The organism is Dictyobacter halimunensis (assembly GCF_036245075.1).
Genome location: NZ_BSRI01000001.1, coordinates 980,007 through 1,095,349 on the forward strand (window position 1 = coordinate 980,007; position 115,343 = coordinate 1,095,349).

Genomic DNA, 115,343 nt, shown 5'->3' on the forward strand with positions numbered 1-115,343 from the left:
TCGATCCGGCTACCGCAGGCCTCTACTCGGGCCTGATGGTTGTCGTAGCGGGCGTCGCGGGGACGATCCTGGGAGGGATATTGGCCGATAGCTGGCAGAAGCGTTTTGCGGGCGCCCATATTTTTATCTGTGGAGCAGGCTTTCTCATTGGCGCGATCTGTTTCGCGCTCGCCATGCTCAATAACAACTTTGTCGTCTTTAGCATCTTCCTCTTTCTCACGCTGTTATGCGTCAATCTGTACAATGGTCCTGCGGCTGCCGCGACGCAGCAGATAGTAGTGCCAGCCATGGGATCCTCGGCCCTCGCCCTGTCGCTGGTGATCGCGCACTTTTTCGGTGATGCCTTTGCGCCATCCATTGTCGGAGCCATCACCACATCTCTTGATCCCACCCATGGTCAACACTTTCTCCTCAACAGCGCCGGCCAGGATCTGCGCCTGAGCCTACTCGCCTTCTGTCCCACAGCTCTTTTCATCGCGGGTATCCTCGGCATATGGGGGGCTCGCTTTGCCGCCCGGGATCGTCAGAAAACCCTGGCCCCCAACAACTAAGAGAGGGTGTCAGATATCCTTTGTCATGTAGTAGACGTTGGTCCATGGGAGCGCATTCGAGCTCCCATGGACCAACGTCTACTACATGACTTTTTCTTAGGTGATACTTTTGAAACTTTTAAAACTTTTAAAACCATGAATATTTTTGGCACAAATTGCAACGAAAAACCCTTGACAGACTTTAATATGGTTCAGTATAATTCATTACGGATACAGCGGATGCAGTTAAAACTTATAGTTCTCCCAGCGCTATGGAAATAGCATATATCACTTCTTACATCTTGTGGTTATCGTAACAGGCGTATCAACAACGGTGATCCCCAGTGTTCTTTTATTTCTTCAGATTAAGGAAGGCCTGAAGTATGAAAAAGAGACTCTCTATTGGCATTCTCTTTGGTGGTCGTTCTTCAGAACACGAAGCTTCTCTAGCGTCCGCGGCCTCTGTCCTCAAACATCTCAAGCAGGATAGATTTGATTTAGTGCCGATAGGTATCACGCAAACAGGACAATGGGTGACCCAGACAACTCCGTATGAATTACAGCACAGGGATTGTGAAAGTCAAGCATTGAACCAGCCAGAGCAGTTACAGCACACAACGATCGTTGATATGGCACCTCACTACGCGTCAGTTATGCCGCATCCCCTCTCTTCTGTTACCCCAAAAATTGATGTGATCTTTCCCTTACTTCATGGCACATATGGGGAAGATGGAAAGCTGCAAGGCTTATTAGAGATGCTCGGGATCCCCTATGTTGGTTGTGGTGTACTTGGAGGAGCAATCAGCATGGATAAAGAAAAGACAAAACAGATCCTACAGGCAACAGGACTGCCAGTCGTTGACTATAAGTCGTATCGCCGCGCAGAATTGGAGCGCAATCCCGAGCGAATATTGGATGCGATAGAAGACCACTTCGACTATCCATGCTTTGTCAAGCCCGCAAATGGAGGCTCTAGCATCGGGGTCAGCAAGGTACGTTCGCGCGAGGAGCTACGCCAGGCGGCATTTCTGGCCGCCTCATACGATCAAAAGATCCTGGTAGAGAAGGCGATTAATTGCCGTGAAGTAGAGTGTGCAGTTCTAGGGAACGAAGACTTACTGGCATCGGTAGTAGGGGAAGTACTTATTCGCGATGAATGCGATTTCTACGATTACCATGCCAAATACATTGAGCCCTCCACCAAAGTGATTCCCGCTGAAATCCCTGATGACCTGGCACTTGAGGTACAACAACAGTCCATTAAAGCCTTCCGTGCCCTGGAGTTAAGCAGCCTGGCGCGCTTTGATTTCTTTCTGGAAAAAGAGACCAAAAATATCTACCTCAATGAAGTAAACACGCTTCCCAGCTTTACTGAGGATTGTATGTATCCTAAATTGTGTGAAGCCAGTGGCCTTGCTTATCCGGATCTGCTGGAACGCCTGATTGAACTTGCCGTTGAGTCTTACGAGGATCGTCAGAGAAACGCAACCAGTTTCTAGGAATCGCACAATCCTTCACCCTTTTTTCTCGGAAAAAAAACATATTTCTATACGAAGAACAGAAAAGTCCGCCCGTTCTGCGTTTGTAAATCAAGTGCAAGCATAGGCGGCTTTTTCGTTTTTGGAAAAGCGCGGTAGGGGCGAAAGCGCATGCAGGCTGCAAGCAATGACCATGAACATCGGCTACTTTCTAATGTAGATGCAAAAAATATACAGTCATGTACGCATGCAAAATAATGACACTTTATATATGATTAAAGCATATTAATAACAAGCCGGGAGAAACAACGAAAACCAGGGGAATCTTTCGATAACGGGTAACAGGCTGGTGGCCCGTTAGGTATAGATCCCCTGGCAAGGAGGAGCGCAATGCGAATACTACACTGGGATAAAAAACGCTCTTTTCCCAAAGAGATCATCCTCCACGATTGGAGGAGATGGGCCGCGCACAATGGCTATGTCTTAGACTCTACAGTCCCTTTGACACTGGACAGGATAAGCATGCTCTTTGAGGTTTACAAACATCCAGATCCTCATCATACCGATGCATATTTACTGTATCATCCTCCCATAGGAGACACGACCAACACGGAAGTGTTATGTATTTTGCCCGACCGGACGGTGCTGAATCAAATTTTAGAGGCGGAAAAACAAATGGCTCTCTCCGTGATGAGGCTACTACAGCAAAAGGATGATCCTTCGTAGCAGCTTTCTCAGGGACACTATGTCTATCCGATTCCTTTGAGAAACCACTCGCAAGGGTACGAGAAGATGAAGAGAGCCGGAACGGGATAAGGTATAATTTGAAGATAGAAGCGAGGAGAATGAAGCGAAAAAGGAGAGGCGAGATGCAAGATATTCCGGTGCAGGCGGTTTCTTTTGGCAGGTCAAGTATAGACGAGCAACAAGAGGAGATGGAGATTGGCATTCGCTGTTTCGGCAGTACGTATATTACCCCCCTGGCTGAACGGATTCGCTTTCAAGAAAAAAATGGCTACTCATTTCATTCTTTAAAAGTCCACCAGCATGTGGTGGGATATTTCTCTTTATTTCGCTTTACCCCTGCTTTTCAAGAGAACTTGCTCTGTGGTACACGCATTGAACGCGACATTACCATCCAGGACGTGCTCGCGTTCTCACAGCAAGAACCATTTGATATTTATATCGATGTCATCGTTGTTGACCCTGCGCTCCCCCGTCATCAGCGGAACCTCTACGCCGGTTTACTGATTCTCTACTATACTGACCTCATACTCCATCTATCCCATCAGGGCTTTCACATTGAGCATATTTATACCGTCACGACTACAGCGGCGGGAGCCAGCCTCTCACGGAGAATGGGCATGCAGCCAATGCCGGATAAATCACAGATACCAGGCCGGATCGCCTGGGCATGTCATTTTAAGCAGGAGGGCTATCCTATTTATTGCCAGCTCCACCAAGACTTCCTACGCTATCAGAACAAACTGAGCAGCATGACCATGATGCGGGACTAACCGTTCTGAAGGCAGGATTTGTACGCCCGACAGGGTAGAAGAAATAAACCATTGAGCGCATGACCTGGCCAGCAATTCATAGTACACTTCGTCATGAAGAGGATGGAAGTGCACTGGTGTGGGTAATCAGGTGCTGAAGAGGAGCGGTCACTGCGCTCACACGATGTTTCGTGAGCCAATCAGAAGTATATACTTGACGACACGGCTCTATCTTTATCGCCTCCCTTACAATCGATATCTCTTAGACACAATGTTGCTGGAGAGCGCAGCTATGCGAAAGCCAGCAAGCAGAAGGAGTTCACTCGCAATGAGCCGTGAGCAGAATGAAGATAACACCGTTTATCGTGTGGTCGTCAATCATGAGGAACAATATTCTATCTGGCCTGAGTATCTCCCTATTCCTCTTGGCTGGAACGACACTGGTAAAAGTGGCTTGAAAGATGAATGCCTGGCCTATGTAAAAGAGGTCTGGACCGATATGCGTCCACTGAGCCTGCGCAAGAAGATGGAGGCGTCAACGCTTTAGCCAGAACGTGCATATGCCACCATCACATCATTTTTTCTATCTAGCACACGTTGATCGGCTCTTTTCAAGCGCGCACCCTGCCTGCATATGAGGGAGGCTGCGAGCGTCATGAAAGGGCCGATCACATTATGGAGAGGCAAAAGATATGCAGCACGCTTCCCCCTCCTCACACATAGCCCGGCCTGACATGATTGTGCAGCTGCAACAGCTGCTCATTGATCTGCTGTGTATCGAACTGAACACTCAGCAGATCAATGAGAAGCACAACTTTTTCGACCTGGGCTGTAAATCGCTGAACCTGCGCATCCTACAAATGCATCTACAGCGGCGGCTCAGCCATCCCATCCCGACCGAGATCTTCTACAGCTATCCAACGATAGAGATGCTGGCACGGCACCTCTCCACCCTGCAGACAACGGCACAAAAAGGGTAGAGAGGTACATGCCTCGTAGTTTTGCTTACACCATTATTTCATCCTGTACGGACTTCCCATCTTTTTCCTCGCCCTCCTCAGAGCCTGACCATAGATTACGCATCTCCGCGCACGTCTGTAGGAGTGTACCCAGCGTTCCCCGTGCTTCAATCCTGCCCTTCTTCAAGACAATGATCTGGTCAGCACGTCTGAACGCTTCTTTGCGGTGTGAGACCACCAGACAGGTGTAGCGCTTTTGGGCACCGAGACGTTCCCAGAGCTGCTGTTCCGTTTCTCCATCCAGCGCGCTCGACAGATCATCAAACACAAGCAGATCGCTCTGCCGGGCGAACATACGGGCAGCGGCGGCGCGCTGCTGCTGCCCGCCAGAGAGTTTGACACCACGCAGGCCAATCTGAGTCTCCAGACCCTGCTCCAGCGTCAGAACGTCATCCTCAAGGATCGCTTGAAAGAGAATATGCTGCAACTTCTGGCTATCCTCCGGCTGCCCGAGCAGAATATTCTCTTTCAATGATTCGCTAAAGAGACGTGGCACCTGGGCTGTATACGCGCAGCGCGGCGGCACGAGCCAGGTTGATGGATGCTCGACCGCGCTATCATTCCAGAAAATGTCCCCCGTCTCCTTCGGGAGCAATCCCAACAATGCGCGCAGGAGCGTCGTTTTGCCAGCGCCAATGCGGCCCGTAATCACGGTAAAGGAGCCGGGTTGAAGCTGGAGGTCGATGTCCTCGATCCCATGGGTCGTACCAGGATAGTGATAGGAGAGATTATTCACGTGTAATGAACGGAATTGATCATCTGGCTGTTTCTCTATCTCCGTCACCGGTGGGATGGGGCCACGAAGATACAGCGGGGCATCAGCGACCAGGGCGTCGGGCGGTTGCTGGATCAGCGCAAGCATGCGTTCAAAAGAGACGCCCGCCTGCTTATAAAAGGCGAGACACAGGCCAATCGCCTGGGGAATCTGGGTAGCAAAGACCAGGTACGACATAAACAGCGCAAAATCGCCGACAGTGAACGTGCCAGCTAGCAATGGCTGAGCAATAAACATCAAGATCAGACCCATGCTGAGGTAGATCAGGTTGCCAGCAATCGATTCCAGGATCGCGGTGAAGAGGCGCTCGCTTACAGAGGCCTGCTGCCGCCTGGCGTTGAGCTCACGAAAATGGGACATCACAGAGGACTGCGCGTTCGCCACGTGGATGGCCTGCACCGCGTGACAGAGCTCGCCAATAATACGTGTGACATTTCCCGTTGCATTACGGCTCAGGATACGATACTGCCGCACCTTATTGGAGACCAGCACCATCATGCCCGTCACAATCAGGGGCGGCAGGAAGATCAGCAGCGTAATGCCAACGTTAATAGAAAACATAATAGAGAGGGCCAGGAGCGTTGAAATGAGCATAGCCACCGTCTGCAGGCCCAGAGCCATAAAACGCACAACCTCATCCACATCGTCGCGGAAACGATTGACCACGCCACTTGCCGCATCGGTCAGCTGCTGCGCGCCGGGCAGTTGCAGGATATGAACGAACAGATTACGCCGCAAGAGAATAGTGATGGCAAAGCGCAACGTGGTCTGGGTCAGAATGCCCAGAATCATAAACACGACACAGCTCAACCGTATCACCAGCAATAAAGCGATGATACTCCAGACATTCAATCCAAACAGCAGATGGCCGGTCAGGCTATCTACAAAGCTCTGAATGAGCAGCCCTTCTCCCAGGGTCGTCAGAAGAAAGAGAAATTGTAACAGGCCGGTCCAGAAATAGAGCCAGGGCTGTAGTTTCATCAAGCGAAAGGCGTATTGCCAGGTTTTCATGCCACAACCTCCTTGTGCTGCTCGGCAAACAGTTGAGCAATGCGTGAGTGACCTCTTTGACGCAATGCCGCCAGGGCGCCCTGTTCTTCAATCTGTCCATCTTTCAGCAACAGCACCTGGTCAGCTCGTTCAAGCGTAGCAAGCCGGTGCGCGATAATAATGCCCGTGCGATTGGCCAGCAATCGATCAACGGCGCGCTCAATCTTCTGCTCCGTCACCGGATCGAGGCGCGAAGAGGCTTCATCTAAAATGACGATCTGAGGATCCTTTAAAAAGGCGCGACTAAAGGCCAGTAGCTGCGCTTCACCGGCGGAAAGCCCCTGTGAGCTCTGTACGATCGTATCGAGCCCATCCGGTAGGCTATGATACCAGTCAAGCAGGCCAACCTGGTCAAGGACATCTAGAATGGTTTCATCACCAATACTGCGATTAAAGAATGTCAGATTGTCGCGCACAGAAGCGTGAAAGAACTGGATATCCTGTGTCACCAGGCTCACACTATTGCGCAGCGTCTGCAGTGGTACCGCATCAATGGGGGTAGAGCCAAAGAGGATCTTCCCTTCATCGGGATCGTATAGACGCAATAATAGCCTGGCCAGCGTGCTTTTCCCACATCCAGTACGTCCCATCACCGCCAGTACGTTGCCAGCAGGCACCCGCAATGAAATCCCATTCAGCGCTTTCCGTTCGGGCGTATAGCGGAAAGAGACGTTCTCAAGGGTGATCGGGAGAGGTCCAGCTGGCAGGGAGCCAGAGGAACATTCACGCAGCACGCTACTTGTCTCCAGAAGCTCACGGACACGAGCCAGTCCAGCGCTTGCCGTCTGCAGTTCATCCAGCTGCGTGGTAATCTGCTGAACGGGCCGTTCCAGAAGCAGCATATATTGGTACAGCAGGTAGACGCCACCAAGGGTAAGCGCGCCCTGCTGATAGAGATAGGTGCCCAATGAAAAGGCCATCACATAGCCCAGGGTAAAACACACAATAGTTGTGGCACCAAGAGCCGAGCCGAGCAGGCCCGCTTTTCGCTCAAGCTTATAACTCTTCTGTAGTGTATGGTAAAAACAATGCATAACATAATCGATAGCAGATGAAGAGAGAATATCTTCACGACCATTGAGCCGTTCTTCTAAGAAGCCGAAGAATAAAGCGCTGGCCTGGCGTGCCAGCTTCCAATGTGGGATCGCGATATTGCGCACTTTTCCCATCGCGAACAGCGTAACGCACGCAAAGACACTAAACACAATCCCCAACCGCCAATCGATGGCCGCCAGAAAGATTAACGTACAGAAAAGCAAAATGGCATTATTGAGAACTTGTAGCATCAACTGTGAAAAGAAGTTCGCCAGCGTCGTGACATCGCCATCGATGCGTTCAATGAGCTCACCGGGCGTATGGGCATTGTGGAATGACATATCCAGGTCCAGACAATGCTGCATGAGATCCGCGCGTAACAGGTTCGTCGCGTTCCAGCTCAAGCGTTCACTCAAATAGGTGCTCCATACATTGATGCCCATCGCGATAATGACGCTCACCAGGTACAGGCTCGCGATCACGAGCAAAGTGGTGAGCACACTTTTCTGCTGAGCCGCATCAATATAGAAACGCAGGACCTGAGCCGGTGCGAGCACAACCAGGCTACCAAGCAACAGTAGCACGGCCAGGAGCAGTAATTGAGCACGTTGAGGACGCAGGTACCGTCGATAGACGTTGCGATAAAAGCTTCTTGAGTCCTGGTGCATAGCCAACCTTCCAGTCTCCTCTCTCATTTATAGAGCGTTACCGTAACATGTTTCATGGGCTGAGCCAGTAAGGCTGCTCTGATCGTACGCGTTATGGCGTTAGATATGCTGTTAACCCAAGCGTTAACTCCATCACCCTCTCTTCTTGCCGCCAACTTAACGCATAAAATAACGCTCGCACTAACGGGTAGCCCTTATTCTTAGCAGCAGAAAAGACGTGAACGGTACATACCGGCTTGCGCACCAGAAATAGGGAGTGATGCATTTTATGAGTACACAGCCTGGTCACAACAAAGCGGCTCCAGCATGCTCATTGACCGCGATCGGCAAAACCAGTTTGTCTGATCCGCAGGTGCCAGGCAATGCAGGCTTTATACGCTGGCGCAGTGAGGGCTCAAGGAATCATCAGCAGACCCGAATGTGGGTGGAACAAACGCTGATCAGGATCTGGCAACAACTGCTCGGGAGGGCCGTTGTGGGGCGCAATGAAAACTTCCTTGACATTGGTGGTCATTCTCTGCTGGCAACGCAATTGATCACGCGCATTCGTCAGCAGTTGGGGGTAGACATACCGCTCTATGCAATCTTCAAGGCACCGACACTGGCAGCGCTGGCAGCACTGGTCGAAACGTACGGGCAGATGGAGCGGGGATATCGCGTGCCAGATATCCAACCGATGACCCATGGTATCCTGTTGCCACTCTCTCATACCCAACAACGCATCTGGCACGCAGATCAACAGAATCCGAGGGGAGCAACTCACCATCCAGCAAGCATGCTGCATATGCGGGGCAAGATCGATATCGATAGACTTGAGCAGAGTCTCAAAAAGATCGTGCAGCGCCACGAGACCCTACGCACCGTCTTTCTCTCGATCGAGGGCAGTCCGGTTCAGATGGTTCTGGCTACGATGGCCTCGCCGCTCGACCTGGTCGATCTCACCCATATCGCTCCTGAGTTGCAAGAACAGGCCGTTGAGCAGTTCGTTCAGGAGCACAGACGGCATCCATTCAATCTCGCGCAGGGGCCCTTACTGCGTGCGCACCTGCTGCAGATCGATCCCCATCATGCGGTCTTGTGCCTGACCATCCATCCAATCGTCGCTGATGGGTGGTCGCACGGCATATTCATGCGTGAGCTGGCGGCGCACTACAACGCGTCTATCAGCGGGCAACCAGCAATAGTGCCTCACCTGGCCATTCAATATGGCGACTTTATAGCCTGGCAGTGCGATTGGATGGATACAACGGTGCTGCAGTCGCAGATACAGTTCTGGAAGAAGCGGCTGGTCGGCGTACCGGCGCCGCTTGGTTATCCGCGCCCGGCAGCACAAACTGTCATTGCTTCACAGCAGATGTTCACCGTACCCATGCAGGTACTCCAGAAACTACAGCGGCTCAGCCGGCATGAAGGCGTCACACTCTATATGACCCTGCTGGCGGCCTGGCAGGTCCTGCTCCATAGCTATAGTCAGCAAGAACAGATCGCGGTTGGCACACAGATCGCCAATCGTGAGCGAGCCGAGATAGAGGATCTGATCGGTCCCTTTGACAACACTCTCATCATGGTCTCTGAGCTGGTAGATGATCAGGCATTCAAAGATGTCCTGCAGCAGGTCAGACAGGTCTGTCTGGACGCATACACACATCAACACGTCTCATTGGAACAGATCGCCCAGGAAATCCAACCGAGACACACACCAGGGATTACAGCACTCTTGCAGGCAATGTTTATACTGCAAAGCGCACCGCTCACCAGTACCGCATTTGAGGGTCTTGAGGTTGAAGTGATGCCACTATATACAGACAGCAAGGGGTCTGATCTCACCCTCTCACTGATGGAGACACAACAGGGCCTGCTTGGCACGCTGGGATACAACAGTGCGCTCTTCGAGCCGTCAACGATTGCCAGCATCATCACGGACTATCAACGCCTCCTGGAGCATATTGTGCTGGACATTACCCAATCGATTGGTGCGCTCACCCACGGACAAGCCGCTCAACCACTGCGCAATACCCGGATCGACGTTAACGTCGCGCCCGACCTGGAGATGACAGGTTGCAGCGCGATCTCTCCACAGTTCAGCACCGAACTGCCCGTTGACTATGCAGGCGGGGCCAATACCATTGAGTCGACAGAGAGAGCGACGGTCGCCCTGACACCAGGGGAGACACACGCCCTGCTCGAGACAATACAAGATGTCTATCGCACACAGGTCCATGACATCCTGCTGACCGCGCTGGCATTGACCCTGATGCTCTGGCGCAACCAGGAAGCGGTCACCATCAGCCTTGCACATGGGACATACCCGGTACACCTGGATTTGACAGGCTGCCACTCGCTCGCGCAGGCGATTAAGCTCGTCAAAGAGCAGCTGCACCAGCAGGCGGATCAAAAACCGGCCCGCAGCCAACGATGCTGTTCGGCGACAGGGATGGCTAACACAGACATGATTGGTCCGGCTCGACCGACTCTTCATTTTAGCTATCTCGAGAGATCCGCATGGAGCCAGGGAGAAGCATCAGAACCCATACCTTCTTCTACCGCATATTACCGTTCAACCCATCACCAACAGGGGCAGCGCGCATATTTACTGGAGATCATCAGTCTCGTCACAGATGATCGGATACACTTTACCTGGAGCTACAGTCGAAACTGCTATGATGCGGCAACCATCCAGGAGCTGGCAGCTGAGTTTATCCATACCCTGCGCGAAATCCTGAACCACTGTCAGCAGCCACAGGCCGGGGGCGTTACGCCCTCAGATTTTCCCCTGGCCCGATTGACGCAGGAGCAGCTTGATCAAAGGATCGACATGCCGCGTCAGGTTGAAGATATTTGTCCACTGACAGTGCGACAGCAGAAGAAGCTCTTCCATGCTCCATCGACATCCATAACAGACAGCATTATGCAGGTCAGCATGCTCTTTGAGCGGGGCTTCGATGTCTGCGCCTTTCAGCAGGCCTGGGATCAGGTGATACAGAGCCAGCCCATCTTGCGCAGCAGCTTTCTCTGGGAGGGATTGCCCGAATCACAGCAAATCGTCTATCGGGACATCTTCTTGCCGACGATTCAGCAAGACTGGCGCCACCTCACAGCGGCACAGCAGCAAAAACAATTTATGCACTACCAGCAGACAGATCGCGAACAGGATTTCTCATATGAGCAGGCACCGCTGATGCGCATCTTTATCGCTCAATTGGACACGGAGAGATACGCGGTGCTCTGGAGCTATCACCAGCTGCTCCTCAATGATCGGCACCGTTCACTCATACTCAAACAGCTCTTCACAGGCTACATGGAATACCTGCAACAGTGCAAGCCTGAACAGATAATCCACAACGACCGGCTCCATATAGAGAATGCGTTCGCTGGCAACAGTGTCGCAGCCTGGCAGCTAGTCTGAGGAGGGATAGCGGCATATGCAGTCCACGATAGGAGAATACATAGCATGAACAAGAAACTTGTTGAAACCATGTATATGCTCTCCCCTGCGCAGCAGGGAATGTTCTATGAGACGGTCCAGAATACTGGTTCTGGCGTCCATATTGAACAGTTTGCATGTACATTGGAGGGAGAGCTTGATCAGGAACTTTTTATCCAGGCCTGGCAACAGGTAACCCGGTACCACGCCATCCTACGAACCGCGTTCGTCTGGAGTGCACAGAACGAGCCGGTACAGGTCGTGATGAAACAGGTAGACGTTCCGTTCCAGTACGAAGACTGGCGTATGTTTTCAGCACAGGAACAGGCCAGCAAGTTAGAGGACTTTCTCCAGCGCGATCGCGCGACGGGTTTTAAATTAACACGTCCCCCGTTGATGCGGCTGGCCCTCTTGCAAACCAGCGATACAACATACGAATTCGTCTGGACCCATCATCACATCCTCATGGACGGCTGGTGTTGCTCGCTAGTCCAGAAAGATTTTCTACTCAGCTATGAGGCGTTGAGTAAGGGGCAGAGGTATCAACCCGCAGCGCATCGCCCCTATCGTGACTACATCAACTGGCTCAAGCAACAGGATGAGAGCAAAGCAGAAACATTCTGGCGCGCGAACCTGCGGGGTATCCACCAGCCAACACCGCTGGGAAAGAGCGTGCCCAATCCGGACATCGAGCCTGGCCCAGGGGGCTTCGGCACCATTGATACGCTGCTAGACGCACGCACCGGCGAGCAACTGCAACACCTGGTTCGCCAGCAACGCCTCACGCTCAACACGCTTTTCCAGGGGGTATGGGCCCTCTTACTCGGACGATACAGTCAGCAAGCCGATGTGCTCTTTGGGATCACCGTCTCGGGGCGTCCTCCAGAACTGCCCGGTATCGAGAGCATGGTCGGCCTCTGCATCAATACCCTTCCAGTGCGCGTATCACTGCCTGCAGAGCAGCCGCTCTGGTCCTGGCTTCAGCAGCTCCAGCTTCACAATCTTGAGCTGAGGCAGTTTGAATATATCTCAGGTGGCAAGGTGCACCAATGGAGTCAGATACAGGGAGGTTCCTCACTATATGAAAGTTTGCTGGTGGTAGAAAACTATCCGGTGGACAACTCGATCCTGCAAAAGAACGACCAGTTGCTGGTGGTCAACAATATTCGCTCAATCGGCGCCCAGACCAGCTATCCTCTGACCGTACTCGTCATTCCTGGTCAGCAGATCAGCCTGCGCTGCGTATACGACAAACAGCGCCTCACCGAGCAGACGGTGCAGACGATACAGAGGCACTTCTTACAGATGCTGGCCACGATCGCCTGGGAGGGAGAGAACGCGCTTGAGGCGCTCCAGCAACACATTCCTGAGCAGGAGCGCCCCGTGATACGTCCTCTAGCAGAGGTGAACCGGGAAAACAATCAGGATGCGCAGGCCATAGAAACATGGACACCGCTCGAAGAGCAGTTGCGTGCGATCTGGCAGGAGGTACTGGGAAAACAGAACCTGAGCCCGCAGGATAACTTTTTCAAACTGGGTGGTCACTCGTTGCTGGCGACACAGGTGATCGCGCGCATCAGGCAGGAAGTACAGTTGGAAGTGCCGCTACGCGCCCTCTTTGAGGCTCCAACGATCGCCGCATTGGCCAGCTACATCTCCAGGCTCCAGGACAATACCACCCATGATCTGACGATGAACAGGCCAGTCTTGCGGACCAGTGTGCATACCGAGCCACTCCCACTCTCCTTTGCCCAACAACGACTCTGGTTCGCGCAACAGCTGGCTCCCGAAAGCTCATCCTACAACAGCCCGGTCTTTGTTCGCATCCACGGAGAGGTCCAGAGGGACGCCCTGCAGCGCGCGCTCAATGAAATCGTGCGCCGACATGAAGTGCTCCGGACAATCTATCGTGAAATAGATGGGCAACCCTGTCAGATCGTCATGCCCGCCGAACCGCTGGCACTGCCCTATATTGATCTGCGTACGTTTCCTGATAATCGGCGCGAACAGAAGGCCCTGGAGTTCGCAACGCAAGAAGGGCAGCACCTTTTTAACCTGGAGCAGAGCCCCTTGATACGAACCATCTTACTGCAGCTCCAACAAAACGAGTATGTTCTGCTCACCAACGTGCATCATATCGCCTTTGATGCCTGGTCCGCGGGCATCTTCTTACGGGAAATGCTCACACTGTACGCGGCATATACCCAGGACAAACCCTCCCCGCTGGTGGAACTACCAGCCCAGTACGCGGATTTCGCGCACTGGCAACGCTCATGGCTACAGGGAGGCGAACAGGAGCGCCTGATCGCGTACTGGCAGCAACAGCTGCGTGGTGCCAAAGCCTTAGAGATGACCACCGATCGGCCACGACCAGCGGTCACCACCTTCGAGGGTGCCGCGCAACCATTCGCATTTTCGGCGACCCTGAGCCAACAACTCCAGGCACTGAGCCAGCAAGAAGGCGTCACACTGTTTATGACCCTGCTCGCGGCATTCAATATCCTCCTCTATCGCATTACCAACCAGGAAGATATCGTGCTGGGGACAGACATCGCTAATCGCACCCTGCAGGAAACCGAGCTCATGATCGGCTTCTTCGTCAATCTGCTGGTTTTACGCACCAATCTCGGGGGGAAACCTGGATTTCAAGAGGTCCTCAAACGCGTACGGCACATGGTACTGGACGCCTATGCCCATCAAGATCTGCCATTTGAAAAACTCGTTGATGCCCTGCATTTAGAGCGTACCCAGAACTACACACCACTGGTACGTGGACTCTTCGTCATGCAAAACATCCCCCTGGCCTACGACCAGGCGGCGGGTATCGCGCTCAGCCCATTTAACGGAGAACTGGTGACCGCAAAATTTGACTTCGTCATCTTTCTGTTTGAAACCGAGCAGGGCCTGCGGGGTTCGGTCAACTATAGCACGGAGCTCTTCAATCCTGAAACAATTACCACTCTCATGCAACGGTTCGAGGTGCTCTTACAGAACATCGTCGCCAACCCGCAGGCGCAGATTGAGGCGCTCGATTTCTATACAGAGCAAGAAAAAAAGACCAGGCAAGCAGAAGCGCACGCACAAAACACCACGCGCAGAAACAAGTTAAAACTGGCGCGGCGTGAAGAAATCTCTATCCCAGGCAGGTAGCCACTCAACGGATAAGCATACACACTGCCACGCTTTCTGCCTATTGTTATCGTTATCACTGCACCATCAATGAAAGGATCGATCGCTATGTCAACAACCATGGGACCAAAGGCAAGCTTACGAAAAAACATTCAACGCAAACGCGAAGAGGTTGATCTATCAGCTATTCGCCTCACAACGGAGAGCTATTTTAGCCCGGATAGCACATTACCGCTAATCATCCAGCCGGCCATGGACGGGGTGAATCTGGCAAGCTGGGCCAGCAGCAACCTGGGCTATATCCGCGAACAGCTGGCAACTCACGGGGGGATACTCTTCCGCAATTTCAATATCGATAGCCCTGCCAAATTTGAACAGTTCGCCAGGTCGATTGGCAAAGAGCTGTTCGACGAATATGGGGATCTGCCGCGTGAAAATCCAGGTAGCAAGGTGTATGGATCGACCCCATATCCAGCCGACAAGTCCATCCTTTTCCACAACGAGAGCTCACATATGCATCGCTGGCCCATGAAAATCTTTTTCCACTGCGTCAAGCCGGCGGAGAAAGGAGGCGCGACCCCCATCATCGACTGTCGCAAGATCTATCAGCAACTTGATCCAGCCATCATTAAAAAGATGACCGAGAAGAAGCTGCTGTATGTGCGCAACTTTGTCAACGGGCTCGATGTAAGCTGGCAGCAATTCTTCCAGAACTCCAACAAGGCTGCGGTTGAAGCCTACTGCCGTCGGGCCGGCATCGAATACGAGTGGAAAGACAATGATCAACTGTCGACGCGTCAGCTTTGCAACGCCGTCGCACGTCATCCGCATACCGGAGAGATGCTCTTCTTCAACCAGGTCCAGCTGCATCACATCTCCTGTCTGGATGCCTCAACGCGCGACTCGATGCTCGCCATGTTCGACGAAAAGGATCTCCCCCGCAACGTGTATTACGGCGATGGCAGTCCCATTGAAGATTCTGTCATGGATGAAATTAACGCCCTGTATGAGCGCTTAGCGGTACGCTTCCAGTGGCAAGCCACAGACACCATTATGTTAGACAACATGATGGTCTCGCACTCACGCGATCCCTTTGAGGGGGCGCGCAAAATCATGGTTGCGATGGCTGAGATTATCTCGCAGGACGAATTACTCTCGCTCCAGTAGAGCGAGCCTGGCCAGTGGGGACGCCGACGGCGACGCCACTGGCCAGAGAAAAGACTAGGGGAGACCCCTGACCCTCCCACACGGGCTGGCCACCCCTGTGAACCCCGCTCAACCAGTTTTTCGGATTTTTCAAACATCCAGGATGATTCCTACCGGAAGGTAGGAAAAGTACGCAATAGACAGCATGACTGAGGCAGTAAATGCCGTTACACTGATCTATGACAGGAGAGAGATATTCTTGCATCGTATATCGATCAACGTGTAGCGGCATGCTATCGCACTGTAGAGAGGGAGAGCTTTAGCTCACTCTCCATGAGCAAGAGGAGAAACAACGCGATGAACTCAAGCAAAACAGTAGATATCATGCAACTGGTCAATGATTTTGATAAGACCTTTGCGGACATAGAAAAGGTGTACCGACCCCGCTTCCAAAATGTTGTGTATTGCTTGATTGGGAACGTTCCAGCAACCACAGAGATCCTCAACGAGATCTTCAGTCGGGCGTACAACATGCTGGGTCAATGCTCGGAAATACAACTAAAGCGACTCAACGTTGACCAATGGCTCTGCACGCTGGCCTTAAACGTGACGAATACCTGGCTGTCCACACACGCAAACCTGGTATACGATGCAGCCTCTTTGTCATCTTTAGCATCTTAGTCAGAAGGAGCCACCATTGTTTACTCGTCTATCGTATGAGCTGCGGGTAATGGGAAAACGGGTTATCTGGCTTCCCATTGCTCTCGCAGCGGGCTTTATCGCCTTCGCGTTCTTGCTGCGCTTCCTGGGGGTCCATCTAGAACGTTTCATATCATCAGGATTTGAACTGTTTCTCCCGATTGTGACCGGTATCGTGGTCGCCACATCGGCAACGCAGGATCCCGCACTGGAAATACAATTGACCATGCCACGCAAATATCATAATACCTCTATCTTGCGCCTGGCGCTCATCGTAGCCTGGTCTATCGCCTTTGGCCTGCTCATCTCAATCATCCCAACCCTGCTACATCTGACATTTCTACCAGATCAGCTCAAACGCACGAACTCGTTCGGGCAATTCTTTGGTCTCCAGTTCTCATGGATCGCCACGACATTCTGGTTTGTCGCGGTCGCCCTGGTGTCATCGCTCTTGACGAGAAGTCGATCAGCCAGCAGCGCGATTCTGGGAGCGGTATGGATCGTACAGATTCTTTTCATGACCCACCTGGTCGAGACGACGAGCTGGCTACAACCACTTTTCCTCTTCCCAACGATCGTGGCGCCACAAATCAGCTACTGGATGACGAATCGCCTGGAGGTCCTGTCCACCGGGATCGTTCTTCTCCCGGTCGGCTGGTGGCTCCTACACAATACAGAGGGCTTATTGAAAGGTGCGAGTGAAGAGTAATGAATGAAACACTCAGCGTACTGCGAGGCGCATGTGCATATGAGTTTAAAATGCAGTTTAAGCGTCCAACCGTATGGGTAGCCATGGTGCTGGTAGAGCTATTCATGTTAGGCATCATGTCGCGCGTGCAAGGCTTTACCGATGTGGTCGCACATCTGAAGCAGTTCCCTATTTTGCGCGTCGTGGTGTACTGGACCGATCTGCTCAATTACATCTTGCCAGTCGCGTTCGGTGTTCTGCTGGCTGATCGCCTGCAGAGAGACAAACGCACACATATTGATGAGATACTCACAGTTACCCCCGGATCCCAGACGGCGCGCCTCTATGGCAAATTTCTTGGTGCCACCATCGCGACCGCGATCCCCATCGTGCTGCTATTCTTCGTTGGTATAGGCGTCATTATCGCGCAGACGGGAAGCTTTGTCGCATTACCAATGGCCCTGGCGACATTCGCGACGGTCGTTATTCCTGGCCTCCTCTTTGTAGGAGCGTTCTCGGTAAGCGTACCAGCATTCATCTGGGTACCACTCTACCAGATTGGCTTTGTCGGATACTGGTTCTGGGGCAATCTTTACCAGCCCAAAGGCATTCCCACCTTGAGCACCACCATTCTCACGCCCGCTGGAGGCTACATGAGTCTTGGCTTCTTTGGGACCAGTATCTTCCCGGTTGCCAAAGCCAACGCCATTCAAGGGAGCGCCAGCCTGGTGCTGCTGATCGCGCTGGCACTGCTGGTCGTGCTGCTGATAAGCAAGCTCCAACAGTGGCAGAGAGCCAGAATGTAGAGCGAGCACGTACGCAACCATCACATTGACGGCCATGGACCCTGGCGAGAACCTACAACACCATAAAGGAGAAAATAGCGTGGAGATCCACATCAAAGATTTAGAAAAAATATATCGCGGCAACGTGCACGCGCTCAATGGCTTAACCTTAGACATTCCCAATGGCATGTTTGGTCTGCTCGGACCAAACGGAGCAGGTAAGACGACCTTGATGCGTATCCTGGCCGGCATCCTGCAGGGAACAAGTGGCGAGCTCTCTGTTGGTGAGTACAATGGCATGACGGCGCAGGGACGCACAGAGATTAAGCGCATTCTCGGCTATCTCCCACAGGAGCTCGGCACATATCCAGATCTGAGCGCCCGTGAGTTCCTCGATTATATTGGCATCCTCAAGGGACTCAGCGATAAAAAGGCTCGTCATAAACGGGTGGAAGAGCTGCTTGAGCTGGTGGCCCTGAGCCAGGTCGCCAACCGGAAACTCAAAACGTACTCGGGTGGTATGAAACGCCGTGCTGGCATTGCCCAGGCGCTGCTCAACGATCCCAAGTTCTTGATTGTCGACGAACCCACCGCTGGCCTCGATCCAGAGGAGCGCATCCGGTTCCGTAATCTGCTTTCCAGCCTGGGTGGCAATCGCGTTGTTCTGCTCTCAACCCATATTGTAGAAGATATCGCACAGACCTGCCAGAACATCGCCATGATGAGGAGTGGTCAGATTATTTTTAAGGGCACGATTGCAGATCTGATCAATGAAACGCAAAACAGGGTCTGGAATGTCACCACTGCAGGTCCCTTGCAGCAGGATGATCAGCATTTTGTCATTGTCTCAAGCATGAATATGGGGGCCAACATGCAGTATCGCATTGTCGGTACACCACCTGCGAATATGCATGCCACCGCGGTCGCGCCCAATCTTGAGGACGGGTATGTCTGGTTAATGCATTCCCCCTCCCGCCAACCCACCATCGCCCTGCACCGGTAAGCCTGGGGCAGGATCGCCTTGCACGCTTCTTACCAGCTGGCATGAACGCCCTGCACAGGCGTCTACACTGGTTGTATGAGTTGGTGCGCCGGTATGCGAATGCGCACCTGGCGCACCAACTCATTGTTGATGGTGGAGCGCCGCAGGTGAGAGCGCTCGGGTATGCCGTCTGTCAGCGACACACGCCGGGCGCCCATCGACCTGTCGCGTACACATAACGCAGCAATTAACACTCCAGCAAACAGCGCGCCAAGTATGCTTGCAGTGAAATACGGCAGCTATTTTCTCACCGATAAAGCTTTGCAGTGGGAAAGAAACAGAAAGGAGCCTGGCAGCCATGAAATGTGAGCGTTGTCAGATCAACCTAGCACGGGTTCGCATTGATCATGTACAAAATGGGCAAACGGAATCCAATTTCCTCTGCGCGTTTTGTCTGGGAGAGCTCATTGGCGCTGGAAATACAAGCAATGCCTTTCCAGAAAAGGATCCAAATAACGCCTCCAATATACCGGCAAAACATGAGCATGCAGAGAAGGCGGACGCACAAAAAGCACCCAGCGCCACGCCGACGTTAGATCATTATGGACGCGATCTCACGCTGGAAGCGGCACAGGGAAAGCTGGATCCCATCGTCCAGCGTGACCATATTCTGCATCGTCTCATCACTGTTCTGGGGCGCAGGCAGAAGAATAATCCGGTGCTGGTTGGAGAACCTGGAGTGGGCAAAACCGCCATTGTTGAAGGGCTCGCCTCCCGCATTCAGCGGGGTGATGTGCCAGCAACGCTCCAAAACAAGCGCATTATTTCGCTTTCGATGGGAAGCCTGCTGGCAGGATCGTCTTTGCGTGGTCAGTTTGAGCAACGCTTAAAACTGCTTATTGAAGAAGTGCAGCGCTCACCTGAAATCATTCTCTTTATTGATGAGCTGCATAGCGTCGTCAATACAGGAGCCGCCGAAGGGGCTCTGGGAGCAGCTGATATCATGAAACCCGCCCTGGCGCGTGGTGAGTTGCGCTGCATTGGCGCCACCACGCTGAAAGAATATCGCCAGGACGTCGAGAAAGATCCCGCCCTGGAGCGCCGCTTTCAGCCTATCCTGGTCGATGAGCCCACCATCGAAGAAACAATCGCCATGCTGCAGACGCTCCGTCCGCATTATGAAACCTTCCATAACGTCACGATTACAGACGAGGCCATCAAAGGAGCAGTCAAGTTTTCAAGCCGCTATATCCATGATCGCTTTCTCCCCGATAAAGCCATCGATGCGATCGATGAGGCCTGCTCAATGTTACACCTGGAGCTCCTTGAGCAGCACAAAAGCAGCCAACTAGACAGGCTCACAGACCTACAACGACAGATCGTCAAGATACAAGTCCAAAAAGAGCTGGCACTCAACGCCAATGACGCCGCATTGGCAGCTCAAATGCAACAGCAAGAGGAGATGCTGCTCTACAGACTGGAACAGGAAAAAGCTCTCGTGAGCCAGAGGACGCCAGCAGGAACGCAGCAGACGGCGGTCACACTCGAACATGTTGCCCGCATCGTCGCCTTATGGGCAAACATCCCGGTCAATCAGATCCTCAAAAATGAGTATCAGCACCTCAGCACGTTAGAGGCCGATCTGCACAAATATGTGATTGGACAAGATGAAGCCATCAAGGCGGTCAGCAATGCCATTCGTCGTTCCCACACAGGCCTCAAAGATTACAATCGGCCCATCGGCTCGTTCCTCTTCTTAGGCCAGACCGGTGTCGGCAAGACCGAGATGGCAAAAGCCCTGGCGATAGAGCTCTTTGGTTCAGAAGACCGTCTGATCAGGCTGGACATGTCTGAATATATGGAACAACATTCGGTGGCGCGCCTCTTTGGCAGCCCTCCTGGCTATATTGGCTATGAGCAGGCCGGACAACTCACGGAACAGATTCGACGTCATCCCTACAGCGTCGTGCTCTTTGATGAGATTGAGAAAGCGCATCCCAACGTCTTTAACGCGCTCCTGCAGGTCTTTGATGATGGGCGCCTGACCGATGGGCAGGGACGCACCATTGATTTTAAGAATACGCTGCTCATCATGACCAGCAACATTGGGAGCAGTATGCTCAAACGCGGCACGTCGCTCGGCTTCCAGACCAGGGGAAAAGATGTCGTCGCACCCGAGGAGAATTATCCTCCACAGATTGCCGAGGCACTCAAGCAACACTTCCATCCAGAGTTCTTGAACCGCATCGACCAGATCATCCTGTTCCATCCGCTACAGACCGCCGAGCTCTACCGCATTGTGCATCTGCTTTTGCAACAGGTCAGGGTACGTCTGCAGGAACTAGAGATAGAGCTCGTCATCGGTGAAGGCGTCGCGGACTTTCTGCTGGAAAAGGGATTTCACCCCGAATATGGCGCCCGTCCCCTGCGCCGGACCATCCAGGTCTATATCGACAACGCGCTGGCCAATGCCATGATCACGGGTGACATTTCACGTGGGCAGACAGCGGTATTGCTGGTAGAGAACCAGCAGATTGTTGTGAGCTCATTTGTCGCCACCCAACTGCAAGTTAGCTAAAGGACACTATATGCACCAGAATCTGTTACTAGAGGCTCAGCACTTACAAAAATATTACGGCACAGTCCATTCCGTAGAAGACGTCTCGCTCCAGGTACAGCAAGGAGAGATCTTTGGCTTTCTTGGTCCCAATGGTGCGGGTAAATCCACCACGATCGGCATGCTGCTCGGGCTGATCTATCCCACGGCGGGAAAAATCTTTCTCATGGGACAGGAGATCACACCGCTGCACACTCGGCCCCTGCGCCAGGTAGGGGCCCTGGTGGAGTTCCCGGCATTTATGCCAGATCTCTCGGCACGCGCGAATTTAAAGCAGCTCTCGATCCTCTATCCCCATCTGCCCACTGCCCATGTTGACCGGACGTTAGAGATGGTAGGCTTGAATCCAGCCGATAAGAAAAAGGCCAGGCACTTTTCTACGGGCATGAAACAACGGCTTGGAGTCGCCATTGCGCTCTTTAATCAGCCCAGACTCCTGATTCTCGATGAACCGACAAACGGCCTGGATCCCGCCGGTATCTATGAGTTACGTGCCCTCCTCCATTCCTTGAAAGAGCAAGGGATTACCATTATTCTGAGTAGCCATCTGCTCCACGAAGTTGAGCTTATCTGCGATCGCATAGCCGTCATGCAGCATGGGCGTGTACTCACCCAACGATCGATCAAAGATTTAACCAGCCAGGCAACCGAGACGATACGCCTGACATTTGCGCAGCCAGAACGGGCCCTACCCGTTCTGCGCCAGCACGGGCGGCTCCGTATCGTCCAGGTAGCCGATCAATCCATTGAGGTAGAAGGGATCACCAGCGAAGAAGCGATCATCTACCTGGTACAGCATCAGCTTGTTCCACACGAGGTCCACATTGTGCGTCCGGACCTGGAAAGCATCTTTCTGCAATTAACAGAGCAGGCACGCTCGTGATCTCAATGTCTCTGCAAGTATTATGAAAGGTTTGAGCATGTTTCTCAATGTATTACACCTGGAATTAAACAAAGCCTATCATCGTCTCCTCCCCTGGGTCAGCCTGAGCGTCGTAGCGTTCATTGTATTAGGCGTCAGCACGGCTCTATTTCTATACAACATGCTGGTTCCAGGCACCCACAATGTATCATCCCTTACATGGCCGGGCTGCTTTGTATTTGGTCTCAATTATGCTATTGGCAGTTCAGCCTGGAACTCCTATGGGACCTATGCCCTGATTATCATTACCGGCGTCATTTTTGCGCAGGAATATTCTTGGGGAACCATACGACTCTGGCTCAGTAAGGGGATCGCACGTTCAGAGCTCTTTTGTGCCAAAGGGGTGCTCGCTCTCTGTACCGCGCTGCTCATCGTTGGCGTCTGCATTGTCAGTGTAGGTCTATTGAGTCTCTTCTTCTCGTTCCAGCTCCAACATTCACTCCAACTGGATCGGCTGGACGTCATTCAATTGCTACTCGCGTATATACGAACCGCATATGCACTCCTACCATATGCAGCATTAACCTTGCTCCTGGTGGTCCTGAGCCGTTCAAGTATGATTGCGGTGGGAGGAGCTATCGCGTTCAGTACGATTATCGAACCTCTGCTCAGATCGATGGCCCCTCGACTGGGACAGATCTTTGCGCACGGCGTATTTTTTCTCCCTTCGGGCCTGGCAAGCACACTGGCAAGCCAGAACTATACGCTGGCACATATGCAGGTTGAAGCGAATGCACTGCAGCCGACACAATATCAAGCCATACTTGGGGTTGCATGCTACACCCTGCTCTTCTTTCTGCTGGCCTTATGGAAATTTCGCCACCAGGATATGGCGAAATAAGGAGCAATCAGCGGGGAGTGGGGCGTCCCCACTCATTCCTTTTCCCCCTCGCCGCCGCCGAAGGCGGCAAAAAAGACTTTTTAATGGCTTTGAATAGGAGGGATAGTGTTGAAATCGGTACGCTTTTAGTATAATATATGCTCTTAATATAGTAAAGGAGGAAAATTTATGCTGGGTCAGCATTTTGCACTGGTTATCACAACTGCATTACTTCTACCAATGCTTGGGAGTGTTATCATTTTCTCCATTTTAACTATCGCCCTTTTATATGCACGGGCCAGAATCTTCGCGTACCCGGTTCACAAACCAATGCTGCTCAATCTTTTTCTGTCCTGGATACCAATTATATGCGTCAGTATAGCTCTTTTCTTCTTTTTAACGTCACTTACCACACAACTCTGGCTAGTCATCCTGCTCTTATGTATCTGGTTTGTCTTCTTCCCTAATTCCACCTACCTGGTCACCGAGTTCCATCATCTCAAGGAAGAGGTGAATACCGTCCCTTTCTGGTTCGATACGATCGTCATTCTCTCGCTGGCTCTCTGTGGCGTGTTGCTGGGAGGCTTCTCGCTGCTGTTGATCCATCGAATCCTGGATCTCTATCTCGCGCCCGTTTTTTCCTGGCTCGTGATCGTGGTATATCTCTTCCTCTCCAACATTGGGATCTACATCGGTCGCTTTCTACGTTTCAATAGCTGGGACGTCCTGACCAATCCGCTTGGGCTGACCAAAGGTATTCTAGCCATATTCAAAGAGCGGCAAAAAAGCCGTAGCCTGCTGCTGTTCTCGACGCTCTTCACGCTTTTCCTACTCGCCTTTTATCTCTTTCTCTATAGTGCTGTCACACCCATTACCTGGATACTGGAAATGCTGATTCAGCGCTACCCCAAGCTCCCCTTCTAAACACCACGCGTACGGTAAGCACACAATGCCGCGCGATCATGGGCTACTCGCGGCTCACCAACCGATTCTCCCGTTCGCCTCCTGCCGATGGCTGCGGGACGGTAGTGGGAGAATTGCGCATGAAAATGAAGGCAACGGCGTACAGTATCTACTACAGCCTGACCGCGCAGGATGATCCATTGAACAGCGATGTGGTCCCTCTGGCCAACCTGATCACCGAGGCATTGGGTGGAAAATCTGTGCTGCTGGAAGAGTTCGGCTATGCAAGCTCGGAGAAAGGCGATGAGTCAAAACATATCACCATTGAGCGAGCAGGCAAGCTTCACTGGCAATACGTCGCGTCGGATGCCGATGGTGGTCGCTACTATCGCGAGGTGCTCACCAAACTGGCCCGCTGTGGCTCGCTGGGCGCCTTTGGCTGGATGTTCTCGGACTACGATCCCTCGTTATGGGAAAAGCTCCCGTTCAAACTCAACGTCCACGAGCGATTCTTTGGCTTGACCCGCTACAATGGCACGGTCAAGCCGTCGGGTGAGGCCATGCGCGAGTTCGCGCACCTTGTAGAGGCCGGTGAACTGCCCCAACGGAGTATTTCGCCGCTCCAATTGGGCTCTGACAAATGGTACCGCGATCCCGAGGGTAACTTTGATCAACTGTTTCAGCAGTGGCGTGGCCGTATCTAGCCAGGAAATATACATCCTCTAAAGGAAAGGCCTTTCCAGGGAGACCGGCTGATCAGCCGATCTCCTCAGATGACACATCACGCTGGCCCTTTGAAAACTGATAGAGAGATTACCGTTCTTCATCTTTCACGTCATCGATAGATGCATCTTTAAGGACCTCGCTCTTCGTATGAGCACGCATTGAGCGCGCGGCGCCAGAGATTCAAAGAGAGCCACCGAACCATATTCAATTGATCATGTGTTGTTACCTGTGCTTACTGTTCTACACATCATCATCTGGATGAATATAATTTCGTATGGGCGGTACACTGATAGCAAGTAGGCAAAGTGAGCCGGGCTTCAATGTTTATGGTGTTTTTTCGATCCAATTCATTTTTGATATGCCATACGTAAGAAGAATGGGCAGTTTCCTACTAATGCTGACGCCTACAGCAAGAATGAAGAGTATCATACGGTCGTTTTGAATAGTTCCATAGTTAGAGAGCAAAAAAACCATACACTGGATGAGGCAGTACTTCTCTTTTTTCAACGAATATAAGAAAGTGATCTGACCCGGATAGGTATCTTTGAGTTTGAAAGGGGGCCTGGAATGGTCACTCCACAGATGAAATTTGCGCATCTGGATAAGACGCGAGAAGAAAACCTACATGCATTAGAGACAGAATTAGGATGTCTACTCGTTGCATTGGAACCAGCAGTACAACTGGCACAACTCTCAATAGAGCAGAAGAAGCGTATACAAGAGATCGAGGGAGAACTGGGCTTAGTCTTAGTGGCCTATGAGCATATTCGCACAGAATCCCCAGGTGTTACAGCAAAATCGTCAGAGAGACTGGCGCAACTTTCAGAACAGCAAATAAAACGGCTGCAAAAAGCCGAAGAGGAAATGAAGCTCACCTTACTGGCGTACCCGCTACGAGGTTGAGAGGCTATAGTTCATTCCAGCGCCCATTTATGAAGGGAACCCAGCCTTTCCATCAACTATAAAGGCCTTGGAAATCCTTCCCGTGTCTAACTGATAGTCCTCGCACGGGCCCAGGGCCTCCAGATGACGCCCCAGACACCCCCATTCGCATGAGGGAAAGAGCCATAGTGCATTGTTGACATTGTCGTCTATAATGAAACTTTGAAGAGGAAAAGGAGCGCATCCCAGAGATGCGGGAGCGGTCTCGCGGTTCTTTCTCAAAACCTCCACGGCGTCTCGCACAGAGCAGGCAAGCCACAAGTTCTCAATGTGGACAAAAAACGCTGCCTACCCTAGCACACATTCAAGGAGCAGGAAAGGAAGCCAACATGGAACAGTCTGTAAAAGGACAGGTCGCGATTGTCACCGGCGCTGGACAGGGCATCGGTCGTGCCATAGCATTACGCTTGAGTCAGGATGGAATGAACGTTGTCCTGGTAGATCTGCAAGGTGATGCCGTTGCACGCGTTGCCGATGAAATTCGTGCGAACGGAGGCGAGGCGATTGCTCTTTCATTAAACATCCTGCATGCGGAAGACCGCCAGCGCATGATCGAGTCAGCCCTTTCGACCTTTCACCGTCTGGATGCACTGGTCAACAACGCGGGCGTTCAGCGCATCGCCTTACCCCTTGATGTGAACGAAGAACATTGGGATCACATCATGGATGTCAACGCCAAGGCCACCTATTTCTGTTGCCAGATGGCTCTCAGGCACATGATAGAGCAGAAGAATAACGGGCGCATCGTCAATATAGCCTCTATTGCCGGGAAGATGGCCAGCACGACCTATCATCCTATTTATAATGTCAGCAAGGCGGCGGTACTGGCCATGACGAAAACACTGGCCCTATATGCTGCCAGGTACGGAGTGCGTGTCAACGCGGTCTGTCCAGGCATGATTGAAACATCCATGCAGGATATGGTTGACCATGAAATCGGCCGGATAACAGGACAGGCGCCAGCCGAGATACACGTCGAACGCAACGCCCGTATCCCACTGGGCTACATGGGCGATGGAGCCGACGTCGCCGCGATCGTCTCATTTCTAGTTGGCCCAGACTCGCATTATATGACCGGGCAGGCCTTGAATGCTGATGGTGGCGTTCTCACCTATTAGACGTATCGAGAGCCAGCTTCAATGTCGATCCTAAAGCCCTTTTCAATAGCGGTTTCGCACCAGTTCAAAATAGGCTCATGGCTGGTTTGGGCTGGCCGTTTGGGGCAGTGATGTTGGTGCCGAGTACCCCTGGACGCCAGCTGCCCGCAACCCTGGATCTAGTTTAAGGTGTAGAGAATCTATGGCAAAAACGTATACCTGGTGGCAAACGGGCATCATTTATCAAATTTACCCACATAGTTTTCAGGATAGTAATAATGATGGTGTTGGAGATCTCCCCGGTATCATCAGCAAGTTGGATTATTTGAGTTGGCTTGGCGTGGATGCCATCTGGCTTTCTCCCATTTATCCGTCGCCGATGGCGGATTTTGGCTACGACATTTCTAATTACACGGATATTCATCCGCTCTTTGGAACACTTGAGGATCTGGACACCTTCGTCCAGGAGGCGCACAAGCGTGACCTCAAGATTATCATGGACTATGTGCCCAACCACACCTCCGATGAGCATCCCTGGTTCCAACAATCGCGCTCCAGCCTGACGAACGAGAAGCGCGATTGGTACATCTGGCGTGATCCTGCCCCGGATGGCGGTCCCCCAAATAACTGGATCAGCCCATTTGGCGGCCCTGCCTGGCAATTTGATGAGCAGACCGGGCAATACTACTTGCACATGTTCGATGTGAAACAGCCCGACCTGAATTGGCGTAATCCAGCTGTGCGCGAAGCGATGTATGACGTCCTGCACTTCTGGCTTGATCGTGGCATCGACGGTTTCCGGATCGATGTCCTTTCAAGGCTCGTCAAGGATGAGCACTTTCGCGATAACCCGCCCAACCCCGAATGGAAGCCGGGTGATCATCCCATCGACTATCAGCTATCCCTATATAACAAAGACCTGCCAGGCATGCATGCTATTGTACGTGAGATGCGCGCCATTATCGATAGCTATGAGCAACGCATGCTGATCGGCGAGCTCTATATGCCCCTCCCGCGCCTGGTCCAGTACTATGGAGAGCAGCTTGACGAAATCCACCTGCCCTTCAACTTTCAATTAGTCACGATGCGACATTGGGAAGCCAGTGCCATCCGCGAGATCATCGAGGCGTACGAGGCGATTCTCCCCGGGGAGGCCTGGCCCAACTGGGTTCTCAGCAACCATGACCGCCCTCGCATCGCCAAACGCGTAGGGCGCGCACAGGCGCCTCTGGCACAGTTACTCCTGCTCACGCTACGCGGAACCCCCACCTGCTATTACGGTGACGAACTAGGCATGCAAGACTTTCCCATCCCACGCGAGTTTATCCATGACCCACAGGGGAAGGACAATCCAGAGCTGAGTCGTGATATGCAGCGTACACCAATGCAGTGGAATAGCGGTCCTAACGCTGGTTTTACAGCGCCAGAAGTCACGTCCTGGCTTCCGATCGCTGATGATTACCAGACCTACAACGTCGAGGTTGAACGGCAAAATCCCCATGCTCTGTTGATGCTCACGCGTACCTTGATGCATCTGCGACGCTCACTGCCGGCCCTGAATAGGGGCTCTTATCAGGCTGTTGAGCAGAAGAACGCTGACTGTCTCGCCTACCTGCGCCAGCACGACGACCAGCGCTACCTGGTTCTGCTCAACTTTTCGGCACAAGAGCAGGTGGTTCATCTGCCCATAGGGGAACATGGCTCCATCACGCTGTCTACGCGGGTCGATCGTGAAGGCTCTATCGATCTCTCCACGGTCCATCTGCGCAGCAACGAAGGGCTCTTGATCGATGTGAGCTAATGCGATTGCGTTTGCTGCCAGAGGGAGAGTCAGGGTGCGTTGGAAGTGATCCTCGGCCTCTGCATACTCTCCTGTCTGGCATGCAGGTCGGTGAGGAAGAGTATGCAGCAGAACCTGAAGTATGGATCAGTTGGCTCGTTGTACAGCCGCGCTCAATCTGATTTCTGAGGAGGGCAACCCATCGGCGTGCGCGCTGAATATGATGTCACCAGTTTGCCCGTTACTACGCACTATGGCCAGTAAGCGCCCATGCCAGGCTTTGCGCTGCTTGCCCACATATGGTTCCTCGGACAACGGGTTTGCCGTTCCAAGCGCAATGAGTTCTCCGGCCCCTGACACCTCGAACGAGACTTCATGCTCAGCGGTTGGCACGACATCTCCGTCCTGATCCACGATGTTCACCGTGATATAGGCCAAATCGCCGTATGTACTGTTAATGGTACTGCGATCAGGCGTCAGACGCAGAGCAGCCGGGGCACCAGCGGTTTTCAAGGAGGTATGGCCCCTCTTTTCCCCTCCACAGTAACTGACTGCCTCGACGATACCAGGCTGGTAGATAGCATCAAAGGTAGCCTTGTTCTGGCTGACGGGCTTGCGCCCGAACGAAACTCCATTGATGAACAGCTCCACTTCCTCATCCACAGCATAGATATCAACCCGGGTAGATCTGTCTTCTGCACCGGGAAAGGTCCAGCTCTCAATGACGGGTTCCCATCCCCAGGGCAGGAATTTGAGCGGTTTGTCGGCAAGTTGTGGATCGAGGACTCCAATGAACGGCTCGGTCCGCACTCCCCAGAGCAGATCACGATAAAAAGATTGTGGGCGTTTGAAGCCACAGGTATCAAAATCGCCCGTATTCGCCAGGTGATAGGGATACGGAGCAGCAAAGGCGAGTTTACCATCAGAGGTCACCTGCCCGATCCCGGCTTCACCCAGATAATCCCACGCGGTCCAGACAAAATCGCCGATCACATGGGGTAGCCGTTCCGTCTCTTCCCAATAGTCATAGGCCATGTGGGGCCAGGTCTCGGTTCCGGCAATGATTCGGCATGGATAGCGTGCTCCATCTCCTGCGTAGCGCTGGTGCATGTAGTTATAGCCAACCACATCCAGGGGTTGAGCGAACTCAGTGGTCATCTTTGCCCAGATGTCTTTTTCTGGATCATCTGGAACCGGGGAAGGTTCAAGCTGGTTAAGAACACCGCTTTCCTCAAAGTCAACGTACATGAGGATCGCGGAGGTTACAAAGCGCGTGCTATCCAGACTGCGTACGAAATCCGCCTGGCGACGAGACCAACTGGCCCCATCGGGAATACCTAGAGCCTCCAGGATCTCATTGCCAATTGACCACATAATCACTGAAGGGTGGTTGCGATCTCGCTTGACCAGCGCTGCTGTATCGCGCTGCCACCATTCCTCAAAATAGACGTGATAATCGTTGGGATTCTTGCCCTGACGCCAGCAATCGAAGGTTTCATCGATCACCAGCAGACCCAGACGATCGCAGGCATCCAGCAGCGCTGGTGCGGGCGGGTTGTGGGCGGAGCGCAAGGCGTTAAACCCGGCGGATTTCAACACTTCGACTTTGCGCTCTTCAGCACGGTCGTAGCTGGCAGCGCCTAATGGACCATGATCGTGATGGATACAGCCTCCCTTCAATTTCAGCGGGACGCCGTTTAGTCGGAAGCCGTTCTGAGCATCTACACGAATCGAGCGAATACCAAAGGTGGTTGTCTCTGTGTCAATCACCGAATCTCCCAGGAGCACTTCGCTCAACAACGTATAGAGATAGGGTTTATCCACTGACCACAGCCTGGCTTCCTTCACCAGCAAGGTTTGCTGAACGAAGAACCCTTTTAGCGGCGTTTCGGTCTGAGCAATCTCCATGCTCTCTCCATTGAAGATGGTGGTACGCAAGATAGCTCCATCGTGGCTTTCGGATATGCTTGCGAGCTCAGTAGAGACGTGGATAACCGAGGCGGCTGGATCGACAATGGGGGTCGTGACAAATATTCCCCAGGGCTTGATGTGGATATCTCCTCCCCTGCGCAACCATACATGTCTATAAATGCCTGTCCCGGAATACCAGCGCGAATTCGGTTGAGCTGTAGTGTTCGCGGAGACCATTACCTCGTTTTCCTGCCCATAAGCCAGGGCTGGGGTGATATCTACCACAAAACTGGTGTATCCGTACGGCTGCAAGCGTAACAACTGGCGGTTAACACTGACTTCGGCGTTCATGTAGACGCCTTCAAACTCCAGTTGCACGCTTTGTCCCTTCCAGTCTTCTGGCGCAAAAAACTTTTTGCGGTAATTAGCGACATTGCCTGGGAAATACCCACCGTGACTGCCGGATGGGTTGTTGGCAGCGCGTGGTTTGCCAATCATGGCATCGTGCGGCAAGTTGATGGGCTGCCATTGGGCAAAGAACTGCGCCATCATGCCAGACGCCTCAGAGTATTCCCAATCGAGATCGAAGGGTTGTTTGATCATGGTGCTTCCTCCTGAGATGAAGGGGAGATTGGATGCCGCGCAGAAAAGCGCGACAGATCTCCCGATATATCTCCATTACTGGCTGACCATACTCTTCACAGATGAGGTCGCCCAGCAGCGCAAAGCGGCTATTCATGCCATTAAGCAGATTCCAGATGGCAGAAGAGAGCAGGTTGGGGTCCAGATCCGGGCGAAGCGATCCATCCGTAATGCCCTGCTGGATCATCTGAGCGAGTGGGTCGCGGCCTCCAGGCCAGGCTTGCTCAACGATGTGCCTTACACGAGCGGGGTTGCCCTCGCGTGCATAGAGCGAATTGAACTCAACGATGAAACGCAGATGTTCCGGGTGTTGCTCCAACAAATCGAGTAATAGCAGTACCGTGTGCTCGATGCGCTGGAAACCGTTTCCATCCGATTGTAGCAGTTGACCAGGGGGATCAGTCTGCATATCTTCTACAAGTTTCTGGAAAATGGCCCAGGCAACTTCTTGCTTGTTGGGATAATATTCGTAGAGCGTCATGCGAGAAATGTGTGCAGCAGCAGCAATATCACCAATGTTTACATGATCGATGCCGTCGCGGATAAATAACGTTTTAGCCGCTTCCAGAATCCGCTCTCGCTGGCTCTCGCGATGATGCTGATACGTTTTTCGTTTCTGGTTGTTAGAATCCATACAGAGTGATCAAATTTTTACAGAAGATAAGAAATTTTACAGCATGTCTAAATTTAATATAACAAGTTGGCGAAGAAATGTCAATGGTATTATTCTTTGACCTGGACGCCCTCCTGTCATCTGCACCCAACGTATCTTCGCCGAGATAGTGATTTCCTGATATGCTCTTCGTCACCCCATTTCCGCAAGATAGACCCATGAAAAGAAAAACTTGACAGCAGATGTCAGGAATTTCGTGGTATGCTTGGTTCTCTAACTTTGACTAGCGTATTTCCTTGCATTCAAATAAGCCAAAGGCTTCCTTTCAAGAAGCTGCGCCAGCAGCGTTTTTGAATATTTATGGGTTTGAGGTACAAAGGAGACACGTTTATGTCCCACTGGGATGACACGAGGAAGGCAGCAGTTCGCCAGCGTTATGAAGAGGCGCTGGAATCGTTTGTCGCCAGAGTCAAGCAGGATCGCTATATTGTGGCCGCAATCCTGTTTGGCAGTCTGGCTTATGATAATGTCTGGGAGAAATCCGATATTGATATGGTCCTTATTCTTAGAGACGACAAGACAGATGACCGCTCCTATACCCTCGTTGAAAATGGCATCAGTATTCATGCCAATCTGGTGACGCGCAGCAAGTTTAAAGCTACCTTCGAGCGCTCCCTTCAGGGAACCTGGGCGCAATCGGTTCTGGCGCGCAGCACGCTGCTCTTTTCGACCGATGAAACGCTGCAGTCCTACTATGAGAACGTTCGCCACGTTGGCAGTCGAGACCGCGAGATGCAGATGCTCACAGCGCTCAATCCCGTCCTTTCACTCTTAACAAAGGCGGAAAAGTGGCTCGTCGTCAAAAACGATCCAATCTATAGTTTTCTGTATATGTTGAACCTGATAACCTTTCTTGCCAACGTTGAAGTGCTCTGGCATGCCGATGTCCCTGGTCGGGAGGTCATCCAACAGGCCATCACCTACAATCCCGCATTCTTCATCCCTCTCTATACTGACCTGGCGCAGCAGCCCAAAGATGCAGAGGTTATGCGCCAGGCAATCCAAAAGGTTTACGGCTATATTGAAGAGAAACAGGAAGTCCTTTTCAGACCAATTCTGAACTATCTATCTGAGGCGGGCAGCGCGCGTTCCAGCACCGAGATAGACGAATACTTCCAGAAAAGATTGGGCCGCGATATACCGCTGATCTGCGAATGGCTGGCCGACAGAGACATTATCCAGAAGGTCGCAACGCCCCTGCGCCTGACCGAAAAGAGTCGGGTGACGATGGATGAAGCGGCCTATTACTATGATGGAGGAGACAGCGATGACGAAAACTGAGGCGCAATTCCCAACCGTAGATACCATGCCTGAAGATATCCGTTCAACGCGAGGAGTGCGGCGAACCATCGCGATAAAGGGAGCGAGTGAGCACAACCTGCAAAAAGTATCGGTAGAGATTCCACGAGACTGCCTGGTAGTATTTACCGGAATGAGCGGCTCTGGCAAGTCCTCCCTGGCCTTCGACACGATCTACGCAGAGGGACAGCGCCTGCTGCTGGAATCCCTGTCATCCTTCACGAAACGCTTCGTCGATCAGCTAAAGAAACCCTCCGTCGAGCTCATCCTGGGACTCTCACCGGTCGTCTCGATTGAGCAGAAAACCACCAATAAAAATCCGCGCTCGACCGTCGGAACGCTGACCGACATCTATGATTACATCCGTGTGCTCTTCTCAATCACCGGGCAGGCACATTGCCCCTATTGTGGGCGGTCCATCCCGGTCAAAACAGCGGTGCAGATCGTCGAGCATCTACTGGCGCTCCCAGAAGGCTCGACCGTCGAGATCGCGGCCCCGGTGTACAAAATCTATGGTGAGGATTATGGCTACCTGTTTGGCGATATTCGCAGCAAGGGCTATCGTCACGTGCGCATCAATGGCGAGTTGTACGATCTAAGCGAAGAGATTGAGTTGGACGAGGGGCGCGAGTATGAGGTCCTGGCAATCATCGACCGGCCCGTCATCAAAAAGACCATCGAGAAACAACTCAGGGCCACGGTGACCAACGGTTTACGCGTCGGCGAGGGCTTCTTGCGTTTCCGCATCCTGAAACCTGCAAAGGAACTTCCTGAAGAACAGGCCGTCAGGGGGCTGGATGCATCTTTCTGCTGTCCCGAACATCAGACAACGATGGGTGAACTGCTGCCTTACTACTTTTCGTTCAACGAGGCCGATAGTGCCTGTGTGACGTGTCTGGGACTGGGCACGTATCTGAAAGTGCATCCTGATCTGCTCGTACCGGACAAAAAGCGCAGTATCGCGCAGAAAGCATTCATTCCAGAGGCTTTTACCTATGACAAGAACACATGGATGGGCCGCATTGTCTATAGTCTGGGGCAACACTATGGCTTCAGCATGGATACCCCGTTCGAGGAGTTGCCACCTGAAGCCGTCGATATTCTCTTCTATGGCACAAAAGGCGAGAAGTTCCCGATTGTCCTGCCCGAAGGAGCAACGAAAGGCGATCAGCACGTGGGCAAGCCCTTCCGTTTCGATGGCATTATCAACAGTATCGAGCGGCGCTATAAGCACTACCGCCAGAAGCAGGTCGCGCACTCTGGGATGGAAACTTATCTGAGGCGAGTGATGGTCGAGCACAATTGTCCGGATTGCCAGGGGAAACGGCTCAAACGGCAGCGTTTGCTCGTGACGCTCAACGGCACCAACATCTACGAGTTGGGCGAGATGAACCTGTCCGAGCTCTCTCGGTTCATGGCGAATCTCCCCCCGATCACCAGACAACGTGAGGCAGGAGAACAGGTACTCGCGGAGATCAAGCTCCGCTTGCGTCTACTGGTAGGGATTGGTCTCGATTACCTGAACCTGAATCGCAGGTCGGCGACGCTTTCGGGTGGCGAGTATCAGCGGCTCCGTCTCTCCACACAGATCAGTTCCGGGTTGATGGGTATGCTCTATGTGCTGGACGAGCCAAGCATTGGCCTGCATCCCCGCGACAACTTCAAGATGATCGCGACCCTCAAGCAACTGCGTGACATTGGCAATAGCGTCATTGTCGTAGAGCACGATGAGGATACAATTCGCGCTGCCGACCACATCATCGAGATGGGACCGGGAGCCGGCATTCACGGCGGTCATGTCGTGGCACAGGGGACACCACCGGAAGTGCTCCAGAACCCGGATTCGCTCACGGGCCAGTTCTTGAGCGGTCGGCGCGAGATCAAGATTCCAGAGCAGCGTCGGCAGCCCAACGGCGTCGAATTGGTCATCCGGGGAGCGCGTCAGAACAACCTCAAGAACATTGATGTCCATATTCCACTAGGCGTGCTCGTCTGTATTACCGGTGTATCAGGTTCGGGCAAGAGCACGTTGGTCAATGAAATTCTCTTCAAAAAGCTGGCTTCGGTCTTTCACGATAGCCGCATCATCCCTGGCAAGCACGAGACGATTGAGGGCATTGAGCATCTGCGCGACATGGTCAATATCGATCAATCACCGATTGGTCGCCTGCCCACCTCCACGCCTGCGACCTACATCGGGGTCTACGATCACATCCGGCATATTTTTGCCGGGATGCCTGAAGCGCAGGCACGCGGATACACGACCTCACAGTTCAGCTTCAACGTCAAGGGTGGACGCTGCGAGGAGTGCAGCGGGCAGGGATTGGTGACGACACAACTGCATTTCATGCCAGATGTGGAGGCGCCCTGCCGCGTCTGCAACGGAGCGCGCTATAATCAGGAGACGCTGGAAGTTAAGTACCACGGGAAAAGCATCGCGGACGTGCTTGACCTGAGTGTCGAGGAGAGCGTGGTATTTTTTGAGGACCATCCGCTGATCACGCACAAACTGGGTATGCTGAACCAGTTGGGGCTGGGCTATCTCAAGTTGGGCCAGTCGTCAACGACCCTTTCCGGAGGTGAGGCCCAGCGTGTCAAGCTGGCCTACGAATTGAGTAAGGTGAAGCGGGGAGGAAAGAATCTGTATATTCTGGATGAACCAACCACGGGCCTGCACCTGGCGGATATTCAACATTTGCTGGAAAGCCTGAACCGCCTCGTGGACGGAGGACATACGGTGCTGGTAATCGAACACCACCTGGATGTGATTAAAACCGCTGACACTGTAATCGATCTGGGGCCCGAGGGTGGCGAGCGCGGTGGAGAGATACTGTGCCAGGGAACTCCCGAAGAGATCGCGGCCTGTCCACAATCCTATACAGGTCAGTTTTTGAAAGAAAAGCTCAGATCGCATTAAATGTGAAGGCTCCTGCCGTGCGGCAGGAGCCTTCACATTTAATAACGGATCATGCAGGGGGCTACCGCCTGGCCTCTACGACCATGGTTTCAAATTGATTGATCTCCTCGTCGCCGATAAATTGTCCGTGCATCTCTAGCTGGCACAGTGGTTGATGGTTGCTCTCTCCAGGGTGTAGGAAACAGATGTCCAGAAAACCAACGTTCGTCAGGGTCTGTTGCAGCGTTGCGCGATCGTAGAGGAACTGGTGCCCCCAGTTCCGGAAGGCATTATTGATCACGAAAACTGGTTGAGGATCAGAAATCCCCGGCAAAAAATGGTCTGTGATAAAACGCATATAGCGCTGCTGACGGGCATCTGGGTGTGGCGTATACAGGTCGAGCAGTGCTCCCAGGTCCGGCGTCGCCAGGCGGATTCTTCCCCCAGGCTTGAGGATACGATAACATTCGCCCAGGGCAAAGAGACCTTCTTCGTACGTGATATGCTCAAGGTGATGCTCCGAGAACACATAGTCAAATGTGGCATCCGCGAACGGGAAGCTCCTGGTGGTATCAAGATACACGACCGCGTCTGACGCTGGCATAAGATCGGTATTCAGCCAGCCATCTAACACATTAGTCCCGCTCCCGAGTTGTAATTTCCGCACGGTATGGGAGGTAAGATAGGCTTCGGCCGCCTGCTCGGCCAGGTGCGCCCACGCGCGCTTACGGCGCAAATTCGCCTGGGAAGAGGTTATCATCGCATTTTCACCCTTTCAAAGAAAAGAGAACAATACCAACAAGCAATTCCTTATAATATGGGTTTGGCCAGCCGCAGGCCTTCCGCGCGCAGCTTGCGCGCTGTTTCAACCATGGTCGGCCACCACTCCAGAACTTGCCCGCAGCGGACCAGCACGCGTTGCAGTTGTTCCGCCCCACCTTTGAGCGTATACCACTGCTCGGAAGGCTGGAGCGCCTGTTGCCGGGCCTGCAGAATCAACTCCTGCGCGTCCTGGCGCCAGAACGATGGGCGCTGCTCCACACCGTCATGCAGGCGCTCCTCCAGTTGTGAGATGAATCCACTGGCGCTTTTCCAGATAAAGAGCCGCATCAGCTCTTCAAAATCCTTCTCCGGTAAACGACCGATATCCTGTACCTGCTGGCCTATTCTGCGCAGGCGCTCAGTTGGATCATGCACAAACCCGGGGTCGGACTGACCGATACAAAAAGGCAAACAAGAAGAAATATCCAGGCGAAAGAGAGGGCGTTGCTGGAATGTTCGCACCTGGCCGGGAAGGTGCTGGATCACCTGATTGAGATAGACCGCGTATGCCGAGTCAACGCACTTCGTCAGCGCCAGGACAAAACCAATCTCCTCACCGCGACCCAGCGGTGTAAAAGGCGGGAGAAAACCGCGGTTATCCAATCCCATACACAGAGCGAACAGAGCGTTCAAGTGCTGAACCAGCGTCGTTCGCCGCACGGCCTGAATCATTTCTCGGCTCCCTCGGGCACACCGATACGCCTGTTCAGAACGCGTCAGGCGTCGATAAGTGTCACCGGACTGGAAAAGATAGAAATCAGGGTTATCCCAGCAGCAGTCGCCAACCATGCCATTGAGCGTTACAGCGATCTGCTTCGGCTGCGCGAGCACACGCGGCAACAGTTCCGCATCGACCTGTTCGATGGCAGGCACGGAATCAACACCATACGTGGCCACAGCTTCCCGCAGCGGCTGGCCGAGCCAGTGCTCATGCGCGACCAATGGATCACACTCCTCAAACTGCAATGCCCGCAGCGCTTCAGCGCGATCGGCAAAGAACCAGGCCTCCAATGGATTGGCGTCCGCTACCCACGCCAGCTGCTCCATCGCCTCAGGCGAAGAGGCAACGCGGCACACGGTATCATCGTCCGCGCTCAATATGAGATCCCCTACCGTATGCAACAGCAGTACATTGCGATTTGCTCCGATAGTAGGCAAGCCATACACGGGATCGCCCAGGCAGGCAAAGTGCACAATATCTTTCGGAATGCCTCCCCTGGTAGCAAGCGCGCTAACGTAGGCCTCTTTTTCTTCACGTCCAGCATAGGACAGCATGACTCCATAGCGGGCTTTGAGCGTCGCGAGCATCTGGCGATAATCGGCACGCGTGGCCGACGCCGCAGAGTCATCGGCGATCACAAAATCATTGCGCCGCTCAAAGTGACGAGTATTTTCGATATAGCTGATCAGGCCCCGGTGCAAGAGCTCGACACGTTCACAGGTGGGAAAAACGATGGATGCGATCTGACTGGTCCGGGTCGGCGTGGCACAGGCGCGTAGCTCCGCCAGCAGATCTGTTTGCCTGATCAGGTACCCGCGCTGCGCAAGCCGCTGCACCTCTCGGCGCAATGTTCGTAAGACGTTTGCCGGCAGGGGTCGTAGCTGACTATATGCCTGTACATGCGCATCGAGTGTTTGCCATAGATGGCAGTGTGTCAGCAGATCAACAACGTCTCGGCGCAGAAAGCTCACTTCCCGACTCCGCCGCACAGCAACCAGCAGATAGTGCTCGCCTGCCGGCAAGATTTCCAGGTCCGCGACACGGTACAGATCAGAGCCAGAGGATGTAGAAGTGGAGCCGACCGTGTTCTCATCCATACATATTTCTCCCTATGTACTGCGTAACTATGCTCTGGCATGCTCGCTACAGGCGTGCACGCCGGCTCAGGATCCGTTGGGGCGTCGTGCCTTCCCACTCTTGCTGCAATCGGGGCCACACGCCCGCGTCCAGTGGATCTCGGGCCTGGACGATCCCCTGTTCATCGATCAGGCAAAAGTAGGGAATAAAACCACGCGGATTGTAGCGCATCAGAAACTCCGAGGTCCGTGGCACCTCAACCAGAATAGGCATCTTCACGTCCAGGTGATCTTCTTCACGCAGCGCGCTGATCCAGGTGTAGGTCTCCGCAGAGCTACCAGCACTCACCAGCAGAAATTCTACGCCGGAGCGCTCCTTTGCCAGCATGCTCAGCCTGAGTAACTGCGGCATCTTCTTACGACATCCACTACAGCCAGGCGACACAAAGAGCAGCAGTATGGTGCGCCCTTGATAGTTTTCCAGGCGCACAGACGCTCCCGTGAGCAACCTGGAACGAAAGTCAGGCGCCGCCTCTCCGACCACCAGTTCGGGGCGCTGCTCCAGCGCCACCTCTTGCTCACGGCTCTCTTTTATCGCGCGATGCCACTGGACCATGCGCAGCGTCAACAAGAGATTGATCAGGACCACAATCCAGAGTGCGATCACGCTCACAAGCAGCAGCGTTTCCATGGCGCTTTCCCTTTCTCTCATCTAGATAGGCCGCCAGGAGGGATACGCAAGCACCGTTCTCCCACACCCGGCCCAGCTTCCCAATTACTGCAAGAGCAGAGGCTTGCGGAGCATATCGACAATATCAGCCAGATTACTCAGTAAGATAGCGGTACACAGAGACATACACCCGATTACCACAAAGGCCACGGCCGGTGCTGGCGGCAAAGGGAGATGCAAGAACCAGAGCCCACCGAGCGCGCAGAGCACCAGGAGCCCATTGCGCACAACATCATACACAGACACATAGCGCACCGTGCGGCCAAAGCAATTGCACACAACGTGCATCTTGCGCAGCAGTGTCGTACTTAATGCGATCCCAAAGGCCAGCAGCAGCGCAGCAGCCAGCACAAAGCCGGCCACAAGCAGTGGCGCGATACCGCTCAGCAAGCACACCACCACCAGACACTCCGCCCCCAGAAAGATCCAGGCCAGCGCCCGGCTCCAGGATGAAGGGAGCATATGAAAATCAACGACCGCTTCGCGGAAAGCGGTCACATCCTGCGCTTTTCCCACGGTCGCCCAGCAAAACACAGCCAGTAAGGTCAGGCGACAAAAAAGCAGACTCAAACACGCGAACACAACGACCTCCTTAGAGCGCACACTCCTCGAATTCCCAACTGCTCCGCAGCCTATTTCCGGCGGAAGATGGGGTTCCGGGCGCGCCAGGGGACCCATCGGCCAGTTGGTAGACTTCACGCGCTATCACTGACGCACTGGCGATCAGCGCCGTGACACTGCGCTCCACTTCGCCTGGCTTTGCGGCGAACTGAAGACGCAATGCCTGCTCCAGGTCCCAGAGGCACTGCTCTTCACGGTCAGGGGGCACACGCACCTGCAATCCCATACACCGGGCCTCGGCGCGCGTGATCGCGTAATCGTGCGCCGCGTAGCCAGCAACCAGCTGCTGGACAATGCCCTGTCGTACATCCGCCCCGGCGTCGGGAAGCTGGTAGGCGAGTAATTCGTCAGCCACCTGCCGGGCCAGCCGATCAAAGCGATAGAAGGCACTGAGCGACGTCGGGAAAATGCGCTGCGCGACCAGGGCCAGTACCTGCAGGCGGTCCTCAGCCCGTTCGACACCAAACCAGTCTTTCGCCATAGCGGGAAACGCCTGAATATCTTGCGCCGAAATCGCGGGCGGCGCGTCGGGAGGCATCGCACCAGCAGTGCCAACCTGGGGATCGAGTGGACCAAGCTCAGCCATCGGCCCCAGCGTCAATTCATTGGCACTCAGGCAGAGCAGCGTGCCCGCCGACCTGGCGCGATACGGCACCAGGATAGCGATCCGCGACGCATATTCACGCAGCAACAGAGCCAGCCGACGCGCGGCGGTAATCGTTCCTCCTCCCGTGGAAAGCACAACATCCAGCTGCGAGACATGCCCCATGCGCCGTAAGCACTCGTACGCAATACGCACACCGTCATCATTGATCACTGATGCATACACGATCACGGGATTGCCCCGCAGCTCGGTCAGCGTGGCAATATGTGATTGAATACCATTCTCTGGCATACAAAACGTCCTTTCCGACCCGCTCCAACCTCGACAGGTACTGTTCTCATCCATGCTTGATAGCCTGGTCAGTGGGTCCATACGGCTCCGCCTGCAGCAGAAACATGTCAGCGTAGCGCCCACCCTGCGCGATCAGTGCGTCGTGCGTCCCCTGCTCAAGCACGCGACCATGCTCAAGTACCAGAATGCGATCCGCCCGGCGGACCGTCGCGAACCGATGCGAAATAAAAATCACCGTTCGCGCGTCGCTGGCTAGCCCCTGGCGTTCCTCCAACAATTGTTGAAAAAAACGGCGCTCTGTATAAATATCCAGGGCCGCTGAAGGCTCATCCAAAAGCAACACCGGTGCATCACGCAGCAGCGCTCGTGAGAGCGCCACCAGCTGTTGCTGCCCACCCGACAATTCGTGGCCATGTTCCCAGAAACGTCCCAGGATTGTCTCATACCCCTCGGGCAGAGCCTGCACTACGCGCTCCAGACCACTGCGCCGGGCCGCTTCCTCCAGACGCGTCACCTCCTCAATAAACTGCACCTGCCCCACACCGATATTCTCGTATGCAGACAGGTGATAGATGGTATAATCCTGAAAAATGACGCTGAGATACGCGCGCAATGCCGTACGATCAAGCGTCCGAATATCCTGATTATCAAGCAGAATCTGCCCTTCGGTTGGCTCATACAGGCCGCTTAACAGCTTCACCAGCGTCGTTTTACCGGCTCCATTCTCTCCTACCAGCGCCACTGCTTCTCCAGGCGCAATCGTAAAGCTCACCTGGTGCAAGACCGGCTGCTCCGTGCCCGGATAGCGAAAGGACACATCGCGAAATTCAATGCGCGGGGCACGGACTGGAACGGGTTGGGGAGACAGCGACACAGAGCGCCGCGCCTCCACCTGCGGCGAGAGCGCCAGAAATTGAAATAAATTAGCTGCGAACAGATTGCTGCCATGCATTCCACCCTGAAACGTCGCCAGGGTCTTCAACAGGCTGACGAGTTGCAGAATCGACTGCATATACAGATTAAATTGCCCCAGCGAGATGTATCCCAGCGCGGTTTGCAACGCGGTAAAGGCCAGTACCAGCAGTTGCGTCGCGGTTAACACCAGATCTGCCGCGCCTGCTCCCCACATCCGACGCCAGGCCAGCTGGCTATCCTGGCGGTACGTTGTCTCAAGCAATGTCCGCACCTTCTGCAGCAGAAAATCACGCAACCCGAAAAGCCGGATCTCTTTGGCCGCCTGCTCGGAAGTCAACAGTGTCGTAAAATAGAATTTTTTGTGCTCCAATTCCCCTCGCTGCTCGATCAACTGGACCTGCCTGGAACCAAAGTGGAGCGACACCGCGAAGAGGACCAGTGAAGCCAGGCAGATGACCGGCACAATCCAGATTTGCCACAGTATGAGCACAAGGGAGAGAGAAACGAACGTTGTCAGCGTCGTGATCGTCCCCATCAGTTGATCAATAAACATCGGGATACGAAAAGGAGCCTCATTGGCCGCTGTCCGCATCTGATTGTGGAATTCGGGGTGCTCGAAGTACGCCAGGTCGATTTCGGCAGCCTTACTGAGCAGGAGCAACTGCACATGATTGCTGCAGCGTGCCCGGTATAGTTCCTGAATTACCGCATTCACATTTTGCAGCATCTGTGCCACAAGATTCGCGCCGGCGAACAACAGCAGAAGCAGAAAAAACGTCGAGGAGATCGGCGCATGCTGCGTCGGTAGCACCGTCGTCGCTTGCGCCAGGACTTGCAGCAGGGCCGAAGTCAACGTGATCAAAACCAGTGGTAACAGACCCGTCAACAGGGTTAGCAATAACCAGAGGCAGAAAAAAGCCGGACTGATACGCCAGAGCAACTGAAAAAGCGAGCGCAGCGTGAGAACATACTGCTGGACCTGCCGCCATTTCCGTTGGAAACGCTGAGCATATATATACATCGATGTACCTTGTCCCAATCTGAAAAAACGTTCCGCCGAAAGAACTGATCCGGACGACGCCATCAATATCAGTCCTGCGCACCGCGAGCCAGGTAATTTGCGAGCGCCTCAGTCATCCTCAATTCCGGCACACGCTCCTCGACGAAAAGGAACTGTCCATAGGGGCTGGCCTCCGTGAACACGTAGCGTCCATCAGGGGTCAGAAACAGATCCAGGGTACAATAGTGGAGATTATAGTGCCTGACCAGGGCCATACAGCGCTCAGCCACCTCAGCCGGTAATGCTATCTTGCGATACACAATATTCGCGTCGGAATAGCGCCAGTCGATCTTTGTCTCTTCATGATCCTGTGAATGGATCTCAGCGGCGAACAGGTCATCACCGATGACTGTCACTCGTATATCCAGCACGCGCGGAAGATATTCCTGAAACAGGCAGGGGGCATTGCGCACGCCATCCAGCATCGAAAAATCTGCACTGGTAATCAGGGTCGTTGAAGCTACCCCGTACTCCGGCATGTGTTCAGGATACTTTTCCGCGACCGTTGTCGCTGCCAGAAAAGGATCTGATAGCACCTTATACAGAGCCCGCTTCCCCACGCAGCTCTCGCAAAAGGATCGAGCTGCATCGGGATTCATCGTCATCAATGAACGTGGGATATCAAAGCCCAGGCGCGTGGCCTGCAACAACTGATCAGCCTTCCAGCTTGCCCGGCGTATATGCTCCGGATGGCTAACCCAGTGACAGGGCAGCGCGGCCCAGATACCCTGAAACATATGCTCGATTTCATCACGCGCGAACTCGCGCTCCTGGACTGAGAGGTCAGCCGGGAGGCGGAACGCGCCAGGACGCCACCACCAGATCGAACGAATCGCCTCGACATCGATACGCCGCCCATTTGTCAGAATAGTCATAGAGCCAGCCCAACCAGCGGTATGATTTTCTAGGGATAACGATGCCATCAGAGCCGTGGGAATATCATCGCTATTCAGCCGAATCGGCTCGTGGCCCATGGCATTCAACTGCAGAATAATCTCATCCGCGTGAATTTCATCAACCTGGCTCACAATCACAATCTGCTTCTTGCCCATAACCTCTGGTTCCTCGTCTATTCCTACTCGCGTACACGCCAACAAAAGAGCGATCTGCATCCCCACAGGAGAACAGATGGACACAGGAAGGAGGAGAGGTTTGGGTTCCCCGCACCTCTCCCGGTATATTTTCACGAAAAACTATCATCAACGCCGCTCGCTCGTCACAACCTACGCTGCTGGTGCACGGCAGCACAATGCAGGGGGCAGCAAAAGGTTTCAACACAAACCGTCCCGAAGGGGTATGCGCAAGCGATCGGGCAATGTGATGGATAACCACCATGAAAACCTGGCAGAGCATCGTCAGGCAAGGCTTAGAGTATCAGGAACAGCGCCAGCCGTATCCATTTGGGATGTAACTGCCCCACGTCGTGCAATAGTTGCCATACGCGTTACAGTATTCGCGGCTACCTCCGCCAACACACCGTACCGTTGCCTGTGCGCTATCCTCCCCTTGCCAGATAGATGTTTGCGTCTGAGGATCGTACTGGAGAACCGTGCCCTCTTCGGTGAGGGTATCAAGTGGCTGGGCGACCTTGAAAGCGAATAACGTGTGGGAAGACATGATGAAACTCCTTTTCTCATGTACACGCTAGTCCAGTGTAAAAACACCAGGCAGCTAATCTACAAGTACTTATAAAGATCTGCCACACCATACGGAAATATCGATAGATGACCTCCCTGCCAGCAGAGAAACATACACGCTATTTCCGCACTCCCGTTTTAATGTTTGCCTGAGATAATATAATAATAGCTGAATCTCTTGCCTAACGTCAACCGATTATTACATCTTATATATTTACTTTCTCTTGATACTTACTCAACTATGTATATACTGTTATTTCTCCTCTATAGTACGGCTCTTGGCTGCTCCAAAGAAAACAAGAAGAGCAAGATGCAAGAAGTTTTTTTTGAGAATGGGGGGTATCTTATTACTACTTGTATTTTGCAAGGAATACTACCCATAGGATACGCAACGAGATACCCATATTTCAGGCGAACAGAAGGTAGAATGAATGAAAGGAGCACACATGAGAAAGCTCTGGGTGAAGGCGTGGATGACTTTGGATGGGGTCTTTGACGCAGATACGATGGATCACTGGTGGCCTCCTGCCAATGAGGCCGCTGAGGATGAAGCGAGGAGGCTCGAGTACATTGTGGAGGAGTATTCTAAAGGAGATGTATACCTGCTGGGGCGGACCACCTATGAAATGCTTTGGCCAGGCTGGTCCACACAAACGACCGGTGATGGTCCCGGGCCGATCCTTAACCGCATGAAAAAATATGTGGTCTCGACGACGCTCGAAACCGCTCCCTGGAAAGAATCCACCATCATCAAGGGAAATGTGGTGGAAGAAATCACCAAACTGAAACAGCAACCAGGCAAAGACATTATTGTCGACGGCAGTGCCACGCTGGTCCACTCCCTGATGGGAACGGATCTGATCGATGAGTATCGGTTCTTAGTCTTGCCCTACATCATGGGAAGAGGAAGGCGGTTCTTCCCAGAGGGGATGCAAGAGACAAAACTACGGCTGGTCGAAAGCAAGAGACTCAGTTTCGAGACCCTGGCTCTTGTCTACCAGCCGGACAAAAACTAACCACGCGGCGCTCAGCCCGCGTAGCCCGAGATGGTGAACTGCGCGCAGAGCTCATGCACACACGCACTGACATCGGCCTTGACGTGCTCGTCCAGGGTGTAGTGGCGCTCGTCTGTCTGCTGAACAGATGAGAGGACGCGATCGATCAGCTCGGCGCAGATGCCCATCTCTTCTATGTACATGCCGCGCGCGGCGACGCCGTTGCTGCCCAGGCGCAGACCACTGGTGACGAGGGCGGACCGGGTGTCGCCAGGGATGCGGTTCTTGTTGACGACGATGCCGCACTCTTCCAGGGCGCGCTCAGCGACGGTACCAGTCAGACCGCTGCTGGCGATGTTCAGCAGGACCATGTGGTTGTCGGTGCCTCCGGTAAGCACATCATAGCCGCGCGCCTTGAGCTCACACGCCAGTGCCTGCGCGTCCTCCACCACGCGCCGCGCCAGCAGCTTGAAGGACGGCGTGGCGACCATGCCCAGGGCACGTGCCTTGGCGGCGATCGTGTTAAGGCTGGGCGTGCTCTGAAAGAAGGGGAAGGTGGCCTTCTGCAGCCGCTGGGACAGCGTGGTGCGCCCATCAGACGAGAGTTGCTCGTGGTCTTTCCCCATCAAGATCAGGCCGCCACGCGGGCCGTAGAGCTGCTTGTAGGTGCTGGTGGTGGTGAAGTGGGTGTGGTCAATGGGACTCTGGTGCTCGCCGGCGACCACGAGGCCGGAGATGTGCGAGATGTCGGCTAGCAGGTAGGCGCCCACCTCGTCGGCGATGGCGCGAAAGCGGGCGAAGTCGATGCTGCGTGGATACGCGCTCGCGCCCGCGACGATCAGGTCGGGGCGCGTCTGCAGGGCCAGGCGGCGCACCTCGTCGTAATCGAGCCAGTTGTCCTCTCCGACGTGATATTCAATGGCCTCAAACCACTGGCCGATCAGAGAGACCGGCGAGCCGTGTGAGAGGTGCCCACCCGAGTTGAGGCCCAGTCCCATGATGCGCGCGCCGGGACTGAGCAGGCTGCCGATTACGATCTGGTTCGCGCTCGTCCCGGAGTGCGGCTGCACGTTACTTGCTGCTCGCTTGCGGCAATGGCGTGAGTTGGAATCTATCCCGGCAAGTATGCGATCCATGATCAAGACGGCCGACCTTGAGGTTCCCATTGAACTCGCTTCGATGCTCCAACCAGAGGAAGAAGCCACGCTGGGTTTAAGCGCCGCCCTTAAACTGGTCTATGCACCAGCACGACCAGACTCACACGCTTATTGGCGATGGTGTGCCAGGGCACTTGTCAAAGGGGATCACCTTCCCCCTCCTCCAGAACCGCCCAGGCAGATCGCCAGTTCTGCTGACCTGATACACGCTGAACAGGTCATAGCCTGTTCCGACCTGTATCTGTGGCTAGCGCGCACTCCTGAATTTCGCGCGTCTGGCCTATGCTATGAAGAGGTCCACCGGGATCGCTATGCGCTCACCGAGCGTATTGACCAGGCACTTCTCTCGCGGTTGGATACGCGTAAACGATGCACCTCTTGTGGATGTATCCTTCCCCTTTACCATCGCTATCGACTCTGCGAGAACTGCTACCTGGATCGCAGCTATGACTACTAGGACCATAATGTAATCTAACATTGTCTTACTCTAAGACCTTCAGGCGCGAGATCTGGAGAGCTGTTTTTGTAGATAGGCCAGTTTCTCCGGGTTCAGCAAAGCATAGATCTGCTCAATACCCACAGAGCTCAAGGTCACGCTGATGACAACGACCAATCTGCCCTCTTCCCAACATAAGATGGCCGGGCCGCCATTGATCTCAGCCAGCGTAAAGGTCAGAGGCCGCTGATTGTGGCGTGCCTGGCTCAGCCAGAAACTCCAGAAACGTGCCACAGATTGCTGACCATGGACAGGTTTGAGGTTCGCCTGCACTTTGCCGCCACCATCCGACCAGGAAACGATATCCTGAGCCAGGAGACTGGTCAGCACCTCCATGTTCCCGGTCTGACTGGCAGAAAGAAAACTGAGCACAAGCTGATGCTGACGCTGCGGCTCCGGTTCGAAGCGCACACGCCCATGCTGCAAAGCCTGTCTAGCCCGATGGAAGATCTGGCGGCAGTTGGCAGGGCTTTTCTCCAGCATCGCCCCGACTTCGCTAAAAGGGTACTCAAAGACTTCATGCAAAAGAAAAACGGCGCGCTCGGACGGGCTGAGAGACTCTAGCAGACGTAAAAAGGCCAGCGAAAGCGTTTCTTGTTGCTCAAGGTTCGCAAGAGGAGCCATGCTATCCTCCGAGGTAAGGAGAGGTTCGGGCAGCCAGACTCCAATATACTGTTCGCGGGCAACACGAGCCGATTTCAGATAATCCAGCGCCAGACGAGTAATAATGGTGGTCAAATACGACTTCAAGGATACGATCTCGTGGCTGGCACTCGCCTGATAGCGTAGATACGTCTCCTGCACAAGATCCTCGGCGTCACTGGCACTCCCAGTCATCCGATAGGCAATGGAAAAGAGCAGCACGCGGTAGTGCTCAAAATCTTCGCCCTGGTTCATAGCTTCATCCATCGCTCACACGTCTCCTTCTACCTTCGTATTATAAGCCCATCTAAGGGCAGAGAACAAACGAGGGTGTCACATTTGCCCCATGCTCTCTCGTCTCCTGTGCGAGTTACTGAGAGACATTCAACCTACAAATAAGCGAGGAAATATCATGCAACAGATAGTAGTAACAGGCGGCACCGGGACACTCGGTCGCCACATTGTCCCCCTCCTTCGGAACGCTGGCTGCCAGGTCCGGGTGCTCAGCAGAAACAGCCACGAACCTGTGCAAGGGGTTGAGTATATACGCGGTGACCTGGCCACAGGCGAGGGGATTGCAGATGCGATCAGAGGGGCCGATGTCATCGTGCACTGCGCGGGCAGCAGCAAGGGAGATGAGGTGAAGGCAGAGAACCTTATTCGGGCAGCGTCAGGAACCCGGGTACGGCACCTGGTGTATATCTCAGTTGTTGGTGCTGATCGGGTCCCAGTCAAAAGCGGTATTGACCGCGCCATGTTCGGCTACTTCGCGTCCAAGCGGGCTGCCGAACAGATCGTGATAAACTCCGGTCTGCCCTGGACGATTCTACGGGCCACCCAGTTCCACGACTTATTGCTTACAGTCGCCCAGGCCATGATGAAGATGCCCATCATGCCCGTTTTTGCAGGCTTCCGGTTCCAACCCGTTGATTCCTCTGAGGTCGCGGCCCGGTTGGTGGAACTCACACTCGGGGACCCGGCTGGTTTGGTGTCTGATCTGGGAGGGCCACGGATCGACAAGATGTCTGACCTGATGCGCACCTACCTGCGTGCTCAAGGCAAGCGGCGATTGATCCTGCCGGTCTGGCTGCCGGGTCGGGCTGCCCGCGCTCATCGGGCTGGTGCGAACCTGACGCCCTACCACACCGACGGAAAGAGGACCTGGGAGGAGTTTCTCGCCGACCATGAGGCTTGTCATGAATAGATAGCGCGAACCCTGTGAATCTGTTCTCCGCAGCAATGTCGCTTCACCCGACGAAAGAGGCCCGAAACCCATAAAAATCTATCACGATCCAGGCCTGAAAGGCAGGAGCACCCATTCTGTGCTCCTGCTGCAAACCACACTTATGTATGCAATTGGCCGGTCGCCAGAACGTGCATGTTCAAGTCCATCATGGTTTTCCCTGTATACGTTGTGTCGCCGTAAGTTTGCCAGTGTATCTGCCAGCCCGCTGCCGTTCGTTCCCCGATCACGGCAACACCGCCGAAGAAATCGACGTTTGTCCTGCCAGCATTCTGTTGGGTCTGCACCTCTCTCACCGCGCTCGTGTAATAGGTCGTTGCTCCCAGCCCATCAACCGCCACCAGGTTCAATCCCTGTCCAGCAGGGGGTGCCGCCGTCCAGTAGGCTCTGGCGTTTGTATGCTGATTGTCTAATGCCTGCACCCGGGCAACCGTCTCCTTATCCAGGTTCAATGGATTGGCCCCACCTGGATACGGGCCAATATTCAGTGCATTCGCGTGGTAGATAACCAGATCGTTTGTCCCTACAACCTTATCGATGTAGAGACGGCATCCAGACAGATTCGCAGTGACAAAACCGGTTATCCCTGCTGCTGGCAGGTAAACGGAATGGATTTGATTCTGATTGAACGGGAGAAAAACGGTATCCCCAGCAGCAGCTGGTGTGAAGCTGATCCTCGTTCTTCCCGCAGTAGTTGCACTGGTAGCTGTTGTCACTCTGGCAGCATTCCAGTCATAAATAAAGATCGGTGGCGCTTCATGCATTTTTGCCAGGCCTACATCTCCAACTTCATACGGAACGTGAGCAAGCGTCGCGACAGCAATAGCCATACTATCCTCCATGGGGTAAGATAGATCCAAGCGCAGAGAACATCTTCTACATCTCTATTCTTCTATCCTCCTCTTATAATTATAAACTCCAATATCATCAAAGTAAATATAGAGCACAAAATACATATTGTGGCGCCTGTAAAATCTCGCTCGCGTCCGCTGTCAGATTGTTCAGATGCCGGGGCAGCAAAAGTAAAGAAGATTGATTCACTATCAACCAGGCCGATAGAACGGGTGGGATGCGTCAGTTTGTCGTTTTACCCTTGACAAAAGAGTTATAGATAGATATACTTGCTACATGATCGATCATGTGATCGATCATGTAGCAGTGAGGGTAGACAATGTCAGTGACGATGAGCGATGTCGCACGACACGTAGGCGTATCGAAACAGACCATATCAGCGGTGATCAACGGCAAACCTGGTATTAGTGCCGATACTATTGCCAGAGTAAAGCAGGCCATTGCTGAACTGGGTTATCAACCGAACCTTGTCGCCAGTTCGCTACGGCTTGGATATACCAAGAGTATCGGCCTGCTGCTTTCGAATGTGGCAAATCCCTGGTTTGCGGAGATAGCACGCGGCGTTGAAGATGTCGCCCTGGCAAGGGGCTATAGCGTTATGCTCTGCAACACGTATGACGATCCTGACAAATTAGAGCTCTACCTGAATGTATTTATTCGACAGCGTACTGCTGGCGTCATCGGTATTTCAGCAAATGATGCAGCGAAGATCGCACACGCAACTTCATGCGTCTTTCAATCTCTGAATCCAATCAACAGCGCGCGGGGGGCCTATGTGGCAACCGCGCATCTCTTATCTCTGGGTCATCGTCGCATCGGGTGTATTACCGCTCTTCCCAATAATACTGTGGCTCTAGAACGCTTGCAAGGCTACCGAGCAGCCCTGGCTGATTGGAACATCGTGGTGGATGAGAATATGATTATCAGTGGAGATTTCGATTATGCCAGTGGCCTCCGTGCGGCTGAACAATTATTGCGATTGCCAACCTTGCCGACTGCTGTTTTTGCGCACCAGGATTTGCTTGCCATAGGTATTATCGCTGGTCTGCAACGCGCTGGTATTCGCGTCCCGGAAGATATCGCCATTGTCGGATACGATGGTTTGGAGATTGCATCAGTCTATAATCCTCCTCTCAGCACGATTATCCAACCGACGCATGCGATGGGTATGCAAGCCATGAGGCTATTAGCGGATAAACTCGAAGGCAAAACTTCAGACGAAACTGAACCATTGCATTGTCAACTGGCCGTTCGCCGCTCTACAGTACCAACCCTTGCTCAGGAGTGGATAAGCCCAGATATCGATACTGCTACCACACCCTGGCTTGGTTGGCAGAGTAGCGAAGATACTCTTCCGTCACGTATTCCGTAGTTCTTTGTATATGTCCATTGACTCTTTCTATCCTGGGTAGACTGGTCAACTATGTTGTTGGCTCTTGTTGAAGCACATTGCTGTTAACTCTGGCTATTTGCATTCATTGAAGGAGTTTGATCATGGCAACGAACATAGGCACAGTATCCTCAACACTATTTTCACCTCTCTTCGCAACTCCTCGTCTTCTGCTCTCTCTCTATCAAGATTTTGACATGTAGGTGAACTGCGTAGAGTTGCATACCATCTGTTAATTGCTCATTTGTGACAATAGAAGGCTCTGTCTATTACTGATGATCTCAATACATGTTGAATGCTCATCAGGACAGGGTATTTTTGCCCATTTTTCGTCATTTCATTTCTCTCATCTCAACTGTACAAGGAGGTATACCATGTCCTTTGGTCGAAGCAAAGACGCAGATATTTCTCGTCGACAGATGCTCACCCTGCTCGGGGCGGGAGCGCTCGGGACAGCGCTCGCTGCTTGTGGCACTCCAACTGCCAGTAGCGGCCCGTATAAGGGCAAATTTGTTATTTTTAGCGTTGCGGTACAGGCGCAAAGCGAACCGTTGATCAAAGCGATCGAAAAGGCCCATCCAGGAGTTCAGGTAGTATGGCGAACGCTGACCAGCGAGAACTTTACGACGTTATTCAGTGCTGCGGTTCTGGCTCATGATCAAATCGATCTGATGGATCTCAATGGTCAGGATCTGCGTCGTTACGCGGTGGGACATGAGTTGCTTGACCTCAGCAGTATCTCATATAAAAGCCGCTTTGTCCCTGACGCGACTCAGGTCTACACAGTCGATAACAAGCTCTGGGCTCTGCCACGTGGAGGAATCGGTGGTTTCACATTCTTCTACAATAAAAAGCTCCTGCAACAGATCGGCTACACCAAAGAACTGCAAACATATAGTGATCTTCAGGAGATCGCGCCCGAGCTCAAAAAGATAGGAGTTGCTCCCTTTGTCCACCCGGGGAAAGATATCTATCTCTGGCCCGTCTGGATGTTCTGGGCCCTTGCGCAGACAACAAAAAATCAGGCGGTTGAGACGACATTTAAGACGTTATCCGGTAAAGGCAAATTTACTGATCCTGAATATGTGGCCGCTCTGGAGCTGATCCATAAATATGCTCAGGATGGAATGTTTATTCAAGGAGTCAACGGCCTGGATACCGATGGTGCGACAGTCAATTTCACACAAGGCAAAGCACTTTTCTACTATACTCACACTGGTATGATCAGCACGGTAAGCACTGGTAATTATCCCAAACTGGATATGGATGTGATACCACCGTTGCTGGCTGTAAGCGACACAACGGTCAAAAGGCAGATGCCAGGTGGCTATGGCGATGCGCTGGGCGTCTACGCGAAAATCGATTCATCCCGTAAACAGCTTGCAATGGATATCGCCAATCTGATGACCAGCGATACATGGGTTAAATGGGCCAATCAACAGGGTGCCGATCCTGCCTCCTGCAACAAGAATGTTCAGGCCAGCAATAATCCTCTGGCCATAAAATATGCGCAAACATGTGCCCCCAATCAAATCACGTATCTGGACTGGTACTGGCCGCCAGAGATCACAACAGCCTTCCAACAAAATATCCAGACGATGATCAGCGGCAGTGGAAATCCGACCAGTGCCGCACAGGCGGTTCAGCGAACCATGGACCAGGTACGCCAGGATGGGTACACATTCCAATCGTAAGTGCCGCTGCTATGCACAACATCTCTGTCATCAGTCCTTTATAGGAGACACAGAATGAAGCGTGTGCAGAAATTTCTGCACACGCATACGAAAAAGACGGGAGTTATCTTCATGGCGAAAGCCAGGTCTTTAGACGGGTTGAAAACGCTTTCAGAGAATCGGCGTCGGGCAACCAGTGGACCGCCAGCGGGTAAACAGAGGATGAGGAAGTCATGGTTGCGTATCCTTATGCCGTATCTCTGGATTCTCCCCGCTCTCCTACTCTATGGCACTTTCAAGCTCTATCCTTTGATCAACGGCATCTGGCTCTCCCTGCTCAACTGGGATGGTATTGATGACCCGGTGTTCATTGGTTTGCACAACTTCCAGCGTATGTTCAGCGATGATCAACTTGGCGTTGCACTCTGGCATAACGTAGAGTATGCGTTTGGCTCGGTCATCGGCAAAATTGTGCTCTCCCTTTTGCTGGCCGTCCTGATAAACCAGCAATTACGCGGGCGAGGCATCTATCGGACTGTCCTGTTTATGCCTGTGGTCATGTCCTTTGTCGTCGTGGCACTCCTGTGGGCATGGCTCTATAATTATCAATTTGGATTGATAAACAACCTTTTCCATATCCTCGGTCTCGGTTTCCTCTCACAGGACTGGCTGGGTAATCCCAAATTGTCGCTGTGGTCAGAAATTGCGGTCGATATCTGGAAATGGTATGGCTTCCATATGGTCATCTTTCTGTCAGGACTGCAAACGATTCCGACAGAACTATACGAGGCGGCGCTGGTTGATGGAGCTTCACGCCTGGACCAGTTTTTTCATATCACGCTTCCACTCCTGCAACCTGTTATGGTTATTAACGTCACCATCGCCCTGGCTGGAGCATTCAACACCTTCGATATTCCTTATCTCATGACCCAGGGGGGACCAGGTAATGCGACATTGGTGCTCGGTCTCCATATCTATCAGCAGGCATTCCAGTTTAACAGGCTTGGCTATGGGTCTGCACTTTCATATGCATTGTTCATCCTTGTGAGCGTCGTCGTCTTGCTCCAATTGAAGTTTATGCTTCCTCGTCAGTCATCAGAAGGGAATCACTAACGATGAGTACTGTAGTGACTCAAGATCAGGCAAGTCAGCGGACCCAGGAACGCAAGGTTCGTTTGTTTCGAACGCGACCGAAGATCTTCAGCCATCTCATCCTGCTCTTTTTCTCGCTCATCATTGTCTATCCGATCGTCTGGATGGTACTTTCCTCATTCAAGACGCAGAGTGATCTGCTCAGTAATCTATGGGCACTCCCAAAGGCGATGGCCTGGCAAAATTACAGCAATGCCTGGCAGACGGCCGGCCTTGGTCAGGCATTGTTCAATAGCTTTTTTGTGTCCATTGTAACGACGGCTCTGGTCGCGATACTGGCGGCGCTGGCAGGATATGCTCTCTGTAAATTTCGCTTTTATCTTTCTGGTGCTATCCTGCTGATGTTCGTACTTACCATGCAGGCGCCGGTTCCAATCATTCCGTTATATGTGCTCATGGTTCAGCTCAACCTGACGAATACCTATCTGGGTTTGATTCTGCCACTGGTCTCGGCGGGCCTACCGCTCTCAATCTTTATCTTTTGGGGCTATTTCCAGACGTTGCCAGGAGAACTGCATGATGCGGCAGTTGTTGATGGATGTAATGAGTGGTCAGTCTTTCTACGCGTCATCGTACCAATTTCGGGCCCCGCCATCGCCAGCGTCTGTATTCTGGAGTTTCTAGCCGCGTGGAATGAATACTTTCTCCCGCTAATCTTGATTACCGATCCCAATCTCCGTACACTTCCGCTTGCTATTCAGGTCTTCTTCTATACCTATCGTACAACTGATTGGGGACAGGTTTTCGCTGCGCTCACGGTTGGCGCATTACCAATGATTCTGCTCTATCTCTTCTTGCAGCGCCTGTTTATACAGGGGTTAACATCCGGAACGTCGAAAGGATAATGTATATGAAACTCAGTTTTTTGACCAATGCGATTGATGATCTGGAAAAAGCCGCTCGTTTGGGGTTTGATGGTATCGAGCTTCAGGCCGGGGCAGTTGTGCAGGCCCATGAACGTCACATAGACAACGAGGCCATTGCTCAGATCAAGCGGCTACGTGAGAAGCATCGAGTACACGTTGAAGCACTGGCTTTTTATGAGGTCGCCTTCAAGCAGAATGTGTATACATCACCCGAGAGTGTGCTTCAGGCCTATGAGCAGGTGTTCAATGCGGCGGAACAAGTAGGTGTCACAGTCATTGCCAGTATGGCTGGTTTTGATCCCAATCGCGATTGGGATGCGAATATTCAGCTATTTGCAGATCGCTTCGGTCCGGTTGCTGATCTGGCGGAGAAACGGGGGATCAAGATTGCGTTCGAGAACTGGATGGCTCTCCATGGCAAGTTACCATTCCGTCCAGTGAATATTGGAGGCTCACCCGATACCTGGGATGCCATGTTTTCAGCCGTTCCCTCCAGGGCACTCGGCCTGGAATTTGATCCTTCCCATCTGTACTGGCAGGGGATTGATCATATTCGAGCTCTTCGCGAGTTCAAAGATCGAGTGTACCACGTACACGCGAAAGATACAGAGATGTTGCCTGAGCACCGCTATCGTGGAGGAGTAAATGGTGACTATTTCCGTTTCCGCATTCCTGGCTACGGCGAAATCAACTGGGCACAATTTATCTCTACCCTCGATGAGATTGGGTATAGCGGCGATATAGCGATTGAGCATGAGGATCCGGTGTACTGGAATGATCGTTTCGATGAAGGGCTCGATCGTGGTTGGCAGGTACTTCATCCCTTGATTCATCCCCAGGCACGCTAAGAAGTAGTCCGATGCGTATCTATAAGGAGTATAGACCTCTACTATAGAGATGCCTCTCTATGCTATAGATCGCTTGCTGCAGGCACACTGGTTAAGAAAGGAAGCACTGTTATCTTATGAGCAAGAAACCACGTCTTGGTTTTATTGGCGTCGGCATGATGGGGCAAATTGCCCATCTTGCCAATTATGCCCGTTTACGCGATGAGGGGGAGTGTGAGATTGTAGGCATTACCGATCTCAAGCCTCTGCTCGCACGAGCCGTTGCCGAAAAATATCATGTTCCCCGCATTTACGAGAATGCGACCGAGCTCTTACAGGACCCATCAATCGATGCTGTTGTGTGTATTCAGCAATGGCCGAATAACTATGCATTGGTCAAACAGATTCTGCTCGCTGGGAAATCTGTGATGACAGAGAAGCCTATGGTTGGACGGCTGGATGAAGCGCAAGAACTGGTAGCGCTGGCACAAGAGAAAGGCGTTCTCTATGCCGTGGGATTTATGAAACGCTACGATGCTGGAGTTGAAGTCGCGAAACACCTTTTTGAGGAGTTTCGGCACAATGGCGAACTTGGGAACCTGCTGGAAGTTGATGCGGTCTGTGATGGCGGGGATTGGATCCAGAACGCGGGGGCCCCTGTCATCGCTGATGATCCAACGCCATTGCCACCACTTCAGCCGACCTATCCTGATCGTTGTACGACGCCAGAGCAGCGTGCGGCTTATGGCTACCTCGTCAACATTTTTGCGCATACCGTCAATTTCTGCCATCACTTCCTGGGGAAGGAGATGCGTGTCTACGCAGCCCAATTCCGTAGGGATAGGGGAATGCAGTCCTTATTGCGCAGCGACGATGTGCTGGTAACCGTTCATGGGGCCACGAGTGCCAGTCACGAGTGGAGAGAGTACACTACCTTTAATTTTGAGCGAGGACACCTGATGGTGAAAACGCCCGTCCCGCTCAATCGGCAACAATCAGCAAGGGTCTATCTGACGCGGCCGGGTGAGCAAGGATTTGTCACCACCGAATATCATGCACCCGTTGACTGGGCCTTCTTTCGTGAAGCGCAAGGTTTTGTTCGTGCCCTGGCTGGGAACGTCCCACTGCGTGCGCCGGCAGAAACATGTCTCTGGGATGTTCGTGTGATGGAACAAATTATAGACATTGCGGAGGTCATCTAACATATGCGACGCGCACAACTGGCGATAAACTCGGTTTCAACAAAACAATCCAATCTGGAAGAGGCGCTGACTGCCTATGCGAACGCAGGATTTCGCAATGTCGAGTTTGTGTTATCACACGTCAAAACGTATCTGGCACAAGGGCATTCTCTGGATGCTGTTCGCCATCTTCTCCATCAACAGCAGTTGACCGCCATCGGAGGATTCGACACCCATGTGGTATGCTTCGGGTCTCACGAAGCGCAGCAAACGAATCATGAACGTGTGTTGGAGAACGCACAACTCATTCATGATCTGGGTGGGGGTACCCTGGTTGTGGGAACAGATGGCCCATCAGACGGCGCCTCAATTGAGGCTCTGGAAAGTATAACATCCACATTCCGCTCTCTTATCAAGCAGATAGAACATCTACACGTCTCCATCGCGCTGGAATTTAATTGGTCGCCGATTGTACGGAGCCTGCAGAGTGCTGTACGTGTGGCTGAGCACGTGAGTCATCCACAATTTGGTGTTTTGTTTGATCCCGCTCACTATTATACGACTGTGACCAAGTTTGAGCATCTCACCCCCGAAACGGTGCGCTGGATCAAACATGTCCACTTGAATGATATGAGGGATAAGCCAGGTGAGTTGAGCAACTGCAATAGTGATCGCGTCCTCCCAGGACAAGGGATACTGGATCTGCACGCCATTATCTCGCGCCTGGAAGCGTATGGCTATCAGGGATTTTTCTCCATCGAAATGTTTAATGAAGAGCTATGGGCATTGCCAGCTGAGACCGCAGCTATGCAATGCTATCAGAGCCTGCTTCCTCTATGCCAGCAATGAGGAAGATCCCTCCTGGAAAGAGCACCTTTCCAGGAGGGATCTTTTTTCCGGCCCCTAGAGCAGATCAACGCGCCAGCGTACCGCCGATGAGCTCGTCCAGGAACAGGTACCGCGCGCGATGGCGATCCGGTTCGATAGCTGACTCGACATCCAGGCGCATAAACTGAACTGTATCGCCCACATTTGCCGCCTGCCACCGCGGTAAGCCAGGACCGCTCGGATCCCCACTCCTGACGAAGTTGGCGTAATACTGCTGCATGAGCTCCGAGAGCCGCTCATCGGCATCCGTCCAGGTATAGACCATATTCGTCGCGAGGTTGCCCATGAAATACTCGATGTCCGCCGAGTGGACGGCGCCACGCGCCGGGGGCAGGCGCTGAGCTTCCGCCTCCGCCTCCTCCCCGCGCAGCACACCACCCGCGAGCCCTGCAACGGCGTCGCCCATCTCAGGGCGCATCGGGGGGCGCGGGTGGGCATAGAGATAGCGGTACACCGGTTGGCCGCCGGTCTGACCGTGGATCTCTGCCCATTTCCAGGTGCTGTAGCCGATGAACGTGTCGCTCGCGAGGTCCGTAGCGGCCGTGATGACCTCCTCATCGGTCGCCGCCTGGTACAGCTGGAGCACCTGCTCGGCCCGCTCGCCGAAGCGTTCGCGTAGGACCGTACGGTAATGCTCCACGGTCGGCTCTTGATCCATGAGCAGGAACACGTAGGGCGCCTCCTCAGAATTCCATCCGACCAGCAGCGGCACGTGCGCCTGATCGCCTGCAGCGTATATATCCGCCGGTGCATGGGGCAAGAAGTAGCCGTCAATCGTGCCGGAGAAGTGCTGCGGCGTGTGCTCATGTGTCGCCTCCAGCAGCCGCTCGCTCGACAGAGCTCGCAACTCGGCCAGCGACGAGGCTCCGACGCTAGCCGCGAACTCCAGTCCGACGCGCTCTGCGTCGGCCAGCGACACAGGTGTGAGCGCACCCATCAGCGATCCGCTCGATCCAATGGCGCCAGCGATCAGGTTCTTCACCAGCGGCGACACCATCTGTGCGCTCACCGAGATCGACCCCGCCGATTCGCCGGCGATGGTCACGCGCCGGGGGTCGCCACCGAAGGCCGCGATATTCTCCTGCACCCAATGCAGCGCCGCCACCTGGTCGAGGTAGCCATAGTTGCCCGAGGCATGGTGTGGTGACTCCTGCGTCAGCTCAGGATGCGAAAAGAAGCCAAAGATATTCAGGCGATAGTTGACGCTGAGGGTAATGATGCCGCGCTGCGCCAGACTCGTACCGTCGTAGCGTGGTTCCGAGCCGTCGCCGGCGACATTGCCACCACCGTAGAAATAGACCAGCACTGGCAACCGATCCGCTGTCGGCTCGGCGGGCGCCCACACGTTGAGGTACAGACAATCCTCGCTCATGCCATTCGAGCGGAAGTTCATATCGCCGAAGACGGGTAGCTGCATGGGCCGCGGGCCAAAATTGTGGGCCTGGCGCACGCCCCTCCAAGGCGCAGCCGGCTGCGGCGGACGCCAGCGCAAGTCACCAACCGGCGGGGCAGCGAACGGGATGCCCTTGAAGCTACGCACACCCGATCCAGGCTCTATTGTCCCTTCGAGGATGCCACCAGAAACGGTGACGCGGGGATTTCCATCTGCGTGATCTGTCATGATACACACTCCTATTTGAGATGCCAATAAACGTGCGTAAGATGAGGGGGAGCGACTCAACGATTCTCGCAAGCTCGCACGTTGTAATATGCAAATTGGATGGTCCTGCTCATTCTGTGACCGGGATAGCAACTATGAATATAACCTCGCCCTCCGGCGATGAGACGAACTGGAGGAAAACGTCGGATACCGGTGAGTAAGGTGCGCGCAGGATCGAAGAATCTCAGCTTCTCGAGCCAGTACCGATAGGCATCATCATCAAGCATGAGCAGCCTCCGAGAACAGATGAGGTCGTTCTAACGTACTCTCTCCTTTTCTAACAGTGTAAACGATTTCTGCCGAAATAGCCAGAAACGGCGCAAAAAGCGTCCGTTGTGACTGATTTCGTGGCCAGGTGCTTGAAGAAGATGCACTTTTCCCCGACCTGAGCAGAAATGCAGACAAGCTTACACCTGGAGGCTTTTTATGTGCCGTGAAAGAAATCGAGACGAATTATATAAAAAATAGAGGCGATTAATGAAGAGTTTGATGATCAGTGTTTGCTCTGGCGAAAATACTCTATCCACGACAAGAGCGCATCTCGGGCTGACAGGCCAGAACACGGTGAACCGAAACGCAAGGAGTTCAGCGAATATCTACAACAAAGGAGAACAACTTAATTCAGTATTCTGAACTCCTGGAACTAGTGTAGTCTATTTTGATGCAGTAAGGCAACGAAGAGGACTTATTTCTATCTATATATGATCCCAACCGAGCGAAAGTTGCCAGGAGAACAGCCGCATAAAGTCATTTGGAGCTCATCTAATTTTTTCATGTTGCCCACTAGAATTGTAGAAAAAAGTTTTATTTTGCCGTATCTATGAGTTAAAATGCGAATATTCGTTTTATGTATAAGGAGCTAGAGCAGAGCAGAACCAGGATTCTGATGCTTCTCCAACCTGGTGAGGTAACATTTCCAGGCCTGTTCCAGGCGTGTGAGACCGACAAGCAGTTGTGCTGGTTCGCAGATGTAGGAGAGACGAATATAGCGAGTGTACTCCTCGTTGACGGAAAGCATCGGGCCGGGAGTAATCAGAACATCGTGGCGCAGCGCCTCCTGGGTAAAATCACGCGCCTCCCCTGTGGGAAGTTGAACCCAAAGGAAAAGCCCGCCGCTGGGATGGTGCCATTGCCAGTCAGGCAGATGGTGCCGCAAGTAGGTTTCCATATATGCCTGCCGTTCGCGCAGTTCATGCAAACGTTGCACCAGGAACGTGTCCAGGTCGTTGAGTAGGGCGGTGGCCATGACTTGAGCCAGCAGGGACGACCCCAGATCCTGGACTGTTTTGAAGCGTGCCAGGCGAGCGATCATCTCGACGGGCGCGCGCACCCAGCCAATTCTCATGCCACCCCACACCGATTTGCTCAACGAGCCAAGCGTGATCACGGTACGTTCTGGATTGAGTGCCGCCAGCGGAGCGAGTGGAGAACCAGCCCAGCGAAGATCAGCCATGGTCAGGTCTTCTACCACCGTCACGCCGTACTCGCTCGCCCATTGAAGCAGGCTCCGCCGCTGGCTCAGCGAGAGATCACTGCCTGTGGGATTATGCAATGTTGGCTGGAGAAAGAGCCAGGAGGCCGCGCCAGAGATGATCTGCTGACGCAACTGAAGCATATCCAGGCCATCCTGCGTGACGGGAAGAGCAACGCAGCGCAAACCAAGGGAACGCACAACATCCAGCAAGCCGAAGAAAGTCGGAGTTTCCAGGTGGACGACATCGCCATGCTGCAGACAGCAGGAGGCAAGAAGCTGGATCGCCTGCTGCGCGCCGGTTGTGACGAGAATCTGATCGGCGGTGGTCGGGACGCCGCGCTGGCGAAAATAGTGTGCGATCGCCTGACGCAGGGGCAGGAAACCGCGCGGTATATAGCCATAGTCCTGCACGAGAGGCGCGAGGGTATCGGCAGTGGGGAGATACGGTTGGAGAGAAATACCCTGTGGCCAGGCCACGGCCCCGGTGGCCAGGTCAATCTGTTCAATTTGTTCGGCCAGAAACGCGTCGTAGACCATGCCGTGCGCCAGTAGGCTGGTTTGCAGCTCGCGAACTCGTGCGGAATGACTGGCGGGCACCTGGCATACGCGGGTGCCACTGCCATGGCGGCGCTCAATCCAGCCTTCGGCCTCCAGGGCCTGGTACGCGGCTACAACGGTGGTGCGACTCACCCCCAGTTTGCGGGCCAGCACGCGCTCTGCGGGCAGACGAGTGTGGGCCTGCAATGCTGTTGTTTCGATCGCTCGGCGCAAGGCCGTCGCCAGACGCTGGTAAAGTGGCCCCTTGTCCTGCGTCCACAAACCAAGCACTGATAGGATATCTCTCTGCATAAAATAAGTCCACTTCTGTGCTGAATGGCCCTTAAAATATCAGTCCACTTCGATTATAGTCTCAAGAGGAAGCCGTTTGACAAGAGCGAGCAAGTTCGGTGGCGAGGACCAATTCCCTCCACTGCCAGGGAAATGGGAGGCCCATTTTGTTGCGAAGCTCCTCTGTTTGGAAGAAAGAGATCGTTGATGGATACAGTCCCTGTTCGTCCTGCTGTCTCTGAGCAGCCAGAGACAATGATGGTCCACCGTGCGGGGAGGGACCGCAATCGTGCGGTCTGGCTTGGTGGACTGGGCGTGTTGTGCTTTAGTTTGACCTTGCCAGCAACGCATCTGGCAGAAACAGGATTCGGCAGCGTCACGGTCGGACTGGGACGCGCGCTGGTAGCGGCGGTCCTGGCTGGGATTGTCCTTCTGGTCAGGCACGAACGCGTCCCTCCCAGGCGTACGTGGGCCAGCCTGGTATGCGTGGCTGGCGGGGTGGTCGTCGGCTTCCCACTCTTCTCGGCACTGGCTCTGGAGGGAACGCCGGTAGCGCATGGCGCCATTATCTGCGGGCTGTTGCCCGCGCTGACCGCCGTCGGTGGCGTTTTGCGTGGGGGCGAGCGGCCACGCATGCTCTTCTGGTTTAGTTGCATCGCGGGGATGCTGGCGGTGCTGCTCTTTGCCATCGTCCAGGGCGGCGGTCATGTGCAGATCGGCGATGTCTGGATGCTGGCCGCAGTGGGAGCGGGCGCAGTGGGCTATACCGAAGGCGGGCGGCTGGCGCGCGAACTGGGTGGTTGGCGGGTGATCTGCTGGGCATTGCTACTCGCCGCGCCCGTGCTACTCTTGCCGGTTGGGTGGAACCTGGTCCAGGATGGCATCCACAGCAACCTGCTGGCCTGGATCGGTTTTGCCTATGTCGCGCTGGTGAGCATGTTCCTGGGATTTTTCGCCTGGTACGCCGGACTGGCGCGTGGTGGGATCGCGCGCATCAGCCAGTTACAACTGCTCCAACCCTTACTCACCATCGTCTGGGCCACGCTGTTGCTGGGTGAGCATCTAACCCTGCTCACCGGTGCTTCCGCGCTCCTGGTGGTGCTGTGCGTCGCCATAGGGCAATGGAGCAGGCTACATCGCGCCTGAGCAAAAATGGGCCATGGTCATTGCCAGCTGATATCGCGGCTACGCAATGCTATCAAAGCTTGCTTCCTCTATGCCAGGAGTAAGGAGGTCCTCCCTGGAAAGAGGCTCTTTCCAGGGAGGACCTCCTTACTCGCAATATGCACATCAAAGGCGCGGCACAGGAGCCTCCAGGAGCAAAACAGAGGGCACAGTATCCGGGTCCGCAAGTCGCAGCAACTCATAGCCAATACCGGCCAGGCCAGTCATGAGCCCTGGAGTTTCTACCGCTATGGGAACACCGGCCACCCAATCCTGCGTTTTCTGCTCATCCAGGAGAGCACCGGCCAGGCGATAGACGCTTTCGTGAAGCTCGGGGATACCGAGTGTTCGCGCTGCTACCAACAACGTTTCGAGGTTACCCATATCACCATGGCAGAGAGAATGGTTGATGCCAAAACCAGAGTCCGCTGTTGTCTGGCAGGCCGTGATGATTTCCTCGCGGATGATAGCGTCATCCAGATAGGGCAGGCATGCGAGCCGGGCCAGTCCGATACCGGGCGCACCATGACACCATGCGAGCATGAACGTTTGCCGCTCACCATCCGCAGGTTTTTTTCCCTCATCTCCCTCGCGCAGATCAAGCCAGTTTCGGACCTCCGAAACATACAGCGTCCGTTCATAGGCCAGAGCGTCCAGGGCTGTCTGCTTGAAACGCTCAATTCCTGTGAGCGAGAACAACGCGAGCAGACTATAGGCAATTCCAGCACACCCATGCGAAAAGCCTGCCAGGGGTATCTCCTGCTGTGGGGTTTTCCAACCGCTGCCTACCTTCATTGTGCAGGAATGCTGACACAAATGCTCCCCACACTGGATCGCGGCAACCAGAGCCGACTGAGAAGAAGTGACGCGATGAACAGCTAGTAGAGTCAGGATACATCCAGCCACCCCACTGATAATGTCAAACGTGGTGTCTTTTGCAATCAACGGTGGCAAGAGGGCAATCAGTTCCTCGCACGCATCAAGCAGTGCAGGCTCATCCCAGAGGCTTGCCAGGTGGCAGAAGAGATAAATCAAGGAACTCAATCCCTGAAAAGCTCCCGGGCCCCATTGCTGCTTCGACTCATCCAGCGTCGCCTGCAGGGTTTTCAGCGCGGCTTTGGCGAGCATGGTGCTGTGTTCTTCGCCCGTTACTTTCCCGAGGTAGGCCAGAAAGAGGATAATCCCGCTGGCTCCATCATACAGGTCTGATCCAGCGAATTGGACACTCCACTCATGTTTATGGATATGCGCCACGGTCAGCCAGCCTGCTCCTGGCCCTTTCTCGTCCCAAAAGCCAGTTGGCTGAGTCGCCTGCCGATCTGAGAAGCCTGGGCGAGAAGGCGATCCCGTGTCGCAGGGATAAAGGTAGATGGCAGTTTCCGTGGCTGGCGGCGGGCGCGCTGAGCTTCGACGAATAAACTGGTAAGCGACGCTTCGATGAACCAGCATTGCCGCTGTAAATCTTCCTCGCTCAGGTGTTGGACGAGTGTCTGTACAGAGAGGGCCCCTGACTGTTGAAAGAAATCAGAGAGCCGCTCTCCCCGGCAGGTCCAGAGATCGCGAGAGTTCACGCGCGTTGTAAAGAGAGGAATATCTCCTCCCAGCAAAGCCGCCCGTTCCGCTGCGACGATACGAGCGGGATACGGCCATTTCTGGCAGTCAAAAAACAAACGATCAAGATAGCGATCGCGATCGAGACCATCACGAACGTTGTTGGGGTGCAGGCTGCCTCGTAAGAGCAACATATAGAGATAGGTTGGACGAAGAATCACACGTGTCTCATCATCCAAAAACGCGGCAGGTAATCGGTAACGAAGACCTCCCTCTGTTTCATCAAAAGACGATACATGGTGGTAAATCCGGTCAGCAGAGCCTCTTTATAGTCCAGAAGCGCGATGTCCTGCCCGTTTAGCCGGGGAAGATTCTGATAGGCCTTCAATTCCATGTGCTTCCTGGTCAGATGCATTCGATCAGTTCCGCTCTCTTCCCACATGGAAACGGGGAGCGGAGAGCGCTGTTTACCCCACCCACCCAGTCCGCTGATGTCGATCCCTTCATCCGTATCACTGGCATGGATACGGTACGGCAACAGGCCAACGCGTAAGACAGAATGGCGAAGCACGCTGGCTGCTGGGTGCTCAGCGCCCCGCGGTACACTCTCATTGGGATGGAAAAGGGCCTCCAGGTCAATCAGGAAAGGATGTTCCCCAGCGGCAATCACATTCTCCGCGTGAAAATCCAGAGCTTGCAGCGCGTAGAGCAGTGCGAGATACCCTCCCTGCCGTTGATAGAAACGCTGCACGTCGGCCTCGGAGGAACAATCGTGAGGGGCAACATATTCAGTCCACCCATAGCTTCCCCTGTCAACTATTTTCATCGTTGCCAATGGTGGAGAGTATCCACAGGCATTGAGCCAGCTCAAAAGCTCTTGAAAGTGGACATCTATGGCGAGCGACTTGGGTTTATACACAAGCTGAAGCCCATGACGAAATTGCAGCAGCAAAACAGTACGGCCTCCACGATGAGCATCTCCTGCGCCCACATGGATACGCATCAATGGGCCGGGGTCTGTTTCAGGACTAAACCTTGCGCGGAGTTCCGCCCAATCCGCACAGAGATGGTCAAGGAATTCCAATCCATACGTTACCCAGTGCTCAACAGTGGTGACGAGCTGGCGGGCAAGCACAGGATATTCTTCGAGAAGAGTGGAGATCTGACCATGGCAAAGGAGATCCACAAAAGATGCAAAGCGTTGCTCTGGTGTCTCTCCCTGCAAGCGTTGTTGAACGCGGTACATATGCATCTCAAGCACCAGGGTTCTGGTGAGGAGATTTCTAAACTGGACTGAGAGAGAGGCAAAGAGCGAGGAGAGCACAGCAGGTGTATGGAAAGGACAGATGGTATACTGACGTTCCAGGCGCTCAATGCCCGAGTACAGGCGAGCGCGAGCCTGGCGCAAAAGTGGCTCGACAGGCTTGAGAAATGGAGACATTGAGCGCTCTTCCTCACCTGGTTTGGGCAGCAAGGCTTCATCCTGAGGCGTGGGAGGCGCTGCAAAGGCTTGAACAAGTTCTGTTGTCCATCCGGCAGAGGTAAGGAGAGGAATGACAACAGATGGTTCCAGGAGGGTGAGTAAATCTTCCTCTGTTATGCCGTCCAGTTCCAACCGTTCCAGAAACGCGAAACCATCTTTGAAGATAGATTGTTCTTGCCAACGCTGCAAGCGTTTTCTTGCCTGATCCCCGTGGGGAAAAGGAACGGTAGTTCGCCGTGCCTTCAGGGCTGACAGGCGCTCAGCCAGCGTAGAGGCGCGATACCAACTGCTCTGTTCCTGAGAAAGCGTGTTCTGCTGATCTATTCTCACATTGACTCCATCTATGCTTCTTCTATCTTCTGTGCATTTATGATCGCATTGTACAAAATCATAATTTTTCGTTTTATATCCGAATGATCACGTATATTTGTCCTTCAAACGCTGCAGAGAAGCATGTAAATATACTCTTTGTACATTTTTTACATGATTCTCTGCAAGAAGTGAGAGCCGCAGGTGCAAGCCCAAGATGGTAGCAGAAATCAAACCCACTCTCGAAGAGTAAGCGTTGCTAACACCAATTCCCTACCAGATCTTTTGTGCCGCAAACCTCCCATCCCACGCCGGTCTGCGCGCATGGATCCTCGTACTGTGGTTGGGGACCATGAGATCGATAAATGCCGCCAGCTATCTTTGCGAGTTCCGCATCACTCAATTCCTCGGCTCCGGCAGGGCTTTCATGAATGCGGTAACCCTGGGCAATGAGGCTGGCGCGATACTCCTCGTCTTTCCAGACACGCACTACATCAATGCCTGCCGCTTCGAGGCTGCTGCGATAGGCCTGGTCTTGCCCGGCCCGCACAAGGTCAATCTCACGTTTCTGATTCGCCATACATAGGTCCTTTCCTGGTGCCTCGGTCTCATGACCAAGGCCATATCATACCGCAATAGTGTGAACAGGAAGCTATAGCCCATACCACCACCCAGCACTTATTTTTTGCTGTAGCTATATGGAAAACGATAGCAATTGAGTTTTTTGAAACATTATTCTGAACACAATTTTGCTTGCTCCATGGTTTTGCGAACCGTCAGTAGAGGCCAGTATCCCGAAATGTTATTCCCATAACAGGACGGATGGCAGTACAGCGGGGTACGCAACGCGTAACATCTCATATCCGATACCTGCTGTTCCTGTAAAGAAACCTGGACAATAGATTTGTGGGGGCAGGAGGGGATGCAACAAAAACGCTCCTGTCCGTTTCGCCTGCGTCACAATCTGTCCGATCTGGCATCTGGCAGTTTCGGCCAGGTCGGGGCGCGAGAGCCGATCAGCGGCGGCCAGCAGGACCTCGATCCTCCCTGCATTGCCGCAACAGAGATAGTCTAGATCCTGCAATCCCAGACGCCTGGTCGTCTGGAGCGCGGAAGCGATATCGGAGCGAATCTGAGGGGTATCGAGCACCGAGAGGCCACCGATACGGGCCAGGCCGATGCCCGGTGCTCCATGACACCAGGTCGTCATAAAGCCTGTTTGTGGCATCTGCCGCAGATCAAGCCAGTTGTTTGCCTCCGGCACAAACAAGCTGTCCTCATAGTCAATTCCTTCGCTGGCTGCTGTCAGGAAGCGCGTTTGCTGTGTTGCCGCATACAGGCGCAGGAGCGCATAGGAGATACCGGCGGCGCCATGAGAAAAGCCCGTGAGGAATCTTCCACCCATGGTTTTCCAGGATCGCGGTCCCGTTGGAGAGGATACCTGTTCCTGAAGCAAATGGAGACCACAGATGATAGCCTGATCTAAGATATCCTGATCGGAAGAGGTATTGTAGAGCGCTAACAACCCCAGCAGCGCGCCCGCCGCGCCTCCCGAAATGTCGAGCGCCTGATCCATGAAGATACGCTCAGTGGTGATGAGGTGAGCGGCCTGGCTGGCACTGTCGAGCAGGGCTGGTTCGTTCAGCAGAGAGCTCAAGCGGGTCAGAGCATACACAATGGAACCGATACCCGAGGTTCCGCCAATCCCAATATCTCTGATCAGGCGTTCTCCAAAGCGGTGTACTGTTCGCAGCAATGGCTGCACTGCCATGCGGGCCAGTTCACCATAATCAGTGCGACCTGCGACCCGCGCCACGGCCGCTAGAAACAGAGCGATGCCAGCAGAGCCATCATAGAGATCATAACCGACGGTATGGAGCTGATAGCGCTCAGTCTGGGCCAAAAATTTTGGAGCGATCCAGGCCGCACTGCCATCAGTTGCGCGAATGGCCCGCGAGGCAATCTGTTCAGCGATGGCAAGGGCCTGGGTGGTCAACTCTTCCTGGGAAACCTGTGGTAGCGCAGTGCGCATGTCATATACCAGGGGCGTATCTTCTGGCGTTTTCGGCTGGCTGGCGGCGTCACGTGCGGCGCGTGTGTACAGGGCGGCCTGGATAAGGTTGACCTGCTTCTGACAATCCTGGTCATCTAATACCGTAAGCCGAGACATAACCATGTCGGAGCCGGGCTGCTCAAGACAATCCTCGATCTCCTGGCCTGGGACTGCAAACAAGGACGTGCGGCTCGCGGGCGCACTAAAGAAAGGAACATCGCCCTGTTCCATCGCCTGTCGTTCGGCGAGAAAGACGCGCCAGCGCAGCGGCTTCATCTCCGTGTCTCGACGAGCCTTATCGATCCAGAGAACGCCCCGACCTACCATCTCCAGTTGAATACTGCGATCTGCGCCATCGCGCAGATATTTCGGAGCCAGGAGCCGCCTGAGGAGAACAGTGTACACCCTGGTAGGACGATAGAGGAAACGAACCTGCTGCCGCGTCAGATCCTGCAGGGGACTCCAGGGTGCCAGAAGCAACGCACGATGGTTACACAGAAAGCGATACATCTGCTGGAAACCCATCACAAGATCGTCAGCATACTCCTCAACACGCAGGGAAACCCCATCCAGGCTGGGCTGATTGCTCAGTCTGGGGAGCGTAATATTTCGTCGTGCAAGCCGCATATGATCGGTATTGATATACTCCCATACAGCCTCCACCGGGACATCTTGCTCATTAAAACTACCCAGGCCGCTGAGATCATACGCGTATTGTTTATCGGCGCCCACCTGCCAGCTGGGAAGAAGGCCAGACCGCAGCACCGAGTGTGTGAGCAGTTGGAGAGCACGCATTTCCGCGTCGATAGCGTCTCCTTCTTCTTCAAAACGTGCCTGGGGGTGCATGAGCGTCTCCATATCTACCAGAACAGGATAGGCACCGCAGGCGATAAGATTTTCGTAGTGGCAGTCGGTCGCCTCAAGCACGTAAAGCAGACAGAGCAAAACACCCGCGCGTCGATAGTAGTTGTGTGCTTCTCTACGGCTCTCGCACGGCTTCTGTTCTACGTATTCCACCCAACCGTGTGTCGACCGGTTGAGGACGGTAAAAGTCTTGAAGAGGAAAGGGACACCATGTTCATTCAACCATGCCAGAAGATGTTGATAAGCTTCCTCTATACCAATGTCTCTGGGTTTATAGATAAGTTTGCATCCTGAGGCAAAGGTGAGGGAAATGACGCTGCGTTGGCCCCGGTGGGGATCTGAGAGCGACGCCTGAATACTCGTCACCCGTCCCAGTTCGTTTGTACCACCAAACAGGCGTTGAATCTCAGGGAGATCGGCTTCCAACCTGCGCAAGAACTCAACCATGGCCTCGACCCAGAAATCCGTGGTGGTAGCGAGCAACCGGGCCAGAACAGCATACTCTTGAAAAAACGTGCGTAATCCCCCGCCACGCATATACGCGATGAACTGGTAATAATAGGTACGCTCAGCAGTATCCTGAATACTGGCCAGTTGCAATTCAAAGGGTGATTGTTCCTCCAGGCAGTGAATAGAAAACTCGAGGTGGAGTGCGTGGGCGGCAGATGTTGTCAGATTACGCAGCAATGCCCGCTGGAGTGTTCTGTGCGCCTCATCGGTAAGCATGCGATAGGCGACCCCGGCTTGATCCGCCACCTGCCTCTGGGCCACTGTTATAAATGGAACCAGGAGATCTTCAAAAGGCAGCGGCTCTTGAAGATCTATACATGAATGGGAAGCCTCCTCTTTCTCATCATCTGATTGTGGCGCATCGGGTCTGGCAGCAAGGAGGCCCAATGCCCGCTGTAACGTCGCTGTCCATGGTGGAAGCGAGACATCCTCACGCAGACGCATGCCCCCAAGAAGAGGCTGTACACTCACCGGATCCAATCCCGCCCAGGCCAGGCGTTGTTCAAACTGCTCCTGATTTCCTTTCGCGAGTGTACGGCACCATTCGTTGAGTCGATCGGTGATCGTTTCATCATCTGTGGCCGCGCGGTCAGGCACGAGTGCGCCACTCTGACGCTCGTCAATATGACTGGCTGCTGCGACAATACGACGCAGTTCTTGTTCTGTAAGGGGAAGTGCTGACACGGATTCACGACTCCTGGATGTCTTCAAGCCATGGCTTGCCGCAGATCAATGAAGCCGTGTGAAACTGCTGGTGGATGAGGCAAAAATCCTATCCACCAGCAAATAATAAGCCAATTTCTATCAATTGATGTTGCTTTTCACACGACCATACGATGCATTTACATGCAGGGCGTACACAATCCCCCACCCCACGTCGTCACACTATTGCTGCCATGCCCCGAACATGGTAATCCTCCAGAGACCGCTTCGAGATCCGCGTCGGAAAGCTCCTGTGCAGTTGCCGCGTCGCTCTCCGAAGGCAAAACGATATGGAGTGTATCAGGCGAATTCACGTGCACCTGCACGTTCGTCCCGGCGGGGAGCTTGATGCCGAGCTCACGCTCAAGAACAGCCCTCGGATTGTTGAGCATCTCCCGGCGGAGGGCAGCATCTTTCATAGTTCGCGCGAAAAGTTTTTTCTTGTTTTGCTCAGAATCTTTCTTGTCGAACATGTACTTTTTGCCTTTCTTCCATTACTTCTGTTAGAGGATTGCAATACTGTGCTCCCATCCCTTCCTCCACCTTTTCTCACGTTATAGAAACGCTGAAAATCGTGCATTTTGTGAGATGGTTTTTTCAAAAGAAATGGTAGCCTGATTCGAGCTTCCTGGCATCCAGCCGCCTTTGGCAAAAGTTCAACAGAAGAATCTAAGAAAACAATGGAAGCGCCAGATGTACGCGAAAAGGATATCTGCACACAAATGCCCCCAACTGCTTTACAGGTTTTTCAAGGTTCAACTGCTCTTCCACGCCTGACGCAGCAGACGCAACCAGTTGCCATGCATAATCCCTGCAATATCCTCATCCTTATAACCACGATCCGCCAGCAGTCCGGTCAACTGTTGCAGATCGGCGATGGTGTCCAGATCGCACGGTGATTGTTCGCGACCAAATCCGCCATCCAGGTCACTTCCGATTCCTATGTGGCGACTGCTGCCAGCGATCTGGCAGATATGATCGATATGTTCAACGATCTTTGCGAGCTTCACCCCTGTGTTCAAGGTCCAGTTAGGCTGCATCATCCAGATATCAAAGGCCATACCGATCACACCATCACGCTCAATAATCGCTTTCAGCTGTTCATCATCAAACTGGCGCTGATGAGGAACGAGCGTCCGACAGTTATTATGGCTGGCGAGAATGGGACCCTGATACAGTTCTAAGGCCTCCCAGAACGCCTGATCTGAGAGATGGGTCGTGTCCAGGAGGATGCCCAGCCGTTGCATCTCGGCGATAAATTCCCTGCCCTCAGGCGTCAATCCCATCTCCGTACCCGTTCCTCCGGCGTACCTTCCCGGCCCGTAATGTGCTGGACCAATGACGCGTACCCCTTCAGCCTGCCACTCTTCAAGCTCTCCCGGACTCAAAATCGGATCGGCGCTCTCCATGCTGATAAGAAAGCCTAATGGAGGCATAGCGTTCTCATCCGACTTTGGATCCGCATCCCATTGTTGCCATTCAGCCATATGCCGCTCCAGGTCAGTCAGTTGCGAAATAATGCGTATGAGTCCCTCTCGCTCTAAGGCCCGATAGTAGGCAAGCTGACCGCGCGCGGCCCCAAAGGCCTGAACCGCTGAGGCATAATCCACGTGCGGTGTGGCTCGCCCCGTTGAACGCGCAAGCAGTGTGGAGAAACAGAGGGCAATGCGCCCCTTGCGTAATTCAGGGAGAGCGGTAGTACCCTGCCCTCGGCCTGGGCCTGATTGGTGTGCCTCCTGCGAGCGCAGCGTATAGGTCGAGAGCCGCAGGTCGCGGTTCCATTGAAGAGCATTCCATCCCAAATCGAGATGCGCGTCTATGATGAGCATGGCATTTTTCCCTCTCTAATCCCTGGGTGATGATGGAAATTTAGATTATTAGTGACTGCCCCAAATGCTACCTCTGGCTAGTCTTCACCAAAGCCTGTCAGTTCTCTAGCCATACGGTAACTCCCCGCCAGCAAGCCTCCATCCACGACCATTGCTGTGCCGGTTATCCAGGAAGCATCATCTGACGCCAGAAATAATGCAGCACGCGCAATGTCCTCTGGCTCTCCCACCCGGCCTAATGGATACCATTTCGCAAGCCGCTCAAAAAGCTGAGGGTCACGTTCTAGATCCGGTTGAAAGATGGGGGTACGAATGGTCCCGGGACAGATACAGTTCACCCTGACACCTGATGAGCCGTATTTGACCGCCATATTTTTCGTCAGATTGATCATTCCCGCCTTGGCAGCACTGTATGCCTCCTCTCCCAGCCCGTTCAAGCCGTTCACCGAGGCGATGTTGACGATAGCGCCTTGCCCTCGCTCGATCATCCCGGGTAACAGTGCTCTTGAACACAGATAGACGCTTTTGAGGACCACGGCAAGGTTGGTATCCCACTCCTCTTCGGTGATACTCAGAATATCATCGCCAAGCGCGAGACCTGCATTATTGACCAGAATATCCACGCGTCCATACACTTGCAGGGCCTGTGACACGATAGCTTCCACGTCTCGTGCGCTTGCGACATCGGCTACGACCGCCAGTGCTTTCCCCCCCGCTTCTGTCAACTGGCTCACTGTTTCTCTGGCCCGGTCACCAACGCGATCCACCACCACGACCGCCGCTCCTTCTGCAGCGAAGATCTGCGCGATAGCTCTGCCTATGCCTGAGCCACTCCCCGTCACGACGGCGACTCTTTCCTTTAATCGCATACCGCTTGTTCCTCCTTGGTGAAATCAAGTGCGTTTCCTGACAGCACGCTGATCAGATTGTACCTCACGTGTCCTGTTCTGCCTTGCGTTGATAGACAAGCTCGCCATGAACAATGGTCGCCTCGATAATCAATTCCCCGGAAAACTGATCAATGTGAAAGAAGGTGAGATCGGCTGCCGCCCCACTACGAACGGAACCACGCCTCTGCAGTGTATCCAGCCCGAGTAGTTGTACAGGATTCACACTCGCCATTCTCACGGCATCGGCTAACGTCAAACCGGCATAGCGAACGACATTGGCAATGCACTCGGGTAATGAACTGGTCGAACCTGCGAGATAGGGTGTATTGTAGAGATTCAGGCGCCCACCTGGTAATAGCTCCACCTGGCCTCCTACCACTGTTTGGTAGATACCGGGTTCCAGTCCGGCGACAGCGACTGCGTCACTGACTAAAAGAGAGCGCTCAACGCCTTTTGCTCGCAACATCGCCTTCATCACTGCAGGTGGGAGGTGATGTCCATCGCAAATGAAGCTCGCCATCAGTCGGTCCTCTGCCAGTTGTTCCCAGATATAGTTGGGATGACGTTGAATCTGAGCATGCGACCCATTGCCCAGGTGCGTGGAGAGGCGGGCTCCGGCATCAACCGCCGCGCGAATGTCATCTTCTTTAGCGCCTGTATGTCCAATAGCTACAATGACCCCGTCTGCCGTAACAGAACGAATGTACTCAGATACCGCTGGATACTCCGGCGAAAGCGTAATAATACCAATCCGCCCCTCGGCGGCTTCCTGCCAGCGAGCATATTCTGCCAGATCAGGAGGACGCACATGCGCCAACGGGTGAGCACCACGGGGTCCATCTTCAGGTGAGATATATGGTCCTTCGACATGAATACATGAAATAGCATGCGCTACTAAGGGATCGGCCTTGCAGGCTGTAGCAATCGCTTGCAGGGCGTGGCAGATATGAACTTCTGATTGCGTGATAACTGTCGGGCACAAGGCGGTGACGCCTCGTTGCCACAGTGCATGGACCAGGTCGATAATATCCCGGGGCGTCACATCACGCGCGTTGACATCATGTCCCATATATCCGTTGACCTGGATATCGAGCAAACCCGGCGCAATCCACACATCCTGGGCAGTGTGAAGAGATTCAATGCGGCCAATAACACGATCCGTGACTTCTAGTCGCACCGGATAGCCACTCTCGACCAGGCGCCCTTCAAACCACATCGGTATGTATCCTTTCTACTACTACAACAGACAATGAAAAGACAACTCGTTCGCTTCATTGTATAGTGATCGAAAAAGAAACACATATGATCATTTCTGTGCCCGATTTATTGATTATAAATTTGCATGAGCCGGTTGTCAATAAGAGGAGAGCAAGAATATCGATCAAAATCCTTGACAATAGAAAACGACAAATGTTACCATCGAAAAAGAATGATCATTTATTTGGTTCTTTTTTGATCGATAAGTGAACGCGGGACTCCATCAGTGACCGGTCACTGATGGAGTCCCGCGCATTCAAATTCGCCCATATCACCGTAAAGCGTTGCACAATCTCTCCGTCTTTGGTCGTTGTGTAAGCTACCCGGTTTTGCAATCATCATACTGAACACGGAGTTAGAAGTGTGCAGCGTCATGCATTCTTTCGGCATATGTACAGGATAAAAAGAAGGAAGAAAAAGATATGAAACTGGGCGTCATAGGCTACGGTGCAAGAATCAGCTGGATTGTTGAGCTTATTCGGAAGCAAGCTCCCGAATGCTCTGTGGCCGCCGTGGTGGATGTAAGAAAAGAAGGGATTAAACGAGGCGTACGCGGCCAGCATGTTGAGGATGCTGTGTTATATGAAACGCCAGATCACATGTTCGACAATGTTCACCTGGACGGCGTTTTGATCGGTACACACTGCTCACTGCATACGCCAATGGCCCTCAAGGTGCTTCCACACGGAATCCCGCTGTATCTAGAGAAACCGGTGGCAATTACGATGGAGGATCTCGTACGGTTAAAACGTGCATCCGAAGTATCCACTTCCCCTGTCGTCGTTTCATTCCCACTGCGGGTCACGTCGCTCGTGAAGCTGGTCAAGGAAATTATAGGCTCGGGTACCATTGGGACGGTGGAACATGTACAGGCATTTAACAACGTGCCGTATGGCGGGGTCTATTTCCACAGCTGGTACCGCGACGAAAACGAAACCGGTGGCCTGTTTTTGCAAAAAGCAACACATGATTTCGATTATCTTACCTATGTGCTCGGCTACAAGCCAATAACTGTTTGTGCAATGACGTCGAAGCAGGTGTTCAAAGGGACAAAGCCCGCAGGTTTGAAGTGTATTGAATGCGACGAGAACCAGGTCTGCGCAGAGAGCGCGCTGCGTCCGGAAAACGCTTCCAGCGGGGAGTACTGTTGCTTTGCTACCGATACCGGCAACGAAGACTCTGGAAGCGCACTGGTCCGTTACGATACAGGCATGCACCTTTCTTATTCACAAAACTTTATGGCTCGCAGGAAAGCAGGAACCCGCGGCGCACGCTTCATCGGCTACAAGGGGACCGTCGAGTTCGACTTTTATAGCGGCGTCGTGAAGGTGTATATGCACCATATCCCCCAGGTTCGGACCTATGAGGTAGACAGCGGCGAAGATCATTTCGGTGGGGATGCAGAGCTTGTTCGGAACTTTATCGACGTCATGCATGGTAGGGCGCAATCGATTGCGACCCTGGAAGAAGGCATGCAGAGCGCTCTCTTATGCCTGGCTGCAAAAGAATCGGCCCAGACATGCCAGTTCCAGTCGATAGATTACGAAGCCGTTTAAATAGGGGAAAAACGAAAATGCGAGAGAATATCGATAGCAATGAGCAGATACGTCAACAATTTTTAGAAAAGCTGGGTACGCCTCCTCAAAGCTGTGCACTCAATATACAAGTACTCGAACGCTATGAGACAGACGAATATAGACGTGAGCGCATTCGCTATACGGCCAGTCCCGGCGTTGACGTTCCCGCATATCTGTTCTTTCCACGCAAAGCGCCGGCGCAGCGACTTCCTGCAGTACTCTGTATCCATCAACATAGTGGCGAATTTCACCTGGGGAAGAGTGAACCAGCCGGGCTAGCGGGAAACGCCAACCTGTTTTATGGGCTTGAGTTATGCCAACGCGGGTATGTCACACTCATGCTAGATCTGGAAGGCTTTGAAGAGCGGCAAAGTACAGCAGAAGATAGGCAGCGATGGGAACAGACGAATAAGAATGTCCTTGCGGAAGAACGGTATGAGCGCTTTCTCGCGATGCATTATTTGCTCACAGGAAGTACGCTACAGGCTCGCTATGTCTGGGATCTCTCACGTGCGGTTGATGTGCTCTGCACGTTACCCGAAGTCGATGCCAATCGCATTGGTACCATTGGACATTCGCTGGGGGGACAGGAAGTCTGCTGGTCGCTGCTCTTTGATCGACGACTCAAAGCGGGCGTGTGCTCCTGTGGAGTGGGCACATTTGCTACGATCTTGCATCATGGGATCAACCATAATTTTGCAGCATACGTCCCGGGTCTTCTAAGCGTTGGTGATGTCGATGCGTTGATCAGTTCGATTGCTCCGACACCATTGATGATGACGGCCGGAACACAGGACTGGATTTTTCCCATTGATGGGGTACGCCGCATCGGGCAACAGGCGGCCGAGGCGTATGCGCAACAAGGGGTGCCCGACGCGTTCCGCTTGAGAGAATTTGCAGGTGGACATGGCTTCCCAACTGAGGTGCGTGCAGAGGCGTATCAATGGTTAGATCGCTGGCTACAGCACGAATAACTGCGGCAAGGGCGTGATTCAATTCAGCATCAGCAGGATCACGCCCCCTTTTACATGCTAGACCTGAAGGACGGTGATACCTGCTTCACGTAAGCGCTTGATCGTTTCCGCCGGCGTCTGATCATCAGTCACGATCTTATGTACCGCTGTAATCGGGGCAACCACACCCGTCGCAACCTTCCCGAACTTGGTATGATCGGCAACCAGTATTACCTCATGGGCGAGCTGAATAATCTGCCGGTCCGTCATCGTCTCCAACAGGTTGTCATTGGTCAGACCATCATCCACGCTTACCGCACGCATGGACAGGACAACTTTATCGGCTCGCAGTTCTTTTAAGGTTTGCTCCACAATATAGCCGATCATGGAAAGTTCTGAGTGGCGTAACACGCCGCCGGTGATAATCACATTGATGTCCGGGTAGCCCGCCAAAAAGTAAGCCACGTTGATGGCATTGGTGATAACGGTCAGATCCTTCTTATCCTTCAGATTACGAGCGACTTCCAGCGTTGTTGTGCCTGAGCCCAAGAAAATTGTTTCACCGTCCTGGATCAATTGGGCGGTTGCCCGCCCGATGCGTCGCTTCTCCTCGTGATATTCCGCACTACGCTGCACAATTGGTGGCTCTGGTGTGGCTTGCTCTACAATACTGGCACCGCCATGTGCGCGCTGTATCCTTCCCATTGCCTCTAACTTCTGAAGATCCCGCCGAATCGTCGGCTCACTCACACCAAAATGCTCGCTTAATTCAATGACCCTGACATGCTGACGTTCTTTAATCATTTGTTCGATCTGCCGCAATCGCTCGACATATAATTGCATATACCCTCACAAAGCGTTATTTGAAGCATCTGGTAACTGTCTGTATGGTGCGCATACCACACTGGACGTGGACGGTCTCTGCTGTACGTCTCTGACAGATACACAGGCAATCGCCTGAATCAATCATCTCTCTATTCGAGCAGAGGGCATACTACTTAAAATCAATCAAAACCGATCAATCATGCTACATAGCTGCTCGTCGATTATAGTCTACGCTTTTCTACATTGTCAAGAAAATCATCATTCCTGAAGATTTTTTGCCCACCCTGATTCTACTCATAGGCGAAACCCTTGTAGATGGGGCAAGAAACTCCTCTGCGCGCCAGCATGTCAGCCGTTACCACCAGGCCTCTGAATCATATCCTTAATAGCTATAGATCTTCCTTCTTTCATCGAGCGATTCGCGGCAAAACCAATCGCATTGGACATGGCTCCGTCCCAGGAACTGGCTTGCTGGTGAAGCGCGTCAGGCACATCACCTCGGAAGAGCATTCTTTGTAACTGTTCATCACTGCCTCCGTGCATTCCCTGGAGCACAGGCACTTTCACCGTAATCTCTTCCTGCTTGCGGTTATACATTCGTAGTTTGTAGATGTGTTCTCCAGCAAAAGGACCAATCGCGCCATGGAGATTCTCGGCCTCCAATCGCCCTTCGCTGCCATTGATCGATACTTTAAAGCCCTCATAAGGCGAATAGGCGGTCAGCGAATAACTCATTACCGCGCCACCGGAATACCGTGCGTTCAGGCTCACAGAATCTTCGATATCAATCTCATCGGAGAAGACACATGCATCTCGATAGTAGCCGTCGACATCTTCGCTTTCCAGGTACATTTCCCGCATGTCGCCCCTGGCGATATCAAAATAGAACTCACATGTGTTTTTATACTGGCAGGTCAAGCAGCGCTCCCCTCGTTGTTCGCGGGTCGGACCATAAAAGCGCAGCGTCCCAAAGGCACAAACTTCCACCGGCTCTTCTTCCAGCAGCCAGTTAATGACATCGAAATGATGAGTCGACTTGTGAACCTGAAGGCCGCCAGAGTTTTCTTTTCTGCGGTGCCATCTGCGGAAGTAGTCCGCGCCATGGCTCGTATCCAGAAACCACTCGAAATGCACACTGAAAATCTGCCCGATTATCCTTTGTTTGAGAAGTTCCTTCATACGCATGACCAGGGGCTCAAAACGCATGTTAAACGTTACCGTCACGTTCCTTCCGGTGCGTCTCTCAGCCTCAAGAATGGCATTGCATTTTTCCTCATCAATGGTCATTGGTTTTTCCGTAATAACGTCGCAACCCATCTCCAGCGCCTGAATGATGTACTCATGATGATAGCGGTCGATCGTCGTGACAATAACGATGTCCGGTCTGGCATCACAGACCATTTCTTCAAAACTCGCATAAACGGAAAAACCACCACCGTACTTCTGCTGCAACAATTGGGCCCGCTTATAGTTGGGGTCATAGACCCCAACCAGTCTTGCAACATCTGCATATTTTTCGGCTATAGGAAGAGCAAACATCGATGTCCCCCTGCTGCTCGCCCCGACAATTGCATACTTCTTCATACCATCTCCTTAAACTGCTTGAACCAGGGTTTGCGCCTACCTCTCGCCTCTTAGTTCCGGCTGGTCAACGAGTGAGGCAGAATGGGTGTCAAGAAAGAGCGTATAATTCGGATGCGTTTTCAAGATGGTTGCGGGAACGTCTCTGGTGACCTCATTCTCAAAAAAGGCGCGTATGGCCCGGGCTTTCGCCTGGTGAGGAACCGATGAGATGATAACCTTGCTTTGCATGATCTGGTGGACGGTCATACTAATCGCCTGACGGGGCACATCGTCGACTGAGGCAAACCAACCTTCTCCTACCTGCTGCTTCTTGCAGTTCTCGTCCAGATTCACCACAATATACGCTTCTGTGGTGTCGAAGTCGGCCGGGGGATCGTTAAAGGCGATATGCCCATTTTCTCCAATGCCGATAAGCGCAAGATCTATGGGCTCTTTTGCGATTTCGCGACTGAGCATCTCAATATGGCCCTTGATATCTTCCTCGCCATTTACATAATGCACCTTCTCTATCGGGACCTGATCCACAAAACGCTCTTTCAGATATTTTCGGAAGCTGGCCGGATGGCGATCGGAAAGGCCGACATATTCATCCAGGTGAAACATCTCAACCTTCTCCCACTCGATGTCCATCTTCACCAACGCTTCTAGTGTCTCAAACTGTGAAGCTCCTGTCGATAAGACCAATCGTGCCTTGCCTTTTGCTGCTATCTGCTCGTTGATGATGTTCGCGGTGAGCGCAGCTGCCGCGCGCCCCAGTTCCTGAGCATTCCCACAAATGGTGACTTGCATGTATAGCTCCTCTACAACAAAATGATGCGCACTCTCCTTTATTTCTGAGTGCGCAGGAAACATGCCGGCTCTACTGGCTCAATACCTCAGTGGCCTGGTACACGACATTGCCCAGTACAATCGTCGCTTGTACCTGTAAATTCTGGTCCAGCAGGACCAGATCAGCGAGGTAATCAGGCAAGATCGATCCCAGATCGGCATCCAGACCCAGCGAGCGGGCCGGCACGCTGGTCGCCATCGGCAAGGCTTCCACCAGCGGCAAGCCCGTGGCCTTCATCACGTTGCGTAGCGCCTGGTCCATGGTCAGGGTACTGCCCGCGAGACTATTGCCATGCGTCAAGCTGACAACTCCTTGCCTGACGGAAACACTCTGTCCACCCAGATCGTATATTCCATCTGGCAGTCCAGCCGCCCGTATCGCGTCGGTAATCAGGACGGTACGTGCGGTTCCCTTCGCTCTGACAAGAAGCTTGACTACCGCCGGATGAAGATGGATCAGGTCAACAATCACCTGGGCGTAAATGTCATCACAGCTCAATACCGCGCCAACCGTTCCTGGCGTACGGTGATGCAATCCTGCCATGCCATTAAAGGTATGACAGGCCTGCGTCAAGCCCGCTTTGACGGCTTGCATCACGTCGTCATACGAGGCGGCAGAGTGCCCAACCGCGACCACCGCACCCTGGGAACGTGCGTACTCAATCAGCGCCAGATTTTCGGCTTTTTCAGGGGCCAGGCTTATCAGACGGATATTATCCTGTGCGAAAAGCTGCGTATATTCCGCTCGATCGGCCGGACGAATATGTTGAACCGGCTGGGCCCCCGGGTGAACCTCGCTCAAATACGGCCCTTCCAGGTGAACACCAAGAATACGTGCGCCCCGCTGGTAGCTCTGCTGACACTGCGCGACATTCGCGATTGCCGCAAGCAGCGCAGTGTGCTCGGCCGTGACCGTTGTAGGGAGAAAACTGGTAACACCATGGGCGGCAAAAAATTCCGCCATCCCATGCAACGCCTCGGGCGTTGCATCCATCGTATCGTAGCCGGCCGCGCCATGCACATGGACATCAATAAAACCCGGTACGATAGTGCACCCGCTGGCATCAACAACCGCCGCGTCCGCCGGGTATGTATTATCCGAGCGAATCTCTGCAATCCGCTCCCCCCTCACAACAATGGCGGCCTCCTCGATGACCTGCTGAGGGGTAACAATGCGAGCGTTTTTTATGACAAGTGTTTTCATTGTTCACACCTTTAGATCGTCTCGGGTGAGGCAACCAGCGCAGCCGCACCCAGAATACCAGCATCCTGCTTTAAACCCGTCAGACGAACAAGCTGCGCGTGATAGATGTCCCGAAAAATAGGAGATTGTTCCGCTTTACGCGCCACCCTCGCCTGAACAGCATCCATCAATATTTCTACTTGGGCCAGCCCTCCACCCAGCACGACAACCTGAGGGTCAAAGGACAAGGACAGCAAGTAAATGGCGTGGGCTATATGTTCCCCCGCCTCAGTGATAATGCGCATTGCCAGGCCATCACCCTGACTGGCCGCCTGGCATACATGTTCCGCCGTGAGCTCAGAGCCCCGATTGAGCACCTCCTGCAAGGAAGATGGTGAGCCCGACGCTACCGCGTCCCGAGCGCTGCGGGCAAGAGCCGGGCCAGCCGCTAGCGCTTCCAGGCACCCCTGCGCTCCACAACGACACGGCGGTCCATCAGCAACAAAAATTGCATGGCCAATCTCTCCAGCCAACCCATTGGTCCCCCGGTACAATTGTCCGGAGATCATCACCCTGGCCGCGATGCCGGTTCCCAGAATCAGGTACACCAGGTTTGCGGTTCCCCGACCCACACCATACAGGTATTCACCCAGGGCCGCCGCATTGACATCATTCTCGACCCGGCACGGCACGGCCAAATCCGCTTCTAGCTGGCGCTTAATCGGTACATCGCGCCAGCCGAGGTTGACCGCAAATACACTGACGCCGTTTTCCACGTCGACCTTCCCTGGAATGCCCAGGCCCACACCACGAATATGCGCGGGACTCACACCAGCCGCTTGTATAGCACTACGAACCGCATGCGCAACGGTACGCAATGTGGCCTCAGGTCGGCTGGTATCGGTAGAAAATTGTACACGCCCATACACCTGACCCAGAGCATCCACCACACCGGCCGCAATTTTTGTCCCGCCCACGTCAACTCCGATAACAAGCGATCCTGGATCATGGGCAACCACTGATGTCTGTATATCCATTACTCACCTTACTCTTACGTTTGGCCCTCCTGCATAAACAGGTTACTGGACGGACCTCCCTCATTTGGCAAACGATAAATCTGATGTTCATTATGCCCAAATATCATTCATGAAACAATCAAATATTTGATCGTTATTGTTCTATCTACCATTATTATTTTCAACTGTCAAGGCTTTGATCATGGTCATCTCCTGTGTTCACGCCGTCATTGACAACAAGCCGTTCTCAGACCTATAATCGAAAGGAATCAATCACCAAAATGATCAAATATATTTCTTTAAGGCGGAGGACTGTTTATCCCGTTGAAAAGGTGGTCATCATGGTTATCCCCATTCATGCGGGCCCATAGCTCAGACACAGGCACAAGCCATGCGAAAAAATGGGGCATCCTGCACATTATTAACCTGGGCACGCTCATGGCAACACTGGACGTTGGTATCATCAATGTGTCCCTGCCCACAATGGCAAGAGAATTCTCTATCTCTCTGGCACAAATTCAATGGGTCGCAACCGCATATCTGCTGACAATGGTCACCTTATTACCCTTTTTGGGCAAATTATCAGACATCTGGGATCGGCGAAAAATCTATAGCTATGGCTTTCTCCTTTTTAGCATAGGTTCCCTCTGTACCGCCTTATCGCAGGGGCTCATCAGCATTCTCGTGTCCCGCTGCCTGCAGGGCATCGGAGCAACGATGATCATGGCCAACAGCCAGGCAATGCTCCGCCAGGTGTTCCCCAATCACGAACGAGGGCGTGCACTTGGTATAAATGCCGTCGTTATTTCAACGGGAACGCTCGCCGGACCGGCCATTGGAGGGCTCCTGCTGGAATTCGTCAACTGGACATGGTTGTTTGCGATCAATGTGCCAATCGGGCTGGCAGCCTTCCTGCTCGGTCTGCGCTGGTTTCCCAGGGCGAAGATCAACAATGCTCGCACATCGTTCGATATTGTGGGCTCTTTTCTGCTTGCCGGTGGGACCAGCGTGCTCATCTTTGCGACGGAGACCAACGCAAAGGGTGGAGGATTTACACCAGCGATGCCCTTTGTGGGTGGGGTGGGAATAGCATTGTTGGTAGCTCTCTGGCTCTACGAGCGGCGTATCACCTACGGCATCCTGGACCACGAATTGTTGCGCCAACCTAAAATAGTGCTCGGCAACGCCGGTTCCTTCTTCATCAATGTTTCCCAGACTGCCACAATGATCCCGATTACCTTCTACCTGCAGGGACGACTGGGCTTTGCACCGTGGGTTACCGGTCTGCTTCTGATCCTGCAGCCGCTGCTGATGGGGGTTGTCGCTCCCTTCGCAGGATGGTTCCGTGATAGATATGGAGGCTTTTTCCCCATTACCATCGGGCCTCTATTCTGCGCCGCATCCATGTTGTTTGTGGCGTGCGCCCATCACGTGTCTGCGCTCGACATAAGCCTCCAACTCGCCCTGTTCGGAGTCGGTATCGGACTTTTCCAGACGACGAATAACGCGGAAATTATGAGTGCCGCGCCCGATGCGAAAATCAGCCTGGCCAGCAGCTTACTTGCGATGATTCGCTACCTCGGTCAGATTGCTGGCATCGGGCTTGCGACACTGCTGGTCGGATCCATGGGAGCGCAGAACAGGGCGAATGCGACGATAAACATCCAGTTACAGATTTTATTCTGGATCTGCTTGCTGGGCTGTTCTGTCGTGACCGTGCTCGGACTCCTGCGACCACGCGACAAACCACAGTTCAACAAGATCACCGAATCCGATTGAATCGCTGGCAAAGGGTAAGGCTCACGTTATTTCGCCCCGTCGAGCACCACAACGGCCGTCAGGTTATGCGGAGCATCAGGCGTCTGGCCATTTGCCCGCGCCCTGTAGTATCCCATCAACTGCAGGAGCGGGAGATAGAGCACGCCTCGATTCTCTTCTGGCAGCCCCGAGTTGAAGACAATCGCCTGATTCACCTCCGCCGCGGACACATCCTGCTCGGAAAGGGCAAGTGTTTGGGCACCAAGCGCGCGCATCTGGCGCAGGACGGCAAGCTCATAGTCCCGTGCGGTGTCAGACAACAGGCCCACGACTAATGTCTGCTCGTTCACCATCGACATCGGCCCATGCCGGAACTCCATAAAATGGAACGCTTCTGAGATAGAGAGGGACATCTCCTTCATCTTCAAGTTTATTTCTGAGGCCAATCCGTATTGCAAACCTGAGCCCAGGAAATAAAAGCGGTTGATGTGCCTGTCTTCTCCCAGACGCTTGACCAGATCGTGATAGGTGGCAATCAACTGCTCACCGAGATCCGGTAGTGCTCGCATACGCTCAAAGAGTGACGCATCTTCCAGCGCAGTTGCGGCCTGAGCAGCCAGCAGCATGGCGCTAAAAGAGCGGGTCTGCACAACGCTCTGCTCCTGCCCCTCATGGATCACCAGAGCCAGGTCGCTCAGACCCACCAGTTCCGCCTCAGGATAACAGCCAATGGTGATCACAGGTCCCCGATGCTGCCGCTTAAATGCCTGCGTGGCGCGGATTGTCTCTGTCGTATGCCCCGAGCGAGAAATAGCCAGCAACATCGGATGACTTCCAGGCACCACAACGGTTTCTGGAAAGAATAGCAATTCTGAGGCTGGTACCGCACGAGCGCGCACACCCAGTTGTTTTTGCAGAAGGGGAGCAACAGCTTGTGAGAGATAATACGTTGAACCGCAACCAGTCACCACGATATCGGAGTACTGATCTGCCCTCCAGTACGCCTGGATGGTGTCCCTTTTCGACTCCACAACCTCTAACGCCGCTTGCCACGCTGCTGATTGCGTCAGAATCTCACGCAATGTATGCGACTCGTATTCCCCTGTGATCATATCCTTATCCTTTTGTTCCAGTGATCGCAATGCCTTCGATAAAGTTCTTTTGAAAAATGATAAACATCACCAACATCGGCCACGATGCAAGTACCGCCCCGGCCATCAGAACCGGAAAATCCGTACCGTGTTCCCCCTGTAAAGAAGCCAGTCCGACAGTCAATGTCATCTTATCCGTTGAATCATTCACAACCAGCGGCCAGATCAGATCATTCCAGGACCATAGCACGGTTAGAATTGCCAACGCGATCAGGGCAGACTTCGCCAGCGGTAGAATAATATGCCAGTAGATTTGCAAATGATTGGCACCATCCAGGCGCGCCGATTCATCAAGTTCCCTGGGCAGACTCATAAAAAACTGGCGCAATAAAAATGTCCCAAAAGAGCTGAACAGGCCGGGTACGATAAGCGCCTGTATCGAATTGAGCCAGTGCAAATCTTTCATGATCAGATATTGCGGCACCAGAAAGACATAACTGGGTACCATCAGGACTGAGAGCATGAGGATAAACAGAATGTTACGTCCGGGAAACTCAATACGAGCAAACGCATACGCCGCCAGAGAACAGAAAACCAGTTGCCCCAGCGTACGCCCCAACGCCATGAGAAATGTATTCTTATAAAACGTTAGAAAAGGTAACGTGGAGATCGCATTCGTATAATTTCCCCACTGAGCCTGTGCAGGAAAGAATATCAACGGCACGTGCATCGCTTCCGTGAGCGTCTTCAGGGAAGTCAGAACCATCCAGAGAAACGGCACGACAAAAAACGCCGCCCCGATAATCAGAATCACGTGCACAATCCAGTACGGCTTCCCTTTCCCGGTAGTCTTTTCTATCGTTGTGCGTCCAATCATTGAGCGCCTCCTCGTGTGAACTCTCTGTGGAAGGGGTAACTAATCATAATGCACCCAGCGTTTTTGTAATCGCAACTGGACAATCGTTACCACCAGGATGATCACAAAGAGAAATACCGCAATGGCCGATGCATACCCCTTGTCATTGTCAATAAAGGCATGCTCGTAATACAGGTATACAACAGTTTCACCTGACGGCAGAGCGGGGCTATTCTGCCCCAACATCAGAAAGATCAGATCAAACACCTGAAATGCATTGATCAACGATGTGACGGTCACAAAGAATATCGTGGGGGACAACAAGGGCAGAGTAATGTGGAAAAACTTGTTGATCGGGCCAGCTCCATCAATGGCGGCGGCTTCTGTATATGTGCTGGAGATACCTTGCAATCCCGCCAGAAAGAGCACCATGTTGTTGCCAACGGCGCCCCAGATGGCAACCATGATGATAGCATAGAGTGCTGTCGCTGGATTCGTTAACCAGCTCAAGCCGTGGATATGAACCAGGCTCAAGAGAAAGTTGATCAAGCCATAATCGCCGTTATAGAGCCATTGCCAGATGATCGCAATCGCCGCTGGTATAGTCACCACTGGCAGGAAGTAGAGCGTGCGATAGACACCCACACCACGAATCTTCTGGTTGAGCAAGGTTGCAAAAAACAGCGAGACGACGATTCCTCCACCAACGGAGAGCACTGTATAAATCAGGGTATTGCGTAAGGCACCACCGAGCTCTGGATCACTGAGCATGCTTTGATAATTCGTCAAGCCGTTCAGAGTATATTTGCCAAAGGCTCCCCATTGCGTAAAGCTAAAGAAGAAGGTTTGGAACACCGGCCAGATGTAAAAGATGAGCAAGCCGATCATCATCGGGGCAATCATCGCATAGGCCCACAGGGCATCTCTCAACCAGAGCCTACGCGTGGATCGCTTCCTCACCATTGGCGGGATAGCCTCTGTTCTCTGCGCCTCTCCTGTTCTTGTCATTCCCAAATGCCACCTCCGTCAGTTGTGGATAGGCTCGCTCACTGGCAATGCTGCCAGTGAGCACAACGATACGCCGTCGACCTATTTCTCTTTGACGAGATCCTGGTTCATCTGCGTGGCCAGTTGTTTTGCACCACTATCCAGGCTGAGTTGCCCTGACCATACCTGAGTCAACACTTTGTTTTGCGTGTCAACCCAGGCCTGGGTATTTTGGGAAACAGGATAGGGAACGGCATAGGCCAATTCATCAATGAAGGATTGGAGATGGTAGGGGGGATACGCGTTCACCCACTGGTCCTGAGTCCCTTTGTAGGCAGGAATAACCGTTCCCGTCTTCGCAAAAGTATCGGCCGCTTCTTTGGAACCCAGATAGTTCACAAACTCCCAGGCCTGCTGAGGATACTGGGTATTGGCAGAAATCACGTTGCCCAGACCATGAATAACGGTTGCACGTACCTTCCCCTTGGGCAGGACGGTGGCGGCAACTTTATCTTTCGTGTAGCTGTTCGAATGGAACTCGACGGCATCCCAGGAACCACCATACATCATGGCGATCTTTCCCGATTCAAATAATGTGAGGGGAACGGTATCGGTCATCTGGGCTTGCGTCGGCGAGTCTTTGGCCTGAATGAGATCGGTCCAGAACTTTAAACCGCCAATGGTGGCTGGATTATCAAAGCCCGATGTCTTCTTATCAGGAGAAATCACAAATCCTCCATTTTGGGGAATGGTATCGTAGAACCCCTCCTGGTCGGAAACCGGAGCGGCGATCCCCCAGATGCCTTTGGCGGGATTCGTCAGCTTTTTCGCCGTATCCTGCAATGTCTGCCAGGTCCAGGTATCGTCGGGATATTTGACACCGGCTGCATCAAAAAGCGCCTTGTTGTACCATAGTCCCACGGTATCAAAATCCTTTGGCAGCGCATAATGTTTGCCCTGATAGGTATACAGGTTGACCAGCGCAGAAGGATAATTGTTCAGGTTCACTTTATCAGCACTGATCTGACTGTCGATAGGAGAAATAATGCCATTTGAGGCATACTTCTGGAAATTGGGACCATTCATCCACAAAACGTCGGCCAGACTACCACCAGATGCTGCTGTCTGTAGCTTCGTCCAGTATTGAGCAAATGGGGTGACTTCGATGGCGACTTTGATCTTGGGATGCGTCTTCTCAAACGTATTGATGATCTGTTGGAGAGCGGGCACCTGGTTCTTATCCCAGATGCTATACTTGAGCGTGACATTCTGATCAGAGGAAGATGCACCACCACTTCCACCACAGGCACTTAAAACGATGGTGGCCAGCATGAATATGCAGACCAGAGAAAAGAGTTTCTTCATGATATACTCTCTCCTTCAACCTTTGATAGGTTGGATACCAACAGTACCGCTTAACGCGTGTCGCTCGTGTTGTTAAGGCGGTCTACAGCAATAAGAGGGTCATCGTAAGGTGGCGTGCGGCATGACTTCGCTCAAGGGATAGGTCCCTGGCAGAATAAATAGCGGACAGAACAAACTTCTCGTCAAGCAAGCCTGTAGCTCAACTGGATATGGTTGCCCCATTGCAATACCCAAAAGCCAAGTCATGATTAATCAAATTCGTTCGCAAATAAACAATATATTGATTACTTGCTCCTGAATTTACCATTGAAATTCTCCCTTGTCAAGGCTTTCGCACACATTCGATCAGACCATACGCTAAAGATCGGCATTTTCGCCACTTTTTCCACTACTCGCAATCAAAAACGATCACATTGATGATCGTTAACCAATTATTCGTGCATGGACACTCGTTGCACACGCCTCACTGAGCAGATATATTTGCGTCAAACAGGCGGCTATGTCCCTGACCCGGTTTTATGATGGTCCCTTCTCTCCTACCTCCATAAAAAAAGCACAGCCAGCCAGCATAGCACGAAAATGGTGGAGAAATAATCGGCGTTGCCCTCGTTGTATGGATGTGACACGTATTTTTTGTTGAAAGAGGACTATATGGCCTATGCCGCACGTGGAGCAGAACGACGCTCCACGCTCAAACCTGCCCCTTCGCTTCACGTCTCTACTGGAGCACTGACGCTGAAGGACGCTGCTGGAGCGGTGAACACGCAGGGAGCTGATAAGACAATGCGAGATAAAGAACTGTTCATGCGCCATCTCCCGTTTCCGTCTACGATAGACGCCTCGATGATCAGTCCGCCAATTGTCACTCTGCTTCCGCAATACGTAATAAGAGCGCGTTGACCGCTCACAGGGGTACAGGGTGTTGGTTTGAAAGGTGAGTAGCGATCTGAGAAAGGAACGATGATCTATGTTGAATCCAGTCATCCAACCCGGACACCTGACCGAACTTGATCGGTTTATCTTCGAATCCTGGGGCTATTTTATTATCCCCGATGTTCTGTCAGAGGATGAAGTGGCTGCATGCCTCGCCGCCTCAAAGCGCCTGCACGAGGCGGCGGGTACACCAGCCTTTGGCCAGATTGGGCGTGGATATGAAACGGAACCAGCCTTAGAGCACTTGATTGACCACCCGGCCGTGTTGCCAAAGATCAGAGGCCTCTACGGTGATCGTTTCATTTTGCAGGCAGGTTGGAATACCAAACAGCCTGCGCACGGCCCAATGGGGGGATGGCATCAAGACGGCTCTGGCGCCTATGACTTTAAAAAGCTCGGCCACCCTATTCCGTTACTGCAACTGCGTGCCTCCTTCTTGCTCAATGATCAGACGCGCCCACGAATGGGGAATATGGAGCTCATTCCCGGGAGCCATCGCAGCCTGGTAGGCCTGCCAGAAGGCGTGCGCAGAGGTGAAAGCGAAGAAGCGAGAGCGGTGCCGATCGGCCACGTTATTTGCGCTACGGCAGGCTCTGTGCTGATTTTCCATAATGCGGTATGGCATCGCACCTATGCCCACGATGGCGACTATGATCGCTATACCATGCATATGATCTATAGTCCTCCCTGGGTAAGAAGCTCTGATCGTTTGCACAATGACCCTGCATTTTTGCAGCGCACCACACCGCTTCGCCGTGCATTCATGGGCGAATTTGACCGGCCTGATGCTCCTTATGGTGCAGGCTACACCCCCCCACCATTTGATAACGAATGAATGCGCAGGGATAGGGGCACAATCATTATCCTAACACTCCCTATCCCTCTCCCCACCACACCCTGTAGGTTGGGTCTACCTCCTCAGCCGAATGTTTTATCGCGTTCATGTCCACGTTTAGCACATTCCCAGCCAGAGATAGTTGACGAGATTATCTCACGATCCTACAATGCTGTAGGGAACATCATTATAGCCGTACCTGGGGGGAGTGTACCAATCGATGGTAGGGAGCGATCATGAGGATCCAAGGCCGTTAGCTAACACGTATGAGCAGATGCATGGAGGCCGTGACGAAGCACCTTCAGATGGACAGCAGAGAAATTCACGATTACGCGGTATACGTGGTGCCATCTGGCCCACGTGGATGACGCGTGATATGGGCTTGTTGCTGAGCGCACGGTGTGTATGAGCGCGTTACGTGCATTCGTGGGTATTATTGTACCAATCTATCTCGCACTCATCGGGTACACTGGCTTCATGCTCGGCATTCTGTTCACTGTCGTGGCGCTTGCCTCAGCGGTTATGGGAGCGTGTGAAGGAACGTGGCACCGTTGGCGCACTCTCAAATCTCCCTTCACAGGTCGCCTCTGCAGCGATTCCTACCCTGGCAGGATATCTCTTTGATCATATCGCGCTCTCGCTGCCGTTTGAGATCGGGGCAGTGCTGCAGGGCATCAATTCACTGCTCTTCTACTTCTTCTTTCGTCAATTGCCGCCTCCGGAGGAGATGCGGGAAAAGGAATGAGCGAGCCCACAACAGGATAAAGGGCGGTTAGCGATAGGTTTCGAGGAGAGTTTGCAGCGTCTGACGCGCACGGTAGAGGCGAACCTTCAAGGCAGATTCCGCGATGCCTAATTTCTCCGCAGCAGCCCTGGTACTGAGCCCCTCAACATGGCGCAGAATAAACGCTTCGCGCAACGAATCGGGTAATTGAATCAGTGCCTCACGAATCGCGCTCCGGATCTCTTGCTGAAGCATCTCCTCATCAGGAGTATGCTCTTCATCAACCAATGTTAGCACGTGGTCGGCAGGTTCACCATCGCTTCCAACGGGAAAGGGGAGCGTTTCTAGCTGGTGGCGGCGCTGCTTCATGAAGGCAGCATTCGTCACGATGCGATACAGCCAGGTGTGGAGGCTACTTTTCCCTTCAAAGCTTCCGATATGGCGGCACGCCTGGATAAAACTTTCCTGCAGAATCTCTTCAGCATCGGCATCATTATTCACCAAGCGACGAGCCAGCAGATAGAGTCGATGCGCGAACCGCTTGAGCATACAGGTACACGCCATCTTCTCGTTGCGGCGCAAACCCTCCAGCAACTCCTCTTCATTTTTATAGACCTCCAGCTCGATGTCCCAGGGCTTCTCCATAACCACTCCTCTATGCTGTGCTCTCTTCTTCATCTTTTCGGTAAATAACCAATCGTACGTGTATTGGTTGCGGCTTACTATAAGAATATCTCATCTCCGCCATGATGAAAAGTCATATATCTTATAGGTTCCATAACGACCTGGAATAGTATCACCGCGATCAGAAGACGGCAGCGCTCATAGAAAATGGCCCCCTCCCTACCAAGCGTGAGGCCCCCTTTCACCACTCCCCCTGTCACCTGCTTTGATGCTGGTTCATCAAAGTCGTAGCAAGGAATACGAGGGAGAACAATCGTACGTTCTCAACTTTCAATATACAGATGTAACCACAGGCCAGGAACCTGCATCAGAAAAGATAGAGCAGGAACGCGCCCCTCTGTACTGATGGCGGAGCGATGTAACCAATCATTGGTCGCCTGCATCAAAGCAAGAAGAACGGAACAAGAGCCCCATCTTATTGATGAGCACGTTCGATTTTGACTAAGACAAGAGATCGCAATGCGGCCTCATTATTCATACCACGATAAGAGAACATTTGGAGAACGAACACATGGCATTGGAGAAGAAAAAATTCGGACGCACGATTGATGTGCACGAGTTAGAAGAGCAGTTGAAGGCGGAGCGGGATATCAAAATCATCGATGTCCGCACCCCCGCAGAATACCAATCAATGCATATCCCCAGAAGCTATAACGTCCCTCTGGACCAGCTTCCTGAACATAAAACAGAGCTGGCAAACGCGCTTCAGGCGCCGATCGTCCTTGTCTGCCGCAGTGGAGCACGCGCCGAACAGGCGGCCAAAGTCTTTGATACGACTGGCCTGGAACAGTTTCACGTGCTCCAAGGGGGCATCAGTGCCTGGCGACAGGCCCGGCAGCCAGTCAATCAGGGCAGGCAGATCTGGAGCATGGAGCGCCAGGTACGCGGCGTCGCTGGCTCGCTGGTCCTGCTCAGCGTGCTGGGCTCGCTCTTCCTCTGGAAACCACTGGCCTGGCTGGCTGCATTCGTGGGTGGTGGGTTAACCTATTCTGCCCTGACCGACACCTGCGGCATGGCGATGCTGCTCAGTAAACTTCCCTATAACCAGACCGTCAGCTGTGACATACGCGATGTCATCCAGCAGCTACGTGCCGCTGAATAACGCAACGTTTGCGTAAGAAAGGAGACAACGATGCTCTTACATAGTTTCTACCATGAGCCACTCGCCCAGGCCAGCTATCTCGTTGGCTGCCAGGCAATCGGTGAGGCACTGGTGATTGATCCCAATCGTTCCCTGGATCAATACATCGAGTTCGCGCAGGCGAAGGGACTGCGCATCACCGCCGTGACCGAGACGCATATTCATGCCGATTTCGTCTCGGGCTCACGCGAACTGGCACAGCGCACTGGAGCACAGCTCTATCTGTCTGATATGGGACCCGCCGAGTGGAAATATGCTTACGCGGCGGGGGCTGGAGCGATCTTGCTGAAGGATCGCGATACCTTTCACATCGGCAATATCCTGGTTCAAGCCCTGCATACACCCGGACACACACCGGAACACCTGTCCTTCATGATTACCGATACCGCCTCCGCCAATGAGCCGATCGGCCTCTTCACCGGTGATTTCATCTTTGTTGGGGACGTGGGTCGTCCTGACCTCTTAGAACGGGCGGCCGGCGTGCAGGGGACGATGGAGCAGGGCGCGCGTCAGCTGTTCCGTTCACTGCAGATGGCACGTGAACTGCCTGAGTACCTGCAGATCTGGCCTGGCCATGGCGCCGGAAGCGCCTGTGGTCGTGCCCTGGGCGCGATCCCACAGACCACGATTGGCTATGAGCGTCGCTTCAACTGGGCCTTTACCACCACGGATGAAACGGCATTTGTGCAGGCGGTGCTGGAGGGGCAACCGGAACCCCCCACCTACTTTGCCCAGATGAAACGCATCAATACAGTCGGTCCGGCCATACTGGGTGAGCAAGCGTTGCCACCACAGGAGACCCTGGAACAACTCCAGCGTCAGCTGGACGACAAGCGACGCGTGGTCGATACACGTCCCGCTAACAGGTACGCTGACGAATATATCCCCGGGACCATCAATATCCCTCTCAACGGCTCATTCCTTACCTGGGCCGGCTGGCTGCTCTCCTATGAGCATCCGTTTGTACTGATTGTTGATCAAACTGAGGTACAGCAAACGCAACAGCTCCTGCAGTTGATCGGATTGGACCAGTTCGCAAGCTATCTGCCCACCGAAGTCATCCAGCAATGGAAAGAGGCAGGGCTGCCGCTGGAACACCTGCGGGCCATGGGTGCGGTCGAGCTGCGCCAGCGTATCGAGCAAGGAGATCTACCGGTCATTGACGTACGTGGAGCCAGCGAATACCACGAAGGACATATCCATGGCGCCATCAATATCCCCGTAGGGTATCTTGAACAACAGTTCCCGGAGATACCGGCAGGTCAGGATGTTGTTGTGCACTGCCAGGCCGGAGCTCGCTCCGCGATCGCCGCTAGCATTCTGGCCGCGCACGGTTTCAAGCAGCATATCAACATGAACGATGGCTTCGCGGCCTGGGAGAAAGCCGGACTGCCCATAGAAAAAGAGCGCCTGGTGGGCACGCATTAGCATGCGCGCTCCCGCCAGGGAAACGCGAGGTCACAGGACCTCCTGCGGCCTCCGTGCTCTCCAGAGAAGCACAGAAGAGGAAGAAGAAAAAAAGAACTATGGATCCATTATCATTCGTATTGATAGTCTTGCTAGGAGCTTTGATCGGACTGGCGCTCGGCGCACTGGGAGGAGGAGGTTCTATTCTCACCATCCCGATCCTGGTGTACATCATCCACATGAAGATACACACAGCGGTCACAGCCTCCCTGGTCATTGTGGGCCTGAATGCCCTGTTCGGCATGATCTTCCATTATCGGGCTGGCCATGTGCGGATAAAGGAATCGCTGCTATTTGGGGTTTATGGACTGGTTGCCTCCTATATTGGTGCACGCATCTCGTCGTTCCTTCCGGGGCCGGTACTGCTCATCCTCTTTGGCATCTTGATGCTGGTCATTGCCTTGATGATGCTACGTCCAAAGAAACCGATACAGGAAGGGAAACGCCAATCCTGGTGGATGGTCCTGATTGGGGGCACCGGTGTCGGTTTTCTCACCGGATTTCTCGGCGTCGGTGGTGGTTTTTTACTGGTCCCGGCACTGGTCCTCTTTCTCGGCATGAGTATGCCGGATGCTGTCGGCTCCTCGCTCCTGGTTATTGCGATCAACAGTACATCAGGTCTGCTTGGACACCTGAACGGTGGTCCACTACCCTGGTTGGAAATCGGACTCTTCTCAGCAGCCGGCCTGGTAGGATTGCTGGCCGGGACCAGTATCACGAAAAAGCTTCCGGCGCAACGACTGAGCCAGATATTTGCCGTGTTTGTGCTGGCGCTGTCTGCCATTGTCCTGGCCATCAATATCCCACTGGCATGGCACTATCTCTAACAATAAAGCAATATGAGGAAGAGGCGAGAAGAAATACGATACGTGTTCCACATTGAAGAAAGGGAAAGTGATGTTTCATCTGTTCGATCGATCCGATATTCCAGGCATTCAGCCTGAACAGGCCAGAGAAAAGCAACAGGCTGGTGCTATCGTCCTGGATGTACGTGAGCCATCCGAGTGGCAAGAGGGACATATCCCTGGCGCAGTTCATATGCCACTGGGTACGCTACCACAGCAGCTATCTCAGCTTGATCCGAGCAAAGAACTGGTGGTTGTGTGCCGAAGCGGCAATCGCAGTATGGCAGCATCACAGATACTCCACCGGGCCGGATACAAAGTCCATAACCTGTCGGGTGGGATGATGCACTGGAGCCGATCCGGCTATCCGATCACAAAATCCTAAGAATTTGACCAACATGAAGAAAGATAACATTACTCTGCCACCTTCTGATGCTCCGTCATCACCTCCATCAAAGGTGGCCCAACCTGGCTTACGCGCCAACTGGCGGCAATTCACCCTGCTGATAATCGTCAATGCCTTCGTTGGCGGCATGGTAGGGCTCGAACGCAGTATCGTGCCCCTCCTGGGTCAGCACGCATTCGGTCTGGCGTCCACAACAGCGGTGCTCTCCTTTATTCTGAGCTTTGGTATCGTCAAAGCACTGGCGAACCTTTTCGCGGGTAGGCTGAGTGATCGCATTGGTCGCAAGGGAGTCCTGATAAGTGGCTGGCTCATCGGGCTACCAGTGCCGTTGCTCATCATCTTCGCTCCGTCCTGGGGATGGATTATCGTTGCCAACCTGCTCCTGGGTATCAACCAGGGCCTGTGCTGGTCCACCACTGTCATTATGAAGATTGACCTGGTGGGGCCAGCACGACGAGGACTGGCTATGGGACTCAACGAAGCGGCTGGGTACGGTGCGGTTTCGCTCTCAACCATTGTTGCTGGTTATCTTGCCGCGACCTATACACTGCGACCCCAGCCCTTCCTACCAGGGATCGCGTTCGCCCTGGCAGGCCTGCTGCTCTCACTCACACTTGTGCGTGAATCACACGACTATGCACGTCAGGAAGCTACGCTGCTGGCACAGGCTACAAGACACACAGATATGGGAGCGCAGCAAACCACCAACAGTTCCGCTGATCAGCTCTCATTCAAAGACATTTTCCTGCTCACCTCCTGGAAGAACCAGACACTCTTCGGAGTAAGCCAGGCAGGGTTGGTAAACAACATGAATGATGGCCTTGCCTGGGGACTCTTCCCGCTGTTCTTTGCAGCAGGTGGACTGGATATCACGCATATTGGCCTGCTTGCCGGTATCTATCCGGGTGTCTGGGGCATAGCGCAGTTGGTGACGGGTGCACTCTCAGATCGCCTGGGACGCAAAGGCATGATCGTCGGAGGCATGATGCTCCAGGGGATAGCTATCGGTCTGCTCCCGCTGGTGCATGGCTTTGGGTGGTGGAGCGTCACAATGGTGTTACTTGGGCTGGGAACCGCCCTGGTCTATCCAACACTGCTGGCCGCCATCTCGGATGTAGCTCACCCACAGTGGAGGGCCTCTTCGGTGGGCGTCTACCGACTCTGGCGCGATAACGGATACGTCATCGGAGCGCTGCTGGCAGGGATACTCGCAGACCTGTTGGGCGTAACCTGGGCGATCGGCGTGATTGGTGGAGTAACATTCCTTTCTGGCGTGTTGGCCCAGGTGGTCATGTCTGAAACCTTGCCACATAGATAGTATCACGTTCCTTACCAAACCGCGCCGTAAAGCCACTGGCTTTAGCCGTGGGAAGTGTCAAGGACGTACGCCGACGCAGCAGCTCATCCAGCTATGATACAATGAGGGTGGATAACAGAGTGACGATGATAAAAGATCCAGCCGACACGGCGTGTGGAGCATCCTAATAGAAATTATGAGTGGTGACATGGACCAGCATCAATATATGCTCTTGATTTACCAGGTGCCAAGCCAGCCTTCGGCGGCACGGGTCAGCGTCTGGCGCGAGCTGAAGAAGATCGGGGCCCTCTATCTGCAACAGAGCGTCTGCATCCTGCCGGCCACCGATACCCTGGTGGCGGCCCTGCAGAAGATCACCGAGCGCATCACCGAGCTTGGAGGTACGTACCATCTGCTCCCCCTCCACGAGCTGCCAGAGGTGGAGGATTCCAAGATCGTCAATGGCTTTATTACGCAGAGCAACCTGCAATATGATGAGATCATTGAGGATTGCGAGGTCAATTTCAGTAAGGAAATCGAGTTCGAGACCTACCGCCAGAACTTTACGTACGCGGAGGCCGAGGAGATTCGCCAGGATCTGGATAAGATTCGCCGCTGGTATGACCGAGTGGTGGAGCGCGATCTGTTCGGGGCGGCCCGCCGTGATGACGCACTGCGCAGCATTGAGCGCTGCGAGAAGCTGCTGGAGGAGTTTGAGGAGAAGGTCTTCCTCCAGCAGGAGGAGGATGAGTCACAGGACCCATCCTCCGAGGATGCGCGTAAGCGCCTCCATCCGCGACGCTCGGAGCGTCGCGGCGGACACGCGCGACCGTTCTAGCGCGCGCGGTGTCCGCGTACCTCGCGTGTGAGGGTTAGCGTCAATACGATCAGCGTCCCCAGAATCATGATGATGCCGCTGGCGCCTCGCAACGCACTCAGTCCGCTGACGGTGTTGAGCAGCACCAGAATCAGCAGGGTGACGATGATGCCGATGAGAATAACCATGTCACCGACGATAAAATTATAGATGGCTTTGATGATGTTCATCTCTTTCCCTCTTTCCCTTTATGCTACTTTCTGCGTGCTGGCCTGGGCGCTGATAGCTCGCTTCTGACCTTTGAGCCAGTTGATCAGGGCGAAGGCGGCCAGCAGGTAGATGGCGGCCAGGATCAGGATGAAGGCATCGGAGAACGGCCACTCAACGTGGAATCCTTCGACGGCCCAGAAAGTGCCAAAGGTGGTAAGCATAATCCCGACAATAAACTTGAGGGTGTTCTCAGGGACCTGCTTAAGCGGTGCGCGTACCAACGCGCCTACGATGATGACCAGCAGACCAGCGACGATGGCACCAATGGTCGCCGAGCCGATACCACCCAGTCCGCATTGGGTTACGCAGGCCTGCGAGGCGGCGTTACTGCCAAAGGTAATGACGATGAACGCGACCTCCAGCCCCTCCAGCAGAACCGATTTGAAGGCCAGCAGGACAGCGTAAGGCTGCAGCTTCGTGGTAACCTCGCCACGGGCACGCAGCTCGGCCATGTTCTCTTCAAAGATAGCCTCTTCATCGTGCAGGGCCTTGAGACCGCTGTAGCGAAGGATGGCCTTCTTCAACCACTTTAACCCAAATAAGACCAGGATAATACCAACCACCAGGCGCAATACATCGATCGGGACGTATCTCACCAACGCGGTACCAAAGATGGCTACGATCACGGCCAGGCTGGCGGCTGCCGCCAGCGTCCCGATCAAGGCGCTGCGCCAGTTGATCGTCACACCAACCACCAGCACAATCGTAAATGCTTCTACAAACTCTACCGCCGATGCCAGAAAGGCGGCTACGGCAATCGCCCATTCCATGCGCTTACAGCTCCTTCTCTACTCTATACAATCGCGAGACCTCTGCCCTTTTTCTTCTTCCTCCGCACTGCCATCAGCCAATCCAGCGGGAGGTGCAGGAAGGCGGCTAACCCTCCTGCCGGGGACTGGGGTATCCCCCACCACTCCCTTTCTCCACTTCCCCGCCAATAGCGGGAGGTGCAGGAGGGCGGCTAGCCCTCCTGCCGGGAGCCTGGGGGTGTCCCACCACTCCCTACCTCTCCTTCCCGTCGAAGGCGGGAGAAAAAACCATTTTTTCTCGCTGAGGCTATTGTAACACATTTTATTTGTAACAGGTGTTAAAAATAGCAGGTTTTTATCTGTAACAAGGATTTACAGCGTTTTAACCTTCAGATTACCCGCCGTTAAAGATGCCGTTCTATGCTTACACGCAGATGGACCAATTAGGACATCAAACAACAATTGTGTCTCTTGACTATTTTTAATCTGTATCTTGCTTATTCAAACAGAGGAGTTCTACTCTGATGCGTTATTTTTCTCGCCGACAGATGCGTGGCCTGTTCGACTCCCAACTGCGGTTGGTCTGCCTGCTGGGTTGCCTGCTTTCTGTGCTGGCCGCCTGCAGCACTCCCTCAGCCCAGTCGTCTTCCAACAATAGCAAAGCGGCAACCTGCAATAAAAGCACCGGCCTTACGCTGTATTCAGCCCAGGGCTATGACTCGGATATGGCCAAGGCATTCCAGAAGCAAACCGGCATCGCGGTGAAGCTGGTTGATGATAGCACCGGCAATCTGCTGGCTAAGATCTCGGCGGAGCGCAACAATCCGAACTGGGACGTGGTCTGGTTCGATGGCAATGTGACGATGCAGACCCTGGATGACCAGAAGTATCTGCTGAAATGGGACTCCGCCGGCCTCGATAATTATACTGATCTGGGCAGCAAAAACGTCCCGACCGACCATGCCTACTATCCTACCGGCGTAACAGCCGCCGGCGTGATCGTCTATAACAAGAAGCACATTCCCGCGGCCGGCCTGCCCAAAGATTGGAGCGATCTGACCAAGCCCACCTATAAGAACCTGCTGGCCGAGAATGATCCTGCCTACTCTGGACCCGCCTATCCGTTCATCGCCGGCGTCGCCCAGGAGATGAAGGGTGAGGATCAGGCCAAACAGTTCTTCCAGCAGTTGAAGACCAACGGCGATAAAATCTTTCAGACCAATGATCCGACACTCAATAGTGTTGAAACCGGGGCTCGCGAGTTCGCCATCATTCAGGACTCGGCGTACTACGCGGCCGCCAAGGCTGGCCAGCCACTGGGCGTTATCTACCCGACCTCCGGTGTGGCCGCGCTGCCCAGCGAGATCGCGGTCTCTGCCCAGAGTCGCCACCAGGCCTGCGCCAAACAGTTCGTCAACTGGGTCCTATCTGCCCAGGGCCAGAGCGTAATGACCCACCACGATCCGACCGATGGCGATACCTACTTCATCGACATCGTCAAGGGCGTGACCCCGCTGGTGAGCCGCCAGAGCGCTGGCATCAATTTTACAACGTTGGATGTGCCCAAATGGGCTGGAGTTGAAACAGAGTTGAAGCAATGGTTCCACGACAACATCGTTCAGTAGTGGCGGATGCTCAACAGGAACAGGGTATGGTCGCGGATGCGGCCATACCTGTTTCTCGTTTTCGCGCCGGCAGCCTGCTGCGCCTGCTCGGTCAGATCTTGCTGATCGGGGTGCCGCTGCTGCTGCTCCTGCTGCTGATCGTCTATCCGCTGGCTGCGATTATCCTGCAGAGTGTCTTCCCCAACCTCTATACGCCCAACCCCGACCTGGTTCCGGGCTGGGACGCGCTGCGGGCGCTGACGCGCCAGCCCCACAACTACCTGGCCTTCCTGAACTCGCTCTGGCTGGGCCTGATCACGGCCTTTCTGGCCTGTGTGCTGGGCACGGCGCTGGCACTGCTGGCGCGCCGTACCGATCTGCCGCTGCGCCGCGCCATGGATACGCTGGTCTGGATCGTCTTCTTTACGCCCTCGTTCCTGGTTGGCGAGGCGTGGTCGCTATTCTTTATTCGCGGCGGCATCCCCGACCACTATCTGCATTTTTCGGATGCCCTCATCAGCACCTTCTTTTCGCCGGTGGGCGTGGTAGCGCTGCTGAGCCTGAAGTCCTTCCCCTACGTCTATATCTCGGTGACGGCGGCTCTGCGCTGGCTGGGATCGGAGCTTGAGGACGCGGCACGCATCTCTGGTGCCCGCTCGTGGCGCGCCTGGCTGAGCATCAATGTCCCGCTGCTGCTGCCGGCTATCTTCGCGGCCGGCCTGATCGCCTTTGCCGAAGCTATCTCGGACTTCGGCACAGCGGCGACGATCGCGCAGAACGCCAATGTGACCCTGATCACCTACCAGATCTATAGCGCCATCAATACCTCGCCGGTCGATTTCTCGCTGGCGGCGGCCCTCTCGCTGCTGCTGTTTATCGCCATCGGCCTGGCGATGTTTATCCAGTCGGCGACCCTGCGCACGCGCTCGTTCCAGGTTATCAGCGGCAAGAGCCGGCCGGCGCGCACACTGGAACTGGGCGCATGGAAGTGGCCGGCGGCCATTTTCTGCCTGTTGCTCTTCCTGGTCGCCCTGGTGATCCCGCTGGGCATGTGCCTGCTGCTCTCTCTGCTGCACGCCTCCGGCCAGGGATTGGTTTCGAGTAACTGGACGCTAGACAACTATCGTACGGTGCTGGGACGCAACTCCGATGATCTGGGCGCTCTGACGCGTACGACCTGGCTGGCCCTGGGCAACGCGACCATCACCACCCTGATCGGCCTGCCACTGGCCTTTGTGATGCGCTATACGCGCCTGCCTGGACGCAAGCTGTTGAGCATGGTGACCCTGGTGACGATCGCGGTGCCGGGACTGGTGCTGGCCTGCGGCTATATCTTCGCCTGGAACGCCCCTTACCTCGAATTCGTCGGGATCGGCGGCGTGGATGGCATCCAGTTCTATGGCACTGTCTGGATCCTGCTGGCCGCGTATATGGGCGGCAGCCTTCCCTACGCGACACGCCTGAGCCTGGGCGCGCTGGAACAGGTGGGCGCCTCCATGCTGGAGGCAGCACGCGTCCAGGGGGCTGGCCTCTTTCCTCTGCTGGCCCGCATCATTGCCCCCTTGCTGCGGGCCAGCCTGGTTTCGACCTGGCTGCTGGTCTTTACCGGCACCATGTTTGAGCTGGCGGCCTCTGAACTGCTCTACCCACCGGGACAGCCGACGATGCCGGTGCAGATCGTGGCCCTCTTTGACAACTTCCAGATGGGACCCGGCATGGCTCTGGCGATGTTGAATGTGGGGATCGTTACCCTGGCCTTGCTGGTCATTCGCTTCCTGCCATGGTTAATTAACCGCTTGCTGCAACGGCAGCGGAGGAGAAAAGAAGTCTATGTATCTACAGATCAAACAGTTGAACAAAACATACGGATCACGGCAGGTAGTCTCTGATCTCGACCTTGAGGTGCGGGAGGGCGAGGTGCTCTCTCTGCTGGGACCCTCGGGCTGCGGTAAGACCACCATCCTGCGCATGCTGGCCGGATTGGTCACACCCGATAGCGGCTATATCGAGGTCGGCGGGCGCGTCTTCTTTGATGGCAGGCGTGGACTGCCGGTCGAGGAGCGCAGCCTGGGCATGGTCTTTCAGGATTACGCGCTCTGGCCGCATATGACGGTGGCCCAGAATATCAGCTTTGGCCTGCGCCTGCGCCGCGTGCCGACCAGCCAGATCAAGGAGCGCCTGCGCACCCTGCTGGAACTGGTCAATCTGTCCGGCTATGAGCAGCGCTATCCCTACCAGCTCTCCGGCGGTCAGCAGCAGCGCGTTGCCGTCGCGCGCGCCCTGGCGACCGAGCCGCGCCTGCTCCTGCTGGACGAGCCGCTCTCCAGCCTCGACGCCGCGCTGCGCGAGACGATGAGCGCCGAGCTGGTCCAGCTCTTTAAGCGCCTGGGGATCACCACCATCAACGTCACCCACGACCAGAACGAGGCCATGACGATGTCGGACCGCATTACCGTCCTGCGTGATGGTCGCGTGCAGCAAATCGGCACGCCCACCGAGCTCTACCTGAAACCGCAGAATTCGTTCGTGGCCTCCTTTATGGGTCAGGCCAACATGCTGCCCGGCGCGCTCGCCAATGGGCACAGCGAGACCGGTAGCCTCGTACTGCAAGACGAAGGGATCAGCCTCTCGGGCCAGGTCAGTCCCGAGGCCCGCCACCACAGCGGCTCCCACTACTTCGTCTGCCGTCCTGCCCACATCGCCATCATCCAGGAACCACCACCCGCGCCACAACAGAACATTCTGACCGGCGAGGTCGTCCAGACCTTCTTTGTCGCTGGCCGCTGGCGCACCCATATCAAGGCGGGGCGCCAGCAACAATATAGCATCCAGGCATTCACCGATCAGCCACTTCAGCCCGCCCAATCCGTCTGGCTCTCCTTTCCACCCACCCACAGCCTGATCGTCCCCGCCTGACACACCGGTCGTGGCTACGCGATGATACATGACCTTTGCTAGCCGTGCGTGAGCGCCCCCGCCCAAATATCTGCATGCGCGGGCGCTCTGACCTTTTTGCCTTCCCCGGTGCAATCCCCTTGTCTTCCGATTTGGATCGGTGGAAAAGATATTCAACAATCAATATATAGGCATTCACCACAAAGTTTCATGAGTCGTGAGTGCATCGGCACTGACAATGTGTCCCTGTGCAAATTTCTATGATAAAATACACACGCCTTTACCGCTGTAGTTTCGATGGAGCGAGTTCTTTGTCATGACGTCGAACCCACATACGCTTCCAGTTGTTCCTCTCAACACATGTTCTGATGTTCTCTGGAGAGACGCTCATGGCCTCATTGGCTATGAACCGCTGACTCCAAGAAATACCCTGACAGGGATGCACTTCGATGATATGTATACGTTGGAACTGGTCTGCCAGGGGATACAGGAAATCCATCTCGATGGTCTCTGGCGTCCTGTGCCTCCGTTTCACCTTGTCTGGACAAGCCCGAAGGTAGCACATGCCCATCGTATTTCAACCGAACTCGAAACCATCTTTACGCTCTTTCCGCCAGAGATGGTCGAACGGGTGTGGAAAGAACTCTCTGCAGACGCTCCGCTGCTGGTTCCACCTGCCGCTATTCTCCCTTGTCCTCCTCCATTACAACGTGAGCTTTCTCACCTTCTCCAGGAGGTCCGTAGCGGCGACCAAACGTCCGACTACATCATTTCCCTCCTTCTGCATCTTGTATTAGCTGAGTTTTTGCGCATTACCGGTCGACCACCCCTTCCCGTACCCTCTCTTGCCCTACCGCAATCACGACAAGAACCGATAAGTGATGAGATACAACAGGCCATTCGGCTCTTAGAAGAGGGTCATAGCCGCTCTTGCCTCTCCCTTGAATGCACCGCCCAAACAATTGGTCTGAGTTTTTTCTATTTTTCGCGTCGCTTTAAGCAAGAGGTTGGTACCACACCAGGTCATTACTTGCGTCAGCAACGTTTGAACCATGCGCTGCCGCTCCTCTTTAACACTATGCTGAGCCTGGAAGAGATCTCATACCAGAGTGGATTTGGTTCGGCTCGCCAGTTAGCAGAGGCGTGTAAAGCAGTCTTCGGACAATCTCCGTCGGCATTGCGTAAAAATCGCGGCTTCGTCTTTCTCTCTCCACCTTTCTCCGCCTCCGTACATGCGCTGCCGCCCCTTGATGGCCAAACCTCTGAGAGAGCGTCACAGGCACTCCTCGTTTCCTGCTCACCAAAAGAGCAAAAATCGGTAGGTGAAGAGCAATAAAACGCGCGCGCGCTTCCAGCAGAACAACTACAATTCGAAGGACCAATCTGGTCCTTCGAATTTTTTGATGACGGTAAGAATGGGCCTCAGGCATATCACTTTTACACAGATTAAATAGAACATGAAAGAAAAGAGGAAAAAAATACCATGCAAGAGACACATGGAAAAGCCCTGGTCGCAGACCTTATTCGCACACAGCGTGCAACACGTCAATACAGCCAGCAAGCGGTATCGGAAGCGGATATACAGACGATAGTGAACGCGGGACGACGTGCACAAAGTTCCAACAACCAACAGCCCTGGTATTTTGTCGTGGTTCGAGATCGCGAGACGCTGCAACGGTTAGCCGCGTGTGGAAAGTACGCGGATCATGTCCCTCATGCGGCTTTTGCTCTTGCGCTTATCAGCTCGGACGCAGGCGGTGCGGCCGACTTCGATCTGGGACAGGCCGCAGCGTATCTGCAACTGGCAGCGTGGGATCTCGGCATTGGCTCATGCATTACCTGGATGCATTTTTCAGAAAAAGCCAAAACGGTTCTCAATGTTCCCGCTGATCTAAACTTTCACGTGGTTCTCTCCTTTGGATATCCGGTACCACAGCAGAAACTTCAGTCTCCCAAGAAGGACGGGCGCAAGCCTTTTGATGAGGTAGTGCATTGGGAACGCTGGTTGTAGGAGCGCAAGACTTTCTATGGGTTGCCCTGCATTTCTAGAGAAATAGTCCCATTTGCGCCCATCGTGCTTGCTCTCCCACTTTCTTCTCTAATAGAGTACAAGAAGCAGCTCTCTTGAGAGAGGTGAAGGGATTGATCCAGGCGAACAGGCGAAGGAAGGAAAAAATCATGAAGGTTGTGATCATTGGTGGAAGTGGGCACGTTGGTACGTACCTGGTGCCACGGCTGGTGATGGCAGGACACGAGGTGATCAATATCAGTCGTAATAAAGCCACACCGTACCAACCGCATGCAGCGTGGGCTAAGGTCCAGACGGTGACGTTGGATCGGGCCAGCGAGGAGGCCGCTGGAGTCTTTGGGCAGCACGTACGCGATCTCCAACCGGACGTGGTGATCGATATGATCTGTTTTACGCTCGATAGTGCACGCCAGCTTGTCGAGGCGGTGCGTGGTCAGGTCCAGCATCTCCTCCTCTGTGGCACCATCTGGGTCCATGGACCCAGTGTTGAAGTACCGACGACAGAGACGCAACCACGTAGGCCGTTTGGAGAGTATGGCATTCAGAAGGCAGAGATCGAGGCGTATCTGCTTGGAGAAGCGCGACGAACGGGCTTTCCTGCCACGATCTTGCATCCGGGGCATATCGTCGGGCCAGGATGGGCACCGATAAACCCGGCCGGACATGCCACCCCGCACGTCTTTACCCAACTTGCTCATGGGGAGGAGTTAGCCTTGCCGAATCTGGGTTTGGAGACGGTGCATCACGTCCATGCCGATGATGTGGCACAAGCCTTTATGCAGGCGCTGGCGCATTGGAGCAATGCCGTCGGAGAGAGCTTCCATGTTGTCTCCCCAGCAGCCTTGACGTTGCGGGGCTATGCGGAAGCAATGGCGGCCTGGTTCGGTCAACCAGCACGACTGCGTTTTGTGCCATGGCCGGAGTGGCGCGAGACCGTGACCGAGGAGGAGGCCCGGCTAACCAGGGATCATATTACCCATAGTCCAAACTGTAGCATCGCGAAGGCGCAACGGCTGCTGGAGTATGCGCCGCGCTATCGCTCTCTGGAGGCGGTAGAGGAGGCGGTACGTTGGTTGATTGAGCACGGCGATGTGAAGGCACCATAATTCATAGATATCGAGGATCGAAGGGGAAAAGTGGAAAATAATGGGTTCCCTTGCATCTCGCGTGTGTTTGTCTGTACGGACAAGCACACGCGAGACGCTGGGTGGGGTGGATCAATTCTGCAGGTGGACGGTGGCTAGTACTCAACAATGATAGGGTAATGATCTGATCCATGTCCTCGCGGACTGGAACGTATACGATCCACAAAAACCCCACTTGTCACATTGCTAAGGACATAATCGTATTTTTTGTCTTTTTTCCGACCTATGTAGGTCGGATCCGAAGGTGCTTTAATCAGACCCACCAAATTGATACCTACCCGGGCCTGTATCAGGTCAAATGGCTCTACATTCAGATCCCCTACGACGAGCCAGGGGTTTGCGCCATATTCTTCATTGAGGGAACAGGCCAAAAAGGACACGGCTTTCGCTGCCGGGCCATTTTTTTGACCCCCTGAAGGGGCATGAAGCACAAACACATCGACACCGCCCACGTTTCCAACAAACCCCAGCGCCCGATCCGCGAGATTCGTAAAGTCATTGCCACCTTTAAATCCTGCCTGCTTGTATGTATCAGTTTTTTCTGGAATAAAGTAATCACCATTCAGAGGGTGATGCATAAGGTTGCTATCCAGACAGCCATAACAGAGTTGCGCATTACTGAAGCGACGATACGTCAGATTTTGATAGGGTGGAAACGTGCATTTGGTGGTAAGTTCACAAAACAAGAAATAATCAACCTTGAAACCTTTGAAAACGGTCTGGATCGCGTTCCTTCGATCCTGGTCTGAACCATCACTCAGGTGCCGTAAATTCCAAAAGCCAATTTTTGTCATCTTTCTCTTCTCCAGCAAACTATGACTATATGCGATATCGTGATGATGGTCAGTCTTGCGTTGATTCTTTTGGTGGTAGGGAGAGCCGTGCCGTTGCTGTTAGAACCGCCAGTGTGCGGCGCTGATGTTGTGGTTTACGATAGGCAAAGGAGAGCCCACGCGCGGCGTCCGGCGCCAGTGCGCCCCCCGATAGTGGATGGTTACTTTCCCGGCCGTGTAGTCGGTATCGTAAGCGAGCTTGATGATCCCTGTTTTTATCTCAGCGATCCCATGCAGCGCAGTCCACTCGACCGGCCAATCCAATACTTCAAGCAGCCAAGCCATTTCCTCCGTCATGCCTGCCTGTCGCCCCAGGGCAATCAGTGACTCGCTCAGGCGCAGACTCGCTTCACAGGTCGGCCCGCACGGCTGATAGTTGAGAAAGTTCAGACCAAGGGGGCGGAGCAGCACATTTATTGCGGGTGGACCGGATATCTCCACCATCTCCAGACTGGGGATTTCGCGATCGTCGGCTCCCGGCTGCCGGTTCAGTAAGTGCCAGTGAACGGGATCGCTATATCCGCTTTGTCTCAATTGCAGATGAGCATTCTGGCAACAGGGGGGAGCTCCCCGTAACGCATCCAGCTCCTCTCCGTTGCCTGCTTCCCACGCTTGCTGCCAGTGCGTACAGGCCCGTTCGCTGCCAACGATCATCCATTCGCGCCTCCCCCTTGGAGGGCCTGAAACTAACCTCGTGTGGAGTCCCTGAGCGGCGGCAAAATTGTGACAGGCAAGGACCTCGGCTGGAGCAACACTAATCAATGCGCTCGGCAGGATCTGCTTGCTTACGGCCAGAATACCTAGCCGGGCCAGCGCGGCGCGTATCGCCTCCAGGCGCGGTTGCCATTGGATCCGCTGGACCTCACCTACAAAAGCTGCACGCACAAAGGATGGCATCTGCACAGTGCCGTGCTCCATGTCCGTGTTGGATCGCTCGCCTGCCAGCAGATCGCGCAGAGCGACGTGCATGGGTACATTGCGCCCTCTGGCCCAGTACGCCAGCATGTGCTGTTCCAATGCCGGACGTAAGGGATGGATGGAGAGTGGCATACGCTTTTGTTGGCACAGCTTCTCCTCGAGATGGCGAAAGACGCTTTTCCATACTCCGCATAGTTCAGAACGGTTGCGCCAGTCTCCTTGCCGCGCGGTTCCAGGGCACTGTCCTTTGCACATCATAAAGAAGCGGCACCCCAGGCAACCGCCATCGTCCTGCGGCGTCTGGTAGAGCGCGATAGAACGTTGGTAACCGGGGTGTTCTGCTTTGACGAAGTCGATCCCGTCTTTGTTTGTGCGTCCACAATTGCTGGACTGGCCGTTGCCCTCTACCCCATGCACAGCTTCGGTAGTATACGGATCGCAGGCCTGCCAGACGCAGGAAACATGCTGATCCTGTCCCAACAGGCTGTTCTCCATCTCATCCAACACGTCGAAGCGCAGATATTGAAGTTCTGCCTGCAACTCTGCGAAGCTTAGCAGGGCGTGTACATTCTCCTCATCGTTTAAACTGTAGGCCTGGCGGATGTGCTCGTTCTCAGCCTCCAGCAGGTGCAGGCGCATAGAGCGTATCCCCAGCTTATCCATCTGGCGTACCCAGTCCAGTAACCGTGGGAGCCGATCCGCCACGGCATTGACGCGGTGCAGCGTCACGATCAGTCCAGGATGGAGCCGCTCACGGCAGAGCCGCTCAATGTTTGACTGCGCGATCTGCGTATTGTGACGCGTTTTGTCAAGGTCCACATGCCAGCGCAGATCGTTGAGCTCACCGGGTCCATCAATGGAAACGCCGATATGGACGTTATATTTTTTGAACAGGCGTATATGTTCTGGGCTAAGCAGGATGCCGTTGGTCTGGATGCCGCTCCGGCCATACTCTTGCATGCCCCAGCGTAACAGTTCCTCAAGATCATCAAGTGGTAGCAATAGGGGCTCGCCACCAAAAAGGGTGAAGGGGCCTCCCTCTCTGGCAACCGCCTGCTTCATCAAGTCCATGTGGTAGGACTGCCGAAAGTTGCCCGCTTCCCGCTGTGGATTCTGATAACAATACTGGCAGGCGATATTGCAGGCAACCCCGAAGGGTCGTAACTCTACAGTCATATCTTTGATGTCCCCCAATCGTTTGCGGCTATCATGCTGCAGTCAGGCCTGCACATCTATGTGCGAGCTCGTGTCTCCATGTGGCGGTGTGGTGCTATCCACATGTTGCGTACTGGTATCACTGTGTGGAGTTGTCACCTGGTCAGCGTGCGGATTGCTATCTCCATGCGGCGTCGTTGTTTGATCGGCGTGCGGATTGCTATCTCCATGCGGCGTAATATTCTGGTCGGCATGTCCAAACGCCGTGTTAAAGTCGGTATGCGTCCCCGGAAAATCCGCATGCGAGGTGCTATCGATATGAGATCTCGGCACATCAATGTGGTTGGTTGTGTCAACATGCACCAGGGGAATATCAAGATGGGTGCTCGCCGTGTCTATGTGGGGACCGGCTGGCGTATCGATGTGGCCGGTGTTGACATCGGCATGCGTGTTGGTAAAAACCTCCTGGATCGCCCTGCCAATGTCTGCACTCTGAAATCCCAAACGCCTCAGCGCGTTCACAGCATCGTTGGCGGTGCTGCCTGCTCCCTTTAGCGCTTCAGTGATGCTCTGGATACCATAACCAAGGATCTGCTGGGTTTTGGCGGCGATCTCGTCGGCCGATAGCTGATAGACACTTGAAAGTATCTGCCCAACCTGCCCGGCCTCCTGACCGGCCCCCTGAATCACGCCAGTATGAACCCACGTCAGCCACTGATCGGGATTCTTCAAGCTTTTCGAGATGATATCGCTCACCTGGCTCCAGATGGTATCTCCGATGTTTTGTAAGACCGTGCTGTTTGCGTCCAGGGTGAGTGTCGGAATGGTGCCCTGAATACCCTGGAAGGCAAAGCCACCCTGCAGGGTAGCGGAAGCCATTCCCGCCTTATAGCTGACGGTGAGCGATCCGTTGACATCGACATTCACCTGGATATTGCCCAATTGACCAAGGTCAAGCGAACGACGAATACCAACAACAACGCTCCCACCGGCATCCAGGTCTGGAGTGCTATCAATGGTGCCATGCAGTTCGACATGCAGAAGTGGGTTGACCTGTTCGGAAACATCAAAGGTCAGCCCATGCTCGTTAATGAGCAGATAGATGCTGGCAATGTCAGTCCCCAGCACGCGCAGGATTCCTGTAATGAGAAAGTGCGGGTCGCGCAATCGGGGATCGGTTAGATTTGGCTGACTATACGTGGCCAGCGAAAACTGGGGACCGCCTTGATCACTGGCACCGCTGATCGAAAAGAAATCTTTGCTCAACAGTACAATAGGGGCAAGCTTGACGTCTGCCACAATCCCCTGATTGGCGCTGATCTCGATCTTGATCTGCGCCTGAATGAGCAGGAAATCAATCTCAGCCACAACGTTAAAGCCCTGGGGATACTGGATAGAGCCGATGAAGGTCGTTTCTGGCACGACATAGAGTTGGGGCTGAAGCGCGACGGCGATATTACTCCCCAGCAACATCAGGCTATAGTGCTGCATGGTGGAGAGAGCTGTAAGATGCCAGCTAGATCCCTTTTCATTTATCACCAGCAGCACGCGATCGCTGGTGGCCGGAATGGTGACGCTGCCATATTGCTTGAAAGCGTGAGAGATCGTGCCCAGGTCGCGGTTGTCCAATGAGGTACCCACCGATGCGGGCATCTGAAATGCGGCCAACTCTTTCAGTCCCACCAGATTCAGTACGGTCTCCAGGCCCGAGGGAATATTTTGCTGACCGGCCAGCGTCCTGGCGATGTTTAGCAATGTCACATTGCTGATGGCTCCCGCTACCAGGCTCTTTGCGGGATCGGTGGAGTCGAAGAAAAGCGCCAGGCTGCTATCGAAGTCGCGAATGTCCAGCGTGGCTGCGATGCCTAGACTCGGTATTCCTTCGAAGTCCAGGCCGATGATCAGCGCCAGGTTACTGAGCTGAATAGTATCAAACTGAATGGTTCCCAGGACTGTACCTGAAATAAGGACACCATCCTCCAGCACGACGGCGGTAACATCAAACTCCAATGGCTGCCCTTGTACCTGCGTTTTGACGATCGCGGTCAAGAAAGCACCGACGTCGCTGCCCTGCAAAAGACCACCAAGCTCCCCGACAAGTGTGGTCCCCTTCTGAATCTCTTCATCGACGGACAGGAAAAGTTTGGAGTTGGTGGTAGGGTCAGGCAGGCTCACCGCGATGGTGATGCCAACCGTCCCATCCAGGCGGATACCAAGATAGCTGGCCAGCGCTTTAAAGCCCGCGCTGTTTGTGGTGGAGAGTTGCGCATAGATATTTAAACCACGTACCAGGCCATTGGCCTGGGGTGGTAATGTAATATTTTTTGTGCCCAGCGATGGCTGGTTAAAGTGCGCGGTATCGGGGAACTGAAAGCCCGTCTGCCCTCCCAGAGAAGTGACGACGAGCAGAAGTGTATCAAGTCCAACAAACGATTCGAATGCGGCCAGTATTTCGAGCCCAGGCAACCTGGCAATATTACCGGTTGCCAGATCTACACCAAGCGCGAAACCCCATTGTCCCTGCTTCTGGACCGTAAATGCCAGCAGGCCCAGATCTGGAAGGTCGGTGGCCACGCTAAATGTCAGGCCACCTGCCTGCTGTTCGATCAACACGTAGGACTGCTTGAGATCGAGGTCAAATGCCGCAGGCAGTGAGAGCTCCATCTCGTTGAACAACGCGATCAAGGAGGACAGTTTGAAATCTGGGAGATCCGCGCGAATGAAGAAGCCACCCGGAAGGGTATAACTGGTCGTGAGTTCAACAAGATCCTGGCCAAGCACGAGGACGCCGTTAAAAGTTCCCTGTGCGCTGCTTGACTCCTGTTTGGTCAGTGCCAGGCGCACGTCAGCAATTGAGAGAGCAGTGGGGCCTAGATCCAGTGTCCAGGGTGGATCGTCATCTATTCTGGCTGTGAATGAGTATTCGACCCCTGGCGTTACCACAAGCTGCAGTTCACTCACCGCCAGACCGGGAGGCGCCGGCAGCTCTGGCACATATTGCTTGAAGAAGTCTGCCAGGGGCAGGGTGTCACCATCCTGAAGCTCCGCCCACACTGTGAAATCCGGAAGTTGGGTGGCGATATCCAGTTGCGTGCCCGCTACATCTACATTCCCCTCCACAATCACGGAAGCCGTGCGACCCCCACTCACAAAGGGACTGTTAATAATAAAGCTGGCGGCGATGCTCTCTACGGTCAGACCCGAGAAGATCGTCCACTGTAGCTTCGGCATGCCAACGGTAACAGAGACATAGTCTACCGCCTCGGCGGCAACGCTATCGGACAAACCAATTGCCGCGCGCTCCAGACTGAGTCCCCCGGACTGATTGAGTAGATTTTTGATCTCATCTGGCAGCAGATCAAAGAGATCATTGCCGTTGGCAAGATCCACCAACTGGGTAAGATTACTCAGATCAGCGCCTTGGAAATACGCCACAATCGGCACATAGGCATAGCCCCGCGTTAGCTCGGCGACAACATCTGCGGCAAGAGCCGCGCTGGGAATCTCCAGGCTACCACGCACAGCCGTCACTGGCTGATAGCTCTCATTCGCCATCAACCAAGCATTGGTGAGCGGCGTATAGATGATTAAGGATGTCTTCTCTAGCTTCAGCTTTGAAATAGTCAGGTCAATGCCTAACCCGGCCTGCAAAAGAATGCCGGGTACAGACCACTGAGTCTGCCAGGGATACGTCTGAATGGGAAGGACAGGCGTAATCTGATTGGGAGTCGGTACAGTAATCAAACCATAGAGCGTTACCTTCTGATCTCCGCCCAGCAGCGTGTCGAAGAGGCCTAGCAATCCCTGGGGCTTGAGCGTGCCGATGAAGTTGAGGCCTGGCATCAGGGGTGCCGCGCTCACCTCATCCATACCGGACTGTGTAGTGAATACAAAAGAGGCATTCGAAAGCTGCAGTTCATCGAGCAGGTTACGTTGAGGCTGAGTCAGACTCTTGCTATAGTCCAGAAAGAGTGGTAGATCGGGGAAACTGGTGCTAAAATGCCACGCATTCGGCCCGGGTATGTCTCCAATCAGGTTGAAACGAAGTTCTGCTACCGGGGTGCCACTGGCATCAATGCGAAATACAGCCCTCACTTCGAGGGGAGTCGCCACACGCATAAACGCCGAGGAACCGGTAATCGTCACGGTATCAGACGTGGTTTGCTTCAGGGCGTTGGAAATAATCAATGTCACATCAGCATTGTAAGCGCTCAAAAAGGGTTGCAGAGAAAGGCCTGGAATCGTATCCGCGGTGAGCGTCAACTTCCCATCCACGATAGATAGAGCTTGATCTAAAGTCTGTATGTCCAAAATAAACTCCTCATGAAGATAGCACTTACCTGGAAAAAGCTACAGATTTAGACACATCAAAAAACAACGATGAGAGTATATTGATTCCTTCCAGTACTCAATCACGAATTAGCTCATGAATACAGTGTACCACAAAAAGTGTTTTAGCAGCATAAGTATTCTGGGATATATAACAAGATCAGGTGATTCACACCGCCAAACTCGATCTGACCTACACCGGGCGCACCAGAACGCCTGCTCGAAAAGCTCGGCTTTCAGGAAGAGGGACGCCTCCGCGATCGTCAATATGTCAATAACCAGTTCGTTGACGAAATAATATTTGCACTCATCAATACCAACAACGTGGACGGATAACTTTTCCCCTGATGGCCTGGACAATGAACCAAAATGACTGAGCCATTGTGCCTCTCCTCAAAGCTTTCGGCCATCACGACCACCACCACTGCCTGCATATGGCTGACCTGGTTCCCAATTGGTTGGCGCGGGTGGAATGAATTGGTCAACAGGAAACGTCACCTGGCAGTGACGCTGGCTTGACAGATACGCCCCTTCACAGAGCTCCAACGCCATCAGTGAGCTCTCCGGAATGGCATAGTCAAGCTCTTCACGCTCGATCATATCCACCAGAGACTCTAAATAGCGTTGATGGCCAGAAACAGCGAATTCTCCAGGTATGATACGCTGACCCTCGGGAAACTGCTTATTCTGTAAGATATAGCCATTCTCCCACCCCCAGAATTCGATCTGACCCTCAGTACCAATCAGACGGAAGAGCGTCTCTTTTCCTTCGCGGTTGACATGGATGTCATCACCGGTATTCATTACGACCCTGATGCCACTTTGTGTCTGAGCATAGGTAACCGCTATCGTCTCGACCTGCATCCCATCGCGGTAGGTACGCGTACTGGCATCGCAGATCGCCATCACATACGCGAGAGGTTCATTCTGAGTCAGAACGACGAAGTAGTTGAGCCAATGAATGCCTGCATTAATAATATCCCACTTTGTACACTGAATCTCGACCAGCTTCAATTGGCCGATCTCGCCATTGTGCACCCTGGCGGTAATTTCGAGAGAATGTCTGCGTGTATGTAAATTATGTGGTACGACCATTGGCAGATGCCGAGCCTTGATGGCCTCCAGTATTCTCCGGCCAGAGGCTACCGTATGCCCAAGCGGTTTCTCTACCAGGATGCCTTTGAGCGGCAAGGCCAGAGCGTCCAGGGTAATCTCTTCGTGGCTCGATGCATACGTGCTGATGCAGACCACATCGGTCGGGCAGGCTGAGAACATTTCGTGATGGCTCGTGAAGGTACGTATACCTGGAAACTCTTGCATCAGACGCGTACACACTTCCGGGCGCAGATCAGTAGCAGCCACCAGTTCAAATCGCTCTGAACGCGCCAGTGCCTGCATACTCAAATGTCCTCCCACACCTCCTCCAATAACGCTCGCGGTCAATTTTCCATCAGGCATTGAACACTCCTTACTCTCAAGTTTCAAAAATTTTAGAAACACGCTGTGCTCGATGAGCTTGCATTTTTCTTTCTTTTACTCTATTGACGGATGAGTATATAAAGGATACAATTCAACGGCGTATTGGTAAATATGGTAAGGAAACCTTATGACTATTTTTGATCTCCGCAAGAGGCATATTCGTGACGCACGACCTCCCCTGTTTTTCCGCCGAAATACGATGCAACACCATGCCGATGAG

92 protein-coding genes (1 of these 92 only partly in view) are annotated in these 115,343 nt (G+C 53.7%); 50 read left to right on the forward strand and 42 right to left on the reverse strand.

From position 1 onward, the window contains the following. The 5 genes from AABA21_RS03885 to AABA21_RS03905 form a co-directional block, all read left to right on the forward strand. Positions 1-551, forward strand: the 3' end of a protein-coding gene (locus AABA21_RS03885; protein ID WP_338247673.1) for a spinster family MFS transporter. It extends 724 nt beyond the left edge of the window; only the last 551 of its 1,275 coding nucleotides appear in the window; the start codon falls outside the window, past its left edge; the stop codon is at positions 549-551. A 362-nt stretch (positions 552-913) separates the two neighbouring features. Then, positions 914-2,029, forward strand: a complete 1,116-nt coding sequence (locus AABA21_RS03890; protein ID WP_338247674.1) for a D-alanine--D-alanine ligase family protein — start codon at positions 914-916, stop codon at positions 2,027-2,029. 848 nt (positions 2,030-2,877) lie between these two features. Further along, entirely contained in the window at positions 2,878-3,525 is a 648-nt protein-coding gene (locus AABA21_RS03895; RefSeq protein WP_338247675.1) for a hypothetical protein, read from the forward strand. Positions 3,526-3,832: 307 nt separating this feature from the next. Further along, positions 3,833-4,051, forward strand: coding sequence for an MbtH family protein (locus AABA21_RS03900; protein WP_338247676.1), 219 nt, complete (start codon positions 3,833-3,835; stop codon positions 4,049-4,051). 145 nt (positions 4,052-4,196) lie between these two features. Next, on the forward strand, positions 4,197-4,484 hold the full coding sequence (locus AABA21_RS03905; protein ID WP_338247677.1) for an acyl carrier protein: 288 nt from the start codon (positions 4,197-4,199) through the stop codon (positions 4,482-4,484). 25 nt (positions 4,485-4,509) lie between these two features. Here AABA21_RS03905 and AABA21_RS03910 read toward each other — a convergent pair whose 3' ends face one another. Then, a complete protein-coding gene (locus AABA21_RS03910) occupies positions 4,510-6,309 on the reverse strand; it encodes an ATP-binding cassette domain-containing protein (RefSeq protein WP_338247678.1) in 1,800 nt (599 codons plus the stop codon). Further along, positions 6,306-8,051, reverse strand: a complete 1,746-nt coding sequence (locus tag AABA21_RS03915; RefSeq protein WP_338250993.1) for an ABC transporter ATP-binding protein — start codon at positions 8,049-8,051, stop codon at positions 6,306-6,308. Before AABA21_RS03915 ends, AABA21_RS03910 begins: the two co-directional genes overlap by 4 nt. Positions 8,052-8,319: 268 nt before the next feature. On the opposite strand from AABA21_RS03915, the gene AABA21_RS03920 reads away from it, so the two are divergent. The 15 genes from AABA21_RS03920 to AABA21_RS03990 all read left to right on the forward strand — a co-directional run bounded on the left by AABA21_RS03920 (position 8,320) and on the right by AABA21_RS03990 (position 28,732). After that, the gene (locus tag AABA21_RS03920; protein ID WP_338247679.1) at positions 8,320-11,457 is read left to right on the forward strand and encodes a condensation domain-containing protein; all 3,138 of its coding nucleotides are present in this window, start codon (positions 8,320-8,322) and stop codon (positions 11,455-11,457) included. Between the two features lie 45 nt (positions 11,458-11,502). Beyond that, a complete protein-coding gene (locus AABA21_RS03925) occupies positions 11,503-14,625 on the forward strand; it encodes a condensation domain-containing protein (RefSeq protein WP_338247680.1) in 3,123 nt (1,040 codons plus the stop codon). 87 nt (positions 14,626-14,712) lie between these two features. Then, positions 14,713-15,771, forward strand: a complete 1,059-nt coding sequence (locus AABA21_RS03930; protein ID WP_338247681.1) for a TauD/TfdA family dioxygenase — start codon at positions 14,713-14,715, stop codon at positions 15,769-15,771. A gap of 336 nt (positions 15,772-16,107) precedes the next feature. Then, positions 16,108-16,431: a hypothetical protein gene (locus AABA21_RS03935; RefSeq protein WP_338247682.1), complete on the forward strand. Its 324-nt coding sequence runs from the start codon at positions 16,108-16,110 to the stop codon at positions 16,429-16,431. 16 nt (positions 16,432-16,447) lie between these two features. Beyond that, entirely contained in the window at positions 16,448-17,158 is a 711-nt protein-coding gene (locus AABA21_RS03940) for a hypothetical protein (RefSeq protein WP_338247683.1), read from the forward strand. A gap of 50 nt (positions 17,159-17,208) precedes the next feature. After that, positions 17,209-17,943 carry a hypothetical protein gene (locus AABA21_RS03945; protein WP_338247684.1) on the forward strand — a complete coding sequence of 245 codons (735 nt, stop codon included), beginning with the start codon at positions 17,209-17,211 and terminating at the stop codon, positions 17,941-17,943. Between the two features lie 79 nt (positions 17,944-18,022). Then, positions 18,023-18,925, forward strand: coding sequence for an ABC transporter ATP-binding protein (locus AABA21_RS03950; RefSeq protein ID WP_338247685.1), 903 nt, complete (start codon positions 18,023-18,025; stop codon positions 18,923-18,925). A 337-nt stretch (positions 18,926-19,262) separates the two neighbouring features. Beyond that, the gene (locus AABA21_RS03955) at positions 19,263-21,482 is read left to right on the forward strand and encodes an ATP-dependent Clp protease ATP-binding subunit (RefSeq protein WP_338247686.1); all 2,220 of its coding nucleotides are present in this window, start codon (positions 19,263-19,265) and stop codon (positions 21,480-21,482) included. Positions 21,483-21,492: 10 nt separating this feature from the next. Next, positions 21,493-22,404 (forward strand): ABC transporter ATP-binding protein, encoded by a 912-nt coding sequence (locus AABA21_RS03960; RefSeq protein ID WP_338247687.1) that lies wholly within the window; start codon positions 21,493-21,495, stop codon positions 22,402-22,404. Positions 22,405-22,441: 37 nt separating this feature from the next. Continuing rightward, positions 22,442-23,284 (forward strand): hypothetical protein, encoded by an 843-nt coding sequence (locus AABA21_RS03965; protein WP_338247688.1) that lies wholly within the window; start codon positions 22,442-22,444, stop codon positions 23,282-23,284. Between the two features lie 168 nt (positions 23,285-23,452). Then, entirely contained in the window at positions 23,453-24,187 is a 735-nt protein-coding gene (locus AABA21_RS03970; RefSeq protein ID WP_338247689.1) for a DUF1361 domain-containing protein, read from the forward strand. 119 nt (positions 24,188-24,306) lie between these two features. Next, complete coding sequence (locus AABA21_RS03975; protein WP_338247690.1) at positions 24,307-24,870, forward strand: hypothetical protein; 564 nt, start codon at positions 24,307-24,309, stop codon at positions 24,868-24,870. 589 nt (positions 24,871-25,459) lie between these two features. Continuing rightward, a complete protein-coding gene (locus tag AABA21_RS03980) occupies positions 25,460-25,795 on the forward strand; it encodes a hypothetical protein (protein ID WP_338247691.1) in 336 nt (111 codons plus the stop codon). A gap of 368 nt (positions 25,796-26,163) precedes the next feature. Then, entirely contained in the window at positions 26,164-26,952 is a 789-nt protein-coding gene (locus AABA21_RS03985) for an SDR family NAD(P)-dependent oxidoreductase (RefSeq protein WP_338247692.1), read from the forward strand. Positions 26,953-27,133: 181 nt separating this feature from the next. After that, positions 27,134-28,732 (forward strand): alpha-amylase family glycosyl hydrolase, encoded by a 1,599-nt coding sequence (locus AABA21_RS03990; protein WP_338247693.1) that lies wholly within the window; start codon positions 27,134-27,136, stop codon positions 28,730-28,732. Between the two features lie 126 nt (positions 28,733-28,858). Here the strand turns inward: AABA21_RS03990 and AABA21_RS03995 are convergent, their stop codons facing one another. Beyond that, on the reverse strand, positions 28,859-31,225 hold the full coding sequence (locus AABA21_RS03995; RefSeq protein WP_338247694.1) for a glycoside hydrolase family 2 TIM barrel-domain containing protein: 2,367 nt from the start codon (positions 31,223-31,225) through the stop codon (positions 28,859-28,861). Beyond that, positions 31,185-31,898, reverse strand: coding sequence for a TetR/AcrR family transcriptional regulator (locus AABA21_RS04000; RefSeq protein WP_338247695.1), 714 nt, complete (start codon positions 31,896-31,898; stop codon positions 31,185-31,187). Before AABA21_RS04000 ends, AABA21_RS03995 begins: the two co-directional genes overlap by 41 nt. Positions 31,899-32,267: 369 nt before the next feature. On the opposite strand from AABA21_RS04000, the gene AABA21_RS04005 reads away from it, so the two are divergent. Together AABA21_RS04005 and uvrA are read left to right on the forward strand one after the other, a co-directional pair. Further along, the gene (locus AABA21_RS04005) at positions 32,268-33,218 is read left to right on the forward strand and encodes a nucleotidyltransferase domain-containing protein (RefSeq protein WP_338247696.1); all 951 of its coding nucleotides are present in this window, start codon (positions 32,268-32,270) and stop codon (positions 33,216-33,218) included. Beyond that, positions 33,205-36,153, forward strand: coding sequence for an excinuclease ABC subunit UvrA (gene uvrA / locus AABA21_RS04010; RefSeq protein WP_338247697.1), 2,949 nt, complete (start codon positions 33,205-33,207; stop codon positions 36,151-36,153). The genes AABA21_RS04005 and uvrA overlap by 14 nt, the downstream gene beginning before the upstream one ends. A 61-nt stretch (positions 36,154-36,214) precedes the next feature. Here the strand turns inward: uvrA and AABA21_RS04015 are convergent, their stop codons facing one another. The 8 genes from AABA21_RS04015 to AABA21_RS04050 form a co-directional block, all read right to left on the reverse strand. Next, the gene (locus AABA21_RS04015; protein ID WP_338247698.1) at positions 36,215-36,892 is read right to left on the reverse strand and encodes a class I SAM-dependent methyltransferase; all 678 of its coding nucleotides are present in this window, start codon (positions 36,890-36,892) and stop codon (positions 36,215-36,217) included. Between the two features lie 50 nt (positions 36,893-36,942). Beyond that, on the reverse strand, positions 36,943-38,772 hold the full coding sequence (locus AABA21_RS04020; RefSeq protein ID WP_338247699.1) for a hypothetical protein: 1,830 nt from the start codon (positions 38,770-38,772) through the stop codon (positions 36,943-36,945). A gap of 46 nt (positions 38,773-38,818) precedes the next feature. Beyond that, positions 38,819-39,442: a TlpA family protein disulfide reductase gene (locus AABA21_RS04025; protein ID WP_338247700.1), complete on the reverse strand. Its 624-nt coding sequence runs from the start codon at positions 39,440-39,442 to the stop codon at positions 38,819-38,821. Between the two features lie 84 nt (positions 39,443-39,526). Beyond that, complete coding sequence (locus AABA21_RS04030) at positions 39,527-40,063, reverse strand: MauE/DoxX family redox-associated membrane protein (RefSeq protein WP_338247701.1); 537 nt, start codon at positions 40,061-40,063, stop codon at positions 39,527-39,529. Between the two features lie 10 nt (positions 40,064-40,073). After that, positions 40,074-40,997, reverse strand: coding sequence for an SDH family Clp fold serine proteinase (locus tag AABA21_RS04035; RefSeq protein WP_338247702.1), 924 nt, complete (start codon positions 40,995-40,997; stop codon positions 40,074-40,076). A 46-nt stretch (positions 40,998-41,043) separates the two neighbouring features. Next, positions 41,044-42,933 (reverse strand): ABC transporter ATP-binding protein, encoded by a 1,890-nt coding sequence (locus AABA21_RS04040; RefSeq protein WP_338247703.1) that lies wholly within the window; start codon positions 42,931-42,933, stop codon positions 41,044-41,046. 68 nt (positions 42,934-43,001) lie between these two features. Then, the gene (locus AABA21_RS04045; protein ID WP_338247704.1) at positions 43,002-44,024 is read right to left on the reverse strand and encodes an ATP-grasp domain-containing protein; all 1,023 of its coding nucleotides are present in this window, start codon (positions 44,022-44,024) and stop codon (positions 43,002-43,004) included. Positions 44,025-44,346: 322 nt separating this feature from the next. Then, positions 44,347-44,589 (reverse strand): hypothetical protein, encoded by a 243-nt coding sequence (locus tag AABA21_RS04050; protein WP_338247705.1) that lies wholly within the window; start codon positions 44,587-44,589, stop codon positions 44,347-44,349. A gap of 466 nt (positions 44,590-45,055) precedes the next feature. On the opposite strand from AABA21_RS04050, the gene AABA21_RS04055 reads away from it, so the two are divergent. After that, positions 45,056-45,625, forward strand: a complete 570-nt coding sequence (locus AABA21_RS04055) for a dihydrofolate reductase family protein (RefSeq protein ID WP_338247706.1) — start codon at positions 45,056-45,058, stop codon at positions 45,623-45,625. An 11-nt stretch (positions 45,626-45,636) separates the two neighbouring features. Here AABA21_RS04055 and AABA21_RS04060 read toward each other — a convergent pair whose 3' ends face one another. Beyond that, positions 45,637-46,740 carry a serine hydroxymethyltransferase gene (locus AABA21_RS04060; protein ID WP_338247707.1) on the reverse strand — a complete coding sequence of 368 codons (1,104 nt, stop codon included), beginning with the start codon at positions 46,738-46,740 and terminating at the stop codon, positions 45,637-45,639. On the opposite strand from AABA21_RS04060, the gene AABA21_RS04065 reads away from it, so the two are divergent. Next, the gene (locus AABA21_RS04065; protein ID WP_338247708.1) at positions 46,739-47,218 is read left to right on the forward strand and encodes a hypothetical protein; all 480 of its coding nucleotides are present in this window, start codon (positions 46,739-46,741) and stop codon (positions 47,216-47,218) included. The two genes, AABA21_RS04060 and AABA21_RS04065, sit on opposite strands and share 2 nt — an antisense overlap. Before the next feature lie 39 nt (positions 47,219-47,257). Here AABA21_RS04065 and AABA21_RS04070 read toward each other — a convergent pair whose 3' ends face one another. Further along, complete coding sequence (locus tag AABA21_RS04070) at positions 47,258-48,166, reverse strand: RNA polymerase sigma-70 factor (RefSeq protein WP_338247709.1); 909 nt, start codon at positions 48,164-48,166, stop codon at positions 47,258-47,260. A gap of 142 nt (positions 48,167-48,308) precedes the next feature. On the opposite strand from AABA21_RS04070, the gene AABA21_RS04075 reads away from it, so the two are divergent. Next, positions 48,309-49,103 carry an SDR family oxidoreductase gene (locus AABA21_RS04075; protein ID WP_420917128.1) on the forward strand — a complete coding sequence of 265 codons (795 nt, stop codon included), beginning with the start codon at positions 48,309-48,311 and terminating at the stop codon, positions 49,101-49,103. Between the two features lie 140 nt (positions 49,104-49,243). Here AABA21_RS04075 and AABA21_RS04080 read toward each other — a convergent pair whose 3' ends face one another. Next, complete coding sequence (locus tag AABA21_RS04080; RefSeq protein ID WP_338247711.1) at positions 49,244-49,972, reverse strand: hypothetical protein; 729 nt, start codon at positions 49,970-49,972, stop codon at positions 49,244-49,246. Positions 49,973-50,313: 341 nt separating this feature from the next. Between AABA21_RS04080 and AABA21_RS04085 the strand changes: the two genes are divergently transcribed. From AABA21_RS04085 to AABA21_RS04115, 7 genes are all read left to right on the forward strand, one after another. Then, positions 50,314-51,366 (forward strand): LacI family DNA-binding transcriptional regulator, encoded by a 1,053-nt coding sequence (locus AABA21_RS04085; RefSeq protein ID WP_338247712.1) that lies wholly within the window; start codon positions 50,314-50,316, stop codon positions 51,364-51,366. A gap of 392 nt (positions 51,367-51,758) precedes the next feature. After that, entirely contained in the window at positions 51,759-53,078 is a 1,320-nt protein-coding gene (locus AABA21_RS04090) for an ABC transporter substrate-binding protein (protein ID WP_338247713.1), read from the forward strand. 54 nt (positions 53,079-53,132) lie between these two features. Further along, positions 53,133-54,170 (forward strand): carbohydrate ABC transporter permease, encoded by a 1,038-nt coding sequence (locus AABA21_RS04095; protein ID WP_338247714.1) that lies wholly within the window; start codon positions 53,133-53,135, stop codon positions 54,168-54,170. Between the two features lie 2 nt (positions 54,171-54,172). Further along, positions 54,173-55,054 carry a carbohydrate ABC transporter permease gene (locus AABA21_RS04100; RefSeq protein ID WP_338247715.1) on the forward strand — a complete coding sequence of 294 codons (882 nt, stop codon included), beginning with the start codon at positions 54,173-54,175 and terminating at the stop codon, positions 55,052-55,054. Positions 55,055-55,059: 5 nt separating this feature from the next. After that, a complete protein-coding gene (locus AABA21_RS04105; protein ID WP_338247716.1) occupies positions 55,060-55,923 on the forward strand; it encodes a sugar phosphate isomerase/epimerase family protein in 864 nt (287 codons plus the stop codon). Positions 55,924-56,039: 116 nt separating this feature from the next. After that, positions 56,040-57,104 carry a Gfo/Idh/MocA family protein gene (locus AABA21_RS04110; protein ID WP_338247717.1) on the forward strand — a complete coding sequence of 355 codons (1,065 nt, stop codon included), beginning with the start codon at positions 56,040-56,042 and terminating at the stop codon, positions 57,102-57,104. A gap of 3 nt (positions 57,105-57,107) precedes the next feature. Further along, entirely contained in the window at positions 57,108-57,932 is an 825-nt protein-coding gene (locus AABA21_RS04115) for a sugar phosphate isomerase/epimerase family protein (RefSeq protein WP_338247718.1), read from the forward strand. 64 nt (positions 57,933-57,996) lie between these two features. Here the strand turns inward: AABA21_RS04115 and AABA21_RS04120 are convergent, their stop codons facing one another. Continuing rightward, entirely contained in the window at positions 57,997-59,592 is a 1,596-nt protein-coding gene (locus tag AABA21_RS04120) for a carboxylesterase/lipase family protein (RefSeq protein ID WP_338247719.1), read from the reverse strand. An 898-nt stretch (positions 59,593-60,490) separates the two neighbouring features. Next, complete coding sequence (locus AABA21_RS04125; RefSeq protein WP_338247720.1) at positions 60,491-61,954, reverse strand: aminotransferase-like domain-containing protein; 1,464 nt, start codon at positions 61,952-61,954, stop codon at positions 60,491-60,493. Between the two features lie 186 nt (positions 61,955-62,140). Between AABA21_RS04125 and AABA21_RS04130 the strand changes: the two genes are divergently transcribed. Continuing rightward, positions 62,141-63,079, forward strand: coding sequence for a DMT family transporter (locus AABA21_RS04130; RefSeq protein WP_338247721.1), 939 nt, complete (start codon positions 62,141-62,143; stop codon positions 63,077-63,079). A gap of 144 nt (positions 63,080-63,223) precedes the next feature. On the opposite strand, the gene AABA21_RS04135 is transcribed toward AABA21_RS04130, so the two are convergent. The 9 genes from AABA21_RS04135 to AABA21_RS04175 all read right to left on the reverse strand — a co-directional run bounded on the left by AABA21_RS04135 (position 63,224) and on the right by AABA21_RS04175 (position 74,504). Beyond that, positions 63,224-64,351, reverse strand: coding sequence for a type 2 lanthipeptide synthetase LanM family protein (locus AABA21_RS04135; protein WP_338247722.1), 1,128 nt, complete (start codon positions 64,349-64,351; stop codon positions 63,224-63,226). Between the two features lie 2 nt (positions 64,352-64,353). Then, positions 64,354-64,869 (reverse strand): DUF4135 domain-containing protein, encoded by a 516-nt coding sequence (locus AABA21_RS04140; RefSeq protein ID WP_338247723.1) that lies wholly within the window; start codon positions 64,867-64,869, stop codon positions 64,354-64,356. Continuing rightward, a complete protein-coding gene (gene lanM / locus AABA21_RS04145; protein ID WP_338247724.1) occupies positions 64,866-66,461 on the reverse strand; it encodes a type 2 lanthipeptide synthetase LanM in 1,596 nt (531 codons plus the stop codon). The genes AABA21_RS04140 and lanM overlap by 4 nt, the downstream gene beginning before the upstream one ends. A gap of 238 nt (positions 66,462-66,699) precedes the next feature. Continuing rightward, positions 66,700-67,020, reverse strand: a complete 321-nt coding sequence (locus tag AABA21_RS04150) for a mersacidin/lichenicidin family type 2 lantibiotic (protein WP_338247725.1) — start codon at positions 67,018-67,020, stop codon at positions 66,700-66,702. 222 nt (positions 67,021-67,242) lie between these two features. Continuing rightward, positions 67,243-70,551 carry a type 2 lanthipeptide synthetase LanM family protein gene (locus tag AABA21_RS04155; protein ID WP_338247726.1) on the reverse strand — a complete coding sequence of 1,103 codons (3,309 nt, stop codon included), beginning with the start codon at positions 70,549-70,551 and terminating at the stop codon, positions 67,243-67,245. A gap of 158 nt (positions 70,552-70,709) precedes the next feature. Next, a complete protein-coding gene (locus AABA21_RS04160; protein WP_338247727.1) occupies positions 70,710-71,042 on the reverse strand; it encodes an NHLP leader peptide family RiPP precursor in 333 nt (110 codons plus the stop codon). Between the two features lie 282 nt (positions 71,043-71,324). After that, positions 71,325-72,398 carry a dipeptidase gene (locus tag AABA21_RS04165; protein ID WP_338247728.1) on the reverse strand — a complete coding sequence of 358 codons (1,074 nt, stop codon included), beginning with the start codon at positions 72,396-72,398 and terminating at the stop codon, positions 71,325-71,327. A gap of 77 nt (positions 72,399-72,475) precedes the next feature. Continuing rightward, entirely contained in the window at positions 72,476-73,267 is a 792-nt protein-coding gene (locus AABA21_RS04170; RefSeq protein WP_338247729.1) for an SDR family NAD(P)-dependent oxidoreductase, read from the reverse strand. Positions 73,268-73,331: 64 nt separating this feature from the next. Continuing rightward, positions 73,332-74,504, reverse strand: coding sequence for an N-acetylglucosamine-6-phosphate deacetylase (locus AABA21_RS04175; RefSeq protein WP_338247730.1), 1,173 nt, complete (start codon positions 74,502-74,504; stop codon positions 73,332-73,334). 463 nt (positions 74,505-74,967) lie between these two features. Between AABA21_RS04175 and AABA21_RS04180 the strand changes: the two genes are divergently transcribed. Together AABA21_RS04180 and AABA21_RS04185 are read left to right on the forward strand one after the other, a co-directional pair. Next, positions 74,968-76,101 carry a Gfo/Idh/MocA family protein gene (locus tag AABA21_RS04180; protein WP_338247731.1) on the forward strand — a complete coding sequence of 378 codons (1,134 nt, stop codon included), beginning with the start codon at positions 74,968-74,970 and terminating at the stop codon, positions 76,099-76,101. Positions 76,102-76,118: 17 nt separating this feature from the next. Beyond that, positions 76,119-77,096, forward strand: a complete 978-nt coding sequence (locus tag AABA21_RS04185; protein ID WP_338247732.1) for an alpha/beta hydrolase family protein — start codon at positions 76,119-76,121, stop codon at positions 77,094-77,096. A 57-nt stretch (positions 77,097-77,153) separates the two neighbouring features. Here AABA21_RS04185 and AABA21_RS04190 read toward each other — a convergent pair whose 3' ends face one another. From AABA21_RS04190 to AABA21_RS04210, 5 genes are all read right to left on the reverse strand, one after another. Then, positions 77,154-77,918, reverse strand: a complete 765-nt coding sequence (locus tag AABA21_RS04190; protein ID WP_338247733.1) for a DeoR/GlpR family DNA-binding transcription regulator — start codon at positions 77,916-77,918, stop codon at positions 77,154-77,156. Positions 77,919-78,248: 330 nt separating this feature from the next. After that, positions 78,249-79,484 (reverse strand): Gfo/Idh/MocA family oxidoreductase, encoded by a 1,236-nt coding sequence (locus AABA21_RS04195; protein WP_338247734.1) that lies wholly within the window; start codon positions 79,482-79,484, stop codon positions 78,249-78,251. A 36-nt stretch (positions 79,485-79,520) separates the two neighbouring features. Beyond that, a complete protein-coding gene (locus AABA21_RS04200; protein WP_338247735.1) occupies positions 79,521-80,273 on the reverse strand; it encodes a glucosamine-6-phosphate deaminase in 753 nt (250 codons plus the stop codon). A gap of 70 nt (positions 80,274-80,343) precedes the next feature. Continuing rightward, positions 80,344-81,516 (reverse strand): N-acetylglucosamine-6-phosphate deacetylase, encoded by a 1,173-nt coding sequence (nagA, locus tag AABA21_RS04205; RefSeq protein ID WP_338247736.1) that lies wholly within the window; start codon positions 81,514-81,516, stop codon positions 80,344-80,346. Positions 81,517-81,527: 11 nt separating this feature from the next. Further along, the gene (locus AABA21_RS04210) at positions 81,528-82,532 is read right to left on the reverse strand and encodes an ROK family protein (RefSeq protein ID WP_338247737.1); all 1,005 of its coding nucleotides are present in this window, start codon (positions 82,530-82,532) and stop codon (positions 81,528-81,530) included. A gap of 336 nt (positions 82,533-82,868) precedes the next feature. Here AABA21_RS04210 and AABA21_RS04215 point away from each other — a divergent pair, with 336 nt between their 5' ends. After that, positions 82,869-84,290 carry an MFS transporter gene (locus tag AABA21_RS04215; protein ID WP_338247738.1) on the forward strand — a complete coding sequence of 474 codons (1,422 nt, stop codon included), beginning with the start codon at positions 82,869-82,871 and terminating at the stop codon, positions 84,288-84,290. A 26-nt stretch (positions 84,291-84,316) separates the two neighbouring features. On the opposite strand, the gene AABA21_RS04220 is transcribed toward AABA21_RS04215, so the two are convergent. The 4 genes from AABA21_RS04220 to AABA21_RS04235 all read right to left on the reverse strand — a co-directional run bounded on the left by AABA21_RS04220 (position 84,317) and on the right by AABA21_RS04235 (position 88,568). Then, complete coding sequence (locus tag AABA21_RS04220) at positions 84,317-85,381, reverse strand: SIS domain-containing protein (protein ID WP_338247739.1); 1,065 nt, start codon at positions 85,379-85,381, stop codon at positions 84,317-84,319. Positions 85,382-85,385: 4 nt separating this feature from the next. Next, positions 85,386-86,237, reverse strand: a complete 852-nt coding sequence (locus AABA21_RS04225) for a carbohydrate ABC transporter permease (RefSeq protein WP_420917093.1) — start codon at positions 86,235-86,237, stop codon at positions 85,386-85,388. Between the two features lie 39 nt (positions 86,238-86,276). Further along, on the reverse strand, positions 86,277-87,179 hold the full coding sequence (locus tag AABA21_RS04230; protein ID WP_420917129.1) for a carbohydrate ABC transporter permease: 903 nt from the start codon (positions 87,177-87,179) through the stop codon (positions 86,277-86,279). A gap of 126 nt (positions 87,180-87,305) precedes the next feature. After that, positions 87,306-88,568 carry an ABC transporter substrate-binding protein gene (locus AABA21_RS04235; RefSeq protein WP_338247742.1) on the reverse strand — a complete coding sequence of 421 codons (1,263 nt, stop codon included), beginning with the start codon at positions 88,566-88,568 and terminating at the stop codon, positions 87,306-87,308. A 967-nt stretch (positions 88,569-89,535) separates the two neighbouring features. Between AABA21_RS04235 and AABA21_RS04240 the strand changes: the two genes are divergently transcribed. Next, positions 89,536-90,336: a phytanoyl-CoA dioxygenase family protein gene (locus tag AABA21_RS04240; protein ID WP_338247743.1), complete on the forward strand. Its 801-nt coding sequence runs from the start codon at positions 89,536-89,538 to the stop codon at positions 90,334-90,336. 532 nt (positions 90,337-90,868) lie between these two features. Further along, on the forward strand, positions 90,869-91,081 hold the full coding sequence (locus AABA21_RS04245; RefSeq protein WP_338247744.1) for a hypothetical protein: 213 nt from the start codon (positions 90,869-90,871) through the stop codon (positions 91,079-91,081). Between the two features lie 27 nt (positions 91,082-91,108). Here the strand turns inward: AABA21_RS04245 and AABA21_RS04250 are convergent, their stop codons facing one another. Then, positions 91,109-91,705 carry an RNA polymerase sigma factor gene (locus tag AABA21_RS04250; RefSeq protein WP_338247745.1) on the reverse strand — a complete coding sequence of 199 codons (597 nt, stop codon included), beginning with the start codon at positions 91,703-91,705 and terminating at the stop codon, positions 91,109-91,111. A gap of 550 nt (positions 91,706-92,255) precedes the next feature. Between AABA21_RS04250 and AABA21_RS04255 the strand changes: the two genes are divergently transcribed. The 6 genes from AABA21_RS04255 to AABA21_RS04280 all read left to right on the forward strand — a co-directional run bounded on the left by AABA21_RS04255 (position 92,256) and on the right by AABA21_RS04280 (position 97,738). Further along, positions 92,256-92,846 carry a rhodanese-like domain-containing protein gene (locus tag AABA21_RS04255; protein WP_338247746.1) on the forward strand — a complete coding sequence of 197 codons (591 nt, stop codon included), beginning with the start codon at positions 92,256-92,258 and terminating at the stop codon, positions 92,844-92,846. A gap of 30 nt (positions 92,847-92,876) precedes the next feature. Continuing rightward, positions 92,877-94,313 (forward strand): MBL fold metallo-hydrolase, encoded by a 1,437-nt coding sequence (locus tag AABA21_RS04260; RefSeq protein WP_338247748.1) that lies wholly within the window; start codon positions 92,877-92,879, stop codon positions 94,311-94,313. Between the two features lie 98 nt (positions 94,314-94,411). Continuing rightward, positions 94,412-95,179 (forward strand): sulfite exporter TauE/SafE family protein, encoded by a 768-nt coding sequence (locus AABA21_RS04265; RefSeq protein ID WP_338247749.1) that lies wholly within the window; start codon positions 94,412-94,414, stop codon positions 95,177-95,179. Between the two features lie 70 nt (positions 95,180-95,249). Then, the gene (locus AABA21_RS04270; protein WP_338247750.1) at positions 95,250-95,582 is read left to right on the forward strand and encodes a rhodanese-like domain-containing protein; all 333 of its coding nucleotides are present in this window, start codon (positions 95,250-95,252) and stop codon (positions 95,580-95,582) included. Positions 95,583-95,595: 13 nt separating this feature from the next. Next, the gene (locus AABA21_RS04275) at positions 95,596-96,921 is read left to right on the forward strand and encodes an MFS transporter (protein WP_338247751.1); all 1,326 of its coding nucleotides are present in this window, start codon (positions 95,596-95,598) and stop codon (positions 96,919-96,921) included. 187 nt (positions 96,922-97,108) lie between these two features. Beyond that, on the forward strand, positions 97,109-97,738 hold the full coding sequence (locus tag AABA21_RS04280; RefSeq protein WP_338247752.1) for a Chromate resistance protein ChrB: 630 nt from the start codon (positions 97,109-97,111) through the stop codon (positions 97,736-97,738). Here the strand turns inward: AABA21_RS04280 and AABA21_RS04285 are convergent. Continuing rightward, positions 97,735-97,947 carry a hypothetical protein gene (locus tag AABA21_RS04285; RefSeq protein ID WP_338247753.1) on the reverse strand — a complete coding sequence of 71 codons (213 nt, stop codon included), beginning with the start codon at positions 97,945-97,947 and terminating at the stop codon, positions 97,735-97,737. The genes AABA21_RS04280 and AABA21_RS04285 overlap by 4 nt on opposite strands. Positions 97,948-97,965: 18 nt before the next feature. After that, on the reverse strand, positions 97,966-98,757 hold the full coding sequence (locus AABA21_RS04290) for a COG4280 domain-containing protein (RefSeq protein ID WP_338247754.1): 792 nt from the start codon (positions 98,755-98,757) through the stop codon (positions 97,966-97,968). Positions 98,758-99,260: 503 nt separating this feature from the next. Between AABA21_RS04290 and AABA21_RS04295 the strand changes: the two genes are divergently transcribed. From AABA21_RS04295 to AABA21_RS04320, 6 genes are all read left to right on the forward strand, one after another. Further along, the gene (locus tag AABA21_RS04295; RefSeq protein ID WP_338247755.1) at positions 99,261-100,361 is read left to right on the forward strand and encodes an ABC transporter substrate-binding protein; all 1,101 of its coding nucleotides are present in this window, start codon (positions 99,261-99,263) and stop codon (positions 100,359-100,361) included. After that, positions 100,334-102,229 carry an ABC transporter permease gene (locus tag AABA21_RS04300; protein WP_338247756.1) on the forward strand — a complete coding sequence of 632 codons (1,896 nt, stop codon included), beginning with the start codon at positions 100,334-100,336 and terminating at the stop codon, positions 102,227-102,229. The genes AABA21_RS04295 and AABA21_RS04300 overlap by 28 nt, the downstream gene beginning before the upstream one ends. Beyond that, complete coding sequence (locus tag AABA21_RS04305; protein ID WP_338247757.1) at positions 102,171-103,256, forward strand: ABC transporter ATP-binding protein; 1,086 nt, start codon at positions 102,171-102,173, stop codon at positions 103,254-103,256. Before AABA21_RS04300 ends, AABA21_RS04305 begins: the two co-directional genes overlap by 59 nt. 295 nt (positions 103,257-103,551) lie before the next feature. Then, complete coding sequence (locus tag AABA21_RS04310; RefSeq protein ID WP_338247759.1) at positions 103,552-104,571, forward strand: helix-turn-helix domain-containing protein; 1,020 nt, start codon at positions 103,552-103,554, stop codon at positions 104,569-104,571. A 147-nt stretch (positions 104,572-104,718) separates the two neighbouring features. Beyond that, positions 104,719-105,246 carry a nitroreductase family protein gene (locus AABA21_RS04315; RefSeq protein WP_338247760.1) on the forward strand — a complete coding sequence of 176 codons (528 nt, stop codon included), beginning with the start codon at positions 104,719-104,721 and terminating at the stop codon, positions 105,244-105,246. A 167-nt stretch (positions 105,247-105,413) separates the two neighbouring features. Next, positions 105,414-106,370 (forward strand): NAD-dependent epimerase/dehydratase family protein, encoded by a 957-nt coding sequence (locus tag AABA21_RS04320; RefSeq protein WP_338247761.1) that lies wholly within the window; start codon positions 105,414-105,416, stop codon positions 106,368-106,370. 134 nt (positions 106,371-106,504) lie between these two features. Here AABA21_RS04320 and AABA21_RS04325 read toward each other — a convergent pair whose 3' ends face one another. From AABA21_RS04325 to AABA21_RS04340, 4 genes are all read right to left on the reverse strand, one after another. Next, complete coding sequence (locus AABA21_RS04325) at positions 106,505-107,203, reverse strand: exonuclease/endonuclease/phosphatase family protein (RefSeq protein ID WP_338247762.1); 699 nt, start codon at positions 107,201-107,203, stop codon at positions 106,505-106,507. 99 nt (positions 107,204-107,302) lie between these two features. Further along, entirely contained in the window at positions 107,303-109,336 is a 2,034-nt protein-coding gene (locus AABA21_RS04330; protein WP_338247763.1) for a radical SAM protein, read from the reverse strand. Positions 109,337-109,378: 42 nt separating this feature from the next. Beyond that, the gene (locus AABA21_RS04335) at positions 109,379-113,626 is read right to left on the reverse strand and encodes a hypothetical protein (RefSeq protein WP_338247764.1); all 4,248 of its coding nucleotides are present in this window, start codon (positions 113,624-113,626) and stop codon (positions 109,379-109,381) included. Positions 113,627-114,037: 411 nt separating this feature from the next. Beyond that, positions 114,038-115,102, reverse strand: a complete 1,065-nt coding sequence (locus AABA21_RS04340; protein WP_338247765.1) for a Gfo/Idh/MocA family protein — start codon at positions 115,100-115,102, stop codon at positions 114,038-114,040. Positions 115,103-115,343: the final 241 nt, after the last annotated feature.

What these genes read in the sequence shown, in the direction of transcription:
- AABA21_RS03980 (WP_338247691.1), top strand. Translation starts at nt 25,460, where the DNA reads ATGGTCACTCCACAGATGAAATTTGCGCATCTGGATAAGACGCGAGAA.
- AABA21_RS03910 (WP_338247678.1), bottom strand. Translation starts at nt 6,309, where the DNA reads ATGAAAACCTGGCAATACGCCTTTCGCTTGATGAAACTACAGCCCTGG.
- AABA21_RS04265 (WP_338247749.1), top strand. Translation starts at nt 94,412, where the DNA reads ATGGATCCATTATCATTCGTATTGATAGTCTTGCTAGGAGCTTTGATC.
- AABA21_RS04020 (WP_338247699.1), bottom strand. Translation starts at nt 38,772, where the DNA reads ATGGATGAGAACACGGTCGGCTCCACTTCTACATCCTCTGGCTCTGAT.
- AABA21_RS04000 (WP_338247695.1), bottom strand. Translation starts at nt 31,898, where the DNA reads ATGGATTCTAACAACCAGAAACGAAAAACGTATCAGCATCATCGCGAG.
- AABA21_RS04080 (WP_338247711.1), bottom strand. Translation starts at nt 49,972, where the DNA reads ATGGCTATTGCTGTCGCGACGCTTGCTCACGTTCCGTATGAAGTTGGA.
- AABA21_RS04015 (WP_338247698.1), bottom strand. Translation starts at nt 36,892, where the DNA reads ATGATAACCTCTTCCCAGGCGAATTTGCGCCGTAAGCGCGCGTGGGCG.
- AABA21_RS04130 (WP_338247721.1), top strand. Translation starts at nt 62,141, where the DNA reads ATGGATACAGTCCCTGTTCGTCCTGCTGTCTCTGAGCAGCCAGAGACA.
- AABA21_RS04065 (WP_338247708.1), top strand. Translation starts at nt 46,739, where the DNA reads ATGATCAAGACGGCCGACCTTGAGGTTCCCATTGAACTCGCTTCGATG.
- AABA21_RS04180 (WP_338247731.1), top strand. Translation starts at nt 74,968, where the DNA reads ATGAAACTGGGCGTCATAGGCTACGGTGCAAGAATCAGCTGGATTGTT.
- AABA21_RS04240 (WP_338247743.1), top strand. Translation starts at nt 89,536, where the DNA reads ATGTTGAATCCAGTCATCCAACCCGGACACCTGACCGAACTTGATCGG.
- AABA21_RS03930 (WP_338247681.1), top strand. Translation starts at nt 14,713, where the DNA reads ATGTCAACAACCATGGGACCAAAGGCAAGCTTACGAAAAAACATTCAA.
- AABA21_RS04025 (WP_338247700.1), bottom strand. Translation starts at nt 39,442, where the DNA reads ATGGAAACGCTGCTGCTTGTGAGCGTGATCGCACTCTGGATTGTGGTC.
- AABA21_RS04305 (WP_338247757.1), top strand. Translation starts at nt 102,171, where the DNA reads ATGTATCTACAGATCAAACAGTTGAACAAAACATACGGATCACGGCAG.
- AABA21_RS04300 (WP_338247756.1), top strand. Translation starts at nt 100,334, where the DNA reads ATGGTTCCACGACAACATCGTTCAGTAGTGGCGGATGCTCAACAGGAA.
- AABA21_RS03985 (WP_338247692.1), top strand. Translation starts at nt 26,164, where the DNA reads ATGGAACAGTCTGTAAAAGGACAGGTCGCGATTGTCACCGGCGCTGGA.
- AABA21_RS03995 (WP_338247694.1), bottom strand. Translation starts at nt 31,225, where the DNA reads ATGATCAAACAACCCTTCGATCTCGATTGGGAATACTCTGAGGCGTCT.
- AABA21_RS04215 (WP_338247738.1), top strand. Translation starts at nt 82,869, where the DNA reads ATGCGGGCCCATAGCTCAGACACAGGCACAAGCCATGCGAAAAAATGG.
- AABA21_RS04175 (WP_338247730.1), bottom strand. Translation starts at nt 74,504, where the DNA reads ATGTGGTTTGAAGGGCGCCTGGTCGAGAGTGGCTATCCGGTGCGACTA.
- AABA21_RS04060 (WP_338247707.1), bottom strand. Translation starts at nt 46,740, where the DNA reads ATGGATCGCATACTTGCCGGGATAGATTCCAACTCACGCCATTGCCGC.
- AABA21_RS04160 (WP_338247727.1), bottom strand. Translation starts at nt 71,042, where the DNA reads ATGTTCGACAAGAAAGATTCTGAGCAAAACAAGAAAAAACTTTTCGCG.
- AABA21_RS04095 (WP_338247714.1), top strand. Translation starts at nt 53,133, where the DNA reads ATGAAGCGTGTGCAGAAATTTCTGCACACGCATACGAAAAAGACGGGA.
- AABA21_RS03955 (WP_338247686.1), top strand. Translation starts at nt 19,263, where the DNA reads ATGAAATGTGAGCGTTGTCAGATCAACCTAGCACGGGTTCGCATTGAT.
- AABA21_RS04340 (WP_338247765.1), bottom strand. Translation starts at nt 115,102, where the DNA reads ATGCCTGATGGAAAATTGACCGCGAGCGTTATTGGAGGAGGTGTGGGA.
- AABA21_RS04045 (WP_338247704.1), bottom strand. Translation starts at nt 44,024, where the DNA reads ATGGGCAAGAAGCAGATTGTGATTGTGAGCCAGGTTGATGAAATTCAC.
- AABA21_RS03900 (WP_338247676.1), top strand. Translation starts at nt 3,833, where the DNA reads ATGAGCCGTGAGCAGAATGAAGATAACACCGTTTATCGTGTGGTCGTC.
- AABA21_RS03905 (WP_338247677.1), top strand. Translation starts at nt 4,197, where the DNA reads ATGCAGCACGCTTCCCCCTCCTCACACATAGCCCGGCCTGACATGATT.
- AABA21_RS04050 (WP_338247705.1), bottom strand. Translation starts at nt 44,589, where the DNA reads ATGTCTTCCCACACGTTATTCGCTTTCAAGGTCGCCCAGCCACTTGAT.
- AABA21_RS03935 (WP_338247682.1), top strand. Translation starts at nt 16,108, where the DNA reads ATGAACTCAAGCAAAACAGTAGATATCATGCAACTGGTCAATGATTTT.
- AABA21_RS04330 (WP_338247763.1), bottom strand. Translation starts at nt 109,336, where the DNA reads ATGACTGTAGAGTTACGACCCTTCGGGGTTGCCTGCAATATCGCCTGC.
- AABA21_RS04260 (WP_338247748.1), top strand. Translation starts at nt 92,877, where the DNA reads ATGCTCTTACATAGTTTCTACCATGAGCCACTCGCCCAGGCCAGCTAT.
- AABA21_RS04250 (WP_338247745.1), bottom strand. Translation starts at nt 91,705, where the DNA reads ATGGAGAAGCCCTGGGACATCGAGCTGGAGGTCTATAAAAATGAAGAG.
- AABA21_RS04110 (WP_338247717.1), top strand. Translation starts at nt 56,040, where the DNA reads ATGAGCAAGAAACCACGTCTTGGTTTTATTGGCGTCGGCATGATGGGG.
- AABA21_RS04185 (WP_338247732.1), top strand. Translation starts at nt 76,119, where the DNA reads ATGCGAGAGAATATCGATAGCAATGAGCAGATACGTCAACAATTTTTA.
- AABA21_RS04090 (WP_338247713.1), top strand. Translation starts at nt 51,759, where the DNA reads ATGTCCTTTGGTCGAAGCAAAGACGCAGATATTTCTCGTCGACAGATG.
- AABA21_RS04070 (WP_338247709.1), bottom strand. Translation starts at nt 48,166, where the DNA reads ATGGATGAAGCTATGAACCAGGGCGAAGATTTTGAGCACTACCGCGTG.
- AABA21_RS03965 (WP_338247688.1), top strand. Translation starts at nt 22,442, where the DNA reads ATGTTTCTCAATGTATTACACCTGGAATTAAACAAAGCCTATCATCGT.
- AABA21_RS04230 (WP_420917129.1), bottom strand. Translation starts at nt 87,179, where the DNA reads ATGGTGAGGAAGCGATCCACGCGTAGGCTCTGGTTGAGAGATGCCCTG.
- AABA21_RS04225 (WP_420917093.1), bottom strand. Translation starts at nt 86,237, where the DNA reads ATGATTGGACGCACAACGATAGAAAAGACTACCGGGAAAGGGAAGCCG.
- AABA21_RS03990 (WP_338247693.1), top strand. Translation starts at nt 27,134, where the DNA reads ATGGCAAAAACGTATACCTGGTGGCAAACGGGCATCATTTATCAAATT.
- AABA21_RS04035 (WP_338247702.1), bottom strand. Translation starts at nt 40,997, where the DNA reads ATGCCAGAGAATGGTATTCAATCACATATTGCCACGCTGACCGAGCTG.
- AABA21_RS04220 (WP_338247739.1), bottom strand. Translation starts at nt 85,381, where the DNA reads ATGATCACAGGGGAATACGAGTCGCATACATTGCGTGAGATTCTGACG.
- AABA21_RS04320 (WP_338247761.1), top strand. Translation starts at nt 105,414, where the DNA reads ATGAAGGTTGTGATCATTGGTGGAAGTGGGCACGTTGGTACGTACCTG.
- AABA21_RS04275 (WP_338247751.1), top strand. Translation starts at nt 95,596, where the DNA reads ATGAAGAAAGATAACATTACTCTGCCACCTTCTGATGCTCCGTCATCA.
- nagA (WP_338247736.1), bottom strand. Translation starts at nt 81,516, where the DNA reads ATGAAAACACTTGTCATAAAAAACGCTCGCATTGTTACCCCTCAGCAG.
- AABA21_RS04085 (WP_338247712.1), top strand. Translation starts at nt 50,314, where the DNA reads ATGTCAGTGACGATGAGCGATGTCGCACGACACGTAGGCGTATCGAAA.
- AABA21_RS04190 (WP_338247733.1), bottom strand. Translation starts at nt 77,918, where the DNA reads ATGCAATTATATGTCGAGCGATTGCGGCAGATCGAACAAATGATTAAA.
- AABA21_RS04310 (WP_338247759.1), top strand. Translation starts at nt 103,552, where the DNA reads ATGACGTCGAACCCACATACGCTTCCAGTTGTTCCTCTCAACACATGT.
- AABA21_RS04195 (WP_338247734.1), bottom strand. Translation starts at nt 79,484, where the DNA reads ATGAAGAAGTATGCAATTGTCGGGGCGAGCAGCAGGGGGACATCGATG.
- AABA21_RS04235 (WP_338247742.1), bottom strand. Translation starts at nt 88,568, where the DNA reads ATGAAGAAACTCTTTTCTCTGGTCTGCATATTCATGCTGGCCACCATC.
- AABA21_RS04115 (WP_338247718.1), top strand. Translation starts at nt 57,108, where the DNA reads ATGCGACGCGCACAACTGGCGATAAACTCGGTTTCAACAAAACAATCC.
- AABA21_RS04040 (WP_338247703.1), bottom strand. Translation starts at nt 42,933, where the DNA reads ATGTATATATATGCTCAGCGTTTCCAACGGAAATGGCGGCAGGTCCAG.
- AABA21_RS03890 (WP_338247674.1), top strand. Translation starts at nt 914, where the DNA reads ATGAAAAAGAGACTCTCTATTGGCATTCTCTTTGGTGGTCGTTCTTCA.
- AABA21_RS04295 (WP_338247755.1), top strand. Translation starts at nt 99,261, where the DNA reads ATGCGTTATTTTTCTCGCCGACAGATGCGTGGCCTGTTCGACTCCCAA.
- AABA21_RS04200 (WP_338247735.1), bottom strand. Translation starts at nt 80,273, where the DNA reads ATGCAAGTCACCATTTGTGGGAATGCTCAGGAACTGGGGCGCGCGGCA.
- AABA21_RS04120 (WP_338247719.1), bottom strand. Translation starts at nt 59,592, where the DNA reads ATGACAGATCACGCAGATGGAAATCCCCGCGTCACCGTTTCTGGTGGC.
- AABA21_RS04210 (WP_338247737.1), bottom strand. Translation starts at nt 82,532, where the DNA reads ATGGATATACAGACATCAGTGGTTGCCCATGATCCAGGATCGCTTGTT.
- AABA21_RS03970 (WP_338247689.1), top strand. Translation starts at nt 23,453, where the DNA reads ATGCTGGGTCAGCATTTTGCACTGGTTATCACAACTGCATTACTTCTA.
- AABA21_RS04100 (WP_338247715.1), top strand. Translation starts at nt 54,173, where the DNA reads ATGAGTACTGTAGTGACTCAAGATCAGGCAAGTCAGCGGACCCAGGAA.
- AABA21_RS03975 (WP_338247690.1), top strand. Translation starts at nt 24,307, where the DNA reads ATGAAAATGAAGGCAACGGCGTACAGTATCTACTACAGCCTGACCGCG.
- AABA21_RS04280 (WP_338247752.1), top strand. Translation starts at nt 97,109, where the DNA reads ATGGACCAGCATCAATATATGCTCTTGATTTACCAGGTGCCAAGCCAG.
- AABA21_RS03920 (WP_338247679.1), top strand. Translation starts at nt 8,320, where the DNA reads ATGAGTACACAGCCTGGTCACAACAAAGCGGCTCCAGCATGCTCATTG.
- AABA21_RS04325 (WP_338247762.1), bottom strand. Translation starts at nt 107,203, where the DNA reads ATGACAAAAATTGGCTTTTGGAATTTACGGCACCTGAGTGATGGTTCA.
- AABA21_RS04165 (WP_338247728.1), bottom strand. Translation starts at nt 72,398, where the DNA reads ATGCTCATCATAGACGCGCATCTCGATTTGGGATGGAATGCTCTTCAA.
- AABA21_RS04290 (WP_338247754.1), bottom strand. Translation starts at nt 98,757, where the DNA reads ATGGAATGGGCGATTGCCGTAGCCGCCTTTCTGGCATCGGCGGTAGAG.
- AABA21_RS03945 (WP_338247684.1), top strand. Translation starts at nt 17,209, where the DNA reads ATGCAGTTTAAGCGTCCAACCGTATGGGTAGCCATGGTGCTGGTAGAG.
- AABA21_RS04150 (WP_338247725.1), bottom strand. Translation starts at nt 67,020, where the DNA reads ATGGCGAATCAGAAACGTGAGATTGACCTTGTGCGGGCCGGGCAAGAC.
- uvrA (WP_338247697.1), top strand. Translation starts at nt 33,205, where the DNA reads ATGACGAAAACTGAGGCGCAATTCCCAACCGTAGATACCATGCCTGAA.
- AABA21_RS03960 (WP_338247687.1), top strand. Translation starts at nt 21,493, where the DNA reads ATGCACCAGAATCTGTTACTAGAGGCTCAGCACTTACAAAAATATTAC.
- AABA21_RS03895 (WP_338247675.1), top strand. Translation starts at nt 2,878, where the DNA reads ATGCAAGATATTCCGGTGCAGGCGGTTTCTTTTGGCAGGTCAAGTATA.
- AABA21_RS04255 (WP_338247746.1), top strand. Translation starts at nt 92,256, where the DNA reads ATGGCATTGGAGAAGAAAAAATTCGGACGCACGATTGATGTGCACGAG.
- AABA21_RS04285 (WP_338247753.1), bottom strand. Translation starts at nt 97,947, where the DNA reads ATGAACATCATCAAAGCCATCTATAATTTTATCGTCGGTGACATGGTT.
- AABA21_RS03915 (WP_338250993.1), bottom strand. Translation starts at nt 8,051, where the DNA reads ATGCACCAGGACTCAAGAAGCTTTTATCGCAACGTCTATCGACGGTAC.
- AABA21_RS04270 (WP_338247750.1), top strand. Translation starts at nt 95,250, where the DNA reads ATGTTTCATCTGTTCGATCGATCCGATATTCCAGGCATTCAGCCTGAA.
- AABA21_RS04170 (WP_338247729.1), bottom strand. Translation starts at nt 73,267, where the DNA reads ATGCGATTAAAGGAAAGAGTCGCCGTCGTGACGGGGAGTGGCTCAGGC.
- AABA21_RS04125 (WP_338247720.1), bottom strand. Translation starts at nt 61,954, where the DNA reads ATGCAGAGAGATATCCTATCAGTGCTTGGTTTGTGGACGCAGGACAAG.
- AABA21_RS04055 (WP_338247706.1), top strand. Translation starts at nt 45,056, where the DNA reads ATGAGAAAGCTCTGGGTGAAGGCGTGGATGACTTTGGATGGGGTCTTT.
- AABA21_RS04105 (WP_338247716.1), top strand. Translation starts at nt 55,060, where the DNA reads ATGAAACTCAGTTTTTTGACCAATGCGATTGATGATCTGGAAAAAGCC.
- AABA21_RS04005 (WP_338247696.1), top strand. Translation starts at nt 32,268, where the DNA reads ATGTCCCACTGGGATGACACGAGGAAGGCAGCAGTTCGCCAGCGTTAT.
- AABA21_RS04315 (WP_338247760.1), top strand. Translation starts at nt 104,719, where the DNA reads ATGCAAGAGACACATGGAAAAGCCCTGGTCGCAGACCTTATTCGCACA.
- AABA21_RS03925 (WP_338247680.1), top strand. Translation starts at nt 11,503, where the DNA reads ATGAACAAGAAACTTGTTGAAACCATGTATATGCTCTCCCCTGCGCAG.